Raw genomic sequence first — 110,535 nt, 5'->3', positions numbered from 1 at the left:
GGGGGGGGGTGGGGGGCCCCCTACTCTGGTGGAGGCCCCCGCCCCCGCGGGCCCGGGGCCCCGGGGGGGGGCGCGGGGGGGCCTCCCCCGGGGGGGCCCCGGGGCCCGGCGGTGGCCCCGGGCCCCGACGGCGTCCCGCTGCCGAGGGAGCGGGGAGAAGGCGACGGGGTGACTACGGAAGGATCTTCTCCATCGCGGAGGGACCCTCCTCGGCCAGCTTCCGCCTGGCCCACTCGAGGTTCTGCGGGGTGAGGTCCTTGCCGCTGGCGAGAACCAGGTCCTCCGGCGACACCTCGCCGCCGGTGCGGGTGTGGAGCAGGCTGTCCGGGGTGACGCGGTCCTCGCTCTGCCGGGACGCGTCGGGCTGGGACGTCGACATCTTCGGGCTCCTCGGGTCCGGATCACTGGTACGGCCCGGCGCCTGGCGCCGGGTCCCGTATCCAGCCTTCACCGCGGAGGCCCGCCGTGCACCCGGAGCGCCGTGACGCCCGCCGTGGAGCGCCTGCGGCGGCCCCTGGGTCGCGGGGCCTCCCCGTGCATGCCGGGGTACCGTGCCGGGCCCCCGGGAAACCTGCTCCCGCTCACTCGAAGGGCGTGAGCGTCAGCCGCAGGGCGGCCGGGGCCGTGTCCTGGATGTACGAGGCGAAGTCCGCCACGTCGTCGAAGGCGAACCCGTACGCCCGGCCGTCCTCGGTGACCGTGTGCATGACCTTGGAGTAGTGGTTGGTCAGTTCGGTCAGGTAGAACTCCGCGGGGTCGGTGGTCGGCTGCTCGGGGTGGCTGAGCAGCGTCGAGCGGTTGAAACCCGCGCCCAGGACCGCGGCGACCGGGCCCGTGGTGCCGTCGTTCGGCGCGGCCAGGGCGCCGTCGCAGAACAGCACGTCGCGGGTGGACGGCTTGTCGAACGCGACCTGGGCGGGCCCGTCGAAGGTGAACCGGCCCCCGCGCACCCGGCCGGTGAAGGTGCCGGCGTTGGTGGTGACCCTCAGGTCCCGGCCGGTGTAGGCGCTCCACACCTCGTCGATGTACGGGGCGAAGTAGTCCTCGGCGAACAGCCCGGCGTCCAGGCCGTGACCGGGCGCGATGATCCGGGTGTCGTCCACCACCAGCCGCGAGAACGCCTCCGTCTCCCGGACGGCGGCGAACGCGGCCGCGCGGCCCCCGGGGCGGACCGTGCCGGTGGTCTGGTCCTCGGCGCCGGTGAGCCGGATGCTCAGCGGCACGCTGAACATGTCGACCATGGTCGTGTTGCAGAACAGCCCGGCGGAGTTGTACGTGAACTCGGCGCAGTCGTGCAGCACGCCGTAGTTGGGGTCCGAGGAGACCCACCCGGCCGGGTACTGCAGCGCGGGCGCGCCGTTGCCGTCCGCGACGGCCTTGAACTTCAGCTTCTCGCCGAGCGCGACGTAGATGCGGCCGGACATGTGCGGCAGTGACAGCGTCGTCTCGGCGCCGGACAGGCTGATGGCGTAGTCGGTGAAGCCGTCCGGGCCGTTGTCGGCGAGGTCGATCGGGGCGAGGGTCCCGTCAGGGGTGAGCCGGACCTGGCGGCCGTCGGCGTTGCCCACGACGTACAGGTGCACCGAGGCGTTGTCGAAGGAGCCGCTGTCGTTGACGATCGTCAGCGGCAGCGAGGCGGCCGCCTTCGTGCCGGACGGGCGCCCACCGGACTGGTCGGCGAGGGCGTGGGGGGCGATCACCGCGGCGGCGGGCAGGGCCACGGCGGCCCCGCCGAGGGTGAGGAGGAGCTTGCGCCGGCCGAGGGCGCGCTGGTGCCGAGGAGTCATGTGGGGGATCTCCAGAGTGCTCGTGCGGGTTGCGGTGGCACACCGGCCGACCGGCCCGGGAAGCGCGTGAGAGCGCTCTCAGGCCGTGCGTCGGGACCGGCACGCGGCACCGATGGTAGGGACCGGGGCCGGGTCCGCCAACGGGTCCGACTTGTCCCTGACACCCGCTGACCTGCGCCTTCTTGAAAGGGCGACACAGCGCGCACGATCGCTTAACCGGTCCTTAAGGATCGTTTAAGCGGGTCCCGGCGGGCCGGACACGCAGCGCACCGGCCGCACTCCGCCCGGTGCCGGCGGCGGGGCCGCTCCGCGCTCGCCGAACCGTCCGGTGCTCAGTGCGTGCCGCTGTGCAGCAGCGTCTCCGCGGTGGCGAGGACCCGCGTGACGGTGAAGGCGAACGCCGCGTCGCACGGGTGGGGCGTACCGGAGCCGGCCGCGGCGATCAGCGCGTCGGCGGCCCGGCGGAGCGCCGGTACGGCGTCCTGCCCGGTCTCGGGCAGCACGGTCACCCCGGACTCGCCCCGCAGCTCCACCATGGCGCCCGCGGCGGCCGGGGGAGCGGTCAGACTCAGGGTCGTGCTGCTCGACGCGCCGCCCGCGTGGTCGAGGACGAGATGCACCGTGTCCCCGGGCCCGTACGCCGCCGCCGTCACCCGGCGCGGCTCGCCCAGCACCGGCAGCAGGACGGACAGGGCGTGCGGGCCGACGTCCCACAGCGCGCCCTTCTCCCGCCGCCAGGGCGAGGCGGCGAAGGGGTCGTCCCCGGAGGTGAACACCGCGCCGAGCCACTGCGCCCGCCCGGTGAACCAGCCGCCGACGCGCCCCTGTTCCTCGATCCACGCCTGCGGCTCCGGCTGGAAGCGGGTGGTGAAGAAGACCACGGAGGCCACCCCCGCCGCCTCGACGGCCTCCACCACCGCACGCCCCTGCGCCACCGTCGGCGCGAGCGGCTTGTCCAGCAGCAGATGGCGTCCCGCCCGCGCGGCCCGCACCGCCAGCTCCGCCTGCACGGCCGGGGGCAGCGCCACGGCGACCGCGTCCACGTCGGCGAGCAGCGCGTCGACGTCCTCGTACGCCCGGACGCCGTACACCGTGGCCAGCTCGCCGGCGGCCTCGGGCCTGCGGCCCCACACGCCGGCGAAGTCGAGGTCCGGGTGGCCGCTCAGCGCGGGGGCGTGCGCCGCCCGCGCCCAGGGTCCGGTGCCGAGCAGTCCGATCCGCATGCCGCCGCCTCTCCCCGGGGGCGCCGTCCGCCGCCGGGCCGATCTCCGCGCCGCGCCCCGCCGGCGCGCGCCAGACCTGCACGATGATCCCCGCCGGAACGCCGTGTCAACCGCCGACCCGCCGGGCCCGACGGCATGTCCGAGCTCCTGACCGCGAAGCCGTCGGTGGTGGTGGGCATGCCATGCGTGATCTTGTCGGCGCGCCCCTGCCGACGCCGCCGGCCTCACCGAAGGGGTGGGGCTCGGCTCCCCGCCGGAAACCCCCTCGTGGCACTCCGTCGCCTGCCGGGCGTTCCCGTCGACGTCGAGGTACGGAGGGAGGAGCGGGGCCGTCGGAGCCTCCCGGAACGGGGCAGCGCGGCGCCGGGGCGGAGGAGCGCGTGGTGACGGTGGTGCCGGGCACGGCCGAGCAGCGTAGGGGCCGGTCGATTCAGTGACCGGTCCGATGAATCCGTTCGGATTTCCGCGTTGGATTTCCGGGCGCGTGGCGACGAGGCTGGTACGCGCTTTCCACGACCGCCAGCACGACAGCCGGAAAGGGCTTCTCGCACATGCACACGCGTCGTATCGGTGAGGTCGAGGTCTCCGCGATCGGACTGGGCGGGATGCCCATGTCGATCGAGGGGCGACCCGACGAGTCCCGTTCCCTGGCCACCCTGCACGCCGCCCTGGACGCGGGCGTCACCCTGATCGACACCGCGGACGCCTACCACCGGGACGCCGGGGAGGTGGGGCACAACGAGAGCCTGATCGCCAAGGCGCTCGCCTCCCACGAGCGAGGCGGCGACGTCCTGGTCGCCACCAAGGGCGGACACCTGCGCCCCGGTGACGGCAGCTGGACCCTCGACGGCAGCCCGGAGCACCTCAAGCGGGCCTGCGAGGCGTCCCTGCGCCGGCTGGGCGTGGAGGCGATCGGCCTCTACCAGTTCCACCGGCCCGACCCCCGCGTCCCGTACGCCGAGTCCGTGGGCGCCCTCCGCGACCTGCTCGACGAGGGGAAGATCCGCATGGCCGGCATCTCCAACGCCGGCCCCGAGCAGATCCGGGAGGCCCAGGAGATCCTCGGCGGGCGTCTCGTCTCCGTGCAGAACCAGTTCTCGCCCGCCTTCCGCTCCAGCGAGCCGGAGCTGGAACTGTGCGACGCGCTCGGTGTCGCCTTCCTGCCCTGGAGCCCCTTCGGCGGCATCACCAAGGCCGGTGAACTCGGCTCCACCTACGAGCCGTTCGCGCGCGTCGCGCAGGCGCACGGGGTGAGCGCCCACCAGGTGTGCCTGGCCTGGATGCTCGCCAGGTCGCCGGTCGTCGTGCCGATCCCGGGCGCCAGCCGTCCGGAGTCGGTCCGGGACTCCGTGCGCGCCGCCGACCTCGTGCTGAGCGCCGAGGAGATCGCGCAGCTCGACGCGGCCTGAGCAGCCGTTCCCGCGCCCGGCGCCCCCGACGGGCGCGGGGCGCGGGCCGTCCCGGGGCGGCTTCGCGCCGGCCCGCCGGTTCCCAGGGGGAGGACCACCGCCCATGACATCGCCGCAGACGAGACCGCTCGACCACCGCTACCGGGGCGAGCATCCGGTGCGCACCCTCGGCTACCTGCTCCGCGCGGACCGCGGCCGGCTCGCCGCGGCCGTCGTCGTCTTCACCGTCAAACACAGCCCCGTCTGGCTGCTGCCGCTGATCACCGCGTCCATCATCGACACCGTCGTCCAGCACCAGCCGGTCTCCCGGCTGTGGACCAGCACCGGCGTCATCATGGTCATCCTGCTGGTCAACTACCCGCTGCACGTGCTGTACGTCCGCCTGCTGTACGGCAGCGTCCGCCGCATGGGCACCGCCCTGCGCTCCGCGCTGTGCACCCGCATGCAGCAGCTCTCCCTCGGCTACCACTCCCGGGTCAGCGCGGGCGTGCTCCAGGCCAAGGTGGTCCGGGACGTGGAGACCGTCGAGCAGATGGTGCAGCAGACCGCGGAGACCGGGCTCGGCGCGCTCACCGTGCTGGCCGGCGGTCTGGTCATCATCGGCGTGCGCACCCCCGAGTTCCTGCCCGTCTTCCTCGTCGTCGTGCCCGCCGCGGCCCTGCTCGTCGCCCGGCTGAGGGCGCGGCTGCGCACCCACAACGAGCACTTCCGGCACGAGGTGGAGACCCTGTCCTCCCGCGTGACCGAGATGACCCGGCTCATCCCCGTCACCCGCGCCCACGGCCTGGAGGGCAAGGCACTGCGCCGCATGCACGGCACCCTCGACCGGCTGCTCACCTCCGGGATGCGCCTCGACCTGGTCAACGGGCGGTTCGGCTCGCTGGCGTGGGTGGTCCTCAACGTGGTCGGCGTGATGGTGCTGGCCGGCGCCGCCCTCGTGTCGTACCACGGCGTCTGGGGCGTCACCGCCGGCGACGTCGTGATGCTCAGCGCCTTCCTGACCACGCTCACCAACTCCACCACCACGCTGGCGGGTCTGGCGCCGGTCGTCACCAAGGGGCTGGAGTCCGTGCGGTCGGTCGGCGAGGTGCTGCAGGCGCCGGAGCTGGAGGACAACGAGGGCAAGGCCGAACTCACCGCGCTGCGCGGCGCGATCACCTTCGAGCACGTCGGGCACGCCTACGACGGCGACGGGCGTCCGGCCGTGCGGGACTTCACCCTCGACGTCGCCCCCGGCGAGACCATCGCCCTGGTCGGCGCGTCCGGCGCGGGCAAGTCCACGGTGCTCAACCTCGTCATCGGGTTCATCCGCCCCACCTCGGGCCGGCTGCTGGTCGACGGCGCCGACATGAACACCCTGGACCTGCGCACCTACCGGCGCTTCCTGTCCGTGGTGCCCCAGGAGTCGGTCCTGTTCGACGGCACCGTACGGGAGAACGTCGCGTACGGGATGGACGACGCGGACGAGGGGACGGTCCGGGCCGCGCTGCGCGACGCCAACGCGCTGGAGTTCGTCGACCGGCTGCCGCAGGGCCTGGACACCCTCGTCGGGGAGCGCGGGGCGCGGCTGTCCGGCGGGCAGCGCCAGCGCCTGGCCATCGCCCGCGCCCTGATACGGGACCCCAAGGTGCTGGTGCTGGACGAGGCGACCTCGGCGCTGGACACCCGCTCGGAGGCGCTGGTGCAGGAGGCGCTCGCCCGGCTGCTGCGCGGACGGACCACGTTCGTGGTGGCGCACCGGCTGTCCACGGTGCGCGGCGCCGACCGGATCGTGGTGATGTCCGACGGGGCGATCCAGGAGGTCGGCACGCACGAGGAGCTGCTGCGGCGCGGCGGCGCGTACACGGCGCTGCACGGCGGTCAGGTGGCCTGAACCGCCGTCAGGTGGCTCGAACGGTCACCCGTCCCCGTGACCCGGTCGCAGAGCGAATGTTTTTGGTCAATTTCGATCAGCAGAGCGGAGGAAGTGCGTGCTTTCGTCGTCTTCGGGCATACGCAGCGAAAAACATGAGAGGGGCGCTACGTGCTCGTACCGGATCCGAAGGCCGTCAGGCGGCTGCTGACGCGGTATGCGACGCTGCGGATCGCGCAGGCGGAACGGCAGAACCCGGCGGTGACCAGGGAGCTGGAGGACGTCACCCGCAGGCTCTGCGCGACGATGGGCACGGTCGGCGTCCACGACGCCATCGCGCGCGCCGACGACCTGCTCGCCCGGGCCCGGACCGACCTTTGCCGGTCACCCCGGGCGGACGGGGAGAGCGGTCTGCCGCTGGCCGTCTGAGCCCGGGGGACGGCCGTCCGCCGGGACGCCGGCGGCGCGCCCGCCCACGAACGACCTGCGATAGGCGTACGGGGTCGTGCCCACCACCTTGCGGAACCGCTCGCGGAACGCGGTGGGGGACCCGAATCCCGCCTGCTGGGCGATCCGGTCGACCGTGTGGTCGCTGTTCTCCAGCAGGTACTGGGCGCGCCGCACCCGGGCCCGCAGCAGCCACTGCAGCGGAGTGGTGCCGGTCTGCTCGCGGAAGCGGCGGCTGAAGGTGCGCTCGCTCATCCCGGCCCGCGCCGCCATCGCCGCGAGCGTCACCTCGCGCGCGAGGTTGTCCTCGATCCACTCCAGCAGCGGCTCCAGGTCCGAGCCGCGCGGCACGGGCGGGTGCTCGTGCACGATGAACTGGGCCTGCCCGCCCTCCCGTTCCAGCGGCATCACCGACATCCGCGCCGCGTTCGCCGCCACCGCGGAACCGAAGTCCCGGCGGATCATGTGCAGGCACATGTCCAGCGCGGCGGCGGCTCCGGCCGAGGTGAGGATCCGCCCGTTGTCCACGTAGAGCACGCCCGGCTCCACCTCCACCCGCGGATACGCCCGCGCGAACTCCTCGGCGGCCACCCAGTGCGTGGTGGCGCGCAGCCCGTCCAGCAGCCCCGCCTCCGCGAGCACGAAGGCGCCCACGCACACCGACGCGATCCTGGTGCCCGCCGCGGCCGTCTCCCGCAGCGCCGCGAGCACCTCGGGGGAGGGCGGCGGGGAACCCGGGGCGCGCCCCGGGACGATCACCGTGTCGGCGTCGGCCAGCGCCTCGAGCCCGCGGCCGACGCGCAGCGCGAAGCCACCGTCCGCGGCCACCTCCGGCCGCTCGGCGCACAGCCGGACGCGGTACGGATGCCGCCCGTCGGGCAGCCGTGTGAAGTCGAACACCTGCATGGGGGCCGCCATGTCGAACGGCACCACACCGTCCAGAACGAGGATCGCCACGGAGTGCATGAACGCCACCCTAGACAGGTTCCCGCCACGCGTCCGTGCCTGGGACGACACGATGCGCACCTGGCCGGAGGCGTTGGCGGGAACCCGTGGGGAACTGTCGGTCCAGCCGCTGTCCGGCCGCCGCGACGGCCCCTAGCGTGAGCCCGGCATCCCGCCCACGTCGAGGAAGAGTCCCGGTGACCAAGCTGCTCCTGTCCCTCCATGTCCTGGCCGCCATCGTCGCCGTCGGTCCGGTGACCGTCGCCGCCAGCATGTTCCCGCCGGCCGTGCGCCGCGCCGCCCCGGCGGACGGGTCCGATCCCGGCGCGGGGACGGCCGGCGCCGTGCGGCTGCTCCACCGCATCTGCCGCGTCTACGCGGGCTTCGGCGTGCTCGTGCCGGTGCTGGGCCTCGCCACCGCCCTCGCGATGGGCGTCCTGGGCGACGCCTGGCTCGTCGCCTCGGTCCTCCTGACCGCGGTCGCCGCCGGTACGCTCATCGCCCTCGTGCTCCCCCGTCAGGAGGAACTCGTCGCGCAGGTGACCGAGCGCAGGCCCGTGGAACGGCGCAGCACCGCACAACTCGCCATGTTCACCGGCGTGTTCAACCTGCTCTGGGCGACCGTCACCGTCCTGATGATCGTCCGGCCCGGTTCCACGACGGGCGCCTGACGCCCGGAACGCCCACTTCACCCCCGGTGGCCGCCTACACTCGGCAGTCGCGGTCCCGCACCGGGACCGCCGAGCAGAAAGGCACGTTGTCGGGTGTTCCGAGATTCCCCCATCTACGACCGACTCATCGCGGAGTGCGGCGACGTGCCCGCACAGGTCCGCCGCGAGGCAGAACGCGTGCACAGGGAACTGGAGTCGGTCATGCGGCCCCTGCAGTCGCCCGGCTACGGCCCCGGCCTCGACCGGCCGCCGGCCCAGGGCAACGGCTGGCACCGCGCCGCCCTGCTGCCCGGGCCCCGGCCGCACTGACCCGCGCCCGCTCCGCCCCCGCCCGGCGCGGTGGCGGGAAGCTCACCGCGCCGTGGTGATCGTCCCGTCCAGCTCCGCGGGCTCCTCGGGCACGGGACGGGACAGCCACTCCGCGATGGTCCGCGCGATCGGCTGTTCCGTCTCCACCTCGACGAACCCGAACTGCCCCGACTGGTTGCACTCGAGGAACCACCAGGTCCCGTCCGCGTCCTCGGCGAAGTCGAAGGCCCCGTACGCCAGGTGCGCCCGGCGCATGTAGTCGAGCACGGCGGCCGCGGTGCGCGGCGGGACCTCCGCGGGCTCCCACGGCGGCCCGGGCGCGGCGAACCGCACGTCCACCACCTCCGGGTCGGCGTCCGGCGTCGCCGCCTTGCGCGCCGCCAGCAGCACGTCGCCCACCACGGTGAGCCGGATGTCGCCCCGCTTGGCGATCCGCCGCTGGAGCAGCGTCGGCCCGTAGGCCACCGCCGAGAAGTCCGCGTCCGGCGGCACCCTGCTGGTCGGCACGGCCCGCGGCGGGTCCTGCGGGTGCGCCCCCGACACCGGTTTGACCACCAGGTCCGGGAAGCGCTCCGCGAACTCCCGCGCCGCGCGCGGGAACGTCGTGATCACCGTCGCCGGCACGGGCAGCCCGCAGTGCTGGGCCAGGCGCAGCTGCCACGGCTTGTGGCGGGCCTGCCGCGCGGCGTCCGGGTGATTCATCCATCGCGCGTCGCAGCCGCGCAGCATGCCGTAGAGCGCCTGCGACGCCTCCTCGGTCAGCCACGCGGACGGCTGCGGCGCGCGCCCGGCCGGCGTGCCGGGCCGGCGCACCCACACCGACCGCAGCCCGCCGATGCTCACCAGCCGTCCGCCGGCGGACAGATGGCCGCGGAACCGGCCGTGGACGTACTCGCCGGACAGTGAGACGCCCCCGGTGAGATCGGCGGGGTCGAGGCGGACCACCGGCACCCCTGCGCCGTTCAGATGGACCACCACCATGTCGGCGGTCACATCCTCCTCGCAGGTGAGGATCAGCACGGTCATGGTCTACGGTCCGCGTTCAGTCGTCGAAGTGGGTCTTGGAGCCCGCGGTGGACGTCGTCGTCCCCACCTCGCGCAACAGCGCGTGGTCGCAGGCCGCGATCCGCCCGTCACCGAGGACGTTCAACTGCAGTCCGGAGTCATACGCATACGGAGTGGCAACGGCCAACTCCACCGCCGGACGGGCGTAGTTGAGCGCGAACGGTTGCATCGTCTCTCCCTCGTCGGTGCTGCGCCGATCAGGCAACGGCCTTCTGTGCGCCGCCGCTTGGTCCGCCGACTAGCGTTGGCTTCCAGAGACTTATACGAATCGAACGGGTGGTTGGTTTCCTCACGGAGCGTAATCATCGGCGGGTTGCCGGCCCGGCCGCCTTCCGGGTACTCCGGGCACCCCCGCGCCGAGGGAGCCACGCATGGTGCGCAGAGCGAGCAGAAGGACGCCGATGTCGTCCAGGTACACCGGATCGGGCAACAGATCGGCCGGCAGCACCAGATAGAGCACCGCGCCCCAGAACACCCAGCGGGGCCCGGTGGGCAGCCCCGCCCGCCGCAACTCCCGCCGCGTGCGGACCAGACGGACCAGCACGGCCACGGCGCCGGCCAGCATCACGGCCGCGAGGACCGCGACGCCCCACACCACGGTGGACGTGTCCAAGTTCACTGCCCTCCTCCCGGTGAGCCGCGTGCCGCGGCCTCGCGCCGCGACACAGTCCTCGAGAAAACGGATTCCCGCTCCGGGCCCCGGTAAGGCGGCGTGGACCGGCCATGCCGCGCACGCGACCGATGCCCCGTGAACACCACCCGAAACACGGAATCGTCGCAGGTCATCCCTGCGGCTCAGCCAAGTGGCAGCACGCGGTGGGGGAGCCTAGTAATGGTCATCAGTCTTCACCCTGGAGTCGATCATGACCACTTTCTCGTCGTCCTCCTCCAACGGATCCGGCATACCCGTCGACCCGCCCGCGGTTCCGCCCGCCGGCACGACGGGCACCGCGACCGGCACGCACCGGACCGAGCCGGCCCGGGCACGCTCCCGGACGGCGGAGCACCCGGCTCCGGTCGACCGAACGGGGTACGCGGCGGACCCGACGGCGGACACCGCACGCCCGCGTGACCCGTCCGGGGCGGACCACCCGGCCCCTCGGGCCGACGCGCACCACTCCCGCGATCCCGTACACGGCAACCACCCACGCGATCCGGTCGGACGGCGCCACGGACCCGCCGACGCGGAAAGGCCGGAGGACCTGGTGGCGACGCCCGATCCGGTGGACCCCATGGACACCCGCGCCCCGAGGGAGCCGGGAGAGCCGCGCGATCCCCGTGACGCACGCGACACGCATGACGCGCGCGGCCCCCGTGACGCGCGGACGCCCGCCGGCCCGCCGGGTGCGGCGGCGGGCGCGACCGGGCGGCCGTACGCCGATCCGGTCACCGACCTGGTGCACGCCGCCGTGTCCGACCGTCCCCTCGAAGAGGTCGTCGACCTCATCACCGCGCTCGAACGGTCGCCCGAGCACACCCGTGCCGTCGTCGACGCCCTGCGCGCCGCCGGCGTCGACCGGTCCGTGGAGGACGTCACCCGGCTGGTCGCCCTGCTGACCCGCCCTCCCCGCGACGCCGCCAGCGCGGACGAGACGATCCGCGCGGCCGCCGCCCACCGCCCGGTGGAGGACGTCACCCTCCTCGTCGCGCTCCTGCACAACGAGCCCCTCGCGCCGCACTGCCGCGAGGAGGCCCTGCGCGCCGCCGCCACCGGCCGTTCCGTCGACGAACTGGTCGAACTGATCGACCGTCTGGCCGCCCACCGGCCCCCCGAGCACCTCGTCCGGGCGGCCACGGCCACGGCCGCGGCCGAGGCGCGGCCCGCGCGGGGGACGGAAGGTCCGGGAGAGGAACGGCAACAGGGCCTCCGCCCCGAGGCCGAGCGCGCCACGGCCCCCCGCGGGGGCGTCCTGCGGGCCGGACGCCCTCGCCCCGCCGCCCGCCGGACGCCGCGTCCGGCCCGCCGCCCCGGCACCGCCGCCCGCGCGTCCCGGCCCGTCGCCCGGCCGGTGATCTGGACGAGCTGGCCGGCGGCCGTGGCCCTCGCCGTCTGCGCGGTGACCCACTTCCCGCTGCAACGTGACGGTGTGTCACTCGACGTGCACGTCCTGGCCGTCGGCCTGTCGGTGCTGTGCACGGTGCTGGCGCTGGTCCTCGTCGTGCGCCCCGCGGTGGCCGCGCTCGCCTCAGGGGTCGTGGCGGCATCCGTGCTCGCCGCCGCCCATGCCTACGGAGGCTCGTTCTCCGAGGCGGCCCTGCCGAGGGCGGTCGACCTCGCCCTCGCGCCGGCCTGGCTCGCCACGTCGGCCGCCGTCGCGGCGGCGCTGCTGACGTTGGTGGCCCTGGTGGTCCGTGTGGCCGCCCCGGCCCCGGGCACCCGCTGGTCCCCGTGGCCGCCTGCCGAACCCCACCACGCCACGGACTGACTCCCGGAGCCGTCTCGGGCGGTGGACGGGGCAGCGCCGGCCCGGCCCCCGTCCACCGCCCGGCACCGCGGCCCGCAGCGGCGGCCACCGCTTCGAGGCCTTCGCCGGCCCTCCCGGCGTACCGGCCGTCGTGGCCCGTCCGGCACGGCCCGGGTGCACGTCGGCCCGGTACGGCACGCCTTCACGGTCGAGGCCGGCGCGCTCCCTGGCGAGGCGCACCGGTGCCTTCACCCGGCCGGGGCGTCACCGTGCCCGACGGACACTGTCCCGAGGCCGACGCGGGCGGGCACGTCCCGGGCGGTCCCCGTACGGTCGGTCACGACGACCGCGTACCGCGGCCCGCCGGCTCACCGGTCGTCCGAAGGTGTCGGCCCCGGTGCCGCGTCCGTGCCCTCCTGGGCCGAGCGGACACGCCGGGACCCGCCCGCCTTCAGGCGCTCCAGCGTGCGGGTCAGCTGCTGGAACGGGGCGGGGGTCCGGGGCCCGGGCGGCTGGGCCGGGGGCGGGGCGGCGACGCCCGCCTCCCGGTACGCGGCCAGCGCCTCGTGGGCGCGTTCGGCGGCCTCGCGGTACAGGTCGCGGGACTTCGTCATGGCGTCCAGCGCCTCGGCGTACATCGCCACCAGCGCCCGCTCCCGCTCGAGCTCCTCGGCGAGGGTGAGCAGGTGCCAGTCCTCCCGCAGCGCGGTCAGCGCCTGAGCGGCCTGCTCCGGCAGCTCCCTCGGCAGCGCGTCGTAGCGGACCACCGCGTCGACCAGGTCCGCCGGTTCCGTGCCGTCGAGGAAGACCGCGCGCACGGCGAAGGCGTCCGGCTCGTACCCGTCGGGGGCCGGGCGGCCGGGCAGCACCGCCGCGCCGCCCCGGGGGACCTCCACGTCGAACTCCCGCAGCGCCCAGTTCGTCACCCGCGCCTGCTGCGGGGTGGCCCGGTGCTCGACGACCCGGTGCCGCAGCCCGGGCGGCAGCCAGTGCGCGAGCGGCACGTGGCCGCGCTCGTCCGGGGTCATCGCCTCGTGGACCACCACGTGGATGTACCAGGGGTCGCGTGCGCAGTCCCGCAGCCGGCGCCGTACGTCCTTGTCGTCCTCCGGGAGCGGGTTGATCTCCCCGGGGCGCAGTCCGGACGCGGGGTCGTGGTTCCAGGCGGCGTCCGGTTCGGAGGGCCAGAACAGGGTGACCGGGGACGGCCAGGAGCGGTCCCAGGGCTGCTCCGCCTCCGCGACCAGGAGCCAGTCCCGCTCGCGCCCCTTCCCCTTGGCGGGGGCGAGGGTGAGCCGGGCGCGGACCGTGACCCCGTCACCGACCCGCGTCCGGGACTCGAACACCAGGTCGGGCTTGGTGTCGTCCGCCGGGAGTTCCAGGAAGTCGTCGATGCGCCCGGCGTCCTTCAGGGCGAGGAGGCCGCGCCGGAGCGTCTCCTCGGCCCGCTCTCCGACGTGGCGGCCGCGGGTCGCCCGGACGGTGGGAGGGACGGTGGGGCGGGCTGTGGCAGAGATCGGCATGGGTCCAGTCGTCAGCGGGGGCACGTGCTGCCCTCAGTATCGTCGCCCGCGCCGGACGACGGGACGCCGGGTTGCGCCGTACGGCTGTCCGGCCCGCGGCGGCCCGCCCGGACGGCCGGCGTCCCGGCCGTGTTCGGCGTGACGCGCGGGGGGTGTGCGCGGCGCGCATCCGGTGACGCCCCTTCACCCGTGGTCCCACCTGGTCCCCGGTCGTCACCATGTCCGCGCGGGCGGGGCCGGCCCGCCGTCCGCGTCGGGGCCGGCTCCGCCCGCACACGCGCGGGCGCCTGCTCGGGAAACGCCCGCGTGGGCCGCGCGTACCGCCCCCGGCCGGAGGCGAGGAGCGCGGACCCTATCAGCGCCCGGATGTCCGTGTCGCATATTCCCCGGGAAATCGCCAAAGCCCTCACCATGACCGAGCACACACCGTAACGTCGGCGTCACGTTCGCGGTACGGCCGTTCGAGGAGGGGGATCCGGCGTGCCCGGAATCGACGAGAGTCTGTTGGAAGCCATGCGACTGCCCGGGGCCCGTGGCGCCCTGGTGGTCGACTGGATCAGCGGGCTCGCCCTGGGCGCGGTGGGGGAGGCGCCGGGCGGCGACGTCGAGGCGACCGCCGCCGAGACCGCCGAACTGGCCCGCCTGGCGATGGAGAGCGGCGCCCTCGCCCCCGCGCACGCCGGCCGGGGCGAGGAACCGCCCGTGGAGGACCTGATCCTCACCACCGCGGATGCCTTCCACCTGCTGCGGTTCGTCGTCACCACCTTCGACAGCACGGTCTTCCTGTTCCTGTGGCTGGACCGCGCCGACGGCAACCTCGCCCTGGCCCGTATCCGGCTGGCCGAGATGGCGGACCGGATGGTGCTCGGATGACCGCTGCCGCCGCCCGCGCGGACGGGTCCGCCCCCGAACTGCTGGACACGCTCGCCGCCGACCGGGCCACCGGAGCGCTCACCACACGCTCCGGGATCTTCTACCTCGCCGCCGGACGCGTGGTCCACGCCGAGTCCGCCCACAGCCCCGGCCTCGGCGACCTGCTCACCCGCAGCGGCGCCCTGGCCCCGGCCGGCTGGTGGGAGGCGGTCGAGCGGGCCGGGGCCCGGCAGCGGGTCGGCCGTCAGCTCGTGGACAGCGGGCGCCTCACCGCCGGCGCGCTCGAACTGGCCCACCTGGGCGCGCTGTTCGACGCGGCGTACTTCGCGCTCGCCCACGACGGCACCGCCCTGCGCTTCCGCCCCGGGGTCGCGCACTGGCTCGGCGCGGTCCGCCCCGTCCCGGTCGCGACGGTGCTGCGCGAGTCGTACCGCCGCCGCGCCCTGCTGGACCGCATATGGCCCGACCCGGCCGTCGACACCGCGCCGCTGACCCGGACGCCCGACGCCGACCCGGGGGCGCTGCCGCCCCGCAGGGGCCGCGCCCTCGCCCTGGTCGACGGCGGACGCACCGCCGCGCAGATCGCGTCCGCCCTCGCCCACCGCACCTTCCACACCCTCGTCGAACTGCGCCGGCTGGCCGCCGACGGTCTGGTCGCCCCCGCGCCCCCCGCGCCCGCCCCGCCCGTCCGCCCCGTCCCCGGCGCGGGCCGCGCCGACTGGGACGAGCCCGACACAGCGCTGCTGAGACGGCTCCTGGACGCCTTGGAGGCACTGTGATCCGCACGCGCCGGCAGCGTGCCGAAAGGAGACTGCTCATGGCCGTCGAGACCGACGTGCTGGACGAACTGCGTCGGCTCCGCACCCGCGTCCCGCGACTGGCGGGCTCCCTCGCGGCCACCGTCGACGGACTCGTCCTCGCCCACGACGTGCCCGGCACCGAACCCGAGGGGCTCGCCGCGCTCACGGCCGCCGCGCTCGGCGTCGCCCGCCGGATGACGGACGCGGCCGGCCGCGGGGACTTCCGCGAACTCCTGGTCCGCGGCGGCCTCGGCTACATCGCCACCTACGCGGCCGGCAGCACCGCCGTGCTCACCCTCCTCGCCGACGACCGGGTCAACGTCGGCCGGCTCCACCTGGAGGGCCGCCGCAGCGGCGCCCGGATCGCGGAACTGGTGGACGCCCGCATCGGCCCCGGCGGCGGACGCCACGCCGACCGGCCCGCCGCCCACGAGGGCGCCGGCGCCCCGGGCCCCGCCGACCGGTCCCGGCTCATCGGCACCCTCCCCGTACGGACCCCGCAGCGCCCCGCCCACCGGCCCCGGCCCCAGACCGGCGGCTGACCGACACCTCACCCCCCGGCCGGACGCCCGGACACCGACGGCGCCGGCCCGCACCCCCCTTCACGATCCGGAAAGGACACCACTCATGGCCAACACCGAGACGTCGCTCAAGGAATGCCTCAGCTCCATCGACGGCGCGACGGCCGCCGCGCTCGTCGACTACACCAGCGGCATGGCCCTCGGCACCCTGGGCGGCGGCAAGGAACTCAACCTGGAGGTCGCCGCGGCCGGCAACACCGACGTGGTGCGGTCCAAGCTGCGCACCATGGAGCTGCTGGGCCTGAAGGAGGAGATCGAGGACATCCTGATCACCCTCAACAGCCAGTACCACCTGATCCGCCTGCTCAAGGGGCGCGGCGGCAACGGCCTCTTCCTCTACCTGGTGCTGGACTCCAACCGGGCCAACCTGGCCATGGCGCGGCACCAGCTGCGCCGCATCGAGAACGAACTGGAGGTCTGACACCCCCCGCCGGGCCGCGTCCGCGGCCCCGCCCACCGTCTTCCGGCGCGCGGGGCCGCGGACGCCGCGGACGGGCACGGGACGGTTCCCGCTCGGTGGTCCCCGCCGGATGCGCGTCCCGTCCGATGCCGTACCGTCACGGTCACTGGACCGTGACCGAGGTCCGCCCCGGCAGACGCCGGGCGGGCGGTGCCGGAGCGTGGGGACAGGAGGCACACGGGTGACAGACGCCGGGCGGGACACGCCCCCGGAACGGGACGAGGACGCGCGCGTACGGCTGCCGCAGCTCAGGCTCGACGAACTCCTGGAGGAGCTGCAGGCGCGCATCGACGCGGCCCGCGGCACCCGCGACCGGGTGCACAGCCTTCTCGAGGCGGTCCTCTCCGTCGGCCGGGAACTGGAACTGGAGCAGGCGCTGCACTCCATCGTGGAGGCCGCCGCCGCGCTGGTGGACGCCCAGTACGCCGCCCTCGGCGTGATCGGCCCGGACGGCAAGCGGCTGTCCGCCTTCCACACCGTCGGCGTCAGCGACGAGGAGATCGCCCGCATCGGGCACTTCCCGGAGGGCCACGGCATCCTCGGCGAGCTGATCCGCCGCCCGGAACCGCTGCGGGCGGCCAAGCTGTCCGAGCACCCCGCCTCCTACGGCTTCCCGCCGCACCACCCGCCGATGAACACCTTCCTCGGCGTCCCGATCCGCGTCCGCGACCAGGTCTTCGGCAACCTGTACCTGACCGAGAAGCGCGGCGGGCTGCAGTTCGACGAGGAGGACGAGTCGGTCCTGTCAACCCTCGCGGTCGCCGCGGGCGTCGCCATCGACAACGCCCGCCTCTACGAGGACTCCCGGCTGCGGGAGCGCTGGCTCCAGGCCAACGCCGAGATCACCCACGGGCTGATGTCCGGCAGCGAGCGCGGCGAGGCCCTGCTGCTGGTCGCCGAGCGCGCCCGCGAGATCACCGGGGCCGCCCTCGCCGTCGTCGCGGTGCCCATGCCCGGCACCGACTCGCTGACCGTGGAACTCGCCCTCGGGCAGGACGCCGAGCCCCACCGCGGCCTCGTCGTACCGGCCGAGGGCGGCCTGCTCGGGCGGGCGTTCGCCGCCGCCGCCCCCGTCACCTCCGCCGACATCGCCCACGACGAACGCGTCCTCCGGGGCCCGCAGACCTTCACCGGGCTGGGCCCGGCCGTGGCGGTGCCGATCGGCGGCGAGCACGGTGTGCGCGGCATCCTCCTGCTGGTCCGCGCGGCCGGTCGCCCCGTCTTCACCGACAAGGAGATCGAACCGCTGCGGGGCTTCGCCGCCCAGGCCGCCGTGGCGATGGAGCTGGCCGAGCGCCGCCAGGACGCCGAACAGATCGCCGTGCTCGAGGAACGCGACCGCATCGCCCGCGACCTGCACGACCTGGCCATCCAGCGGCTGTTCGCCACCGGCATGACGCTGCAGAGCGCCGGCCGGTTCATCGAGCACGAGGGGGCCTCGGAGCGGGTGCTGCGGGCCGTCGACGACCTCGACGAGACCATCAAGATCATCCGGTCGACCATCTTCGGGCTGCGCTCGCGCGAGCCCGCGGGCGGCGCCGGGGCCGGCCTGCGCGCCCGCGTCGTACGGCTGGTCGGGGAGGCCGCCCCGCTGCTGGGCTTCGCGCCCAGCGTACGGATGGAGGGCCTGATCGACACCCACGTCTCCAAGGAGGCCGCCGACCATCTGGTGGCCGTGCTCTCCGAGGCGCTCACCAACGTCGCCCGGCACGCCCGCGCCGGCCACGTCCAGGTGGCCCTGGAGACCGACGGGCGCGAGGTGCGGCTGACGGTCGCCGACGACGGCGTGGGCCTGCCCCCCGGCGGCCGGCGCAGCGGGCTGCGCAACATGGCCGAGCGCGCCGAGCAGCTCGGCGGCTCCTTCGACGTCTCGGACACCCCCGGCGGCGGCACCACCCTGGTGTGGCGGGTGCCGGTGGGCGAGCAGTAGCCCTCCCTCCCCGGCGGTGTGTGGTGCGCTCCGGCCGGGGGTACTCGGTGCGCCGTTCCGGTCGCGGCGGGACCGCCCGGCCCCCGGCAGGGAGGACTCGCCGCCGGTGACGGCGCCGGGCCGCCGCGGCACCCCGGCGCCCTCGTACGGGACCGTACGACCGTGTGCGCGGCGGTCGTCGGCGGGAGGAGCGGCGAAGTGACGGGCTGGACCTGGCAGTACGAAGGCTACGACCCCGCCGACGAGCGTCTGCGCGAATCACTGTGCACCCTCGGCAACGGCTACTTCGCCACCCGTGGCGCGCTGGCGGAGTGCACCGCCGACGGGGTGCACTACCCGGGCACCTACGCGGCCGGCGTCTACAACCGGCTCGTCTCCGCGGTCGGCGGCCGGCAGGTGGAGAACGAGGACGTCGTCAACCTGCCCGACTGGCTGCCGCTGCGGTTCCGGCTGCCCGGCGACGACTGGCTGACCCCCGACACCGGGACCGTCCTGGAGCACGCCGTCACGCTGCACCTGTCCTCCGGGCTGATGGAGCGCCGGACCCGGTACGGGCTCGGATCCGAGGGCGCGCTCCTGGTGCGGCAACTGCGGTTCGTCCACATGGCCGACCCGCACCTCGCGGGCCTGCGCACCGAGTTCACCGCCGAGGGGTTCTCCGGGCCGCTGGAGGTCGAGGCGGCACTCGACGGGGGCGTCACCAACGCCGGGGTGGCACGCTACGCCGACCTGGACGGCCGCCACCTCACCCATGTGCTCACCGGCAGCTCGCGCGGCGACACCGTCTGGCTGCGCTGCCGCACCCGGACCTCCGACATCCGCGTCGCCCTCGCCTCCCGGCTGACCTCGCCCGCGTCCGTCATCGTCCGGCACGACCGGCCGCGCGCGGTGCAGGCGACCCGGCTGGAGCTGGCGGCCGGCCGGACCCTCACCGTCGACAAGGTCGTCGCCCTGCACACCTCCCGCGACCCCGCCATCAGCGACCCGCTGCACGCCGCCGTCGACCGGGTGCACCGGGCCGCCGGCTTCGACGAGCTGCTGGCGCCCCATCTGACGGCCTGGCAGCAGCTCTGGCGCCGGGCGGAACCGGACGTGCCCGACGAGGCGGGGCGCATCCTGCGGCTGCACCTCTTCCACGTCCTGCAGACCCTCTCCCCGCACACCGCCGACCTGGACGTGGGGGTCCCGGCCCGGGGCCTGCACGGAGAGGCGTACCGGGGGCACATCTTCTGGGACGAGCTGTTCGTCCTGCCGTACCTGAACCTGCACTTCCCGGAGGTCTCCCGGGCGCTGCTGCACTACCGCCACCGGCGCCTCGAGCGCGCCCGCACGGCCGCCCACGACGCCGGGCTGCGGGGCGCGATGTACCCGTGGCAGAGCGGCAGCGACGGCCGTGAGGAGACCCAGCAGCTGCACCTCAACCCGCGCTCGGGCCGCTGGCTGCCCGACCACTCGCACCTGCAGCACCACGTCGGCTCGGCGATCGCGTACAACGTGTGGCAGTACTGCGAGGCCGCGGGCGACGAGGAGTTCCTGCACACCAAGGGCGCGGAGATGCTGCTGCAGATCTCCCGCTTCTGGGCCGGCTCCGCCGCCTTCGACGACCGGCTGGGCCGGTTCCGCATCAAGGGCGTGGTGGGGCCCGACGAGTACCACGAAGGCTACCCGGACGCCCCCGAGCCCGGACTCGACGACAACGCGTACACCAACGTCACGGCCGCCTGGGTGCTCGCCCGCACCGTGGAGGTGCTGCGCCACCTGCCCGCCCCGCGCCGCCGCGAGCTGGCCGAGCGCACCGGCCTCGACGAGGCCGAACTCGACCACTGGGACCACGTCTCGCGCACCCTGCACGTCCCCTTCCACGACGGCGTCATCAGCCAGTTCGAGGGGTACGGCGAACTCGCCGAGCTGGACTGGCGGGGCTACCGGCGCCGGTACGGCGACATCCGGCGGCTGGACCGGATCCTGGAGGCCGAGGGCGACACCGTCAACCGCTATCAGGCGTCCAAGCAGGCGGACGTCCTCATGCTCGGCTACCTGTTCTCGCCCGCCGAACTGCAGGGCGTCTTCCGGCGGCTGGGACTGAGCCTGGACGAACGGACCTGGCGGCGCACGGTGGACCACTACCTGCACCGCACCAGCCACGGCTCCACCCTCAGCGGCCTGGTGCACGGCTGGATCCTGGCCCGGGCGCGCCGCGCGGACGCCTGGAAGTTCTGCCAGGAGGCCCTTCAGTCCGACATCGCCGACATCCAGGGCGGCACCACGGGCGAGGGCATCCACCTCGGCGCCATGGCCGGCACCCTCGACCTGGTGCAACGCGGCCTGACCGGCCTGGAGACGCGCGGCGGAGCCCTGTGGCTCGACCCCGTGCCCCTGCCGGAGCTGTCCTCCTACGGCTTCACCGTCCGCTACCACGGACACTGGGGTGTGCGGCTGCGGCTGGAGAGCAGGCTGCTGGAGATCACCGTGCCCGCCGCGGGCCACTCCCCGATCGAGGTGCACCTGCCCGGACACCGCGCGGTCCGCGTGGACCCGGGCGAGACGGCCCGGCTGGCCCTGCCGGAATGACGACGCCGGACGCCCGGCCGGCGCGGAACCGGCCGGGCGTCCGGCGGACGGGCCCCGGCCCGGGGCCCGAGGGTGTCAGGCGCCGCTCTCGCGGAGCATGTCCTCACGCTCGACGATCTTCACGCGCTCACGGCCCTGCGGCTCGCCCAGCGCCTTCTCCGCCGCGTCCAGGCGGTACCAGCCGTCCCAGGTGGTGTAGCGGACGCCGCGCTCGGCGAGGAACGCGTCCACCGCCTCGGGGTCCGGGGAGCCGGGCGTGCCGAGCCGCCCGTGGGCGTAGTCGTCCAGCAGGTTGGCCACGGTCTCGTTGGCGTCGCCCTTGGTGTGCCCGATCAGGCCCACCGGACCGCGCCGGATCCAGCCGGTGACGTACGTCGACGCCAGGTGCTCGCCGGTCTCCTGGATGACCCGGCCGCCCTCGTCGGGCACGGTGCCGGACTCGATGTCCCAGGGCAGCTTGGGCAGCTTGTCGGACAGGTAGCCGACCGCGCGGTACACCGCGGTGACGTCCCAGTCCTTGAACTCGCCGGTGCCCTTGACGTTGCCGGTGCCGTCGAGGGCGGTGCGCTCGGTGCGCAGGCCCACGACCTTGCCGTCCTCGCCGAGGATCTCGGTGGGCGACTCGAAGAAGTGCAGGTACAGCTTGTGCGGACGGTCGCCGACGTCGCGGATCGCCCAGTTCTCCAGGGTCTTGGCGACCATGTCGGCCTGCTTGTTGCCGCGCCGGGTGGCGATCGAGCCGTCGTCGTAGTCGATGTCCTCGGGGTCGACGATCACCTCGATGCTGGGGGAGTGGTCCAGCTCCCGCAGCTCCATCGGGCTGAATTTCGCCTGCGCCGGGCCGCGGCGGCCGAAGACGTGGATCTCCATCGCCCTGTTGGCCTTCAGGCCCTCGTAGACGTTCGGCGGGATCTCGGTGGGCAGCAGCTCGTCGGCCGTCTTGGCGAGGATGCGCGCCACGTCCAGGGCGACGTTGCCGACGCCGAGCACCGCGACCTTCTCCGCCTCCAGCGGCCAGGTGCGGGGCACGTCCGGGTGGCCGTCGTACCAGGACACGAAGTCCGCGGCGCCGTAGGACCCGTCCAGGTCGATGCCCGGGATCGGCAGCGCGCGGTCGGCCATGGCGCCGGTGGCGAAGATCACACCGTCGTAGAAGGCGCGGAGGTCGTCGAGGTGGACGTCGGTGCCGTAGTCCACGTTGCCGAACAGGCGGATCTGCGGCTTGTCGAGCACCTGGTGCAGGGCGGTGATGATGCCCTTGATCCGCGGGTGGTCGGGGGCGACGCCGTAACGGATCAGTCCGAACGGCGCCGGCATCCGCTCGAAGATGTCGATGGACACACCGGGATCGGCGGCCACGTCGGACTTGAGCAGGGCGTCGGCGGCGTAGATCCCGGCGGGGCCGGATCCGACGATGGCTACCCGCAGGGGGCGGGGCATGGTCAGGTTCCCTTCGAGCGATGACAAGCGTCTCGCGGGAAAGCCTAAACTGAGGCTTGCCTTACCTGGTACGCGGGTCCGGTCTATGGGCTCATAAGCCGATCTTATGCCCTGTCCCCAGGTGATCTTATGGGGCGGCGCCAGGGTCCTCACGGAGCCTCAGGGCAGGTTCTGCTCCGCCCAGATCACCTTCCCGGCGGGCAGATAGCGCGTGCCCCAGCGCTCGGCGAGCTGCGCGACCAGGAACAGTCCGCGCCCGCCCTCGTCCGTCATGGTCGCGTACCGCAGGTGCGGGGCGGTGCTGCTGCTGTCGTAGACCTCGCAGATCAGGTGACGCTCGTACAGCATCCGTACCTGGATGGGCGCGGCGCCGTGCCGCATCGCGTTGGTGACCAGCTCGCTGAGGATCAGCTCCGTGCCGAACGTCAGCTCCTCCAGCCCCCACTCGGCCAGCTTCCGGGTCACCGCCGCCCGCACCTCGCCCACGGCCGCCGGGTCCGACGGCACCGGCCACTGAGCGATCCGCCCGGCGGGCAGCGCCCGGGTCCGCGCCACGATCAGCGCGATGTCGTCGGCCGCCTTCGCGGGACGTCGGGCCTCCACCACCGCCCGGCACGTCTCCTCCGGGGAGTCCCCGGCGCCGGCCAGCGCCTCCCGCAGCCGCTCCAGACCGACGTCGATGTCGTGCTCGCGGTCCTCGACCAGTCCGTCGGTGTACAGCACCAGCCTGCTGCCCTCCGGCAGGTCCAGCTCGGCCGACTCGAACGGCAGGCCGCCCAGGCCCAGCGGGGGACCGGCGGGCACGTCCGGGAACTCCACGTGCCCGTCCGGCCGGACCAGCGCCGGCGGCGGATGGCCCGCGCGTGCCACGGTGCAGCGCCGCGTCACCGGGTCGTACACGGCGTACAGGCAGGTCGCGCCGATGACCGGGGCGACGTGCTCGTCCTGCGCCTCGTCCTGGTCGATCCGGCCGACCAGTTCGTCCAGCAGCGCGAGCAGCTCGCCGGGCGGCAGGTCGAGCGCGGAGAAGTTGTGCACCGCCGTGCGCAGCCGGCCCATGGTGGCCGCCGCGTGCAGCCCGTGCCCGACGACATCGCCGACCACCAGCGCCACCCGGGCGCCGGACAGCGGCAGCACGTCGAACCAGTCGCCGCCCACCCCGGCCTGCGCGGGCAGATAGCGGTAGGCGATCTCGAGCGCGTTCTGCTCGGGCAGCGTGCGCGGCAGCAGACTGCGCTGCAGCGTCACCGCCATGCTGTGCTCGCGCGTGTAGCGGCGGGCGTTGTCGATGGACACCGCGGCCCGCGCGACCAGCTCCTCCGCCAGCGCCAGCTCGTCGTCGTCGAACGGCTCCGGCTTGCGCGAACGCCAGAAGCTGACCACGCCCAGGACCAGGGAGCCGGCCCGCAGCGGCACCGTGATCAGCGAGTGGATGCCGTACTCCACCACCTGCGCGGAGCGCTCCTCGTCCTGGGCATGCCAGCCCGGCGCCTCGTCGAGCCGCGGCTCCAGCACCGCCCGGCCGGTCGTCAGGCTGCGGCCCTGCGGGGACGACCCGACGAAGCGGATCTGCTGTTCCCTCGGGTACAGCGGGGCGTCGTCGGCGACACCGGTCCGGGCGGTGCGGCGCAGCGCGGCGGCCGCGTCGGGGTGACCGCCCCCCAGCACCGACTCGAACAGGTCCACGGTGACGAAGTCGGCGAACCGGGGCACGGCCAGGTCCGACAGCTCCTGCGCGGTCCGCGCCACGTCCAGGCTCGTGCCGATGCCCACGCCCGCGTCGTAGAGCATGTTCAGCCGCTCGCGGGACTCCTCCGCCCGGCCGGACAGCGCCCGCAGCTCGGTGGAGTCGCGGACGGTGGTGACGCTGCCGCGGTGGCGGCCCGCCGGGTCGGTGGGACGCTGGTTGACCGCGAGCAGCCGGTCACCCACCGGAAGCACCTCGTCCGTGGCGACCCGGCCCGAGGACAGCAGCTCCGTCGTGGCCGGATCCAGCCCCAGGTCCCGGACGTGCCGGCCCTCGGCGTCCTCGGGGAGGCTGAACAGACGGCGCGCCTCGTCGTTGGCGAGCAGCAGCGTGCCGTCGTCGTCGAGGATCATCACGCCCTCGCGCACCGCGTGCAGCACGGCGTCGTGGTGTTCGTACATCCGGGTCATCTCGTGCGGGCCCAGGCCGTGGGTCTGGCGCAGCAGACGTCTGCTGATCAGGGCCGCGCCACCGGTCGCCAGGGCCAGCGCGGCGAGCGCCGCGCCCAGTACCAGCGGAAGCTGCGCCTCCGTCACTCCGCCGACGTTCTCCGTGGTGATGCCGGCCGACACCAGGCCGACCACCTCGCCGTCCGGGTCCTCCACCGGCACCACGGCCTGCACGAGGTGTCCGATGGTGCCCTCGATCTCCTCCACGACCGGCTCGCCGGCCAGAGCGGGCTCGGTCGTGCCGACGAACCGCTTCCCGATGCGGTCCGGGCGGGGGTGCGTGTAGCGGATGCCGTCGGTGTTCATGACGACGACGAAGTCGACGTGCGACCGCTCGCGGGCGGCCTCGGCGCGCGGCTGGAGCACGGCCGTGGGGTCGGGGGACTCCAGCGCCTCGATCGTGCCGGGGGCGTTGGCGAAGGTCTCGGCGACGGCGAGGGAGCGGCCGCGGGCCTCCTGCGTGCTGTCCCGCTGCACCTGGAGCACCAGTGCCACCACGGCGGCGACGACCAGAAGCAGCACCATCACCAGGTGCAGTACGAACACCTGTCCGGCGACGCTGCGCCCGCTCACCACCGACCGCAGCCCCGCCACCGGATGCCACCCCGAGCGGCCGCTCTCCTGCCGCCGGCGCCGCACCGAAGCCGCCGCACCGGACCGCTGGGGCGACCGGGTCCGGGATCGACCCATGAGTCGGACCATGTGCCATGTCTACACTGCCGCGCGAATCGAGGCGAGGGTAGGCCGCTGCCGCGGGGCTCGGAGGGGGCGCCGCTCCCCGCCTGTGGGGCTGGCCGACGCGTCTCGGGGCGCCCGCCCGGCCTCTCCCGCCGGGGGCGTGTGCCCCGGGCGGCCGAGGACGGCGCGTGCGTCGACGGGTGCAGGGGCCGGTATGTCCGTCGGACGACGTGAACGCGCTGTTCGCTCCAGTACACCCCGGCGCTCCCGTGCGCGCCGGGGCGCGCACGGAGGCGCGGGGTGCGCGGGGTGTGAGGTTCATGGGCGCGTTCCGGCAGCCGCGGGGAGCCGCCCCGGCGCACCGGGGAGCACCACGAGGTGTGCATCGGCGTGGAGGCGCGCAGGGCGCGCAGCCGCACCGCGGAGTGTGCGGGGCGCGCAGTGCGTCATGACCTGCACGGGTGCTCCGCGGAAGGACGCGGGTCGCGCGCGGTCTTCCCCCTCGGCCGCGCGCGACCCTCCCCCCGACGCGCGACCCGTCCCCCGAACAGTCGCGCGTCTTCTCGGCCGGGCCCGCCCCGTGCGGGGCGTCCCGGAGTGTGCGGGCCCGTGGGACGGGCCCATGGCGCCGGGCTCGGAGCCCGCGCCGACACGCCCTGCCGGCGCGGGGACGGTACGGGAACGGCCGGGTCCGGTGGTTCAGTCGGCCAGCGCCCGCGCCAGTTCCGTACTGGCGCGCGCGATCTCCGTGTCCGGCTCGGCCAGCAGCCGGTTCAGCTCACCGCGCCGGGCGCGCACCGCCTGGCGCGCGGCCCGCTCCCACACCACCGGGTTCTCACGGCGGTTCAGCAGCTTGGGGTACGCGGCGGCCGTGCTCTCCCACTGCCGGGCGTCGGCGATGGCCCTCAGCAGCTGGATGATGCCCGCCCGGACGGTGACGTGCGGCAACTGCGCCAGCTCCCAGAGGAACGGGACCGTCGCGGCGGTCGCCTGCTCCGTGACGAAGCCGTACTGGCAGATCCGTTTCCGCAGATCCTCGAGGGCGGCCCGGGCCGTGTCGGCGTCGCCCCAGGCGATGCCGTTGAGCAGCAGGGGAATGGCGGCCGCCGATCCGGTGGAGTCCTGCATGTCGGCCCACGGCACCCGGGACAGGGCCGTGAGGGGCGTGGACCGTGCCACTTTGGTGGGGGACGTGTGGCGCACTGGGCGCTCGCTGCTCGGCTGTTCCGTAGAAGCGCTGCGCATGGCGTGGGTGCCTTTCCGCGGCAGTCGTGTCAGATGGGCGGGCGGGTGGACAACCGGGCCCACACCGTCTTGCCCGCCGGGACGGCGGGGAACCAGCCCCACGCCTCGGACAGGGCGTCGACGATGCGGAGCCCCCGGCCGTGCTCCTCCAGAACGGCGTCACCGCCGGGGGAGTGCCGCACGGGCGGGTGGTCGTCGGGGTCGGAGACGGTGAGCAGCAGGTGCGCGGGCTCCAGACGGAACCCCAGCCGGACGGCCGGCTCACCCGGGCAGCGCGACGCCGCGTGGGTGACGGCGTTGGCGGCCAGCTCGGTCATCACCAGGGTGGCGTCGTCGCTGCACTGCCGCAGCGACCAGTCCCCGAGGGTGTCGCGGGTGAAGGACCGCGCTCGCGCGAGGCCCTCCCCGCTGCAGGCGATGCTCACCGCCGCGTGGGGGGCGGCGGCGGGCACCGTCGACAGCGGGGGCCCGTCCTCGTGCGGCACCGCCGGCAGCGGGCCGAACGGCCCGGCACCGGCGCCACCGGCCGGTAAGACGGCCGAGGCCGCCGACCGGAACGTCAAATGCGCAGGTGATGACACGGCATCTCCTCGATGCGACGTCAGGACGGGGCGCTCCCGCAGGGGTTGACGCCGCGGCTATTATCCACGCTGTCAGCGCTCCCGTGCAATTGCACGGGAAATTGCGCGAGGTTTTTCGCCAAGCGTGGTGACGGCCGTGCGCGGCGGGACGGGATCAGCAGCAAGGAGACAGCGGTGCCTGGAGTGCGGAACGGAGTGCGGGCCAGCCAGTTGGACGCCCGCTGGATAAAGAGCCGGCACAGCAACGCGGAAGGCAACTGCGTCGAGGTCGCGCCGCTGTCCGGCGGCGACGTCGCGATGCGCAACTCCCGCGACCCCGACGGCCCGGCCCTCGTGTACACCGCCGCCGAGCTGGCCGCCTTCCTGGCGGGGGCGAAGGACGGCGAGTTCGACCATCTCGTCCGATGACGGGCCCCCGCGCCCGATGACCGCCGTGCGGCCGGCGTGGGCCCTTGGGGGCGGCGCCGGTGAGGCGGAATGCAACTGCCTGATTCCGATCGGCATGTCGCATTCTGATTCCGTGAGCCGGCATCAGATGCGATAGTGTGAATCGCCCTTGTGCCGGTCTGCTGGGAGTCAGGATGTCCGCCGCGTCGCATCGCATCTCCCGTCTGGAACCCTATCTGGACAGGCCCGAGCCCGCGCCGACCTTGCTCAAGATGCTGGTGGGCGTGCAGCTGGCCGGTTTCCGTGAGGACGCCGGACTGTCCCAGGACCAGGCGGCCCGTTCCGTCGGCTTCAGTGGTGCCAAGCTGTCCCGCATCGAGTCCGGCAAGGGCCGCCGCCCGCCGGCCGAGGCCGACGTACGGAAGCTGCTCGACCTCTACGGCACCGACGCCTACGCGGCCTCCGTCCTCCTCAAGCTGCTCCGGCGGGCCGGCGAACCGGGCTGGTGGCAGCGGTACGACAAGCGGCTGATGCCCGAGTGGTTCGACCGCCTGGTCGGACTCCAGGAGGCCGCCGCCACCATCCGTACGTTCGAGATCCAGTACGTCCCGGGACTGCTGCAGACCGCCGACTACACCCGCGCGGTCGTCGAGCGCGGACTGCCCAACGCCCCGGCGAGCGAGGTGCAGCGGCGGATCGAGCTGCGCATGCACCGGGCCCGGCTGCTGCTCCGCGAGGACGCCCCGCAGCTGTGGGCCGTCATCGACGAGTCGGTCCTGCTGCGTGTCCTCGGCGACCGCGCCGTGATGCGCGAGCAGCTCGGCCACCTCGCCGCGATGGCCGAGCGGCCGAACGTCACCCTGCAGATCGTCCCGCTGGACGTCACCAACGCCTCGGCGCCCGCCATCCCGGTGACCTACCTGCGCTTCGGCGGCCTCGACCTGCCCGACGTGGTCTACCTGGAGCAGATCGGAAGCGCCAACTTCCTCGAGGACCGCGACGAAACCGAGGAGTACCGGATCGTGCTCGACCGTCTCGCCGACGAGGCGCTCACGCCCCGCGCGTCCGTGGAGATGCTGCGCCGCACGCTCGAGGAGCGCTACGCCCTCTCCTGACGAGCGTCGTGCCCGAGGCGTCGCGCCCGGACGCACCGACGTCCCTTCCGGTCCCACGAGACCCGGTGGAGGGCGGCGCGGGACCGGGAGAGCTACTCGGGTATCCGGCCCACGCCGCCGAACTCGACCCACTCCCGCGTGAGCTGAACGGGCGCCACCTCCGTGTCCGGACGCCAGGTGGACACCTCCACCAGGCCCGGGTCGAGAATCTCCAGCCCTTCGAAGAGCGCCTCGACGTCCTTCTCCTGGCGGACCCGGCCCCAGCGTCCCTGGGTCGCCTGGTCCATGAAGCGGGTGACGAAGTCGCGGACCTTCTCGTCCTCGCTGACCAGCTGGCACATCACCATGAAGCTGCCCGGCGCGAGCCGCTCCCGCACCCGGTCGGCGACGGCCCGCGGACCGTCGGTGTCACTGTCCGGAATGCAGTGGAAGACCGAGTTGAACAGCACGCAGACCGGCTCGTCGAAGTCGATCAGCCGCTGGGTCTCGGCATGGCCGAGGATCCTGTCGGTGTCGCGCATGTCCGCCTGTATGACCACCGTGCGCTCGTCCTGCTCCAGCAGGGCCCGGCCGTGCACCAGCACCATCGGGTCGTTGTCGACGTACACGACGTGGGTGGTGGGGTCGACGCGCTGCGCCACCTGGTGGACGTTGTCCTGCGTGGGCAGGCCGGAGCCGTGGTCCAGGTACTGCCGTATTCCGTACTCCTGGGTGAGCGTGCGGACCACGCGCTGCAGGAAACGCCGGTTGTTCAGGGCCAGCCGGCGGGTGCTCGGCACCACCTTGTCGAGTTCCTCGACCGCGGCCCGGTCCGCGGCGTAGTTGTCCCTGCCGCCCAGGTAGTAGTCGTACATGCGCGCGGCCGTCGGCACGGTGGCGTCGATCTCGGTGGACAACTGCTTACCGGCGTGCATCGTTCCCCCTGTGGAGTGCCGCCCCAACTGGACTGGCTGGACAGGAAATACATCCTAGGGAGGGCCGAACGGCCCTTGCCAGTCCGTCGGTGAACATAACCCCGAAGGAATGGTGAAGGTGTGTCAGGTCGTCACTCCGAGTCGCGTGATGAGTGTGAGGAGTGAGGGCCCGGCCGGTGAGGGGGAGGCGGGCGCCCGCCCCGCGACATCCCCGCGCCGTGAAGGCCGCACCACCGTGGACAGCCCGCCGGACCGGCTCACCGACCCCTGGGCGTGCGCACCCTTCACGTGCCCGGACCGAACGCCGCCGCGCCGGACGTCCGGGCGGAGATCCTCCCGGCGGAGGCCGCCGTGCCGGACCCGGCCGGCGGTGACCTGGTCCAGGTCACCGCCCCGCGCGGGGCGCTCCGGGCCCGGCTGCGGACCGTGGCGGTCCGTGACGGCGTGGTGCCCGTGCCGTTCCCCTACGGCTGCCGGGACGCCCGCGGGGCCACCGGCCGCCCCGGACGCGCCGCCGACGGGACCACGGCGTCGAGCTGTCCGGCCCCCGCGGCCGCACCGCGCCCGGCGCGCTCGCCGCCCTCGCGAGAAGGCCGCCCAGGTCCCGGACGGCGCCCGGAGACCGGGCTGCTCCTCCCGGAGGACCTGTGCGCCCCGCACCCGGCCGCCGTCCGCGGCTCCCCCCGCCGGGAGATACTCGCCCGGACCGCGCGGGCCGCCCGCGACCGGGCCCTGCTCGATCCGGCCCTCGACCGCCCTCCGGGACGCTGCGGCAGATGCGCTGGACCAACACGATGATCAAGGTGCTGTCGCCGCAGCTCCACGCCGGCGTCCGACCTGCCCCGGGACCGGTTCCGCGGTGCGCCTGCGGGGCCGTCCGTGCCCCGCTATCGTCGGTTTCGTCCCCATGGGACGCCGGCCGCCTGACGAGCGGCGGCCGGCCCGGCCGGACCCCCGGGAGGCGGGCACCATGGACGGCTACTACGACCTCGGCTCCTACCGACGGCCCGTGTCGACGACCTCCCCCGAGGCCCAACTCTGGTTCGACCGCGGGCTGATGTGGACCTACGCCTTCAACCACGAGGAAGCGGTCGCCTGTTACCAGAAGGCCGCCGACGCCGACCCCGGCTGCGCGATGGCCCACTGGGGCATCGCCTACGCGCTCGGCCCCAACTACAACAAACCCTGGGAGGCCTTCGACACCGAGGACCTCGCCCGCACCGTCGAGCGCACCCACGCGGCCGTCGAACGCGCCCACGAGGCGGCCACGGTCCGCGCCACCCCCGTCGAGCGGGCCCTCGTCGAGGCCCTGCGCGCCCGCTACCCGCAGGCCCGCCCCGAAGGCGACTGCTCGGTGTGGAACGGACCGTACGCGGACCGCATGCTCGCCGTGCACGAGAGCGCCCCCGGCGACCCGGACGTGGCCGCGCTCTGCGCCGACGCCCTGATGAACCTCACGCCCTGGCAGCTGTGGGACCTGAGGACCGGCCGCCCCGCCGACGGCGCCCGCACCGCGGAGGCCGAGGCCGTGCTCGACGGCGCCCTCGCCACCGAGGCGGGCGCCACCCACCCCGGCGTGGTGCACCTCTACATCCACCTGATGGAGATGTCCCCGACCCCGGAGGCGGCCCTCACCGTCGCCGACCGGCTGCGCGGAGCCGCGCCCGACGCCGGTCACCTGCTCCACATGCCTTCGCACCTCGAGGTGCTGTGCGGCGACTACCGCCGGGTCGTCTCGGACAACACCGCCGCCGTCGCCGCCGACGAGAAGTACCTCCAGCGGGCCGGCGCGATGAACTTCTACACGCTCTACCGCTGCCACAACCACCACTTCCGGATCTACGGCGCCATGCTCGCCGGACAGTCCGGGGTGGCCCTCGACGCGGCCGCACGCCTCGAGGCCGCCGTGCCCGAGAAGCTGCTCCGGGTGGAGAGCCCGCCCATGGCCGACTGGCTGGAAGCCTTCCTGGCGATGCGGTTCCACGTGCTGGTCCGCTTCGGCCGCTGGGACGACATCCTCGCACTGCCCTTCCCGGACGACCCGGAGCTGTACTGCGTCACCACCGCGATGCTGCACTACGCCCGGGGCATCGCCCTGGCCGTGAAGGGCGACACCGGGCGGGCCGACGCCGAGCGGGAGGAGTTCCGCGCGGCCGTGGACCGCGTGCCCGCGAGCAGGGTGCTGTTCAACAACACCTGCCACGACATCCTCGCCATCGCCTCGGCGATGCTGGACGGCGAACTCGCCTACCGCAGGGGCGATCACGACACCGCCTTCGCCGCGCTGGAGCTGGCCGTCGAACGGGACGACACCCTGCTGTACGACGAGCCGTGGGCCTGGATGCAGCCCGCCCGGCACGCCTACGGCGCGCTGCTGCTCGAGCAGGGCCGGGTCGCCGAGGCGGAGGCCGTCTACCGGGCCGACCTGGGGCTGGACGACACCCTGCCCCGGCCGCTGCAGCACCCGAACAACGTGTGGGCGCTGCACGGCTTCCACGAGTGCCTGCTGCGCGACGGCAGGACCGGCGAGGCCGTGATCGTCGCCCGTCAGCTGCGGCAGGCGGCGGCGCTGGCGGACGTGCCGGTCCAGGCGTCCTGCTTCTGCCGGCTCGACACGCACGGCCCGGAGGCGGGGGAGCACGCCCCGGGAGCGGGGCGGCACGCCTGTCACTGAAGCGGCGCCGGCGGACCCGGGTGGTGCCCGGGCCCGCCGGCGCCGACGGGGGCGGCCGTGGTTCTCAGCGGGACGCCACGACGGCCTGGAACGACTGCATGCAGGAGAAGCAGTGCCGGTCCGTCGTGTCGCGCCGGGGTGATTCCCTCTCCTTCTCCACCCCGCACAGCGTCGAGGTCTTGTCCGGGGTGAGAACGTGCCAGACCGGCTCCCCCGAAGTGTCCGCACCGCACCACATCTCGTGCATTCCCAGCTCCCTCCGGGTAGGCATGGAGGCCGCTTCCATACCAGCACGGGGGGCGTCCGTACGGCTCCTCCGGCGGGCCAGTCGGGTGACGCGGGGTCCCGGCACGCATACGCGCCGGCGCGGACGGGTCCTGGAGGGACGACGAAGGCTCCGATCGGGGTACACCCGCCGCCCGGCCCGGGCGGCCGACGCGTCACCGTGCGCGGAGGGACCGTCGGCCTCGCCTGCTCCGACCGGGACGCCGTGGAGTTCCCGCGCCGCGCCGGGCCGCCGGAGGCCGAACGGCTCCCGGACGGTCACGCCCGGGTGAAGCGGGCCGGCGGCCGGGCCCACGCGCACGACGCCGCACAGAGCGGCGGCGCCCCGGGAACCGGGGCGCCGCCGCCACCGTCGGCGCCGACTCCGACGGTGACCGTGCCCGTCCGGGTACCCCGGCCGGACCCACTCATGCAGTCCGCCTGTTCTCTTGCCCCGGGGGACGTGACACCCCCCAGGGGCGTGTCGGCGCACAGTGGCGGCGAGACCCCCAGGAACGGGGCCCCACCGGCCCGCAGGTCCACGCCCGGGCCGGCCCGCCCCGCGAAGCGCCTCTCCCACGAGACCGGTGATTTCGCCGGTCCGCGACCGCCCTCTCCTCTCCGACAGTGGCACCGCCAGTCAGAAGGCGACGCCCCCGGCCGGGGCACGGCTCCCCGTCCCACGCCGTGATCCCGTGCATCGGCCGGCCGGGCGGCCCGCCGTGACAGAGAGGACCACTCGTCGTGCAGCAGCACCCCCCCACCAGCACGCGCAGGACCGGCCGCCTGGCCGGACTGACCGCGGCGCTCGCCGCCGTCGTCGCTCTCAGCACCCTCACCGGCCCCGGCGCCCACGCCGCCGACAACCCCTACGAGCGCGGACCGGCGCCCACCGAAAGCAGCATCGAGGCCCTGCGCGGCCCGTACGCCGTCTCGGAGACCTCCGTCTCCAGGCTCGCCGCGACCGGCTTCGGCGGCGGCACGATCTACTACCCGAGCACCACCGCCGACGGAACCTTCGGCGCCGTCGCCATCTCGCCGGGCTTCACCGCGCTCGAGTCCTCCATCTCCTGGCTGGGCCCGCGCCTGGCCTCCCAGGGCTTCGTGGTGTTCACCATCGACACCAACAGCACCCTCGACCAGCCGGCCTCCCGCGGCGACCAGCTGCTGGCCGCGCTGGACTACCTCACCCAGCGCAGCTCCGTCCGCAACCGCGTCGACAGCAGCCGGCTGGGCGTCATGGGCCACTCCATGGGCGGCGGCGGTTCCCTCGAAGCCGCCAAGGACCGGCCCTCCCTCCAGGCCGCGATCCCGCTGACGCCCTGGAACCTCGACAAGACCTGGCCCGAGGTCCGGACCCCCACCCTGATCTTCGGCGCCGACGGCGACAGCGTCGCGCCCGTCACCACCCACGCCGAGCCCCTCTACAACGGCCTGCCCTCCTCCCTGGACCGGGCCTACCTGGAGCTCAACAACGCCACCCACTTCACCCCGAACTCGTCGAACACGACGATCGCGAAGTACAGCATTTCGTGGCTGAAGCGCTTCATCGACAACGACACCCGGTACGAGCGGTTCCTGTGCCCGCTGCCGGCGCGGAGCCTGACGATCGAGGAGGCGCGGGGCAACTGCCCGCACACCTCCTGACGACGCCCCTCGGTGGCGGTCCGCGGACGACGCGGGCCGCCACCGCCGTTGTGCGGGGGCACCGCACAAAGCCGCCCGGACTGGGCCGCGGCACAGTCCCCGCCGTGCGTCCCGGTGGAAGAACCCGCTGATGACACGGCCGTTGATGGTGCGTCCGGCGACGGACGTATACCTTCCGCATGACCTTACGCGTGAGTAAGGTCACGGGAATGACCGGATACCCGACCGCGCGGCAGCGGCTGACCGCCGAGCTGCTGGACGCGCTGCGCACCGACGGCGGCGTCCGCGTCGTGACCGGTGAACCCGGTTGCGGCCGCACCACGTTCCTCGACCACGCCGCCCGCCTCTTCCGCGCCGGCCCGGTGCGGCACGTCCGCGCCGGCCGCGTACGCGAGCTGGACGACGCCCTGCGGACGGCCGCCGTGGCCGGGCCGCTCCTCGTCTGCGTGGACGACGCCCACCTGTGGGACGCCCCGTCCCGCGCCGCGCTCGCCCGTGCCGCCGCGCGGGTGCGCCGGACGGGCTCACGGGCGGGCCTCCTGCTGACCGTCGCCGGCCACCGCCCCGTGGACCCCGAATTCGCGGACCTGCCCGTCCTGCACCTCGGCCCGCTCACCCCCGGGGACGCGGCGCTCCTGATCCGGGAGGCCGCGGACGGCGCCGTCGACCCCGGCGTACGGGACGAACTGATCACGGCGGCCGAGGGCAGCCCCGCGCTGCTGCTGACGCTGGTCCGGCGGTTGTCGCCCGCCCAGCTGAGCGGACGGCGGGCGCTGCCCCGCCCGCTGGTCGACGGCGAGGCGCTGACCGGTGTCGTCGGCGACCGCCTGCCCGGCCCCGGCGGCCTGCTCCTGACGGTGGCGGCGGCCGCGCAGGCGACGGGGGAGGAGGACGCGGACGCGGATCTCGTCCTCCGCGCGTGCGACGAGACGGCGGACGGGCCGCTGCCGGAGCTGCTGGCCCGCGGCGAGGGCCGGCTGCGCTTCCGCAGCGCGCTGATGGCCAGAGCGGTGTACGCCACCGCGCCGCCCGGACACCGCCGCGCCGCGCACCGTGTCCTGGCCGAGGCGGCGACCGGGACGCACGACGCCGTCCTGCCCCTCCTCCACCGCTCATGGGCCGTCGCCGGCCCCGCCCCCGGCCTGGCCACCGCCCTGACGTCGGCGGCGACCGACCCGGCCGTCACGGCGCCGCCCGCCCTCCGCCGCCGCGCCCTGGTCCGCGCTGCCGAGCTCACCCCGGACGAGGCGGAACGCGCCCGGCGCCACCTCGCCGCCGCCGAGCAGGCGCTCCTGGCCGGCCACGCCGCCGACGCCCTGTGCCTGCTGGACCGGGCCCGCGGCCGCTCGGTACCCGCATCCGTGCGCGGCGGCGCGGAACTCCTGCGGGGCGCGGTGCTCCTGGCCGACGGCCCGGTGGAGGACGCCCGCGAGTCCTTCCTCCTCGCGGCGGGCCTCCTGGCGCCCACCTCCCCCCACGCCGCGGCCCGCGCGACCCTGGGCGCGGCAGACGCCTCCTGGTCCGCCGGCGACCCCGCCTCCTGCCTCTCGGCCCTGGCCCCCGCCCACACACCCCCCGCGCTCCCGTTGGCGACGGCCTGTGTCCGCGTCCCGAGAACACCTGCCTCGGCCGACGACCCCGCACTCCGTCGCGGGCCGTCGTACCTCGCCCAGAGCCCTGAAGGCGTCGGGGAAGCCCCAGCGGCACGGGCGGGCGCGGCGGCACCCCACGCGGCGCGCACCGCGCGGACCGCCGCCGCGGCCACCCCGCCGGCCGGTGACCTCGTCCGCGACCACCGCGAGGGCATGCGCGCCGTCCTCCTCGCCCGCTTCGACCTCGCCGCCGCCCCGTTGCGGCGCGTGGTCGAACACGGCCTCCACGGCAGCGACCCCGATCCCCTCCTCCGCTCCGCCGCCGCGGCCCTCATGCTGGGCGACGTCCCGTCCGCCCGCCGCGCGGGCGCCCGCGCCCTCGCCGCGGCCCGCACCTCCGGCTCCGCCGCCCTGGAACCCCGCGCCCTCGAGTACCTCGCGTACGCCGAACTCCGCGCCGGCCGCCACCAGCTCGCCCGCACCCACGCCGAGGAGGGCCTCCGCACAGCCGAACGCACCGGACAGCGCAACACCGCCGCCCACCACCACGCCGTCCTCGCCCTCGCCGCGTCCATCGAGGGCGAGGCGGACCTGGTGGCCGAGCACGCCGAGGCGGCCCTGCGCACCGCCCGCCGGCACGGGCTCGCGCAGGCGTCGACCCTCGCCCACTGGGCCGCCGCCCGCGCCGATCTGGGCGGCGGCCGCCCCCGCGAGGCGGCGCAGCGGCTCGGCCCGCTGGTCCGCCCCGGCGCCCGCCGCGGCCACTTCGCGGTGTGGATGCTCGCCGTCCCCTGTTTCGTGGAGGCCGCCGCGTCCGCCGGACGTCCCCAGTACGCGGCGGCGGTCGTGGAGGACTTCGCGCTGTGGGCGGCCTGCGGCGCCGACCCCCAGGCGCCCGCCCAACTCCTGCGCTGCCGGGCCCTGCTGGCCGCACCGGACGCGGCGGACGAGCTGTACCTGCGGGCCCTGGACCAGCACGACGCCGCCGCCGACGACTTCGAACGCGCCCGCACCGGACTCCTTTACGGCAAGTGGCTGCGCCGCCGGCGCCGGCTCCGCGAGGCCCGCACCCGCCTGGAGGAGGCGCGCATGGGCTTCGAGCACTGCGGCGCACGCCTCTGGGCGCAGCAGGCCGCCGCCGAACTGCGCGCCGGCGGAGCGGCCCCGCCCGCCACCCCCGCGGCGTCCTCCGGCGCCGGCGAACTCGCCCGCCTCACCCCGCAGCAGCTGCGGATCGCCCGGTACGTCGCCGAGGGCGCCACCAACCGGGAGGTGGCCCTCAGCCTCTCCGTGAGCACCCGTACCGTCGACTACCACCTGCGCAACGTGTTCGCCACGCTCGGCCTCCGTTCCCGGGTCGAGCTGGTGCGTCTGGTCGAGCAGGAGGAAAAGACCGGTGCACGACTCTAGGGACCGACCGGACGGTATGCCATCCTTCGGGGCAGGACGAGTCCGACGGCGGCCGGCCCGTGGGCTCCCCGTACCTGCCGGGCGCCGGTACGGGGCCGCCGCACGACCACCGCCGGGAAGCCAGACCCTGGGGGGAATGCGCGATGCCTCACGCCGTACGGCCACGTACCCTGCTGCGCCCCGGACCCGTGCCCGCGTCCCGGCCACGGTCCCCGCGCGTGCGGTCGCTGATCGACGCCGACGCGCTGCGCGTGCTGCACCGGGCCGCCCGCGTGCTGCTGGACGACCTGCCGCAGCTGACGGACCGGCTGGTCGCGGTCCTCCAGGAGCAGGAGCCGGCCTATCGCACCGCCGTCGAGGGCGACGCCGTCGCCACCTGGCAGGAGGTGCACCGCTCGCTGCGGCACAGCATCTCCTCGCTGCTGGACCCGCAGGGCGCCCGCGACGGGGCGCGCCGTTGCTCCTGGAAGATCGGCGCCACCCGCGCCGAACAGGGCCTGCCGCTGGACGCGGTGCTGCACGCCTTCCGGCTGGGCGGCTCACTGGTGTGGCAGGGCCTGGTCGACGAGACGTCCCGGGCGGCGCCGGAGGACGTACGGCTGCTGGTGCACGTCGCGTCCGACGTGTGGGACTTCGTCGACGAGCACAGCACCATCGTCGCCGACGCCTACCGGCAGACGGAACGGCAGATGGCGTGGCGGAGGGAGAACAGGGTGCGACTGCTGGCCGCGGCCCTGCTGGACGGCACGAGCCGGATCGCCGACCTGCCCGAGACGGCCGAGGCGCTGGACCTGCCCGAGCAGGGCCGGTACGCCGTCGTCGCGGTCGAGGGGACGCGGTCCCCGGGTTGTACGGCCGCCCAGGCGGTCCTCGCCCCGGGTGTGCGCGTGCACTGGCACACCGGCGTGGACGCCGACCACGGCATCGTCCTCGTCGAGGGGGACGTGGAGGTCGTCGTCCCGGACGAGCAGCCGCCCGGCGTGCGGGTGGGCGTCAGCAGCACGGTCGACGGCCTGGCCGCCGTGGGGGAGGCACGACGGCTGGCGGACACGGCGCTGCGGCTGTGCCCGGAAGCGGGCGGCGCGGTCCGGCTGACCGAGCACCTGCCGGCGGCGCTGGTGGCGTCGAACCCCGACCTCGCCGCCGCGCTGACCGACCGGCTGCTCGGCCCGCTGGCCGGTCTGGAACCCGCCGACGCCGAGGTCCTCCTCGACACCCTCGCCACCTGGCTGGCCTGCGACGGCTCCGCCCAGCGGGCCGCCCGCCGCCTGTACTGCCACCGCAACACCGTCCTCAACCGTCTCCGCCGCTACGAACAACTCACCGGCCGCTCCCTCTCCCGCCCCTCCGACCTGATCGAAGCCAGCCTGGCCCTCACGGCCCGCCGCCTCCTGCGTCCCTGAGCCGGTACGGCACCACGCGCCCTCTCCGGGCGGAACCGCCCTCCGGGGGCGGGCTCCGCCCGGCCGTAGCGGCGCGCGCCCCGGGGGTGCGGGGAACTGCGCGACCGGCCCCCGACGGCCCGCAGCCGCCGGCGGAACAGAGGCGACCCGCCGTCGGCTGGGGGCCCGTGGGCCGCCCCGTCCGCCCCGCACGGGCACCGGCACAACCCCAGCCCGCCCGGCCGTAGCGGCGCGCGCCCCGGGGGTGCGGGGAACTGCGCCACCGGCCCCCGACGGCCCGCAGCCGCCGGCGGAACAGAGGCGACCCGTCCCTGAGGTGTGGGGGAGGCTCCCCGTCCCCCGGACGGGGGCGTGTCAGCCGTCGGCGGGCAGGGAGCGGGCCTCCACAGGCCGCCCGTCCGCCCCGCATGGGCACCCGCACAACCCCCGCCCGCCCCCGTTGGTACGCCGCAGCGTGCGGGACCGGAACGCTGTACCGGCCGGTCACCGCCGTGCTGTCGTGAGCACCCCTTCCCCCGAAGCCGTCGGCGAAGTGCGCGGCGGCCCCGAGGAGTCGTGATGCCCGAAGCACCACCGGACGGCCTGCCCGCGCTGCACGTCGAGGACGTCGACGTGACGTACGGGCGCGCGCTGTCCGCTCTGCGCTCCGTGTCCCTGACCGTGCCGCCCGGCGCGGTCGTCGCCCTGCTCGGCGCGAACGGCGCCGGCAAGACCACGCTGCTGCGCGCCGTCTCCGGCACCCTCCGCCTGCACCGCGGCGCGATCACGGCCGGGCGCGTCCGCTACGGCGACACGGACCTCGACGGCAAGGACCCGGTCACCGCGGTCCGCGCCGGCGTCGTCCAGGTCCCGGAGGGACGCCGGGTGTTCGCCGGGCTGTCCGTCGACGAGAACCTCCGCTCCGGCGGGCTCGGCCTCGGACGGCGCGGACGCGCCCAGGTCCAGGAGGCACGCGACCGCGTCTTCACGCTCTTCCCCCGGCTCGCCGAACGCACCCACCAGGCAGCGGGACTGCTGTCCGGCGGTGAGCAGCAGATGCTCGCCATCGGCCGCGCCCTGATGGCCGCGCCCCGCCTGCTGCTCCTGGACGAGCCGTCCCTCGGACTCGCCCCGCAGATGGTGCACCGCATCGGCGAGGTGATCCGGGAGATCAACGCGCAGGGCACCGCCGTGCTCCTCGTCGAGCAGAACGCCGGCATGGCGCTCTCCCTCGCGAGCCACGCGCACGTCCTCGAGGTCGGCGAGACCCGCCTGTCCGGCCCCGCCGAGGAACTCGCCCGCACCGACGCCGTACGCCGCCTGTACCTGGGCGAGTCGGCGCAGGACCAGGGGGCCGCGTGAACGACCGCACCATCGCCGCACCGCCCGAGCTCGCCGTACGGGACGTCACCGTGCGCTTCGCCGGGCTCACCGCGCTCGACGGGGTGTCCTTCACCGTCGCCCCCGGTTCGGTGCACGCGCTCATCGGCCCCAACGGCGCCGGCAAGTCCACCTGCTTCAACGTGCTGTCCGGGCTGTGCCGCCCCGCCGCCGGCAGCGTCACGCTCGGCGGCACCGAGCTGACCCGGCTCGCCCCGCACCGCATCGCCGTGCTCGGCGTGGCCCGCACCTTCCAGAACATCGTCACCACCCAGGGCACCGTCGCCGACAACCTGATGCTCGGCCGGCACGCCCTCACCCGCGCCGGGTTCACCGCGAGCGCCCTGCGGCTGCCGAGCGCCCGGCGCGAGCAGCGCGACCATCTCGCCCGCGCCCGCGAGATCGCCGAACTGACCGGTCTCGGCGCCCACTTCGACGCGCCCGTCGGCCTGCTGCCGTACGGCGACCGCAAGCGCGTCGAACTCGCCCGCGCCCTCTGCCTGGAGCCCCGTGTGCTGCTGCTCGACGAACCGGTGGCCGGCATGAACGCCGCCGAACGCGCCCGCACCGCCGAGGTGGTGGCCGACCTGCGCGCCGAACTCGGCCTGTCCGTCGTCCTGGTCGAGCACGACATGGGTCTGGTGATGCGTCTCGCCGACGACGTCACCGTGCTGGACTTCGGCCGGCCCATCGCGCACGGCACCCCCGACGAGGTCCGCCGGAACCCCGAGGTGCTGCGCGCCTACCTCGGCACCGACGCGACCGGGGAGGAGGCGGCATGACGGACCTCCTGGACAGCCTGCTGGGCGGACTGGCCCTCGGCGCGGTGTACGCGCTGGTCGCCCTCGGCTTCGTCGTCATCTTCAAGGCCTCGGGCGTGCTCAACTTCGCCCACGGCTCCCTGCTGCTGCTCGGCGGCTACCTCGTCGCCGTCCTCCACGACGACCTGGGCTTCGCCGGAGCGCTCGCCCTGGCGGTCGTCGTCACGGCCGCCCTGGCCGGGGCGCTGGACCGGTTCCTGCTCCAGCGCGGCGGGCACGACGCCCACTCCGCGCACGTGCAGACCATCGTCACCATCGGCATCGACATCGTGCTGCTCACCGACCTGGCCCGCCGCATCGGCGGTGACCTGCTGTCCCTCGGCGACCCGTGGGGCGACGCGGTGACCGACCTGGGGCCGCTGACCGTCGCGGACAGCCGGCTCGCCGCGATCGCGGTGTCGGCCGTGGTCATCGGCGCGGTCTTCGCCCTGTTCCGGTTCACCCCCTGGGGCCTGTCCCTGCGGGCGGCGGCCGAGGACACCGAGGCCGCCGCGCTGATGGGCGTACGGCTCGGCCGGGTACGGGCGGGCGCCTGGTGCCTGGCGGGCGCGCTCGCCGCGCTGGCCGCGGTGTTCCTCGCCGCGTTCCCCGCCCCGGGCCTGGAGCGCACCACCGGCCAGATCGCGCTCAACGCCTTCCCGGCCGCCATCCTGGGCGGGCTCGCCTCCCCGGTCGGCGCCCTCGCGGGAAGCCTCGTCATCGGGCTCACCGAGGCGCTCGTCATCGGCTACCAGTCCGAACTGCACGTCCTCGGCGACGGGTTCGGTGAGGTCGCCCCGTACGCCGTGATGCTGCTGGTGCTCCTCGTGCGGCCCAACGGGCTGTTCGGCGCGAAGGGAGCGGCCCGTGTCTGACCGGATCACCGCGCTCCTCACCCGTCGCCGCGCCACCCTGCTCACGGTCGCTGTGCTGCTGTGCCTGCCGCCGTTCTACCTGGACGCCTTCTGGCTGCGCATCGGCCTGTTCTCCATGGCGGCCGCCATCGGCGCCATCGGCCTCGCCCTGCTCAGCGGCACCGCCGGACAGCTCTCCCTCGGCCACGCCTTCTTCCTCGCCGTCGGCGCGTACGGCTACACCTGGCTCGCGGGCGACCCGGGCCCCGGGCTGCCGACCGCCCTCGCCGTGCCCCTCGCGGTGCTGATGGCCGGCCTCGCCGGCGGGCTGTTCAGTCCCGTCGCCGGCCGGGTCAAGGGCATCTACCTGGGCATCGCCACCCTCGCCCTGGTCTTCCTCGGCCACCACGTCCTGCTCACCGCCGAGTCGGTCACCGGCGGCTTCAACGGCCGTTCCGTGCCCCCGCTCTCCCTCGGCGGCTTCACCTTCGACGCGGGCGACGAACTGACCGTGCTCGGCGTGCCGTTCGGCGCGGAGGAGCGGCTGTGGTTCCTGGGGCTGGCGCTGTTCGCGCTGACCTGGTTCACCGCCCGGGGCCTGCTGCGCTCCCGCCCCGGCCGGGCGCTGGCCGCCCTGCGCGACAGCGAGACCGCCGCCGCCGTGATGGGCGTCGACGTGGCCCGGCACCGCTCGGCCGCCTTCGTGGTGTCGTCGATGTACGCGGGCCTCGCCGGGGTGCTGCTGGCGCTCGCCTTCCGCCGGGTGGTGCCGGACTACTTCTCGCTGGTGCTGTCCGTCGACTACCTCGCCATGATCGTCATCGGCGGCCTCGGTTCGGTCGCCGGAGCCACCGCCGGCGCCGTCTTCGTCACCGCGCTCCCGCTGCTGATGACGCGCTACGCCGACCAGCTCCCGCTGGTGGCCGCGCCGGGCTCCGCCGAGGGCGCCGTCGGCCCCACCGAGGCCGCCCGCTACCTCTACGGCGCCGCGATCGTGCTCGTCCTGCTGTACGCCCCCGACGGGCTGCACGGTCTGGCCCGCCGGGCCCGCGACCGCCTGCGGCGCCGCCGCACCCCGACCGACGTCCCGCATTCCGCCGTTCCCTCGCCCCCGCCGCCGGCCGCGGCCGCACGACCCAAGGAGCACACCCCGTGAACACCAGACACACCCGCCGCCCCCGCCGCCGCGCCGCCGGGGCCGTCCTCGCCGGCACGCTCGCCCTGCTGCTCGCGGCCACCGGATGCAGCTCCAAGACGGAGGGCGGCGACAAGGGCGACGCCGCCGACGGCGTCCGCACCGGGCCCGGCGTCGACGACGACACCATCAGACTCGGCGCCCTCACCGACCTGACCGGCCCGTACGCCACGCTCGGCAAGAGCATCGTGCAGGCCCAGCAGATGTGGGCCGAGGAGACCAACGCCAAGGGCGGCATCTGCGACCGCGAGGTCGAGATCGTCGTCAAGGACCACGGCTACGACGTGCAGAAGGCCGTCACCGCCTACGCCGACATCGCCCCCGACGTCGTGGCGCTGCCCCAGGTCATCGGCTCCCCGGTGGTGGCCGCCCTGCTCGACGACATCCAGCGGGACAAGGTGCTCACCTTCCCGCAGGCCTGGGCGGCCTCCCTGCTCGGCAAGGACGCCGTCCAGGTGCTCGGCACCACCTACGACGTCGACATGATCGCCGCGGTGGAGTTCCTCACCCGCACCAAGGGCCTGAAGAAGGGCGACACCATCGGCCACGTCTACTTCGAGGGCGACTACGGCGCCAACGCCCTGGAGGGCTCCACCTGGGCGGCGGAGCGGGCCGGGATCAAGGTGGCCGGACAGAAGATCCAGGCCACGGACACCGATCTGTCGGCGCAGGTGTCGGCGCTGCGCAAGGAGGGCGTCAAGGCCGTCCTGATCAGCGCGGGACCGGCGCAGACGGCCTCCCTGGTCGGTGTCGCCGCCTCACGCGGCCTGAAGGTCCCCGTGGTCAGCAGCGCCCCCGGGTTCGCGCCCCAGCTGATGGAGACGCCGGCCGCGCCCGCGCTCGCGGCGATGCTGCACGTGGTCAGCGCGGCGCCCGCCGTCAGCTCCGACCTGCCCGGCGTCCGGCGCATGGTGGCGTCGTACCAGAAGAAGTACCCGGACTCGCCGGTCGACTCCGGCGTGCTGTCCGGCTACAACGCCGCCCAGCTCATCGGCGAGGACCTCGCCAAGGCGTGCGAGGCGGGCGGCCTGACCCGGGAGGACGTCGTCAAGGCGCACCGCTCGCAGACCAACGCCGACACCGGGCTCGGCACGCCGCAGAACTTCTCCGACGTGAACCGTCCCGCCAGCGTCGAGACGTACGTGCTCAAGCCCGACGCGAAGGCGGTCGGCGGCGTGGTGAACGCCGAGGACGCGCACGCCGCACCGGGCGTGGAGGAGTACCTGTCCTCCCGCTGACGCACCGGTGACGCCCCGGCGCGCCTCCACGGGAGGGGCGCCGGGACTCAGCCGGCCGCCGCCTCCGGGTCGCGGTCGGAGGACGGCCAGACGTACGGCAGGTCGTCCGGCTCACCGGGGAACAGCTCCCGGTACACGTCCGGGTCCTTGCGCACCAGCGCGGAGCGGTGACTGCGGTGCACGGCCTCGTCGCCGAGCCACGGCGGCAGCTCACCGGCCTGTGCCAGCTCCTCCTGGCCGCGCACCGGCGCCCCGGGCCGGACCGTGGCGAGATCGGCGACCAGGGTGGCCGCGCAGCTGTCCTGGTGGCCCCGCTCGCGCCACACCCGGCAGATCTCCAGGCCGTAGCGCACCAGCGCCTCCTCGTAGCCGGTCCACATGCGCACCGCGGGATGGCGGCGCCAGCCGTAGCCGGGGACGATCAGCCCGCGCAGCACCTGGAGCGCCTCCACCCGCTGTTTGCCGAGCCGCTTGCGGTCGAGGACCAGCGCGGATCCGCAGAAGTCGGGGTAGGGCAGGAAGGTCTGCATGTGCGGCCGTCCGGGAGATGGGGGGCCAAGCGGGTCTCCGCACCTCAGTTCCCCGAACCGGGCGGGGCACACGTCCTCCCGCCCGGCCGCGGGTCAGCCGAGCGCGCCGAGGCGGGCGTCCCGCCACAGGTCGACGCCGCCGTCCGTGGCGTACGAGTCGATCTCGGCCAGCTCCTCGTCGGTGAAGTCGAGGTTCTCCAGCGCGGCCACGTTCTGCTCCAGCTGCTCGGTGCGCGAGGCGCCGATGACCAGCGAGGTCACGCGGGGGTCCCGCAGCGCCCAGGCCAGGGCCATCTGCGCCAGGGTCTGCCCGCGCCGGGCCGCGATGCCGTTCAGCGCCCGCAGCCTGCGCAGCATGTCGTCCGTCAGCCAGCCGGCGTCGAACGAGGTGCCCGCCGCGGCCCGCGAGTCCCGCGGCACGCCGTCCAGGTAGCGGCCGGTGAGCAGCCCCTGGGCGAGGGCGGTGAACCCGATGACGCCGAAGCCCTGCTCCTGCGCCACGTCCAGCAGCCCGTCCGTCTCGATCCAGCGGTTGAGCATGTTGTACGACGGCTGGTGGATCAGCAGCGGGGTGCCCAGGTCGCGCAGGATCTCCGCGGCCTGACGGCTGCGCTCGGCGTCGTACGAGGAGATGCCGACGTAGAGCGCCTTGCCCTGCCGCACCGCGGTGTCCAGGGCGCCCATGGTCTCCTCGAGCGGCGTGGTGGCGTCCAGCCGGTGCGAGTAGAAGATGTCCACGTACTCCAGCCCCATGCGCTTCAGGGACTGGTCCAGCGAGGCGAGCAGGTACTTCCGGGAGCCGCCGCCCTGGCCGTAGGGGCCGGGCCACATGTCCCAGCCGGCCTTGGTGGAGATCACCATCTCGTCCCGGTAGGGGGCCAGGTCCCGCTTCATCAGCCGGCCGAAGTTGATCTCGGCGGAGCCGTAGGGCGGGCCGTAGTTGTTGGCCAGGTCGTGGTGGGTGACGCCCAGGTCGAAGGCGCGCAGCGCGATGGCCCGCTGGCTCTCGAAGGACCGGTCGTCGCCGAAGTTGTGCCAGTAGCCGAGCGACAGCAGGGGCAGGTCGAGCCCCGAGCGCCCGGTGCGCCGGTAGCGCATGGTGCCGTCGTAGCGGTCAGGGGCGGCGAGGTGGTTCATCGGCGCGGTCTCCGGTGGTGCGAGCGGGGTGTCCCGGCGGGACGGTGTCGATCCTGGGCCCACAGTGCCCCCGAGCGATCCGGAAGTCCAACCGGTACGTCGCATGGGACTGAGCAGCGGGGCTTCTGAATCGCCGGGGGCCGGTGATTGACCGGCCGGGCGGCGGGAAGTCGCTCCCCAGCGGCACTTCGACCGCCGCCTTCCCCCACAGGAGGTCGATCATGCGGGTCCGTACGCTCACCGGCGCCGTGGCCGCCGTGCTCGTCCTGGCCGGACCCGTGGAGGGCGGGCAGGACGGGGCGGCCGGGACCGCGGACACGGCGGCGCCCGCGGGCCGGACCCGGGTGCTCACCTACGACACGAGCGGCGCCGGGGAGTTCGCGTCCGCCGTCGACCGGGGAGCGGCGGTGTGGAACGACAGCGTCGACGCCGTGGAACTGCGTCCGGTGGAATCCGGCGACCGCGCCGACATCCGGGTCGTCGTCGACGACGGCTGGCCGCGCGCCGTGCCCGGGGGCCTGGGCAACGGCATCGTCCACTTCGGACGGGAGGCGGTGGCGCAGGGCCACTCCACGGTCCGCATCGCCGCGCACGAACTGGGCCACATCCTGGGCCTGCCGGACCGCAAGCCCGGCCCGTGCTCCCGCCTGATGTCGGGCGCCAGCGCCGGGCCGTCCTGCGACTCCGCCCGGCCGAACGCGGCCGAGCGGGCGGAGGTCGAGGAGAAGTTCGCCCGCGCCCCCGCCGCGCTGTTCATGTGACCGATGTGACTACTGAGGCGATCCCCGCTATGGTTGTCCCAGGTCACGGCGAGGACGAAACCCCACCGCCCGGCCGTGCGTTGGTGGTCCAAGGAAAGACGCCCCGCTTCCTGCGGGGAGATGCAGGTGCAAGGCCTGCCCAGCGCTCCGCTCACGAGCCCCGTCCCGCAGTCGCGGGGCGGGGCTCGTGTCGTCGCACGGCGCTCACGGCTGCGCGGGCATGGTCCGGCAGTTGGAGCTCGTGGCCTTGCCCTCGAGCCGGTCGGTCAGCCAGTCCACCGCGTCGCCCTGGTCGGTCAGCAGCGGCGCCAGGTGGTTGGTGAGCAGCTTGTCGCCCAGGTTCGGCAGCCGTACCGCCTTGTAGGTGACGTCGCCGCCCTTCTCGCACCAGTCCACGGCCAGTTGCCGCGCCTGCGCGTGCGGCACGATGTCGTCCTGCACGCCCGTCACCACGCGGACCGGACCGGTGGGCCGCAGCCGTCCGAGGCGCTGGTCGTCCAGGACGGCCCGGGCGGCGGGCTCACCGGCGATGACCTCGCCGATGGACTTGCCGCTCCTCGTCCACTTGGTGCTCCTGGTGAAGCCGTAGCCCAGGATCACGTCGCCCACACAGGTGGTGGAGATGTCCTCCAGCGCCTTGCGTCCGGTGTCGTTCATGTTCGCCTCGACGACCTCCCGCAGTGCCGGCGAGGCCTGGGCGAAACCGTTGACGGACCAGCCCAGCGCACCGGCCAGCGCGCTGCCGTCGATGCCCTTGGTGACTTCGGTCAGGTCCGCGGGCGGGGCGCCGCTGTAGGTGCCGACGAGCGGGACGTCGGGCGCGTAGGTGCGCTGGAGTTCGGCCGCGGAGGCGCTGGCCCCGCCGCCCTGGCTGTACCCGTACATTCCCACCCGGGAGGCGGCGGTGACGGACGCGCCGGGCACGGAACGCGCCGCACGGGCCGCGTCCAGCATGGCGTGGCCCTCGTCGACGCGGTTGACGTAGGTGTGCAGCCGGTCGGTGGCGCCGAGGCCGACGTAGTCGGTGACGACGACCGCCGCGCCGGTGGAGAGCAGCCGGTGGACCGCGAGGGTCTCGTACCCGAAGGAGACGGTCTCCCCGGTGAGGGTCAGCGGGTTCTCCAGGGCGAGGGAGGGGGCGCACTGGTCGCCCTGGCCCATGGTGCCGGAGCCGACGACGACCAGGGGGCGGGGTCCCGCGCCCTTCCAGTCGGCGGACGGCTCGATGTAGGCGCCGGTGACGGCGACCGGCTCGCCGCCCGAGTCGGTCGAGGTGTACAGCAGGCGGGTGGCGGTGCCCGGCAGCCGGCGGCCGTCCAGACCGGGCAGGCTCAGCCCGAGGCGCAGGGGCTCGTGGCGGATCAGCTTGCCGCTCCCCGACGGGAGTTCGGCGGGCGGGGTGTAGAAGGCGGGGATGGTGACGCCCCGTGACACGACCGGGTCGGTCGCCGCGGCGGGCGACGCGGACGCGCACACGCAGGCCGTCGTCGCGACGACGGTGGTCAGCACGCTGCTGATACGGCTCACGGCTCTCTCCTCGCTGCGGCTGCAGAAGATGGAACCGAAAACTAACAACGCTCGCTTACCGCCGGTAACCCGCGAGTGAGTTACGGACCGGTAACTCTTGCGGCCGGCGGACGGTGGACGGCGGACGGCGGACCGCGAGGCGTCCGGACGGCGCGAGGGGCGGGTCCCGCCGAGGAGTTCGGCGGGACCCGCGCGTGCCGGAGGCGGTGTCAGGCCGTGTGCAGTGTCAGCCCGTAGCGGTTGAGGATCTCGTTGACCGGCTGGAACCAGGTCTCACCTCCGCCGGAGCAGTTGCCCCAGCCGCCGGAGGTGACGCCCTGCGCCTGGTCGCCGCTGAGGTACGAACCGCCCGAGTCGCCGCCCTCGGCGCACACGCTCGTCTTCGTCATCTGGTGCACCGCGCCCTCGGCGTAGTTGACCGTCTCGTTCTTGGCGAGCACCCGGCCGCAGTGCCAGCGGGTGGTCGAACCCGAGCGGCAGACCGAGGCGCCGACCGGCGCCTCGGCCGAGCCGCGCACCAGCTGGTCCGGCACGGTGCCCCAGCCGAGGACCACCGGCACCGTCCACCAGCCGCTGCCCACGTTGACCCAGGCGTAGTCGTCACCCGGGAAGGAGGACCCCTGGAAGTTCCCGATGTACGAGCCGTCCCAGCCCCGCACCTGCTGCCCGGCCCGGCCGCAGTGCCCTGCGGTGACGAAGCCGCCGTGCACCGAGAAGCCGATGGAGCAGCGGACGTTGCCCGTGTAGTACGGGTCGCCGCCGACCGTGCCGGCGGCGAACGTGGACGGCGCGTCCGCCACCGTCCGCACGGTCACCGGGCCGGCCTCGCGTGCCTCGGCCACGAAGGCGCGGACATCGTTGTCGCCCCGCTGGTCCTCGACCACGTTCACCACGACCGCGTTGGCGGCCGGGTCGACGGACCAACTGGCCACGCCCGCGGGGGCGTCGAGGCGGTCGAGGCGGGACTTGACCGCGTCCAGCCGGCGTTCGGTGTGCTCGACGGTGCGGACGGCGGCGCCGGACTCGCGCAGGGCGCGCACGGTCGTGGCGTCGGCGTCCGGGGTGACGGCGACGGTCAGTCTGCCGCTGCCCGCGTCGAACCAGGCGCCGCCGTAGGCGGATCCGGCGGTCTCGCGCGCCTGGGGCGCCAGGGCGGTCGCCGCGCGCTCGGCGGCCAGGCGGTCCTCCGCCTCGGCGCGGGTCAGGCCGAGGTCGCGCTGCATCGCGCCGAGCAGCCCGGGGGAGGCGGGTGCGGATGTGTCGGCCGTCGCGGAGGCGGGAGCCTCCTGTGCCGAGGCGGGGAGCGTGCCCGCCGCCGCCCAGCTGCCGATCAGCAGGGCGGCGGCCACGGCCGCATGCGTGAGTCCGGTGCGTCGTCTCATGGAAGGTGGCCCTTCGTCGTTCCCGCAGAGGTGGGGGTGGAACAGACATGGTGAGAGCGCTCTCACCCGAGCAAGGGTGAGCCTAGCGAGTGGATCATGGCAGGTCTATGCCAAGTTTTTGGCCACTGTTCGGCCGCCGGTCCCGCCGCCGGTCCCGGGTGACCCCCTACGCGGCGGGGACGCGCACGGTGAGCAGGGCGACGTCGTCGTCGTTGCCGGCCGGGCGGGTCCGCTCCAGCACCAGGTCGGTGAACCGGGCCGGCGGGTGCTCCGCCAGGGCGGCCGCGTGCCCGCGCAGCAGCTCCAGCCCTTCGTCCAGGGAACGGCTCGGCTCCTCGATCAGGCCGTCCGTGTAGAACAACAGCGTGGAGCCGGGCGGCAGTTCGGTCTCCCCGTCGGGGCGGGGACGGTCCGTGCCGGTGCCGATCAGCATGCCGTGCCCGTCGGTGAGGTAACGCGCCTCGCCGTCCCGCGTGACCAGCAGCGGGGGAGGATGGCCCGCGTTGGTCCACACCAGCTTCCACCGCCCGTCCTCCGTGCGGGACATGCGGGCGAACAACAGGGTCGCCATGGTGACGTCGGTGATGTGCACGGTCGCCCGGTCCAGCCGGGAGACGATGGCGCTGGGCGGCTCCTCCTGGGCCCACGCGTAGGCCCTCAGCACGTTGCGCATCTGCGCCATGCCCGCCGCCGCGTCCAGGTCGTGCCCGACGACGTCCCCGACGGCCAGCGCCGTCGCCCCGTCCGGCAGCACGAACGCGTCGTACCAGTCGCCGCCCACCTCGGAGGCGTCCGGCGCGGCCACGTACCGGGCGCTCATCTCCAGCCCGGGCACGTGCGGGAGCTGCGGCAGCAGGTGACGCTGCATCGTCTCGGCCACCTTGCGCTGCCGCTCGTAGAGCCGGGCGTTGTCCAGCGCCAGCCCGGCCCGCCGGGAGATGTCCTCCAGCAGCGGCAGGTCGTCCGCGGTGAACGCCTCCGGCCACTCGGCGCGGCCCAGGGTCAGGGCGCCCAGCACCTCGCGCACGCCCCGTATCGGCGCGATGGCCGCCGAGTGGATGCCGGTCTCCGCGAACAGGCGGCGCTGCTCCGACCCGAGGAGGGAGTCCGGCCTCAGGTGGAGGGAGGGGTCGGCCAGCGCGGGGGAGACCCCGCGCAACGCCCGCGCCAGGGGCAGCAACGAGTCCTCCGGGACGGGGGAGAGGGGGCCCTCGAGGTCCTCGCGCCGCACCAGACCGCCGCCCTGCGCGTGGACCACGGCCGACCGGCGCACCCCGCCGCGCTCGGTGACCAGGTCGACGACCGCCCAGTCGGCGAGCTGCGGCACGACCAGCCGCACCAGCCTGCGCAGCGCCTGCTCGACGTCCAGGGTGGCGGTGAGCTGGGTGGTGGTCTCCGCCAGCAGGGCCAGCCGCTCCAGCTCGGGCAGCGGGCTGCTGAACCGGTTGCCCGGGGTGCGCGTCCCCTCCGGGTCGTGCGGCGCGTGGAAGAGCACCAGGGTGCGTTCCGCCCCGTCGTCCGTGCGGCACGGGGTGACCAGCCAGGACACCGGGAGGAGCGAACCGTCGCCGCGCTCGAACCACTCCTCGTCGGACTGCACCGTCCGGCCCGCCATGTAGGCCTGGCGCATCCCGCACTGGGCGCGCGGCAGGGAGGCGCCGTACCGGCTGCGGTGCAGCAGCTCGTGCGCGTCACGGCCGAGGAGCTCCCCGGCCGGCCGCGCCAGCAGCTTCTCGGCGTGCGCGTTCACGGCCACGACCGCGCCGTTCGCGTCCACCACGTACGCGCCCGTGTCGAGGGACGCCAGCAGCGAGCCCAGCGACGCCGGTGCCGCCGGGGTGATCCCGCGGCCCGTCGTGTCCCGCGTCATCCCGCGATCCCCGTCCGGCGGGCGGCCCGCTCCGTCACGTGTCGCACCTCCCGTGCTCCGCTCCGTCCGGGCGCCTCCGCCCGGTCACCCCCGCGGGCGAATGCGGTCCCCGTGCACCGGGAGCGCCACGCCCGTCTCTCCCAGCCTGGCGGTCTGCCGCGCCCGGTCATGCGCCGTCCCCCTCCGACCGTTCGGCCCGGCGCGCGGCGGCGGCCGCCGCACACTCGGCCGCCGCCAGTTCCCTCTCGGCCGTCCGGTCGCGCTCCCGCGGCTCGCCGAGCTCCGCCCGCGTCCGCTCCGGCCCCGTACGGGCCCGGACGAGCTGTTCCTCCAGGGCCGCCGCACGCTCACCGGCCCCCCGTCCCCGCTCACCCGCCCGGCCCGGCGCGTGCCGGACCTCCCCGCGGGCCGCGCGCCGCTCGCGCCGCCGCGCCTCGGCGGCCCGCGCCTCCTCCCGCTCGGCCGCCTCGTTCTTCCTCGCGGCCGCCGACTCCCTCTCCGTACGCGGCGTCCGGGCGCGCGCCGGGCGTGCCTCCCGCCGGGCGACGAAGTCCGACGGCGGCAGCGCGTACAGCTCGTCGAGGTCCGCCTCGACGTCGTCCTGAGGGCCGGGCCGCCCGTCCTCGCGCCGCATGATCCCCAGACAACACCGAACCGGGTGGCCCCGCACATCGGGACGGACCGCCGGCCGTGCGGTCGCGGACAGCAGGTTCACAGGCGCTCGCCGGCCACTTCGTGGGCCCCGGGATCCGGTCCCGCGCCCTTCGCCTTGGCGCGGTGCAGCCGCAGCCGGTCCAGGCGCGAGATGACGGGCGTGGCGCTCACCCCGTGCAGCACCACCGAGGCGACCACCGTGAAGGTCACCACCGCCCACAGCACCTCGGCGGGCACCCCGAACTCGTGGGAGGCCAGCGCGTACGCCAGGTAGAACAGGGAGCCGATGCCCCGGATGCCGAAGAACGCGGTGACCGCCCGCTCCCGGGGGCCCGCCGCGACGCCGAGCTGGGCCACCCATCCGGCCGCCGGACGGACCACGAGCAGCAGCAGCACGCCCACCGCCGCGCCCTGCCAGGAGAGCGGCGCCAGCCCGCCCTGGGCGACGAAAGCGCCCAGCAGGAACAGCAGCACCGCCGTCAGCAGCCGTTCGATCTGCTCCACGAAGTCGTGCAGCACCCCGTGGTAGCCGTGGGCGCGCTCCGCCGAGCGGATCCGGCAGGCGGTGACGAACACGGCCAGGAAGCCGTAGCCGTGCACCAGCTCCGTCACCCCGTACGCGAGGAACGTCACGCCGAGGGCCACGAACCCCTCGCTGTGCTCCGACAGCCGTATCGCCCGCCGTTCGGCGCGGAAGAACAGCCGGCCCAGCAGCGCCCCGACGACCAGCCCCGCGGCCACGCCCGCCGTGCACTTGTACAGCAGCTCCACCAGCAGCCAGTGGCCGACGCCGCCGCCGGTCGGCTGTCCGCCCGCGGCGGCCAGCGCCATGGCGGCCGCGACGAAGGGGAAGGCCAGCCCGTCGTTCAGCCCCGCCTCACCGGTCAGCGTGAAGCGGACCTCGTCCTCGTCGTGCTCCGCGTCCGTCGGCTCCCCGACCCGCACCTCGGAGGCGAGCACCGGGTCGGTCGGCGCGAGCACGGCCGCCAGCAGCAGCGCCGCCGCCACCGGCCAGCCGAGCATGCCCCAGGCGAGGGCGGCGACGCCCACGATGGTCAGCGGCATGGTGATGCCGAGCTGCCGCCACACGCCCTGCCAGCGGACGCGGCCGAAGGGCCGGTTCAGGGCGAGACCGGCGCCCATGAGCGAGAGCACCACGCAGATCTCCGCGAGGTGCTCCACCCACACCCCGTCCGCCACCGGGTCGATCTCCGGCAGCGGGAGCGGCAGCAGCTGGACGGCGGCGCCGAGGGCCAGGAACACCAGGGGCAGCGACAGCGGCCGGCGGGCCAGCAGCCGCGGCAGCACGGCCGCGGCGAGGGCGACCGCGCCGAGGAGGGCGAAGAGGAGGTCTGCTGTGGTCACCGCTCACTTGTGCCCCTTCCTCCCCGTCCGCACGCCGCCCGCCGTCGCGAAAGTGTCCGGCCGCCGGGGGTGACGTCCGCCACGGGGCAGCTCCGCGGATCCGGGACGCGCCCTGCGCGCCGGGCGAACCGCTGCCGTGGGTCCCGGCCGGACGGCGTCCGGCCGGGACCCACGGCAGCCGGGCGGGCGCCCGCCGTTCCCGCCCGCGTCCGACGGGCGGGGACGGCGGGCGGCATCGCCCGAGGGGGCCGCGTCATCTCACAGGGTGCGCTCCAGGCGGTCCGCCATCAGCTGCACGAAACGCGCCGGGTCCTTGGGCCGGCCGCCCTCGGCCACCACGGCCAGGGCGTGCAGCAGCTCGGCGGTGTCGGTGAGCTCCGAGCGGTCCTCCCGCTCCCCGAACGCCTCGTTCAGCCCCTTCACCAGTGCGTGGTCCGGGTTGAGCTCGAGGATGCGCTTGCTGCGCGGCACCTCCTGCCCCATGGCCCGGTACATGTTCTCCAACGCCGGCGTGAGGTCGTCCGCGTCGGCGACGAGACAGGCCGGGGACCGGGTGAGCCGCGTCGACAGCCGGACCTCCTTGACGTCGTCGTCCAGCCGCTCCCGCATCCAGCCGAGCAGACCCGCGTACGCCTCGGCCTGCTGCTTCTGCTCGTCCTCGCTCCTGTCGTCCTCGCGTGCGTCCAGGTCGATCTCGCCCTTGGCGACCGACCTCAGCCGCTTGCCCTCGAACTCGCCGACGGCGTCCGCCCACACCTCGTCGACCGGGTCGGTGAGCAGCAGCACCTCGATGCCGCGCTCCCGGAACGCCTCCATGTGCGGGGAATTGTCGATGGCCTCGCGGGACTCGCCGGTGATGTAGTAGATGTCGTCCTGGTCCTCCGGCATCCGCTCCACGTACTGCTTGAGCGTGACCGTCCCGCCCTCCTCGTGCGTGGAGGCGAAGGACGCCACGGCGAGCAGCGCGTCCCGGTTGTCGGGGTCGGTGACCAGGCCCTCCTTCAGCACGGCGCCGAACTCCCGCCAGAACGTGGCGTACTTCTCCGGGTCCCCGGTCATCATGCTCTTCACCGAGGACAGCACCTTCTTGGTGAGCCGGCGCTGCATCATCCGGATGTGCCGGTCCTGCTGGAGGATCTCGCGGGACACGTTGAGCGAGAGGTCCTGCGCGTCGACCACGCCCTTGACGAACCGCAGGTACGCCGGCAGCAGCGCCTCGCAGTCGTCCATGATGAACACGCGCTTCACGTACAGCTGGAGGCCGTGCCGGACGTTCTGCCGGAACAGGTCGTGCGGGGCGTGCGACGGGACGAACAGCAGGGCCTGGTACTCGAAGGTGCCCTCCGCGTGCAGCTGGATGGTCTCCAGCGGCTCGCGCCAGTCGTGGCCGATGTGCTTGTACAGCTCGTGGTACTCGTCCTCGGACACCTCGTCGCGCGAGCGCGCCCACAGCGCCTTCATCGAGTTCAGCGTCTCGGGCCCGGCCGCCTCGCCGTCGTCGCCCTTCTCGCTCTTCTCCCCGACCAGCCGGACGGGCCAGGTGATGAAGTCCGAGTAGCGCTTGACGATCTCCTTGATCTTCCACACCGACGTGTAGTCGTGCAGCTGGTTGTCCGGGTCGGCCGGCTTGAGGTGCAGCACGACGGAGGTGCCCTGCGGCGCGTCGTCCACCCGCTCCAGCGTGTACGTGCCCTCGCCGCGCGAGCACCAGCGGGTGCCCTGCTTCTCGCCGGCCCGGCGGGTCACCAGGGTGACCTCGTCGGCGACCATGAACCCGGAGTAGAAGCCGACGCCGAACTGCCCGATCAGCCCCTCCGCGCCGGCCGTGTCCTGCGCCTCCTTCAGCTCCTTCAGGAACTGCGCCGTGCCGGAGTTGGCGATGGTGCCGATGAGCTCGCCGACCTCGTCGTACGACATGCCGATGCCGTTGTCCCGCACGGTGAGCGTCCGGGCGTCCCGGTCGATCTCCAGCTCGATGTGCAGGTCGGAGACGTCGGCGTCGAGCGTGTCGTCGCGCAGCTTGGCCAGCCGCAGCTTGTCGAGCGCGTCCGAGGCGTTGGAGACGAGCTCACGGAGGAAGACGTCCTTGTTCGAGTAGACCGAGTGGATCATCAGCTGGAGCAGCTGACGAGCCTCTACCTGGAACTCAAACGTTTCGGTCGACATGGTTCGCGATTACCTCACTGGTCCATGAAACGCTGGATACGGGCGCGATCACTGTAGTCAACGCGGTGTCAGCTCACCGGGGTTCCGCCCGGTCCGCCGGTGCCTCCGGACGCCCCGGGCGCGGTCACCGCCGCGTCCAGCAGGGGGCCGAGTTCGCGGACCGCCGTCGTCAGAGCGCGCACGCTGCGCTCGGCGCGGGCGATGAGGATGGCCCCTTCGAGGGAGCTGATCATCAGCGTGGCGAGCGGCCGGCTGCGCTCCTCGGGCACGCCCATGTCCGTCAGAGCCGTGGCCACCGCTCCGGTCCACCGGGTGAAGGCGGCCTCCGCGGCCTGCCGGGTGGAGTCGGCCGTCCGGACGCAGTCCACCGTGGCCGCCGCGACCGGGCAGCCGCCGTCGAACCCCTCGGTCTCGTACTCGTCGGTCCACTGGCGGACCATCTCGGCGAACAGACCGGACGGGGTCGGCTCGGGCAGCGCGGCCAGAAAGCGCGCCACCCGGTTCCCGGCGTACCGGCCGGCCCAGCCGACGGCCTCGTTGACGAGCTGTTCCTTGCCGTCGGGGAAGTAGTGCTGGAGCGAGCCGCGCGGCGCCCGCGCGTGGGCGGCCACCTCGCGCATCCCCGTCGCGCCGACCCCCTCGCGCCGGATCAGCTGGGCGGCGCTGAAGACCATCCGCTCCCGCGGCCCCCGCTCGCCCCCTGCCATCCCGGCCTCCCGCACGTCCTCTTCCCACCGGCCCGTCCAGCCTATGACCACCGTCATAGGAGCCGCTACTATGACAGCCGTCATAGCCGGTGGCTTCACAGGGCTCGGGGCGGCTGCGCGGCCCGGAAACGGTGGTGCGACATGCAGGTGGGTTTCATCGGGCTCGGAGTCATGGGCCGCCCCATGGCGCTCAACCTCGCGCGCGCCGGGACCCCGCTCGTCGTGTGGAACCGCACCCCCGGCCGCTGCGCACCCCTGCGCGAGGCCGGCGCCGAGGTCGCCGAAAGCCCCGCCGAGGTCTTCGCGCGGGCGGAGACCGTGCTGCTGATGCTGGCCGACGAGGCGGCGGTCGACGCGGTGCTCGGCCGCGGCACCCCCGGCTTCGCCGCCCGCGTGGCCGGGCGCACCGTCGTCCACATGGGGACCACGTCCGCCGAGTACTCCGCCGCCCTGGAGAAGGACGTGCGCGTCGCCGGAGGCGCCTACGCCGAGGTTCCCGTCTCCGGCTCCCGCGTCCCCGCCGAGCAGGGGCGCCTGGTGGCGATGCTGGCCGGTGACGACTCCGCCCTCGCGTCCGTACGCCCCCTGCTCGCCCCGATGTGCCGCGAGAGCTTCGTCTGCGGACCGGTGCCGAACGCCCTGCTGATGAAGCTCGCGGTGAACCTGTTCCTGATCACCCAGGTCACCGGGCTCACCGAGGCGTTCCACTTCGCCGACCGGCACGGGCTCGACCGCGCCCGCTTCCTCGACGTGCTGGACGCGGGTCCCATGGCCAGCTCCGTCTCCCGGATGAAGGCGCCCAAGCTGCTCGCCCGGGACTTCGCGGTGCAGGCCGCCGCCGCCGACGTGCTGAAGAACAACCGCCTGATCGCGGAGGCCGCCCGCACGGCGGGGGTGGCCTCCCCGCTGCTCGACGTCTGCCACGCCCTGTTCGAGGAGACCGTGGCCGGCGGGCACGGCGGCGAGGACATGGTGGCCGTGCTGCGCGCCCTGGAGGCCCGCACCGACGGGACCCGGGCGCCCGGCGGCGGCGCAGCCTGAGCCCCCCGACAGTGCCTGACCTCGTCGTGCGAGCATGGGCGGATGAGCATCCTCCGCAGGAACAACGTCCGTGTCACCGGAGCCGCCACCGGACGTCCCGTCGTCCTCGTGCACGGCTTCGGCTGCGACCAGAACATGTGGCGTCTGGTCGAGCCCCTCCTCGCCGAGGACCACCCGCTGGTGCTCTTCGACTACGTCGGGGCCGGCCGTTCCGACCTGTCCGCCTGGCGGGAGGACCGTTACTCCTCCCTCGACGGCTACGCCCGCGACGTGGTGGAGGTCTGCGAGGAGCTCGACCTGCGCGACGCGGTGGTCGTCGGCCACTCGGTGAGCTCCATGACCGGCGTGCTGGCCGCGGCCGCCGCACCGGAGCGCGTCGGCGCCCTGGTCATGGTGTGCCCCTCGCCCTGCTACATCGACGAGGACGGCTACCGCGGCGGCTTCAGCGCCGAGGACATCGACGAGCTGCTGGAGTCCCTGGAGGCCAACTACCTCGGCTGGTCCGCCGCCATGGCCCCGATGATCATGGGCAACCCGGACCGCCCGGAGCTCGGCGAGGAACTGACCAACAGCTTCTGCGCGACCGACCCGGACATCGCCCGGGTCTTCGCCCGCACGACGTTCCTCTCCGACAGCCGGAAGGACCTCGAGACCGTCGCCGTCCCCACCCTGATCCTGGAGTGCGAGCAGGATGTGATCGCGCCCCGCGAGGTCGGCGCGTACGTCCACGCCGCCGTGCCCGGCAGCGAACTGGTCACCCTGGACGCCACCGGCCACTGCCCGCAGCTCAGCGCTCCCGAGGCCACCGCCTCGGCGATCCGCGCCTTCTTGTCCGCAGGAGCCCGTTGAACGGGGGCGGCACGGACGAGCCCGGCGCGGGAGCGCCGGGCACCCGCGCGGCGTTCAGCTCCCTGCTGGAGGACTCGGCGGAGGACCTGTACGAGTCGGCGCCGTGCGGCTACCTGTCCACCCTGATGGACGGCACCATCGCCAAGATCAACGCCACCCTGCTCGGGTGGCTCGGTCTGTCCCGCGAGGAGGTCGTCGGCCGCAAGCGGTTCAGCGACCTCCTCACGGTCGGCGGCAAGCTCTACCACGAGACGCACTTCGCCCCGCTGCTGCGCATGCAGGGCCACCTCGGCGGCATCGCGCTGGAGATGCGCACCGCCTCCGGCACCCGGCTGCCGGTGCTGGTCACCTCCACCCTCAAGCGCGGCGCCGACGGCGAACCGCTGCTCATCCGGACCACCGTCTTCGACGCCACCGACCGGCGCGCCTACGAGCAGGAACTGCTGCGCGCCCGCCGGGCCGCCGACGAGGCCCGCAAGCAGGCCGAGGCCGACCGCGCCCAGCTGCGCGAGGCCCTGGCCGTGCTCCAGCGCAGCCTGCTGCCCGCCACCCTCCCCGACCTCCCGGGCGTGGAGACGGCCGGCTACTACCACACGGCCTCCCCGATGGAGCTCGGCGGCGACTTCTACGACCTGTTCCCGCTGGACGACACCCGGGCCGCCTTCTTCCTCGGCGACGTCTGCGGCAAGGGCCCCCAGGCCGCGGCCCTGACCTCGCTCACCCGCTACACCCTGCGCGCCGCCATGATCCAGGACGCCGACCCGGTCGCCGACCTGCGCGTCCTCAACCGGGCCCTCATGGAGCGCTACACCGGTGACGACCCGCGCTACTGCACCGCCGTGGCCGGCGTGTTCGAACGGGCGGAGGACACCCTGCGGGTCCGGCTGGCCTCCGGCGGCCATCCCCCCGCGCTGGTCCTGCGGGCCGACGGCGGGGCCGAGTACCTCAGCACCCGGGGCGGCATGCTGGTCGGCGTCCTCCCGACGGCGCAGTTCGTCGAGACGAGGACCGTCCTGCGGCCGGGCGACACGCTGCTGCTCTACACCGACGGCCTCACCGAGGCCCGGGTCGGCCCCGGCCGGCAGCTCTACGGCGACGAGGCGCTGCTGGAGTTCGCCGCCGCGCGGGCCCCCGCGGGCAGCAGCGCGTTCGTCGACGCCCTCACCGGTCTGCTGCGCGACTTCGGCGACGGCCTCGACGACGACACCGCGCTCCTCGCGATCGGCGTCCCGGCCACCCCCTGACGGCCCCCGCCACCCCTGACGGACAGTTTCACGGAACGAACAGAGCGACCCCGCCATGAGACCCCTGACGATCGTCTCGTCACGCACCCCCGCCGGCCCCCTCCTGGAGGTCGCCGGCGACCTCGACCACAGCAACGCGCAGCAACTGCGCCGGGCCGCCGCGGGCGCGGTCGTGTCCGCCGGGCTGATGCTCGTGGTGGACCTGGGCGAGCTGGGCTTCTGCGACTCCAGCGGCATCACCGCGCTGATCGCCGTGCGCAACCACGTGGTCGCGGCCGGCGCCGGCCTGATCCTGGTGGCCGTGCCCGAGACGCTGCGCCGGCTGCTGCGCCTCACCGGCCTCGACCAGGTCTTCGACATCCGCGACGGCCGCCGCCTCCAGGCGGACTGACCGCCCGCTCCCACCCCTCCACGTCACGGCCCGCACACCGCTGACGAGGGCTGTTCGATTGCTTGTGCGTCATCCGGGGCACCCGGGATGTGCCGAGAGCGCCGCAGGTGGCCCCAGTGCCGTCGCGGGGCCGGCACAGGACTACGGGCAAGGGGAAACCGGCGGTGACGGTGCGTATCGGAGCAGAGGAAGAGTTCCACGTCCTGGACGCGGAGAGCGGACGACTCGTGCCACGGGCGGGTCTGCTGTTGGAAAGACTCGGCACGGGTCCTTTCACCGGCGAGCTGCAGCAGTCGGCGGTCGAGAGCAACAGTGAGGTGCACGACACCCTCGACGGACTCTACGCCGACCTGTCCGGCACCCGGCGCCGCCTGGCCGCCGCGGCCGACGCGGAGGGACTGGCCGTCGTCGCCGCCGGCACCGTGCCACTGGCCCGGGTGACCCCGCGCGACGTCTCCGACAACCCCCGCTTCCGGCACATGGCCGACGAGTACCGCAGGGTCGCCGAGGAGCAGCTCATCTGCAGCGCCCAGGTGCACGCCGACGTGCCCGACCGCGACACCGCGGTCCGCGCCATGTGCCTGGTCTCGCCCTGGCTGCCGCCGCTGCTCGCGCTGTCCGCCAGCTCGCCGTACTGGCTGGGCTCCGACACCGGCTACGCCTCCTGGCGCACCATGCTGTGGCAGCGCTGGCCCACCGCCGGCCCGGCCGGCTGCTACCGGGACGCCGCCGAGTACGACGCCGCCGTCGCGGAACTGATCGGCTCCGGCGTCATCAGCGACACCGGCATGCTCTACCAGGACGTCCGCCCCTCCGCCCACCAGCGCACGCTGGAGCTGCGGATCGGCGACGCCTGCCCGCGCGCCGAGACGGTCGTGCTGATCGCCGGACTGTTCCGGGCGCTGGTCCGCGACGCCTGCCACCGGCTGGAGCGCGGCGCGGACCCGCGCTGCGACGGACACCACGAGTGGCTGCGCGCCGCCGGCTGGCGCGCCGCGCGCTCCGGCCTGGAGGGCCCGCTGGTCGACCCGTGGACCCGCCGCGCCGCCCCCGCCCACCTGGTGCTGCGCCGCATGCTGCACCGGCTGCGCCCGGCGCTGGAGGCGTCCGGCGACTTCGACACCGTGCGCGACCTGCTCGACGAGGCCCTCGACGCCGGCAGCGCGGCCCACCGGCTGCGCCGGACGGTCCGCGAGGCGGACCTGCTGACCGGCATCGACCTGCTCGTCACCGAGACGCGCGGCGGACGCCTTCCGGCCCGCGCCGGCGCCCGCCGCCCGCGCCCGGCGGTCACCACCCGGCACGCCAACGGCCGGCCTCACACCCCGCTCCACCCGCTCACCACCCCGGGCACGCCGGGCTGATCCGGCCGCACGGCCCGTACCGCCGTCCGGCGACGGGCCGCCGCCCGCCCCCGAACCAGGAGAGTGATCACTACCCCATGTCCAGGACACCCCACGTCGTCGACCAGCAGGACAGCGCCCCGAGGGACCGGGAGCCGAGGGAAGGGAGGGACCACTGATGTGCGGCCTCAGCGGTGAGATACGCCTCGACGGCGGACGGCCCGACATGGCGGCGGTGGAGCGCATGACCGACCGGCTCGCGCCGCGCGGCCCGGACGGACGCGGCCTGTGGTCCCAGGGGCCGGTCGCCCTCGGACACCGCCGGCTGAAGATCATCGACCTGTCGGAGTGCGGCGCCCAGCCCATGACCGACCCGCGGGCCCGCCTCACCGGCGTCTTCAACGGCTGCGTCTACAACTACCGCGAGCTGCGCGACGAACTGCACGCCCTCGGCCACCGCTTCTTCTCCGAGTCCGACACCGAGGTGGTGCTCAAGGCGTACCAGCAGTGGGGCACCGACTGCGTCGACCGGTTCCACGGCATGTTCGCCTTCGCGATCGTCGAACAGGACACCGGACGCGTCGTCCTCGCCCGTGACCGGCTCGGCATCAAGCCGCTCTACCTCTCGGCCACCGCCGAGCGCCTGCGGTTCGCCTCCTCGCTGCCCGCGCTGCTCGCCGCCGGCGGCGTCGACACCTCCCTCGACCCCGTCGCGCTGCACCAGTACCTGAGCTGGCACGCCACCGTCGTCGCGCCCCGCACCGTCCTCAACGGCGTGCGCAAGCTGCCCCCGGCCACCGTGCGCGTCATCGAGCCCGACGGCACCCAGCACGACCGCCGCTACTGGCACCCCGTCCACACCCGCCGCCCCGCGTACGCGGACCTCACCGCCGACGACTGGACCGACGCGGTCCTGGCCGCCCTGCGCACCGCCGTGCGCCGCCGCATGGTCGCCGACGTGCCGGTGGGCGTGCTGCTCTCCGGCGGCCTGGACTCCAGCCTGATCGTGGCGCTGCTGGCCGGCGAGGGACAGCGGGACCTGGCGACCTTCAGCGTCGGCTTCGAGTCCGAGGGCGACGAGGACGGCGACGAGTTCCACTACTCGGACCTGGTGGCCCGGCACTTCGACACCCGCCACCACCAGCTGATGGTGCCCTCCGACCGGGTCGCCGGCGCCCTCGACGGAGCCGTCCGCGCCATGAGCGAACCCATGATGAGCCACGACGTGGTCGCCTTCCACCTGCTGTCCGAGCAGGTCGCCAAGGAGGTCAAGGTCGTGCAGAGCGGGCAGGGCGCCGACGAGGTGTTCGCCGGCTACGACTGGTACCCGGCGATGGCGGGCGCGCCCCGCGAGCGGGCCGCCGAGGCGTACATCGACGCCTACGCCGACCGCTCCCACGCCGACATGGCGGACGTGCTGCGGCCCGAGATGCTGCCCGACCGGGACACCTCGGCGGAGTTCATCAGGGAGCACATGGCGCAGGACGGCGCCGACACCGCCCTCGACGCCCAGCTGCGCCTCGACACGCTGGTGATGATGGTCGACGACCCGGTCAAGCGGGTCGACAACATGACCATGGACTGGGGCCTGGAGGCCCGCGTGCCGTTCCTCGACCACGAGCTGGTCGAACTGGCCGCCGCCTGCCCGCCCGAGCTGAAACTCGCCGACGGCGGCAAGGGCGTCCTGAAGGCCGCGGGCCGGCGCGTGCTGCCGCGCGAGGTCGTCGACCGGCCCAAGGGCTACTTCCCCGTGCCGGCGATCCGGCACATGGCCGGGCCCGTCCTCCAGCGGGTCCGCGACACCATGACCGCCCCCGAGGCCCGGGCCCGCGGCGTCTTCCGCGAGGACTACGTGGAGCGGCTGCTGGCCGCGCCCGACGCCCACCGCACCCGGCGCGGGGCCAACGCCCTGTGGCAGATCGCCCTGCTCGAGACCTGGCTCCAGACCCACGGGATCCGATGACGGCGACCCGAGACCCCGGCAGCGCGCTGTACGCCCCGGAGCCCGCCCCGCTGGCCGACACCTCGGCGTCGTACGACCTGCCGCCCCCGGCGGTGCACGGCTGCTGGTACCCCTCGGCCGACCCGAGCGGCCGGCACGTCGCCTTCATCTGCGACCGGGCCGGGGTGCCGCAGCTGTGGACCGGGCCGGTCGACGGCGCGGAGGTGCGCCGCCTCGACGCCGGCCCGCACCCCGTCACGGAGGTGTCCTGGTCACCGGACGGCCGGTGGATCGCGTACACCACGGCGCCCGGCGGCGGTGAGCTGACCCGGGTGCTGTGCGTACGCCCCGACGGCAGCGGCCGGCACCTGCTGGCCGGCGGCGAGCCGGGCACCTCCGCGCGGCTCGGATGCTGGCAGCACGACGGCTCCGCCCTCGCCGTGACCGTCACCGAGTCCGCCCCGCCCGGCCACACCGGCCGGCACCACGCGGAGGTGCCCGGGCCGCCGGGCACCGAGCACGCCCCGCACTGGGCGGGCCGCGACGGCCGGGCCGTCCTGCTGGACCCGGCCGGAGGACGGATCCGTCCTCCGGCCGGGGGCGTGCGGCCCGGCTCCGGGCAGGAGCCCGAGGAGCGGACCCTCTCCGCCTACCTCGTCGACCCGGAGGGCACCGCCGCGCCCGTCCTGCTGTTCAGCGAGCGCGGCGCGGCCAACCAGCGGGTGTGCGACCTCAGCCGCGACGGCCGCCTCGCCCTGGTCTACCGGGGGCCGCGCGGCCGCCGCGAGGCCCTCGTCGTACGGACCGTGGACTCGGCCGTCACCTGCGCCTTCCCGGTCGCCGACGGCGATCCCTGGATCGGCGGCTTCTCCCCGTCCGCGGGCACGCTCTGGCTGCGCAGCGACGCCGGACGCGAGTACGCGGCCCTGCTCGCCGCGCACCTCGACGCGCGCGGCGAACTGCACACCACGCGGGTGGTCGCCGAACGCGAGGACTGCGGCCTCGAACTCCTCGCCCTCGGCCACGACGGCCGCCGCGCCGTGCTGGCGTGGAACCGGCACGGGGTCAGCGAGCTGGAGCTGCTCGCGCTGGAGTCCGCCCCGCCGCACGGCACCGCGCCGGACTCGGTCACCCCTCCCTCGGCCGGCGACGCGCGCCGCGTCGGCCTGCCCCACGAGGTGGTCACCCGGATCGCGCCCACCGCCGACCCCGACGCGCCCGTGGTCGCGCTGTCCGGGGCACGACGCCACCCCGGCGTGTGGTGGCTGCCGCACGGCGCGCCCCTGCGCACCCCCTGGTCCTCCCGTGACGAGGACGCCTTCCCGCCCGGCCTCACACCGGTCAGGCCCACGCCCATGCGGCCCGTCGCCCGGGACGGCCTCCAGCTCGGCGGCTGGTACTACCGCGCCCCCGGCCGCTCGCCCGGTGAACCCGCCCCGTGCGTCCTGCACCTGCACGGCGGACCCGAGGAACAGGAACGCCCGGTCCTCGAACCCCTCTACCTGGAGCTGCTCCACCGCGGCCTGGACGTGTTCGCCCCCGACGTCCGCGGCTCGTCCGGCCACGGGCGCGGCTTCGTCGACGCCGACCTGGGCACCGGACGCTTCGCCGCCATCGACGACGTCGCGGACTGCGCGGCGCACGTCATGCTGCGGGGCCTCGCGGACCCCCGGCGGATGGCCGTCATGGGCCGCTCCTACGGCGGCTACCTCACGATGGCGTCCCTGGTGTGGCACCCCGACCTGTTCCGCACCGGGGTGGCGGTGTGCGGCATGTCGGACCTGACCACCTTCTTCGCCGGGACCGAGCCGTGGATCGCGCAGTCCGCCGCGCACAAGTACGGCCACCCGGAACGCGACCGGGACCTGCTGCGCGCCCTGTCGCCGATGAGCCGGGTCGACGCCCTGCGCGCTCCGGTCCTCGCCGTGCACGGCGAGCACGACACCAACGTGCCGCCCGACGAGTCCGAGCAGTTCGTACGGGCCGCGCGGGAACGCGGACTGGAGGCGGAACTGCTCCTTCTGCGTGACGAAGGTCACGATTTCCGCCGCGCCGACAACCGGCGGCTCTTCCGTCGCACAGCAGGTGACTGGCTCGAGCGGCACCTGGCCGACTGACCTGTCGGCGGCACCTGTCACACTTCATGGGCGTGCGGGGGAGCGATGCGGGTAGTCGCGCGGTGTGATCGAGTAAAGGCGGACCGGATGGAACCAGTTTCTGTCGACGAGGGGGAGACGGTGTCAGGCGCACCTCGGCTGCGGGCCAGCTATGCCCTGGACGCCGAGGGCGCCTGGATAGCGCAGGCGCGCCGTCTCGCGGCCGAGTTCCTCGACCGGGCACGGGCGGAGGACGGCCTGCCGGTGCCGGCGCGCGCGGTGGAGATCACCCAGCTCGTCGTCAGCGAGCTGGTCACCAACGCCCGCAAGTACGCGCCGGGCCCCGTCGGACTGGACCTGCTGGTCTTCGGCGACGCCGTCGAGGTGATCGTCCGCGACGGCAACCCGGAGGCGCCGAAGCCCCGGGCCGCCGACCCCGGCCGCGTGGGGCAGCACGGCCTCGAGATCGTCATGGCCGTCGCCCAGACCCTCGACGTGCGCCAGGAGGCGGGGGGCAAGAGCATCTCCGCACGCATCGCCTTCTCCGCCTGACGCCTTCCGCCTCTCAGCTCTCCACCCGGTGCCCGGCGTCGTCCGGCACCCGTTCCAGGTGGATCAGGGCGCTCGCCCAGTCGCCGCCCGGCAGGTCCAGGTCCAGCCCGTACTCCGTGAGCACCGTGGAGCGGTGCACCGCGCCCGTCCCCGTGTCCCGGAGGCGGACGCCCGGCGGCAGCCCGCGCAGCCGGAGCGGCACCCGCGGTGCGCCGTACCGGGGGCTGGCGCGGAAGGCGAGCACCACCGTCTCACCGCCGTCCGCGGCCACGTACTGCACGGCCGACGCGCCGTCGCCGTACGGGGCGCCGAGCCGGTACTGGTCGCCGTGCTGCACCAGGTGCCGGATCTCCTTGTAGCGGGCCACCAGCGCGGCGGCCTCGGACAGCTCCGCCTCGCTCCAGCGGGTGAGGTCGCCGCCGAGGCCGAGCAGCCCGGCCATCGCCGCGTGGAAGCGGAAGCGCAGCGGCACGGACAGCCGGGTGAGCTGGTTGGGCACGTCGGTCACCCAGGCGGACATCACCCGCGCCGGGTAGACCTGGCTGAAGCCCTGCTGGATGCCCAGCCGGTCCACGGCGTCGGTGTTGTCGGACGTCCACGCCTGGTCGGTGCGGGCGAGGATGCCCAGGTCGACCCGGCCCCCGCCCCCGCTGCACGTCTCGATCCGCAGCCGCGGGTGCGCCTCCCGGAGCCGGTCGAGCACGCCGTACAGGTGGTGGACGTAGCGGGTCCACAGCCGGTCGTTGCCGCCGTCCGGCCCGGACCAGCCGGACTCGCCGAACGCGCGGTTCATGTCCCACTTGAGGAAGTCCACGCGGTGCTCGGCGACCAGCCGGGTGAGCCGGCCGAAGGCCCAGTCGGCGACGTCCTGCCGGGCGAAGTTCAGCACCAGCTGGTTGCGCAGCTCGGTGCGCGGGCGGCCCGGCAGGTGCAGCACCCAGTCGGGGTGCGCCCGGTACAGGTCGCTGTCCGGGTTGACCATCTCCGGCTCCACCCAGACGCCGAACCGCATGCCGAGCCGGTGCACCGCGTCGGACAACGGCCCGAGCCCGTGGGGGAACCGGTCCGGCGCCGGCGTCCAGTCGCCCAGGCCCGCCCGGTCGCTGCGGCGGGCGCCGAACCAGCCGTCGTCCACGACGAACAGCTCCACGCCCAGCCGGGCGGCCCGCTCGGCGAGCGCCAGCTGGCTCGCCTCGTCCACGTCGAAGCCGGTGGCCTCCCAGGAGTTGTAGAGCACCGGCGCCGTCTCGCCGGCGTGCCGCAGCACGTGGGAGCGGACGTACGCGTGCCAGGCCCGGCTCGCCCCGCCGAAACCGCCGTCGGTGAACAGCCCGGCCAGCACCGGCGTGGCGAACTCCTCGCCCGGTCCGAGCGGCACGCACGTCCCCTCGTGGCCGGCTCCGCCGGTCAGGCCCGCCCGCCCGTCCGGTGTGCGCTGCACGGTGATCCGCCAACTGCCGCTCCACGCCAGCGCCGTGCTCCACACCCGGCCCCGGTCCTCGTCGGCGGTGCCGTCGTCGAGCATGGTCCAGGGGTTGGCGTGGTGGCTGGTGATGCCGCGCCGGCTGGTCAGCACGGTCTCCCCGTGCGGCAGCGGCTCCCGGCGCAGCCGGGTCTCCGCCGACCACTGGCCGGTGACATGGCTCAGCCGGTAGTCCGGCAGCGGCGGCAGCGTCCACGCCGCGGAGTCGGCGCGCAGCAGGTCCACGCGTTCCTCGCCGTCGTTGCGCAGCACGGTCCAGCGCTCGATCACGTCCGTGTCCGCGCGGACCCGGTAGTGCAGCGCGACCGAGAGGGGGACCAGCCGGTCGCGGAACTCCAGGACCAGTTCCTCGCGGCCGGGGACGGAGTCGTCCACCCGGTGTCCCAGGGGCTCCCACTCGAAGGCCCGGGAGCCGTCCGCGTACCGCACCTGGAGCGAGGGCGGTCCGTAGCGGGTGCCGCCGTCCACCGGCAGTTCCTCGCCCACGGCCGGCCGGCCCTCGAAGCTGTTCGACGGCTCCGCGAACGGCTCCGCGAGCGCGTCCGCCTCCTCCGGGGTGAGGCGGGGCCCCCATGCCACGTGACAGGGTGCGCCGGTCCCGTCGATCCGCAGCGCGTACGAGGTGCGCGGGGTGGTCAGCAGCCAGACCCCGGTGTCCGGAGAGCGGGTGATGAGCGGCATGGGGCCTCACGATCAGCGTCAGGGGGTTGCACCGCACACCCAAACGTGACCTTCGATCATGTGTCAAGAGGGCTCTGACTCTTGGATTTCCAAGGCAGACGAGCGCGCTTCTCCACCTTCGAAAAAAAGGAGCCTTCTTTCGTTGACGGCGGAAAATAAGGGACCTAGGTTCCCGGTCATGCAGTCGACCCCGCCCGCCGAGACGTTCCCGGCCCACACCCCGGCGGCCTCCCAGATCTTCACCACCGTCCTGGCGCACGGCCCGCTCACCCGGATGGAGGCGGCCCGGCGGGCCGGCCTGTCCCCGGCGGCGGTCACCAAGGCCGTACGGCCGCTGATCGAGGCCGGCTATCTGGTGGAGGACGCCGGCGCCGGGGTCCGCCCGGCTCTCGGCCGCCCGGCCAGCCCGGTCCGGGTCGACGGGGGACGGGCGCTGTTCGTCGGCCTGAAGGTGACCGGCGACGAGATCATCGGCGTGCTCACCGACCTGTGCTGCCGCATCCGTGCCGCCCGGCGCGTCCCCCTGGCCGGCCGCGCGCCGCACGAGGTCCTCGCGGTCGCCGCGGACCTCGTACGGGAACTGCTCACCGAGGCCGAGGGGTTCGGCGTGCGGGTCCTCGGGCTCGGTGCCGCGGTCGCCGGGGACGTCGACCGCGACGCGGGCACGGTGCGCTACTCGCCCTTCCTGGACTGGCACGACGTACCGCTCGCCGAGCTCGCCGGGGCGGCGAGCGGGCTGCCGGTCACCGTCGACAACGACGTCCGCGCCCTGACCGTGGCCGAGCAGTGGTTCGGCGACGGCGTGGGCCTGTCCGACTTCGCCGTCGTCACCGTGGGCGCCGGCATCGGCTGCGGTCTCGTGGTGCACGGCCGGGTCGTCTCCGGCGCGCACGGCGTCGCGGGGGAGATCGGCCATGTCCCCGTCGACCCGGACGGCCCGCCCTGCCACTGCGGCGACCGCGGCTGCCTGGAGGCCGTCGCCTCCGACGCGGCGATCACCGCCCGGGTCCGCGAGGTCGCCGGCGTCCCGGTCGCCGACGCCGCCGAGGCCCTCGCCCTGGCCCGCCAGGGCGACGCGGGGGCCCGCTCCGTCTACGCCCGGGCGGGGGAGGCCATCGGGCGGGGGATCGCCACCGTCGCCAACCTGCTCGGCCCGCAGCGCGTGATCATCTCCGGCGAAGGGCTGGCCGCGTACGACCTCTTCGCCGGGCAGATCCGCGACGCCTTCGCCGCGGCCGCCTTCGGCTCCGCCGCCCGCTGCGAGATCCGCACCCGTCCGCTGCCGTTCGAGGAGTGGGCCCGGGGGGCCGCCGCCACGGCCATCCAGTCTTTCGTCGGCCGCTGACGCCGCCTGCCGGGAACCGGGGGATGAACGGCCGATGAAGGCATCCGGCAGGCGGTGCCGGGCCGGACGCCTGCCGCTAATCTCACTACGGGTCACGAAGGCATCACCGTCACGAAGACACCACGGGTCACGAGGACACCGGATCGCGCACACCGCCTCGCGAGGACCGTCCCGCCGGCGAGGAGGGTGCCGTCGAGTTCTGGGAGGCGACGCTGAACACCACGACGCTCCACCCTGGAGGACCGCACACGAGGGGGACCCGGCTGCGCGGGCTGTCCGTCCTGGTCCTGCTCGCCGCTCTCCTGGGCCCCGTCCCGTCGGCGGCCCAGGCCACACCGCCCCGCCACGACGTCGTCACCTGGGCGTCGAGCGCCTTCCGCCTGGGCACGGGCGTGCCCGACCGCGCCTACCGGCTGGTGGTGCACACCAGCGTCGGCGGCGACCGGATGCGCGTACGGCTCTCCAACGCCTTCGGCGACCGGCCGCTGACCTTCGACAGCGTGTACGCCGGAGTCCAGCGGCAGGGCGCCGCCCTGGTCCCCGGCAGCAACCGCCGGCTCACCTTCGACGGCCGCACCACCGTGACGATCCCGCCCGGCGGCACCGCGTACAGCGACCCGCTCCCCGGCCGGGTCCGCGCCCGCACCAACCTGGTCGTCAGCCTGCACAGTCCCGACGCGGCAGGCCCCGCCACCGGACACCGGCTGGCCATGCAGACCTCGTACCTCACCCAGGGCGACCACACCGCCGACGAGACCGCCGCCCCCTGGACGAGGACCACCACGTCCTGGTTCTACCTGGACGCCGTCACCGTCCGCACCCCCGCCCGCACCGGTGCGGTGGTGGCGCTCGGCGACTCCATCACGGACGGGTGGGAGTCCACCACGGACCTCAACCGCCGCTGGCCCGACCAGCTCTCCCGCCGCCTCCAGCACTCCCGCGCCACGACCGTCCGCGGTGTGGCCAACGCGGGCATCTCCGCCAACAAGGTGCTCGCCGACGGCGCCTCGCCGAGCGCCCTCAACCGCCTCGACCGCGACGTGCTCTCCCACCCGGGCGTCCGCACGGTCCTGGTGTTCGAGGGCGTCAACGACCTCAAGGCCCGCACCGGCGTCACGGCCCAGGACCTGATCGACGGCTACCGGGAGATCGCCGACCGCGTCCACGCGGCCGGCCACTGCGTGGTCGGCGCCACGATCGCGCCGTTCAAGGGCTGGCCCGAATGGGACCCGGCGGCCGAGGCGGTACGCCAGGAGGTCAACGCCTTCATCCGCACCGGCGGGCTGTTCGACGCCGTGGCCGACTTCGACCGGGCGGTGCGCAGCCCCGACGACCCCGAGAGCATCCGGCCCGCCTACGACAACGGCGACCACCTGCACTTCACCGACGCGGGCATGCGGGCGATGGCCGACGAGGTCCGCCTGAAGGACCTGGAGTGCGCCTCGGGCCCGGGGCGGTGACGTCGCCCGGCCCCCTGCGCCCGCCCGGTGCGACCCGGTGTCCGGCGCACCGGGCACGGCCGGAACAATGCAGGTCCCGGCACGGTTCCCACTGAGGAACGCCGCAGCACACCTGGGAGAAGGGCGACACACACGATGACAAGGACCGAGGAGAAGGCGCTGCTCGCGGGCGGATGCTTCTGGGGCATGCAGGAGCTGATCCGCACGCTGCCGGGCGTGCTGAGCACCCGGGTGGGGTACAGCGGCGGCGACGTCCCCGACGCGACCTACCGCGACCACGGCACGCACGCCGAGTCGATCGAGATCACCTACGACCCGACGGTCACCGACTACCGGACGATCCTGGAGTACTTCTTCCAGATCCACGACCCGACGACGAAGAACCGCCAGGGCAACGACATCGGCATGAGCTACCGCTCCGCGATCTTCTACTACGACGACGAGCAGAAGCGCGTCGCCGAGGACACGATCGCCGACGTCGACGCGTCCGGACTGTGGCCGGGCAAGGTGGTCACCGAGGTGACCCCCGCCGGACCCTTCTGGGAGGCCGAGCCGGAGCACCAGGACTACCTGCAGCGCTACCCGGACGGCTACACCTGCCACTTCCCGCGCCCCGACTGGCGCCTGCCCAAGCGCGCGGCGTCCTGAGCCGTCACCGGCACACGACAGGGGGCGCGCTCGCACGACGAGCGCGCCCCCTGTGTCGTGCGCGAAGGTGACCTCCGGTCAGGAGACGCGCGATCGGCTCCTGGAGGTACGGCGTGCGTCCCGCACCCGGGACGGTCACGGCGCCGGCGCGCACCGCCGTCGTGAACTCCCGGCGCGGCGCCGGCGTGGCGGGAGGGGCCTTCGGGGGGAGGCTCCCCCGGCGGCCCGCCGCCTGGGACGGGCGTCAGCCGAACTGGCCGGGCCGGTAGTCGCCCGCGGGCTGCTGGTTGACGACGTTGATCCGGTTGTAGGCGTTGATGATCGCGATCAGCGAGATCAGCGCGGCCAGCTGGTCCTCGTCGTAGTGCTGGGCGGCGTTCGCCCACGCCTCGTCGCTCACCCCGCCGGCCGCGTCCGCGATCCGGGTGCCCTGCTCGGCCAGTTCGAGCGCGGCGCGCTCCGCCTCGGTGAAGACGGTGGCCTCGCGCCAGGCGGCGACCAGGTTGAGGCGCAGCTGCGTCTCGCCCGCGGCGGCGGCGTCCTTGGTGTGCATGTCGGTGCAGAAGCCGCAGCCGTTGATCTGGCTGGCGCGGATCTTCACCAGCTCCTGGGTGGCGTGCGGCAGACCGGAGTCCGTCACCGCCCTGCCCGCCGAGTTGATGTGCCGCAGCACCTTGCCGGCGACGGGGTTGGCGAAGAAGTCGATACGCGCGTTCATGTGCTCTCCATGGTCGGTCCGTCGTTGCGGTGTCGCTTCACTGACGGAACGGCCGCGCGATGTGTGACGACCCCGCGTGTGTGACCTACGTCTCACCCTTCGTCGTTCCTGTACGGCATGCCGTCCGGCGGGCACCGGACCTGCCGATAACCTTTCCGGGTGGACGGGGAGCGGGGTGCCGGGTGAGTGAGCGTCGGGAACGCGACTGGACGGCGATGACGCCCGGAGACTTCGACCGCGAGGCCCCGTTGTGCCTCGGCGTGGGCACCGGCCCCGTCGTCGTCCCCGCCGAGCCGGACGAGTACGGCACCGAGCCGCTCTTCGGCGACGAGGTCCCGGCGCGCCGCCCGGCCCCGCGCCGCACCCCGCGCCGGATCTCCCCGGACGGACAGCAGGAACCGCTGTTCTGATCCCGCACCGACTCCCGCGCCGCCTCCGGGCGAGGCGGCGTGAAATCGATGTACTTTGAAACCAAGGTGAGGGGTACGCGGCGGGAGCGGTCCGAACTTCCCGCAGTTGCCCGTCAGCCGGCCGCACGCGCCCGTCAACGACATGCTGCGCGACGGCATGCACCAGAGGCCGTGCACCGGGGCGTGGCGCCCTGCCAGTCCAACTCCCTGGACGGCGGCTGCCCGTTCACCGCGGGCGCGGACATGAGCGCCTACGTCGAGACGCCGGTGACCGTCCCCGAGGGACGGAAGGTGCGCGAGGCCCCGGAGTCGTTCGCCGGCCACTTCAGCCGGCCCCGCCGCTTCTGGCTGAGCATGAGCCCGGTGGAGCGCGAGCACATCATCGGCGCGTACGCCTTGGAGCTGGGCAGGTGCTACGAGGAGGCGATCAGGAAGCGCACCCTCCAGGTGCCGGCCGACATCGACCCCGAGCTGTGCTCCCGCGTCGCCGACGGCCTCGGCCTGCCCTCGCCGGAGCCGACGGTGCCGCTCGCCGACGTCGAGCCGAGCCCTCCGGGGGCGCGGGGAACTGCGCGTTCGGCCCGTGTGGTGCCGCGCCTGCCGGGGCGGCGTCGGTCCCGGGCCCGGGGGCGGGCTGCGGGTGGCGCCCGCCGTGAGTGTCACGCCCTCCGGGGGCGCGGGGAACTGCGCGTTCGGCCCGCACGGTGCCGCGCCCGCCGACACCGCGTCGCCCGACCCGGACGCACGCGAGCCCCGGCGGCCACAGCCGTACAGTGGAAGTGACGGCCGTGTCCGCCGGGCCCGGTCCGCGGGCCCGCGTACCGCGCCCGCCCCCCACCGGAAGCCGGATCGACCATGCGCCACCAGCCCAGCCCGTCCCACGGCTCCCAGGAGCCCCTCTTCGGCATCGACGCGATGCCGCAGGCGAAGTCGGCGGAACCGGCCCCCTCGCCGGCCCCCTCACCGACGCCCTCCGCCTTCCGGGACTCGCCGCAGGCCCGCCGGCTGCTGGCGGTCAAGGAGATCCACGCCGAACCGGCCGCGGCCGCGTCCCCCCGGGGCAGGCAGATCCTGGCCCGCTTCCCCGAGGCGCGGCTCGTCGAGGTGGCCTCCCACTGGCGCATCCCCGAGCTGCACGGCAACGAGGGCAGCGCCGACCGCTGGATGCGGATCAAACGCGAGACCCTCGTGCTGGGCGTGCGGAAGAAGCTCACCACCCGCCCGAACGGCCGCTCCGCCGACTGGATCGCCCCCGGCCCCTCCAACGGCTGCGCCCTGTCCTGCGTGTACTGCTACGTGCCCCGCCGCAAGGGCTTCGCCAACCCGATCACGCTGTTCACCAACATCGACGCGATCGTCGCCCACCTCGGCCGCCACGTCACCGCGCAGGGGCCGAAGACGGAACCGAACCAGTGCGACCCCGAGGCGTGGGTGTACGACATCGGGGAGAACGGCGACTCCTCGGTCGACGCCCTGGTCTGCGACAACACCGCCGACCTGATCCGCGCCTTCCGCGACTGGCCCACCGCGAAGGCGTCCTTCGCCACCAAGTTCGTCAACCCGGACCTGCTGGAGCTGGACCCGCGCGGCCGCACCCGCATCCGCTTCTCGGTGATGCCGGCCGACGACTCCCGCCTGCTGGACCTGCGCACCAGCCCGGTGGACCGGCGGATCGCCGCCGCCGCGGACTTCCTCGACGCGGGCTACGAGGTGCACTTCAACCTCTCGCCCGTCGTCGTCCGCCCCGGCTGGCAGGACGCGTGGGACGGACTGCTGCGCCACATGGACGACGTACTGCCGGAGCGGGTCAAACGCCAGGCGCTGGCCGAGGTCATCATGCTCACCCACAACGCGGACCTGCACGAGGTCAACCTCCGCTGGCACCCGCGCGGCGAGGACGTGCTGTGGCAGCCCGCCGCGCAGGAGACCAAGCGCTCCCAGAACGGCGCCCTGAACCTCCGCTACCACGCGGGCGTCAAACGCCAGGCCCTCGCCGAACTGCGCGACCTCATCCAGCGCCGCACCCCGTGGCTGGGCGTCCGGTACGCCTTCTGAGCCGCCGCCGGGCCATCCCAGGGCGACGCGGGCACCCCGCGACAACGGGGATTAAGGGTAGGCTAACCTTGCCTCGTGATTCCTGGTGAAGAGGCGTCCTCGGGCCTGAGCGGGCATGAACTGGCGGCCACCGGCGTGACCGTGGCGTACGACGGCACGGACGTCGTGCACGACGCGGACCTGACGCTGCGGCCCGGTGAGGTGACCGCGCTCGTCGGACCCAACGGCAGCGGCAAGTCGACCCTGCTGCGCACCGTCGCCCGGCTGCAGCGGCCCCGGCACGCGGCCCTCACGATCGACGCCGCCACCGACGCGCTCGCGCTCAGCCCCCGGGAGTTCGCCCGCCGCGTCGCCCTGCTGCTGCAGAGCCGGCCCACGCCGAGCGGCCTGAGCGTGCGGGACGTCGTGGACTTCGGCCGCTACCCGCACCGCGGCCGCTGGGGCGGCACCGACCCGGGCGGCCGGGCCGCCGTCGACCGCGCCCTCGCCCTCACCGGCGTCACCGAACTCGCCGACCGCGGCGCCGAACACCTCTCCGGCGGACAGCTCCAGCGCGTCTGGCTGGCCGGCTGCCTCGCCCAGGAGACCGGCGTCCTGCTCCTCGACGAGCCCACCACCTACCTCGACCTGCGCTACCAGGTCGAACTCCTCGACCTCGTGCGCGATCTGGCGGACGGCCAGGGCATCGCCGTCGGGGTCGTGCTGCACGACCTCGACCAGGCGGCCGCCGTCGCCGACCGCGTCGTGCTCCTGTCGGCCGGACGCGTCGTCGCCGAAGGAACACCCGAGGACGTCCTCACCCCCGAGCGGCTGACCGAGGTCTACGGCATCCGTATCGAGGTCGACACCGACCCCCTCACCGGCCGTCTGCGCACCCGCGCCATCGGCCGCCACCACACCCGAACCGAAAGGCTCCGCACCCTCTCATGAGACGCCGTCTGCGCACCGCGCCCCTGGCCGCCGTCGCCGCCCTGCTGCTCGCCGCCTGCGGCACCACCGAACCCGCGGCCGACGACGAGCCCAAGGCGTCGGCCGAGCCCATCACCCTCACCGACGCGTCGGGCGCGAAGGTGGAACTCGACGGCCCCGCGAAGAAGGTCGTCGGCACCGAGTGGAACGTCGTCGAGCACCTGGTATCGCTCGGCGTGGAGCCGGTCGGCGTGGCCGACGTCAAGGGCTACGAGACCTGGAACAGCGCCGCACCGCTCACCAACGACGCCAAGGACATCGGCACCCGTGGCGAGCCCAGCGTGGACACCATCGCCTCGCTGAACCCCGACCTCATCGTCGCCACCACCGACCTCCAGCCGAACGCGGTCAAGCAGTTGCGGAGGATCGCCCCGGTCCTCGAGGTGAAGTCCGCCGACGCCTCCGACCCGGTCGGGCAGATGCTGGAGAACCTCGACCTCATCGCCGAGGCCACCGGCACCACCGAGCAGGCCGCCGGCCTGAGGAAGAACTTCGACGCCAAGCTCGCCGAGGGCGCCAAGGCCCTCGAGGACGCCGGCCTCAAGGGCGCCGGGATCGCCTTCGCCGACGGCTACGTCGTCTCCAACCAGGTCTCCGTGCGCCCCTACACCTCCGGCTCGCTCGTCGGCGGCGTCAACGAGCGGCTCGGCCTGAAGAACGCCTGGAAGCTGAAGGGCGACGAGGCGTACGGTCTCGCCTCCACCGACGTGGAGGGCCTGACCGGCCTCGGCAAGGTCCAGTTCGCCTACATCGGCAACGAGCAGGACGCCGCCAGCGACCCGTTCGCCAACGAGCTGAAGAACAACTCCGTGTGGAAGTCGCTGCCGTTCGTGAAGTCCGGTGACGTGCACCGGCTGGACGACGGCATCTGGATGTTCGGCGGCACCGGCTCGATGGAGCGCTACGTCGACTCCCTCGTCACGGCGCTGACGAAGTAGCGCGATGGCCGTCACCGCCACCCCTCCCTCCGTCCGCCCGGAGACGGCTCCGTCCCGGGCGGGCGCGGCCGCGGTGACGACCGCGCTCGTGCTCCTGGTCGCCGCCCTCGCCGTCGTCGACATCACCCAGGGCACGGCCGCGGTCGGCCCGGCCGAGGTGCTCAAGGCCCTCACCGGCCGGGCCGACCCGGACGACGCGTCCGTCGTCATCGCCTCGCGGCTGCCCCGGATGGCCGCCGGACTGCTCGTGGGCGCCGCCCTCGGCATCGCGGGTCTCGCCCTGCAGGCCGTCAGCCGCAACGTCCTGGCCTCCCCGGACACCCTCGCCGTCAACGCGGGCTCCTACTTCGCCCTCGGCGTCGCCGCCGTCACCGGCCTCTCGCTGCCGCTGCTCGCCTCCTCGGCCGTCGCCTTCGCGGGCGGTCTCGCCGCGGCGGCCGTCGTCCTCGGCCTGTCGGGGCTCGGCGCGGGCACCGTACGGCTCGTCCTGGCCGGCACCGCGCTCACGCTCGGCCTCACGGCCGTCACCGAGGGGCTGCTCCTGCTGTTCCCGGAGGAGACCGAGGGCCTCTACCAGTGGAACCAGGGCAGCATCGCCCAGAACGGTTTCGACGGCGTGCTGCAGACGCTGCCCGTCGTCGTGGCCGGAGTCGCCGGACTGCTCCTCGTCGCGCGGCGGGTCGACGCCCTCGCGCTCGGCGACGACACCGCGCGCGGCCTGGGCGTGCCGGTACGGGCCACCCGTGTCACGGCGGTCGTGCTGGCGACGCTGCTGTCCGCCGCGGCCGTCACCCTCGCCGGCCCGATCGGCTTCGTCGGCCTGTGCGCCCCGGCGCTCGCCCGCCCCCTCGCCCGCTGGGTCCGCGGCCTGCGGCGGCTGCGCGTGGGCGCGCCGGTCACCGGTCTCGTCGGCGCCGCGCTGGTGCTCGGCGCCGACGTGCTGCTGCGCGCGCTGATCGACGCGGACACCGCGGTCGCGGTGCCCACGGGCGTGGTCACCAGCTTCGTGGGGGCGGCCTTCCTGGTGGTGATGGCGGCCAGGCTGCGCGACACGGGCGGTGCCGCCGCGGCCGACAAGCTGAGCATCCGCAGCCGCACGGTCTTCGTGGTCACGCTCGTGGTGCTGGTGCTCGCCCTGGCCGGCGTCGTCGTCGCGGGGCTGCTGCTCGGCGACCACAAGCTGCTGCTGGGCGACGTGGTCAACTGGGTGCAGGGCAGGGCGGGCCGGACGGTCTCCTTCGTCCTGGACACCCGCGTCCCGCGGGTGCTCGCCGCGCTCCTCGCCGGCGCCGCCCTCGCGCTGGCCGGCACGCTCGTCCAGGCCGTCACCCGCAACCCCCTCGCCGAACCCGCCGTCCTCGGCGTCTCCGGCGGCGGCGCGCTCGGCGCGGTCGTCCTCGTGACCACCGTTCCGGTCGCCGGGGGATGGAGCGTCTCCGCGGCGGCCTTCGCGGGGTCGGCCCTCACCGCGGTCCTCGTGTTCGGACTCGCGGCGCACGGGGGGTTCCAGCAGAACCGGCTGGTCCTCGTCGGCATCGGCGTGGCCTCGGGGACGACCGCCGTGATCAGCCTGCTGATCGTGCTCACGGACCCCTTCAACGCCACCAAGGCCCTCACCTGGCTGTCGGGCTCCACCTACGGCCGTGGCCTGCCCGACGTGCTGCCCCTCGCGGCGGTGCTCGCCGTCGGCGCGGCGGTGGCGGGCGTCCGGCACCGGGAACTCGACCTGGTCTCCCTGGACGAGGACACCCCGAGGCTCCTCGGCCTCGGCCTCACGCGGGGCCGGCTCGGCTTCCTCGTGCTCAGCGTGCTGCTCACCGCGACCGCCGTGGCCGCCGCGGGCACCATCGGCTTCGTCGGCCTGGTGGCCCCGCACGCCGCGCGCGCCCTGGTCGGCCGCCGGCACACCCGGGTGCTGCCGGTCGCCGTGCTGCTGGGCGCCGTCCTCGTGTGCACGGCGGACCTGCTGGGCCGCACCGTCATCGCCCCGGCACAGCTGGGCGCCGGCCTGATGACGGCCGTGATCGGCACGCCGTACTTCCTCTACGTGCTGGTGCGTGCCCGCCGTTAGGCGGTGCGGGACGTCACCGCGGGCCTCACGGCGGGATCCGGCCTCCCGCCGTGAGGCCCGCGGCCGTTCCCCGGCGGGTGACGGTCAGCCGAGGGCCTTCACGGCCTGGCAGTAGGTCCACGCGGTGCTGTCGCCGGCGGTCCTGGTGGCGCCGCTGCAGCCGTCGGAGAACCCGGAGCACGCGCCGGACACCCCGCCCGCGTGGGCGCGCGTGGGCACCCTCGGCGCGCGGCGAGGACGTCCCGAACGGGCGGGCGGCCCGGCGAGCCGCTCACCGGGCCGTCCGAGGAGCGGGGGCGGATCAGCCCGCCACGTCCGTGCTCCTCCACCGCCGGCCGGCGGGGCGGCCCGGTGGTCACCGCCGGGCCCTCGTGCGCGGCCTGACCGCCGGCCTCGGGCCGCCGTCCGGCGGCCGCGTCGACCAGGGGCCGGGCGCCGTCACCGGCCGTGGACGCGATCCGCCGCGCGGCCGGGTCCGGCCTCCCGGTACGGGGTTCGGCCACCGGCACGTCGTCCCGCACGGCCGGACGCCGGTCCCCGCGGGCGGACTCGTAGCGCCGGCGCGACCCCGCGGACGCCCTCGGCCACGAACGACGCCGCCGGCCGGGAGAGGACGGCCCCCGGAACGGCGCGGGCCGTTCCGGGGGAGCGCCCGCCGGTCAGGAGGCGGGCTGTCGCAGGACGGCGACGGCGCGCGGGCCGAGGGTGAGGGAGCCGTCGGCGCCGGTGTCGCCGAGCAGCACCTCGCCGTCGAGACCGGGCACCGGGACGGCGTCGTCGGTGCGGTTCACCAGGAACAGGAAGCGGCCCCCGGGGCCCCGGCGCACCACCGGCTCGACCGAACCCCGCGCCCCGGCGGGCAGTTCGCTCTCCACACCGGCCGGTTCCAGCAGGCGCGGCAGCAGCGACACCAGGCCGTCCACGCCGAGCCGCGTGGAGACGTACGCGGCGGTGCCGCGGCCCGTGGGGCGCCGGGTGACGGCGGGCCGGCCGGCCTGCTCGCCGGTGCGGTAGCGGACGAGGACCTCCGTGTCGTCGGCGGTCACCGTGATCCGGTCGGTCCACAGGGTGCCGGTGGTGGCGTCGTCCAGCTCCACGCTGTCCCCGGCGAGCAGCGGCCCGAACTCCTCCACCCGGATGCCCAGCAGGTCCCGCAGGGCGCCCGGGTAGCCGCCGAGCCACACGTGGTCGTGCTCGTCGACGATCCCGGAGAAGTACGTCGTGATCAGGTGGCCGCCCTGCTCGGTGTACCGGGTGAGGGTCTCGGCCAGGCCGGCGGGCACCACGTGCAGCACGGGCGCGATCAGCACCTGGTGGCGCCGCGGATCGGACCGGGTGGTGACGAGGTCGGCGCGGATGCCGAGGCGGAGCAGCGCCGAGTACCAGTCGAGAGCCTCCTGCCGGTACCGCAGCAGGGCGGTGGGGTGCGAGTCCTGCTCGCTGGCCCACCAGGAGTCCCAGTCGTACACGATGCCGACCGCGGCGGGCTCCCGCTCGCTGCCGGCGACCGGGGCCAGCGTCTTCAGCGTGGCGCCCAGTTCGGCCACCGCGCGGAACAGTTCGCTGTCCGCGCCGGCGTGCGGCACCATCGCCGAGTGGTACTTCTCGGCGCCGGCCGCCGACTGCCGCCACTGGAAGAAGCAGACCGCGTCCGCGCCGTGCGCCACGTGCAGCAGGGAGTCGCGGGCCAGCTCGCCGGGGCGCTTGGCCACGTTCACCGGCTGCCAGTTGACGGCGCTGGTGGAGTGCTCCATCAGGAACCACGGCCGGCCGCCGGAGATGCCGCTGGTGAGATTGGCGGAGAAGGACAGCTCGTCGCGGTCCTGCGGGCCGGGGTGCACGTAGTGGTCGTTGGAGACGAAGTCGATCTCCTCCGCCCAGTCCGCGTAGTCCATGCCCTTGGTGTTGCCCATCACCATGAAGTTGGTGGTGACCGGCACGTCCGGGGTGATCTCGCGCAGCAGGTCCCGCTCGGCCCGCAGATGGTCCTTCAGCGCGTCCGACGAGAACCGCTTGAAGTCCAGCTGCTGCGTCGGGTTGGGGTGCGAGGCGGCCAGCCGCGGCGGCAGGATCTGCTCCCAGGCGGAGTAGCGCTGCGACCAGAACGCGGTGCCCCAGGCGTCGTTGAGGGCGTCCAGCGTGCGGTACCGCTCGCGCAGCCACTCCCGGAAGGCGCGGGCCGCGTCGTCGGAGTAGTCGTACACGTTGTGGCAGCCCAGCTCGTTGCTGACGTGCCAGGCGACGAGCGCCGGATGGTCCCGGTAGCGCTCGGCGAGCCCGCGGACCAGGCGCAGCGCGTGCTCGCGGAAGACGGGCGAGGTGGGCCGCCAGTGCTGGCGGGCGCCCGGCCACAGGGTCTCGCCGGTCGCGGTGACCGGGAGGACCTCCGGGTGGGCGGTGGTCAGCCACGGCGGCGGGGAGGCGGTCGCGGTGGCCAGGTCGACGCCGACGCCGCCCTCGTGCAGCAGGTCGAGCACCTCGTCCAGCCAGCCGAAGTCCCAGGTGTCCGCCGTGGGCTGGAGCCGGGCCCAGGAGAAGATCCCGACGGACACGACGTTGACGCCCGCCTCCCGCATCAGCCGGACGTCCTCCTCCCACACGGACCGGGGCCACTGCTCCGGGTTGTAGTCGGCGCCGAAGAGGAGACGGGGGGCGGTGTCACCGTCCGCCCCGCCGGTGCGGGACAGGAGGGTGGAGATCATGGTGGTCCTTCCGGTGGGCGCATCGGGCGGCGCGCGGGGCGCGCGCGCCGCCCGCGGGGTGGTGCGTGTCGCTACTTCTCGACGGTGAAGCCCTGTTCCTCGCCGTACTTCACCGAGGCGTCCTGCCAGGTCTTCAGGCCGTCCTCCAGCCGGGTGCCGGAGATGTAGGCCTTGCCGACGGTGTCGTTGAAGATCGAGTTGGCGTACGCCTGGAAGGGCAGGTACGACCAGTCGTCGGCGACGTTCGCGGCGGAGGCGGCGAAGATCTCGTTGGCCTTCTGGCCGCCGAAGTACGGGAACTCCTTGCCGAGGAACCCGGCGGACTTCAGCTCCGCCCGGGTGGCGGGGAAGGCGCCCTCGGAGACGCGGGAGGCGACGCCCTCACCGGAGTTGGCGTACTCCACGAAGGCGTAGGCCAGTTCCTTGTTCTCGGCGAGTGCCGGCACGGTCAGCGCGCTGCCGCCGTTCTCCGCGCTGGCCTCGTCGCCCTCGGTCCACGCGGGCAGCGGGGCCACGCGCCACTGGCCGGAGGCGTTCGGCACGCCGGACTCGAAGTTGGCGGGCATCCAGGCGCCGGTGGCCAGGGTGGCGATGGTGCCGTCGCCGAGACCCTTGTACCAGTCGTCGGTCCAGCTGGTGACGGGCGCGAGCAGCTTCTCGTCGATCAGCTTCTGCCAGACGGCCGTGAACTTCTCGGTGTCCGGGTCGTCGAAGTCGATCTTCACCGTGGTGCCGTCGACCTTGTAGGGCCGCGAACCGGCCTGCCAGAGGAGGCTGGTGGTGAAGCCGGCGTCACCGGTGTCGTTGGCGATGTAGGCCTTCGGGTCGGCCTTGTGCAGTTTGCGGGCCGCGTCCAGGTACTCGTCCCAGGTGGTCGGGACGGCGATCTTGTACGTGTCGAAGACCTTCTTGTTGTAGAACAGCGCCATCGGGCCGGAGTCCATCGGCAGGCCGTAGACCTTGTCGCCCTCGGTGACGGCGTTCCACGGGCCCGGGGTGTACGTCGAGGCCAGCTTGTCCGCGCCGAAGCCGGACAGGTCGGTCAGGCCCTTGGTGAGGGAGTACTGGCCGATCGAGAAGTACTCGAGCTGGGCGACGTCCGGGACGCCCTTGCCGGCGGATATGGCGTTCGACAGCGCGGTGTAGTGCTTGTCGCCGGAACGCTCGCTCACCAGGTTGATCTTGACCTTGGGGTGCTTCTTCTGGAACTCGGCGGCGACCGTCTTCAGCGTGGGCTCCCACGACCAGACGGTGACCGTGCCGCCCTTGTCCAGGGCCGCCTGGATGTCCCCGGCGGAGACCGGCTCGGCGCCGGCGCCGTCGTCCGAGCCGCCGCAGGCGGTGGCGCCCAGGGCGAGGGAGGTCACGAGGGCGATGCCGCCCAGCAGGCGGCTGGTCCTTCTGCGCATGAGTGTGGATCCACTTCTTCGTGGGTGGGACGGGGAGGGGTGGAGGACGGGGGAACGTGGGGTGAGCAGGGGATCAGGGACTGGCGGGCCGCCGGGTCACTCCTTGACGCTTCCGGCGGCGAGACCCGACTGCCAGTACTTCTGCAGCAGCAGGAACGCGGCGACGAGCGGCACGATCGTGAGGAGGGAGCCGGTGATCACCAGGTTGAAGATCACCTCGCCGCCGACGGTCTCCGCCTGGGAGTTCCAGGCGCTCAGGCCCAGGGTCAGGGGGTACCAGTCCGGGTCCTTGAGCATGATCAGCGGCAGGAAGTAGTTGTTCCAGGTGGCGACCGTGGTGAACAGCAGCACGGTCACGATGCCGGGGGCCAGCAGCGGGAGCGCGACCTGGAAGAAGGTGCGCGCCTCGCCCGCGCCGTCCATCCGGGCGGCCTCGAGAAGCTCGGCGGGGATCGCCTCGGTGGCGAAGACCCACATCAGGTAGAGGCCGAACGGCGACACCAGCGACGGCAGGATGACCGCCCACGGGGTGTCGGTCAGCCCCATCTTGCTGAACATCAGGAAGGTGGGGACGGCCAGCGCGGTGCCGGGCACGGCCACCGCGCCGATCACCGTGGCGAAGACGCCGCGCTTGCCGGGGAAGTCGAACTTCGCCAGCGCGTACCCGCCGAGCACCGCCAGCAGGGTCGCGCCGCCGGCGCCCAGCACCACGTACAGCAGGGTGTTCAGCAGCCAGCGGGTGAAGATGCCGTCGCCGTAGGTGAACGTGTCGCGGATGTTCTCCCACAGGGCGAAGTCGTCCGCGAACCACAGGCCGCCCGAGTCCGCCAGACCCGCCTGCGTCTTGGTGGCGTTGACGACGAGCCAGATCAGCGGGACGACGGTGTAGAGGACGACCAGCGAGGTCAGCGCGGTCAGCAGCTTGCTGCGCCGGGGCCGGCCCGGCCGGTGCGCCTTGGCGCGGCGCAGACGCGGGGCGCTCCTCGCGCCGCCGGGGGCCGCGGCGGCGGGTGCGGGGGTGGTGACAGGAGTGGTCATCGGGTCACGCTCCCTTGCGCATGCCGCGAAGCTGCACGACGTAGGCGACCACCATGGTGATCAGGCCCATGATGATGGCCACGGTCGCGGAGTAGTTGTGCTGCTGGCCGCTGAAGGACAGCGAGTACGTGTAGAAGTTCGGCGTGTAGTCCGTCGTGATGGCGTTGCGGGCCAGCGGACGCAGGATGCTCGGCTCGTTGAAGAGCTGGAAGCTGCCGATGACGGAGAAGATCGTCGCGATCACCAGCGCGCCGCGGATGGCGGGCAGCTTGATCGCGGTGATCACCCGCCACTGGCTCGCACCGTCGATCTCCGCCGCCTCGTACAGGGAGTGCGGGACGACCCGCAGCGCCGAGTAGAAGATCAGCATGTTGTAGCCGACGAACTCCCACGTCACGATGTTGCCGATGGAGGCCAGCATCAGGTCGGCGGAGAGCGGGTCGGGCAGCGACCAGCCGAAGGCGGAGTTGACGTCCCCGACCAGGCCGTACTTGGTGCCGTACATGAAGCCCCACATCAGGGTGGCGACCACGGCGGGCACCGCGTACGGCAGGAAGATCGTGATGCGGAAGAAGCTCGTGCCGTAGAGCCGTCCGCTGTCCAGCGCGAGCGCCACCAGCAGGGCGATGCCCAGCATGAGGGGCACCTGAATCACGAGGAACAGCGTCACCCGGCCCAGCGACGCCCAGAACAGCTCGTCCTCGAGCGCCTGCCGGTAGTTCTCCAGACCGACGAACGTGGTGCCGCCGATGAGCTGGTCGCGGAACAGGCTGAGATAGACCGAGTAGACGATCGGTGCGAGGAAGACCAGGGCGAACACGGCCGCGAACGGGCCGATGAACCCCCAGCCCTTCCATGAGCGCCGGTCCGGTCTCACCGGAGGCGGGGCCGGCCGCGGCTCTGCGGCCGCCGGCGGTTGCAGCGTCGTCATGTCGTTCCTCGCTGTTCGGCGTTCCGGTCACCAGCGGCTCGGCACCCGGCACGGAGCCGGGCGGCAGGTCGCCCGGTCGGATGTTTGCGTAAACATCACTCGGCGCGGAAGCGTCTCGGAGCTGTTATGTTTACGTAAACATCCGGTGGCGGCATGTCTACACTGCCCCGATGACGACGGTCAAGGGTCCCCAGAAGGACCGTGACACGAGAGACAGGAAGGCGGGGGCAGCGCGTGGAGACGGTCGATGAAGCGGCGGTGGACCCGAGCGGCCCGGCCGCCGCGACGGGAGCCGGCCAGGGGACGGACGTCCCCGCCGCCCCCGCTCCCCGGCGCCGCACCCGGGCCCGCGCCACCGCCTCCATGGCGGACGTGGCACGGCTCGCGGGAGTGTCGGCCCAGACCGTCTCCCGCGTCTCCAACGGCTACCCGGGGGTGACCGAGGGGACCCGCCGCCAGGTGCTCGCCGCGATGAAGGAGCTCGGCTACCGGCCCAACAGCGCCGCCCGCGCCCTCAAGCGGGGCGAGTTCCGCACCATCGGCGTCATCACCTTCACCCTCTCCACCACCGGCAACGTCCGCACCCTGGAGGCCATCGCCACCTCCGCCGCGCGCGAGGGGTACGCGGTGACGCTGCTGCCGGTGGCCGTGCCCACCCAGGACGAGGTGCGCGGCGCGTTCTCCCGCCTCGAGGAGCTCGCCGTCGACGCCGTGATCGTCATCATGGAGGTGCACCTCCTGGACGCGGCGACGGTCCAACTCCCGCCGCACGTCCAGGTGGTGGTGGTCGACTCCGACGCCGGCGACCGCTACACGGTCGTCGACACCGACCAGCACGGCGGCACCCGCGCCGCCGTCCGGCACCTGCTCGGCCTCGGCCACCGCACCGTGTGGCATCTGGCCGGTCCCGAGGACTCGTTCGCCGCCCAGCGCCGCACGGACGCCTGGCGCGCCGCGCTCGCCGAGGCGGGGCGGGAACCGCCGCCGCTCGTCCGCGGCGACTGGTCGGCCGAGTCCGGCTACCGGGCCGGCCTCGGACTCGCCGCCCGCGAGGACTGCACGGCCGTCTTCGCCGCCAACGACCAGATGGCGCTGGGGCTGTTGAGAGCCCTGCACGAACACGGCAGACGGGTACCGGACGACGTCAGCGTGGTCGGCTTCGACGACATCCCCGAGGCGTCCTCCTTCCTGCCCCCGCTGACCACCCTGCACCAGGACTTCGCCGAGGTGGGACGGCTCTGCGTGCAGGCGGTGCTGCGCAAGATGCGGCAGGAGGGCCCGGAGCGGGGTACCACACTGGTCCCGGCACGGCTCGTGCTGCGTGAGAGTACGGCGCCGCCGCCGGAGGGGCGCTGAGGGACACGTCGCCGACGCGCGGCGCCGACCCGTTTGCACTCCGTCGGAGCGTTCCTCGAACAGCGCCTCACCGGAGCCGACGAAGAGAAGCCCGGGGAGGCCGAGGACGGGGGCGATCCAGCGGTTGGCCTCGTCCCTCCATGTGGTCGCCCGGCACAGGCCGTACCCCAGCCGGAGCGGGTGAGGCCCGTGCCCGGGAGCGAGCCGGACCCGCCCGGGGCGTCGTCGGGACGACGGACTCACGTCGTCGTGGTGGGCGGTGTTCCGGGGACCCTGAGGCTGGTGCAGCCGGCGGGGCGCCTCCCGGGCCGGGCCGCGTAGGGGCTGAGGGGCCCGTCCGCGTCGAGAACAGCAGCGGTCGGCCCACGGAACGGATCTTCCTCGTCGCGGGCGGCGGTCCCGGGTCCTGGGAGAGGGCCGGGCGACGGCCGTCACACTGCTCCGGCACACACCGTGCTACTGTCGATCTCTGTTGTGGTCGTGCGGTCATCGACCCGCGGGACCGGAGGGACCGGCACCGCGCCGGCGCCTACTGCGCAGCAGGATCTCACACGGATCACACGGAGAGGTGCACGCTCCGGTCGCTGCCTCCCCTGGGTCGCGTCCTCACCGGGCGGAACCGCCCCGCGACCCCATTCACCCAGGCTCGTTCTTGCAATTCCCCGCGTTCCCCAGCGGCGGACATTCCTTGAGACGCGCCACATCAAGGAAGGTTCTCCGTGACACAGGCACGCGCGAACGACCGAACCGCCCGCACCCGCTCCGCCGGCAAGGGCTCCACGAAGGGCGGCCGCCGTTTCGGCGCCGCGGGCGGCCGCGGCGGTGCGCCGCGACAGTCCAAGGGCGGCTCGGGCCGCAGGACCGTGACGACGGGGGAGTTCGCCCTCCCCGAGACGATCACCCCCGCCCTCCCCGCGGTGGACGCCTTCGAGGACCTCGGTCTCCCCGGCGAGATGCTGGCCACCCTCGGCCGCGAAGGCGTCACCGCGCCGTTCCCCATCCAGGCGGCCACGCTGCCGAACTCCCTGGCCGGCCGTGACGTCCTCGGCCGCGGCCGCACCGGCTCCGGCAAGACCCTCGCCTTCGGCCTGCCGCTGCTCGCCCGCACGGCCGGCCGCCGCGCCGAGCCCCGCAAGCCGCTCGCCCTCGTCCTCGTCCCCACCCGGGAACTCGCCGGACAGGTCACCGATGCGCTGACCCCGTACGCCCGCTCCGTGCGGCTGCGGGTCGCCACCGTGGTCGGCGGGCTGTCGATCGGCAAGCAGGCGTCCGCGCTGCGGGCCGGCGCCGAGGTCGTCGTCGCGACGCCGGGACGGCTGAAGGACCTCGTGGACCGGGGCGACTGCATACTCGACGAGGTCGCCGTCACCGTGCTCGACGAGGCGGACCAGATGACCGACATGGGCTTCATGCCCCAGGTCACCAGGCTGCTCGACCTGGTGCGCCCCGACGGACAGCGGCTGCTGTTCTCCGCCACGCTCGACCGCAACGTCGACCAGCTCGTCCGCCGCTACCTCAGCGACCCGGTAGTCCACTCCGTCGACCCGTCCGCGGGCGCGGTGACCACCATGGAGCACCACGTGCTCCACATCGACGACGCGGACAAGCGCCGCACGACGACCGAGATCGCGGCCCGGGACGGCCGGGTCATCATGTTCCTCGACACCAAGCACGCGGTGGACCGGCTGACCAAGCACCTGCTGAGCAACGGCGTGCGGGCCGCGGGTCTGCACGGCGGCAAGTCGCAGCCGCAGCGGACGCGGACGCTCACCCAGTTCAAGGACGGTCACGTGACCGTGCTGGTGGCGACGAACGTCGCCGCGCGCGGCATCCACGTCGACGACCTCGGCCTGGTCGTCAACGTCGACCCGCCCGGCGACCCCAAGGACTACCTCCACCGCGGCGGCCGCACGGCCCGCGCCGGCGAGTCCGGCAGCGTGATCACCCTGGTCACGCGGGACCAGCGGCGCGACGTCAGCCGGCTGATGTCCCAGGCGGGCATCACCCCGCGCATCACGGAGGTACGGCCGGGCGACGAGGAACTGACCCGCATCACCGGCGCGCGGACGCCCTCCGGCGTCCCGGTCGTCATCACGGTCCCGGTCGTGGAACGCCCCCGCCGCACCGCCACGTCCCCGTCCCGCAACCGCCGCCGCCGCGGCGCACCGGGCCGGCAGGGCCAGGCCCAGCCGAAGGGCGGTACGACCCAGAACGGCGCCCCGGCCGCCCAGGACCGCACCGGCGCCGGCCGGGACCGCCGAGCCGGCGAAGCACCGCGCCGCAAGCCGCGCACGAAGCCGGCGATGGACCGCGCCGCCTAGTCACAGGTCTCCGGACCGGACCGCGCGACGTGGTCCGGTCCGGCGGTGGCCGGCAGTGTGCCGGCCACCGCCGTTCGCCTGTCTCCACCACGCCGTACCACGCCGAGGGCATCGGCACCCAGTGGTCCCTCGCCCGCCGGAGGCGTCGCCGGTGATCGGCGATCCGGTCGTCCGGGAGGACGACCGGCAGCCGCACGGTGACCACGGGGACCCCGCGGCAGCGACGGAGAGCATCCGCAGGCGCCGCTCGCAGCGGCGGGCGCCCGTACCGACATGCCGGGAAAGCGACATGGCGACCCGCCGCACCGGTCACCCTTCGGTGTGCGCCGAAGTGACCGCCCGCTAGCGTGCCCCCATGAGCGTCGTCACCGCACCCGTCCTCCGCCACCACCCCACGCCGCCGGCCGGGGGTGCGGCGTGACGCCGCTCGAGATGGCCGGGGTGTTCGGCGCCGGTGTCGGGGCCGGGGCCTTGAACGCCGTGGTCGGGTCCGGCACGCTCGTGACGTTCCCCGTGCTGCTCGCCGCCGGGCTGTCGCCCCTCACCGCCACCGTGTCCAACGCCCTCGGGCTCGTGCCCGGCGCCGTCAGCGGGGCCGTCGGCTACCGTCGCGAGCTCGCCGGACAGGGCAGCCGTGTCCGCAAGCTCGGCGCCGGTGCCGCGCTCGGAGGGATCACCGGCGCCGTCCTGCTGCTCGCCCTGCCCGCCGAGGCGTTCGAGACCATCGTGCCCTGTCTCGTGGGGCTGGCCCTCGTTCTCGTCGCCCTCCAGCCGCTGATCAGCCGGAAAGTGCGGGAACGCAGGCCGTCGGACCGCCCCGTGCGGCGGGACGGCGGGCGGCCGCTGTTCGCCGGGCTGACGCTCGCCAGCGTCTACGGCGGCTACTTCGCCGCCGCGCAGGGCATCATCTACCTCTCCCTGATGGGCCTGCTCCTCGACGAGCCGCTCCAGCGGCTCAACGCGGTCAAGAACGTCCTCGCCGCCGTCGTCAACACGGTGGCCGCCGTCTTCTTCCTCTTCGTCGCCGACTTCGACTGGACGGCCGTCGCCCTCATCGCGGCCGGCTCCGCGCTGGGCGGACAGCTCGGGGCGGCGACAGGCCGCCGTTTCCGCCCCGCCGTGCTCCGCGCCCTCGTCATCGCCGTCGGGACCGTCGCCCTCGTCCAGCTCCTCCTGCGCTGAGCCGGGAGCGGGGGAGCGGCGCGCACAGCCGGGGCGCGCCCCGGCTCCACAAAGGCTTCGGCACGCCCCTTGTCATCCGTGTACGTCTGCGGTTCCCTCAGGAAGGGAACCTTCCTGACCGTCCATCGCGGACGGAGTCCCCACATGACACCGGCCCCGCACGACATCAGCCTGTCCGAAAACGAACCGAGCCCGAAGCCGACATCGCGAGCCGCCGCAAGGACCGTGTCACCGTCCTCCACGAGATCGCCGACGAGCCCAACGGCGTGAGCTGGTCCCGTGTCAAGGAGTACGCGGAGCGGATCATCCCGGTCGTCCGTGCCGCCGACCGGCTCCCCGTGTTCGTCACCGAGTTCGGCACGCGGAACCACGCCGGGGAGGACGCCGACGACTTCGCGATGTCCAGCGCTATCTCGGCCTCATGGCGGAGAAGAGGATCGGCCGGGTCAACCGGAACTTCTCCGACGACCACCGCACCGGAGCCGTGTTCACCCCGGGCACCTGCGCCGGCGACGGCCCCTGGGCGGGGACGGCCCCGCTCGAACCCGCCGGCGTGTGGATCCGCGACCGGATCAGGACGCCGGACGCTTGCCGCACGGAATGAGCCTCCGGGGTGTCCCCGGCCGGCGCCCGTCCCACGTCCCGCAGGCGCCGGCCCGCCCCGCACGGCAGGACCGGGTCCACGCACCCGCCGTCCACGCGCACCGCCACGCTTCGGCGTGCGTTCGGCGGGCACCCGTTTCCGCATCACCACGCGAGCCCGTCGGGCATACGCTGCACATGGGGGCCCGGTGGGACGGGACCGGAAAGGCGGAAGACGACGTGACGGCCGACCACCCGGACGAGCGACAGGGTCGTGACCACCCGGATACGCACGAGGGCCGTACGGCGGTGGACGCGGGGACGGACGCGTCCCGCACCACCGGCGAGAACCTGCTCCACGGACTGGAGGTGGACACCCGGCGGCCGGAGCGTCCCGTGCTCCTGGACGCCGACGGCACCCCCATCGAGACCTGGCGCGAGAACCACCCCTACGATCGGAAGATCCGCAGGTCGGAGTATGAACGCACGAAGCGTGTCCTGCAGATCGAGCTGCTGAAGATGCAGCGGTGGGTGAAGGACACCGGCCAGCGGATCGTCGTCGTCTGCGAGGGACGCGACGCGGCCGGCAAGGGCGGCACCATCCAGCGGTTCATGGAACGCCTCAACCCCCGCGGCGCCCGCGTCGTCGCCCTGGAGAAGCCGACCGAACGGGAGGCGGGGCAGTGGTACTTCCAGCGCTACGTGGCCCATCTCCCGGCTCGCGGCGAGATCGTCTTCTTCGACCGCTCCTGGTACAACCGGGCCGGCGTCGAACGGGTCATGGGCTTCTGCTCGGACGAGGAGTACCGGCTGTTCCTCGAGCAGACCCCGCTGTTCGAGCAGCTGCTCACCGACGACGGGATCATGCTGGTGAAGTTCTGGTTCTCGGTCTCCCGAGCCGAGCAGCGCACCCGCTTCGCCATCCGCCAGGTCGACCCGCTGCGGCGCTGGAAGCTGTCGCCGATGGACCTCGAATCGCTGGACCGCTGGGACGACTACACCAAGGCGAAGGTGGAGATGTTCCGCGCCACGGACACCCCGCACGCGCCGTGGACGGTCGTGAAGAACAACGACAAACGGCGGGGGCGGCTGGAGGCGATGCGCAGCCTCCTCGACCGCTGCGGCTACCCGGCCAAGGACCACGAGGCCCTCGGCAAACCGGACCCGCTGATCGTGGGCGCGGCCGACACCCTGCTGGAGCCCGGCGAGGAACCGGAGGTCCTGTCCCCGACCCCCCTGGCGGGCCCCGGCCACGGCCCGGGCGCCCACCCGGACGACGAGCAGCGGCCGGGCTCCTGACCCCGGCCGCGCCGTGCTCGCCCCCGGGCGGCCGGTCCCGGGGGCCTCGGCCCACCGGGCCGGCCGGGTCCCGGGGGTCCGAGGCCCGTCCCGGGCGTCCGGGCGGTTCCGCTCAACCGTGCGGGACCGCCCCCAGCCGCACCGAGGTCCTCACCGTGCCAACGCCCTCACTCCGACGCCACCGACACCGTCACCTCACCGGCCCCCGAAGCCTCCGCCCCGCCCGGCACCCGCACCGTGAACGGCCGGTCGGTGCCGGACGCCGTCACCCGCAGCACCTCCCCGTCCCGGCGCACCCGGAACGTCGCCGCCGGCAGGCCCGCCGTGTCCGGCACGGTCACCTCCGCCGCCCAGTCGGGCGCGGCCGGCGGGTGGACCAGCAGCACCGGCGCGTCCAGCCAGTCGCCGTCCGGGCGGGAGTCGTCCCCGGCCAGCGTCAGCACCGCGCCCTCACGGACGTACAGCGGCAGACTGTCGTAGCCGTGGCGCTCGGTGCGCCAGCACGGGCCCGTCACCCGTTCCCCGCTGAGCAGATGCGTCCAGGTGCCCTCCGGCAGGTACACCTCCACCTCGCCGTCCGCGCTGAACACGGGCGCGACCAGCAGGTCGGGGCCCAGCATGTACTGGCGGTCCAGCGGGCGGCACGCCGGGTCGGCCGGGAACTCCAGCAGCATCGGCCGCATCACCGGCACGCCCGTGCGGTGCGCCTCGGCCGCCGCGCCGTACAGGTACGGCATCAACCGGTGCTTGAGCAGTGTGAACCGGCGGGCGACGTCCACCGCCCCGTCGCCGAACTCCCACGGCACGCGGTACGACGTGGAGCCGTGCAGCCTGCTGTGCGAGGACAGCAGGCCGAAGGCCAGCCAGCGCGTGAAGACCTCCGGGTCGGGCGTGCCCTCGAACCCGCCGATGTCGTGGCTCCAGAAGCCGAACCCGCTCAGCGACAGCGACAGCCCGCCGCGCAGCGACTCCGCCATCGCCTCGAAGGACGACCAGCAGTCCCCGCCCCAGTGGACCGGGTACTGCTGGCCGCCGGCGGTCGCGGACCGGGCGAAGAGGACCGCCTCGCCCTCTCCGCGCTCCTTCTCCAGCAGTTCGAACACGGTGCGGTTGTACAGGTGCGTGTAGTAGTTGTGCATCCGCTCGGGGTCCGAGCCGTCGTGCCAGACGACGTCGGTCGGGATGCGCTCGCCGAAGTCGGTCTTGAAGCAGTCCACCCCCTGGTCGAGCAGCGCCTTCAGTTTGCTCTGGAACCAGGCGCGGGCGTCCGGGCTGGTGAAGTCGACCAGGCCCATGCCGGCCTGCCACAGGTCCCACTGCCACACGTCGCCGTTCGGCCGGCGCACCAGGTGCCCGAGCGCGGCGGCCTCCCCGAACAGCGGGGACTTCTGGGCGATGTACGGGTTGATCCACACGCTGACGCGCAGACCCTTGTCCTTGAGGCGGGCCAGCATGCCCTCCGGGTCGGGGAAGACCTCCGGGTCCCACTGGAAGTCGCACCACTGGTACTCACGCATCCAGAAGCAGTCGAAGTGGAACACCGACAGGGGGATGCCGCGTTCGGCCATGCCGTCGACGAACGAGGTCACCGTCGCCTCGTCGTACGAGGTGGTGAACGAGGTGCTCAGCCACAGGCCGAACGACCAGGCGGGCGGCAGCGCGGGGCGGCCGGTGAGGGCGGTGTAGCGGCCCAGGACGTCCTTCGGGGTCGGGCCGGCGATGACGTAGTACTCCAGCGTCTGGTCCTCGACGCTGAACTGCACCTGGCCGACGGACTCGGAGCCGACCTCGAAGGAGACCGCGCCGGGGTGGTTGACGAAGACGCCGTAGCCGCGTGAGGACAGGTAGAACGGGACGTTCTTGTAGGCCTGCTCGCTGCTGGTGCCGCCGTCGGCCTGCCACACGTCGACGGTCTGGCCGTTCTTGACGAACGGGGTGAAGCGCTCACCCAGGCCGTAGACGTGCTCGCCGACGCCGAGGGACAGCCGGCTCAGCATGTGGTGCGCCCCGTCGGCGGTGGTGGCGTACGCCGTGCTCTTGGCGCCGGCCCGGGTCAGCTCCCGTCCGTCCGCGTCGAGGAAGGTGAGCCCGAAGGCGCCGTCCGCGTCCAGCCGCAGGGTCAGCGGGCCGCTGGTCAGCTCCGTGACCGGCCCGTCCCGGCGCACCTCGCCCACGCCCTCCGCCTCGCCCGCCAGGGCGAAGTGGGGGCCGGGGTCGCGCCTGCCGGCGTGATGGGTGACCCGCACGCCGACGACGCCCTCGGCGGGGGAGAAGCAGTCGACCGTGACCAGCGGGGCGTTGAGGGTGTCGCCCCGGCGCGTCACCTTCCGCGTCGCAGCGTAGCTAGTGAAGCGCTTCGATTCCGCGTGAACATCTCGCACCTCGATGGCGTACGAGATCTGGACGCCGTCGCGGATGCGCCAGAAGCCGTCGGTGAATTTCATGGTCTTCCTCGGGATCGGGAGGGCGGAGGAGATGCGAGAGCCAGCTCTGACCAGGAACTATGACAGGAACCTCAGAGCCTGTCACGCCCTGGGACGAGAAGATCGTGCCCCTGGGGGGCTAGCGCGACCGGCTCGCGCTGACGTATTAGTAATCAGGCCAAACAAATTAAACCCCGGTGCTGCGTCAGATGAAACCCCCACTGCGGCGGTCGGTAATCGAAGCGCTTCACCTGTCATCCCACAGAGCCGCCGGCCCGGCGCAGCCGAGCCGGTCCCACCCAGGGGCACCCACCGTGACAGCACATCCAACGGTTGCCGCACGTCATCCGCGCGGACGCGCGCGCCGAACCGTCTCCTCGCTCGCCACCGCAGCGGTCCTCGTCGCCTCGGCGGCGCTGACCGGCTGCGCCGAGCAGCGTGACGACGACGTCTACACCGTCCTGAACTCCTCGACCGACGAGACCTACCACCGCTGGGACGCCGAGGCGATGGCCCGCTGCGGCAAGCAGCTCGGGGTCACCGTCGAGCAGCAGAGTGTCCCCGCGTCCCAGGTCATGACCAAGGCGTTGCGCATGGCCTCGTCGAAGTCGCTGCCGGACGTCGTGCAGTTCGACGCCTCCGAGATGCCCGTGTTCGCCGAGGCAGGCGGGCTGGTCGACCTGCGCACCCTCGGCCTGTCGACCGACCACGTCCCCGACGGGATCGTCGACTTCGGCTCCTACCGGGGCACCTACTACGGAGCCGCCCGCTCCGTGAACACCCTCGCCCTCTTCTACAACAAGGACGTCCTCGCCGAGGCGGGCGTCCGCACCCCCGCCACCTGGGACGAACTGCGGGAAGCGGCGCGCGAGCTCACCCGCGGCAAGCGCTACGGCCTGGCGCTCAGCGCGGGCGGCGCCGAGGACGGCGTCTTCCAGTTCACGCCGTTCATGTGGTCCAACGGCGGAGACGAACGCGAGCTCGACAGCCCGGAGGTCGTCGAGGCGCTCGACTTCTGGAAGGCGCTGCTGAAGGACGGCTCGCTCTCCCGGTCCACGGTCAACTGGACCCAGGCCGACGTCAACGACCAGTTCATGGCCGGGAACGCCGCCATGATGATCAACGGCCCCTGGCAGGTCGAGACCCTCAACAGCGACCCGTCCCTGAACTGGGGCATCGCCGAGATCCCGGTGCCCGAGGCGGGCGCCGACTCGGTGGCCCCGCTCGGCGGCGCCGTGCTCACCGTGCCCCGCACCGGGGACGACGAGCGCCAGCGCACGGCCGGCCGGATCGTCGCCTGCCTGACGAGCGAGAGGGAACAGCTCACCTACGCCCTGAACAGCTGGATGGTCCCGGCCGACGAACGGGCCGCCGCCCGCTGGCGGGCGCGGGTGCCCGAACTGGACGCGCTGGCCGACCAGGTCGCCGCCGCCCGCTCCCGCACCGCCCAGCTCGGCGCCGGCTGGCCGGCCGTCTCCCTCGCCCTGCAGAGCGCCTTCCAGTCCGCCCTGACCGGCCAGTCCAGCGAGGCCGCCCTGAAGCGCGCCCAGCAGCGGGCCACGAGCGGGAACTGAGGTACGCCCCCATGACCACGTCCACCGTCACCGCCCCGCCGTCCGCCGCCGCGGGCAAGCCGGCCGCGCCGGACCCGGCGCGCGCCCGCCGGCGCCGCAGACTCGCCCAGTGGGGCTTCGTCGCGCCCGCCGTCGTCTTCATGCTGCTGTTCTTCGGCTACCCGCTCGTCCGCAACGTCGTGATGAGCTTCCAGCACTACACGCCGAAGACCTTCTTCACCGGCGAGGCCCCCTTCAACGGCGCCGACAACTGGTCGTCCGTCTTCCGCGACGCCCTCTTCGGCAAGGCCCTCTGGCACACCCTCGTCTTCACCGCGGGCTCCCTGCTCGGCCAGTTCTGCATCGGCCTCGCCCTCGCCGTCTTCTTCAACCGCCGCTTCCCCCTCGGCGGCGTCCTGCGCTCGCTGATCCTGCTGCCCTGGCTGGTGCCCATGGTGGTGTCCGGCATCGTCTGGCGCCGCATCCTCGACCAGGACACCGGCGTACTGAACGCCTTCCTCGACACCCTCGGCCTCGGCGGGGGCACCCCGTGGCTGACCAGCCCCGGCATGGCGCTGCTCTCGGTGATCCTGGTGAACATCTGGATCGGCATCCCGTTCAACATGGTCATCCTCTACGGCGGCCTCCAGGAGATCCCCAAGGAGCTGTACGAGGCGGCCTCCCTGGACGGCGCCTCCGCCTGGCGCGCCTTCCGCTCCGTCACCCTGCCGATGCTGAAGCCGGTGATCACGGTCGTGCTGGTGCTGGGCTTCATGTCGACGGTGAAGATCCTCGACCTGATCCTCGCCCTCACCGACGGCGGCCCCGCCGACGCCACCCAGACCCTGGGCACGCTCACCTACCAGAACTCCTTCGTGGAGCTGGACTTCGGCGCCGGCGCGGTCGTCGGCAACGTCCTGATCCTGATCTCCGCCGTGTTCGCGGTGTTCTACCTGCGGGCCAACCGCACCGAGGGGAAGTGACCGACATGGCCGCCCACGCGCCCACCGCGCCCCGCCGCCGCTGGGGCTCCACCGTCGCGGGCCTGCTCGTCCTCGCGGTGATGCTGTTCCCGCTGTACTGGATGCTCAACACCGCGCTCCAGCCCGACTCCGGCCTCCTCCAGGTCGACCCGGTCCCGTCGGGTCTCGACCTCTCCGGGTTCACCAAGGCCCTCACCGACCAGGGCGGCAACCTGCTGACCTCCCTGCTGGTGTCCGTCGGCGCCGTCGCGATCTGCCTCGCGATCGCCGCGCCCGCCGCCTACGGCCTGGCCCGCTTCGGTCTGCGCGGCTCGCGCACCATGGTGTTCGGCACCCTGATCACCCAGATGGTGCCGGGCATCGTCATCGCCAACGCCCTCTACACCTCCTACGTCGACCTGGGCCTGGTGAACTCCTATGCCGGCCTGATGCTCGCGGACGCCTCGCTCGGCATCCCCTTCTCCATCGTGCTGATGCGCTCCTTCATGGTGTCCATCCCCGGAGAGGTGATCGAGGCCGCCGAGATCGACGGGGCCGGGCCGGTACGGGTGTTCCTGCGGGTGGTGCTGCCGATGAGCCGCAACGCCCTGATCACCTCCGGCCTGTTCGCCTTCCTGTTCGCGTGGAGCGACTTCATGTTCGCCCTCACCCTGAACACCACGGACGACGTCAAACCGATCACACTGGGCATCTACCAGTACATCGGCGCACACGTCGGGGACTGGGGCGCGGTCATGGCCGCGGCCGTGCTCTCCGCCGTACCCGCCGCGATCCTGCTCGTCCTCGCCCAGAAATACATCGCCGCCGGCATCACCGGAGGCTCAGTCAAGTGACCACCGCACACACCGAGACGGACTCGACCCGCATGAGCGACTTCCCCCGGTTCCCGCCCGGCTTCGTCTTCGGCGCCGCCACCGCCTCCTACCAGATCGAGGGGGCGGCCCGGGAGGACGGGCGCGGCCCGTCGATCTGGGACACCTACAGCCACACCCCCGGCCGGGTCGCGAACGGCGACACCGGCGACGTCGCCTGCGACCACTACCACCGCTACCCGGAGGACGTGGCCCTGCTGCGCGACCTCGGCGTGGACTCGTACCGCTTCTCCGTGGCGTGGCCGCGGATCGTGCCCGACGGCACCGGCCCGGTGAACCCCAAGGGCCTCGACTTCTACTCCCGGCTGGTCGACGAACTCCTCGACGCGGGCATCGAGCCGGCCGTCACCCTCTACCACTGGGACCTCCCGCAGGCCCTGGAGGACCGTGGCGGCTGGCGGGTGCGGGAGACCGCGGAGCGGTTCGCCGCGTACACGGCCGTCGTCGCGGACCGCCTGGGCGACCGGGTGCCGCGCTGGATCACCCTGAACGAACCGTGGTGCAGCGCCTTCCTCGGCTACTCCGTCGGCCGCCACGCCCCCGGCGCCCGCGAGGGCCGGGGCGCGCTCGCCGCCGCCCACCACCTGCTGGTCGGCCACGGACTCGCCGTGCGGGCCCTGCGCGCGGCGGGTGTCCGCGAGGCCGGCATCACCCTCAACCTCGACCACCATCTGCCCGCGACGGACTCCGACGCCGACCGGGCGGCGGTGGTGCGCGCCGACACCCTGCACAACCTGGTGTGGACGGAGCCGATCCTCGCCGGGCGCTACCCGGACACCGAGGAGGAGACCTGGGGCGAGCTGATCACCGGGCAGGACTTCCGCCGCGACGGCGACCTGGAGCTGATCGCGCAGCCGCTGGACTTCCTCGGCGTCAACTACTACCGCCCGATCGTGGTGGCCGACGCCCCCCACCGGGAGAGCGACCCCGCCCTGCGGGTGGCGACCGACAACCGCTACACCGAGGAGCCCATGCCGGGCGTGCGGCGCACCGCCATGGGCTGGCCGGTGGCCCCCGGCACCCTCACCGACCTCCTGACGGACCTGAAGGAGCAGTACGGGGACGCCCTGCCGCCGGTCCACATCACGGAGAACGGCTCCGCCGAGGACGACGAGGCGGCCCCCGACGGCGCCGTGCACGACACCGACCGCGTGCACTACCTGCGCGACCACCTCACCGCGCTGCGCGCCGCGATCGACGCGGGCGTCGACGTCCGCGGCTACTACGTGTGGTCGCTGCTGGACAACTTCGAGTGGGCCTTCGGCTACGACAAGCGGTTCGGCATCGTCCGCGTCGACTACGCCACCCAGCGGCGCATCCCGAAGGACAGCTACCACTGGTACCGCCGCATGATCGCCGCCCAGCGGTCCTGACGGGGACGCGCCCCGGGCGGCCGTGGCGTCGTCCACGTCCGCCGCGGGGTGCGCGGCGGACGCCCGCCCCCGTGGTCCGGCAGGGCCTCGTGCAGCGCGGCCGGCGTACGGGCCGGCTCGTCGGACGGGTGCCGGAGGACCCCGGAGCCGGCGTCCCGCGCCTCCGTGACGCCGTCGGTACAGGCACCGCCTGGAGGCGGGGCGGGTCGCCGGCAGGGCGCGCGGTCCGAGCGGCCCGCGGCCCGCGGTCCAGCGTCCCGGACTCGCCGGCGGAAGCCCCGGGAGACGATCGGACGACGTCGAGGGGACGGCACACACCGCGGTGCGCCGGCCGGACCCGCGACGGGCGGGCCCGGCCGGGCGGGCCCGGCCGGGCGGGCCCGGCCGGGCGGACGGGCCGTCAGGGCGCGGGCACCTCGTCCACGAACGAGGTGCCCGCGGCACGGTAGGCGTCGATCTTCGCCGCGACCTGGGCGGGCGTCAGCACCTGGTTCTTGACGTGCAGGACGTAGTCGACCTGCTGGTGGTAGGAGCGGGGCGTGGTCGACCGCTGGCCCTCCAGGTCGATCAGCCACTGGTTGAAGTTGATCGACATCGGCCGCTCCGGCAGGTACGCGGCGTCGTGGGTGCCGAAGTGGCGGCCGTCGACGTAGTACGTGATGCCGGAGTCGTCGATGGTGACGACCAGGTCGTGCCAGCCGGCGAAGCTCTGGCGGCTCTCGCTGTGCTGGTTGACGGCCTGCCAGGGATCGGGGTTGTAGGTCTCCCAGGACGTCGTGTACAGGATCGAGGACGGCTCGCCCCAGCCGCCGTTGGGCAGGTACTCGAAGTCGTACTCGGCGTAGTCGTCGGCCATCGGCGCCTTGAGGTCGTTGATGGTGAAGAACGTCTGCACGACGCGGTCGCCGTCCGGGCCGGAGACGGGGGCGTCGGAGAAGCGCACCCGGGCCGCGTAGGTGCCGTACGCGAACTTCATGCTCCGGGTGAGGATCTCGGTGTGCGTGGTGGAGGCGCCCGTGCCCGCGGTGGACGTCTCCAGGTCCATCACCGAGTTCCCGCCCGAGGAGCTGAAGGTCACCCTCGACGGGTCCCAGGTCGCGCCGGGCACCCCGGGTCCGCCCGCGTTGGAGCGGACGCTCCAGCCGTGCGCCGCGAGGTCCGGGTCGGTGTGCGACGCGTAGTCGAAGTCGTCGAACAGCGTCTGGCCGCCCTCACCGGGCGGGTCGGTGGGATCCGTGGGGTCGGTCGGGCCGTCGCCCTCGGGGCCCGCGCCCCACACGGTGGCGCCCGCGAGTCGCGCGGTCACCTTGTCCCAGTCGGCGTACGACGTCCGCGCCGCGCCGAAGGAGTAGTCGTCGCTCTGCCGCAGCGTCCGCCAGTCCGCCCGGTGGAACCGCAGTTGCAGGTCGCCGGTGTCGGCGCCGGGCGCCAGCGACCCGGCGGACGGGGTGAACCCGATCTCCAGGTAGCGGTCGGCCGTCGCGGTGGGCCGCGGGAGCGTGCTGAACGTGCCGGTGACGGCCGGGCAGCCGACGACTGCCCAGGAGCAGGCGAAACGGTACGTGGCGTCGGGGGCGTCGGCCTTGAAGTAGTAGCGGATCTTCACCTGGCTCAACCGCACAGGAGCGGAGCCGGTGTTGCGGACCTTGAACCAGGGCTCGCTCTGGTCGGCGGTGGCCCCGGGGGCGCTCGTGCGGTACTGCACGGCGAGCGCGCCGTCCGCGGCGGTGGCCGCGGGCGCGGGGAGCCCGGTGAGGGCGGCGGCGCCCAGCAGGGCGGTGAGGGCGAGTGCCGCGCGGGCGCGGCGGCCGGTGGGACGAGTACGCATCCGTGGTCCTTTCGCGGTGGGGGGGTGGCGCACGGTGGTGCGTCCGCGCGGCGGGCGTGGGGCGCCGCCCGGCGCGGGCTCGCGGTGACGGACCGGTCCCCGGAACTGACCAGTTGTCCGCCGAGGCCTTACCAGTTGATGTCGAGAGAAGGTGGCATAGACCAATAGACACGTCAACCCTGCGCGTCGGAAACGGAGTCGGCGTTGCCGAAGGCGGCCTTGGTGGCGGCCGGACCAGTTAAGGTCGGGGGCATACCAGTCGCCCCGCGCCCCGCCCGCGGCCGACGACGAGGGGAGACCCGTATGGCCGTCGATCCCGCCGCCTCGGGTGCGGTGCTCAAGCGTGAACGGGTGCGCGACGCACTCCTCGAACTCATCGAGACCCGCCGCCCCGGCGACGCCGTCCCCTCCGAGCGCGTCCTCTGCGCCCGGCTCGGCGTCTCACGCCCGACCGTGCGGGCCGCGGTCGACGAACTCGTGGTCGCGGGACTGCTGGTGCGCGAGCACGGCCGGGGCATGTTCGTGGCCGCCGAGAAGATCACCCAGGAACTGGTGCCGGAGCGCGGCGCGTTGACCGTGCCGCGGGCCAAGGGCGTGTGGACCAGCCGCGTCCTCGAGTTCCGCACGCTCCCGGCCGGCGCCCGGGTGGGCCGCAGACTGCGCGTGTCACCGGCCGCCCGGATCCGGTACGCGGCCCGGCTGCGGCTGGTGGACGGCGCCCCGATGGCCATCGAGCACCTGCACCTCCCCGCCGGCCTGGTGCCCGGCCTCACCGAGGCGGAGCTCGAACAGGGCGATCTGTACGAGCACTTCCGGGAACGGCACGGGGTGCGGGTCAGCGAGGCCGTGCAGTCCGTCGAGCCGACCGTGACGACCCGCGCGGAGGCGGAGCTGCTGGACGTGCCCGAGCTGTCACCGGCCCTCCTGTTCGAGCGCCTCACCACCGATACCGCCGGCCGTGCGGTGGAGTACGTTCACTCCGTCTACCGGGGCGACCGCTACCGGATCGTGTCCCGGCTCGCGCTGGGCCCGTCCGCCCCGCGCGCGGGAGGGGCGGAGGCGGCCAAGGGGGACCACCACCCGGGTTTCCCGCCCGGCGACCTCCCGTCCCACGGCCCGGTCAGCTTCTCGGCGCACGGAGTCGTGCAGCGCGGCTGAGCCGCTGCCTCCGGCGGGCCGCGAGAGCGTGCGGAACCTCCGGCTCCCGCACGGTCGTCCCCACCATTGACAGGTCCATACCAACGCGCAACTCTCGGTGAGAGCGCTCTCACAACGGTTCTCGGCCACTGTCGAACGGAGAACGAGCATGCTGCGCACCCTCAGACGCCGGATCACGGCGGTGGCGCTGGGCATCGCCACCGCACTCGGCGGGTCCTGGCTCGCCGCCGGGGTCCCGTCCCCCGCGCACGCCGCGGTCCCGGCCACCGTCCCGCTGACCATCACCAACACCTCGGGCCGCGCGGAGCCGGTCCACATCTACAACCTCGGCACCGAGCTGTCGTCCGGCCGGCAGGGCTGGGCGGACGCGAGCGGCGCCTTCCACCCCTGGCCCGCCGGCGGCAACCCGCCGACACCCGCACCCGACGCCTCCATACCGGGCCCGGCGCCCGGCCGGTCCATGACCATCCAGGTCCCCAGGCTCTCCGGCCGGATCTACTTCTCCTACGGCCGCAAGATGGAGTTCCGGCTGACCACCGGCGGCCTCGTGCAGCCCGCCGTGCAGAACCCCACGGACCCCCACCGCGACATCCTCTTCAACTGGTCCGAGTACACGTTCAACAACGACGGACTGTGGATCAACAGCACCCAGGTCGACATGTTCTCCGCGCCCTACACGGTGGGCGTGCAGCGCGGCGACGGCACCACGCTGAACACCGGCAAGCTGCGGCCCGGCGGCTACCGCGGCGTGTTCAACGCCCTCAGAGGACAGCCCGGAGGCTGGGCCAACCTCATCCAGACCCGCTCCGACGGCACCGTGCTGCGCGCCCTGTCCCCGCTCTACGGGGTGGAGACCGGCGCCCTCCCGGCCTCCATCACGGACGACTACGTCAACCGGGTCTGGGACAAGTACACCCGCACGGACCTGGTCGTCACGCCCTTCGCCGACCGCCCCGACATCCGGTACACCGGCCGGGTCTCGGGAGGCGTCCTGCGGTTCACCGACGGCGCCGGCAACGTCGTCACCACCTTCCAGAAGCCGGACGCCTCGTCCGTCTTCGGCTGCCACCGGCTCCTCGACGCGCCCAACGACCAGGTGCGCGGCCCCATCTCGCGCACCCTGTGCGCGGGCTTCCACCGCACCACCCTGCTCGCCAACCCCCACCAGCCCGACCGGAGCGCGGCCAGCTTCTACCAGGAGCCGGTCACCAACCACTACGCGCGGATCATCCACGCGCACATGGTCGACGGGAAGGCGTACGGCTTCGCCTTCGACGACGTCGGCCACCACGAGTCGCTCGTCCACGACGGCGCTCCGCGCCAGGCGTTCCTGACGCTCGCCCCGTTCGACTGACCGTTCCCGCGCACCGCCCCCGGCCGGTCCGCCGGCCGGGGGCGGACGCACCCGACACCCCGCCGGCACACGCCCGTTGTGTCCCGCGATCACCACGGCCCCCCGGGCACCATAGGGTGCCACCATGTCTGCCACGTTGAACGCGGGGAAAACCCGCGCCGCGCTGAGAACCTCGGCGCGCATCTCGGGGGAACTGCTGCTGGTCCTGGTGGCGACCGGGGTGGCCCTCTGGCTGCTGGGCCGGATGTGGTCCGTGGTCTGGCCCCTGATAGTCGGCCTGCTGCTCACCACGCTCACCTGGCCCCCGGCCCACTGGCTGCGCCGGCGCGGTCTGCGCCCGGCGGTCGCCGCGTCCCTGGTGACCGTGCTGTTCCTGTTGGTCGGCACGGGCACCGTGGCGCTCATCGCGGTGCCCGTCGCGTCGGAGGCCGGTGAACTCGGCGACGGTGTCGTCCAGGGCGTGCAGAAGCTGCGCGAGTGGGCCGAGGGCCCGCCGCTGAACATCGACGACGCCCAGATCGCGGGCGCCTTCGACGCCGCGACCGCCCGTCTCCAGGACAGCGCCGGGTCCATCGCGACCACCGCCGTCACGGGGGTGAGCACCGTCTTCAGCGGCGTCGTCACCGCCGTCCTGGCGCTCTTCCTGATGTTCTTCTTCCTGAAGGACGGCCCGCGCTTCCTGCCGTGGCTGCGCCGCCAGCTCCCCGGCCGGCTCGCCACCGACGTGCCGGCCGTCGCCGCACGCTGCTGGAACACCCTCGGCGCGTTCGTGCGGTCGCAGGCGCTCGTCGGTCTCATCGACGCCGTGCTGATCGGCCTCGGCCTGTGGATCCTCGACGTGCCGCTGGTCCTGCCGCTCTCGGTGCTCACCTTCGTGTCCGCGTTCGTGCCCATCGTCGGCGCCCTGTTCGCCGGCCTGGTCGCCGTGCTGATCGCGCTGGTGTCCAACGGGCTGATGGACGCGGTGCTCGTGCTGGTGGTCATCGTCGTCGTGCAGCAGCTCGAGGGCAACGTGTTCCAGCCGATGATCCAGAGCCGCGGTCTCGGCCTGCACGCGGCGGTCGTCCTGCTGGCGGTGACGCTGGGCGGCAGCCTGGCCGGCATCGTCGGCAGCCTGCTCGCCGTGCCGGTCGCCGCTCTCATCGCGGTCGTCTGGAACTACCTGCGCGAACAGCTCACCGACCCGCCGGCACCACAGTCGCCGGCACCGCAGTCGCCGGCACCGGAGCCACCGGCGCCGCGGCCCGCGGCGCCGCAGTCCCCGGCGCCCGACGCCCCCGCCGCCTGACCGCCCTCCCGACCTCCAGGAAGACCCCGTGACGTACGACCTGACCGCACTGCGCGCCGCGATCCCCGCGCTGGCCGCCGGCACCGCCCACTTCGACGGCCCCGGCGGCACCCAGACGCCGCGCCCCGTCATCGACGCGATCGCCGACGCCCTCGCGCGGCCGCTGTCCAACCGGGGCGGCCTGCTGCCCGGCGAGCGCAACGCCGACACCCTCGTCGTCGAGGCGCGCCGCGCCATGGCCGACCTGCTCGGCGCCGACCCGGCGGGCGTCGTCTTCGGCCGCAGCGCCACCCAGCTCTCCTACGACGTCGCCCGCACCCTCGCCGCCGGCTGGTCGGAGGGCGACGAGGTGGTCGTCACCCGGCTCGACCACGACGCCAACATCCGCCCCTGGACGCAGGCCGCCGAACGGGCCGGAGTCACCGTCCGCCGCGCCGGCTTCGACCCGGCCACCGGAGAGCTCACCGCCGACCACATCCGCGCTCAGCTCTCTCCCCGCACCCGCCTGGTCGCGGTCACCGCCGCCTCCAACCTCATCGGCACCATGCCCCCGGTCGCCGAGATCGCGGGGCTCGTCCACGAGGCGGGCGCCCTGCTGTACGTCGACGGCGTCCACTACACGGCGCACGCCCCGGTCGACGTCCGGGCGCTCGGCGCGGACTTCTTCGTCTGCTCGCCGTACAAGTTCCTCGGCCCGCACCACGGTGTGCTGGCCGCCGCTCCGGAGCTGCTGGAGACCCTGCGCCCGGACAAGCTGCTGCCCTCCTCCGACGCGGTGCCCGAGCGGTTCGAGCTGGGCACCCTGCCCTACGAGCTCCTCGCCGGCACCCGCGCGGCCGTCGACGTCCTCGCCGGGCTCGCCGGGCGGACCGACGGCGACCGCCGCGCCCGGCTCGGCGCGGCGTACGAGGCGATCGGGGAGCACGAGGCGCGGCTGCGGGCCCGGCTCGAGAAGGGACTGGCGGCCCTCGACGGGGTCACCGTCCACTCCCGGGCGGCCCGCCGCACCCCGACCCTGCTGGTCACCCTCGACGGCCGCCGCACCGAGGACGCCCACCGCTTCCTCGCCGGGCGGAACGTCCACGCGCCCTCCGGCCACTTCTACGCCCTGGAGGCCTCCCGCCACCTGGGCCTCGGCGACACCGGCGGCCTGCGCGTCGGCCTCGCCTGCTACACCTCCGACGAGGACGTCGACCGCCTGCTCGACGGCCTGGCGGACTTCCTGGAGGAGACCCCGCCCGCGCACGGCCGGTGACGCGGCGGCCCGCCGGCCCACCGCGACGCGGCGGCGCCGGCGGGCCGGACGTGCCATCGTGGACGCATGACCGTCGAAGTCCGTCCGGCCTCGGAGTTCGAGGACGTCCGTGCCCTGCTGGGTCCCAAGTCGCCGCAGGCGAACGTCTGCTGGTGCCTGAGCTACCGCATTCCCGCGCAGCTCAACCGTGAGCTGCGCGGCCCCGCCCGCGGGGAGTACGTCGCCGGACTGCTGCGCTCCGGCACCCCCCTCGGCGTGCTCGCCCACGAGGACGGCGAGCCCGTCGGCTGGGCCGCCGTCGCACCCCGCGCGGACACCTCCTTCGCCCGCAACCGCAAGATCCCGCACATCGACGACCTCCCGGTCTGGTCGCTGTGGTGCGTCCGGGTCCGCCCCGGCCACCGCGGCAGGGGCCTCTCGCACGCCCTGATCGCCGGCGCCGTCGAGTACGCCCGCGCGCAGGGCGCCCCCGCCGTCGAGGCGTACCCCCTCGACAACGGCGACGCCCGCGCCGACCTCACCATGGCCTACCCCGGGCTCCGCAAGAACTTCGAGCGGGCCGGCTTCACCCATGCCGCCGACACCACCTCGGTGCTGGCCGGCCATCCCCGCGTGCTGATGCGGCTCGACCTGCGCTGACGGCACGGGCGGCCCGGCTCAGGCGTACAGCGCGGCGATCTCCTTCGCGTACGCCTCCTGCGCCGCCTGCCGCTTGACCTTCAGCGACGGGGTGAGCAGGCCGTTCTCCTCGGTGAACTCGCCCTCGACGAGGGTGAACGCGCGGATGGACTCGGCGCGGGAGACGGCCTCGTTGGCGTAGTCCACCGCCTTCTGCACGTCGGCGCGCATGCGCGGGTCGCGGATCACCTCGGACATCGGGGTGTCGGCGGGCATCCCGCGCACCGACAGCCAGTGGGCGACCGTCTCCGGGTCCAGGGTGATCAGCGCGGCCACGAAGGGCCGGTTGTCGCCGACGACGAGGCACTGCCCGACCGGCGGGCGACTGCGCAGCCGGTCCTCCAGGACGGCGGGGGAGACGTTCTTGCCGCCGGAGGTGACGATGATGTCCTTCTTGCGGCCGGTGATGGTCAGATAGCCGTCCTGGTCGAGGGAGCCGAGGTCCCCGGTGGCGAACCAGCCGTCGCGCAGCGCCTCTTCGGTGGCCTCCGGGTTGTTCCAGTACGACGTGAAGACGATGCCGCCCCTGACGAGCACCTCGCCGTCGTCGGCGACGCGCACCGCGGTGCCGGGGACCGGCCGGCCGACCGTGCCGGGGCGCGGGCCCAGCGGCGGGACGACGGTGGCGGCGGCGGTGGTCTCGGTCAGGCCGTAGCCCTCGTAGATCATCACGCCGGCCGCGTAGAAGAACAGGTTGAGGTCCTTCTCCAGCGGGGAGCCGCCGCTGATGGCGTAGCGCAGACGCCCGCCGAGCTCCTTGCGGACCCGGCGGTAGACCAGCAGGTCGTACAGGGCCCACGCGGCGTACAGGCGGAGGCCGGGGCCCTTGCCGCGGCCCAGGAAGCGGTCGAGGTGCGCCCGCCCGAAGCGGACGGCGACGCGGTGGGCGCGCTCGAAGGAGGCGCCGCGGCCGATCTTCTCGGCCGTGGCCCGTCCGGTGTCGTGGATCTTCTCGAAGAGGTAGGGCACGCCCACCACGAACGTGGGGCGGAACGCCTTGAGCGCGGGCCGCAGTTCGTCCGGCTTGATGCTCGGGCAGTGCCCCGTCTCGATGCGGGCCATCAGGCAGGAGATCTGCAGGGTGCGGCCCAGGATGTGAGCGAGCGGCAGGAACAGCAGCGTCGAGGCGACCTGGCCGGTGACCGCCTTGAAGACGGGGTGCAGCAGCTCGACCGTGTTCGCGGACTCGGCGTACAGGTTGCCGTGGGTGAGCACGCAGCCCTTGGGGCGTCCGGTGGTGCCGGAGGTGTAGCAGACGGTCGCCACCGTGTCGGCGGTGAGGGCGGTGCGCCGCTTGGTGACCTCCTCGTCCAGGACGTCCCGGCCGCGTGCGACGAGGTCGTCCACGGCGCCCGCGTCCAGCTCCCACACCTGCGGCGGCGAGGGGAGGGCGGCGGTGCCGGTGCGGACCGCGGCGGTGTTGCCCGGGGTCTCGGTGACGACGTGCCGGGCGCCGGAGTCCCGGACGATCCACTCCACCTGGTCCGCCGAGGAGGTGGGGTACACCGGCACGGTCTGCCCGCCGGCCGCCCAGATCGCGAAGTCCAGGAGCGTCCACTCGTAGCGGGTGCGGGACATCACGGCGACCCGGTCGCCCGGCTCCAGACCGGCGGCGATCAGGCCCTTGGCCACGGCGGTGACCTCCGCGGCGAAGGCCGCCGCCGTGACCGGCCGCCACACCCCCCGCTCCTCGCGGCGCAGCACGACCGCGTCGGGCGCCTCGTCCGCGTTGGTGAACGGGACGTCGGCGGGGGTGCCCGCGGCGGGAGGCGCGGCCAGGACCTCCGTGCGGACCTCGCGGACGACCCCGCGCCGGTCCTTCACGGTCTCCACCCGGCTGCGGCCCGCCAGATCGGCCCGTCGTTTCGCCCGTTTCAGATCCTTGCGTACGCCCATGACGGCTCCCGGTCGCGGCTGACTGTCGTGCTGGCTCTCCGTACTTACTTACTCGGGAGTCAACTTACCCGTGCGTAAGGATGAGTCAACGGTCCGGGGGCGATCGGTCCAGCCGGTCCGCCCCGGGGATCGCCTCGGCCGGCTCCCGCACGTCGGCGTCTTCGGTCCCGGCGGCCGACGCTCCGGCGCGCTCGGACGGTTCCCCGGGGCCGGGCGCGCCGGGCAGCGCACCGCACCGGCGGCCGGGGGAGCGGAGCGCGGCGCGTCGGCGGGGCGGGCGGCGGTCGCGGTGACCGCCGGCCGGGGACGCGCCCGCCGCACCGGGTCGGCGAGCCCGTCGGTCCCCGGGCCGCCGGTCGCCTCGTACGGGGTCCGCCCGTGCGGGCCGCGCCGGTCGCACCGCCGCCCCGGTCACACCGCCTCGGCGTCCAGCGCCGTGTCGGGCCGGCGGTGCGCCGTGAGCTGCTCCGGCCGCACCCGCTCCCCGTCGTCGGTGACGAAGGCCAGCCGGGCCGTGGCGCCCGAGTCCGGCAGGGCGAACTCGGGCGACGTCCCCTCCGGGTGCGGGCGGTGGGTCCGCCCCCAGGTCGCCAGCGCCGCGATCACCGTGGTCAGGCCGTGCCCGGCCTCCGTCAGCACGTACTCCTCGCGGGCCCGCTCGCCGGGCTCCCGGTAACCGCGCCGCTCCATCAGCCCCTCGTCGACCAGGAACGCCAGGCGTTTGGTCAGGATGTTCGGCGCGATGCCCAGCGCCTCCCGGAACTCCTGGAAGCGCGTCGAGCCCGCCAGCATCGCCTCGCGCACGATCAGCAGCGTCCAGGAGTCCCCGAGCACCTGGAGACTCCGCGCGATGGAGCAGGTCGCGTCCTTGCCGAGCGTCTTGGCCATGCGGCCAGTGTACCGGTGAGTTGCAAACAGATACTCAGGAAGTCCGCGTTTCCGTCGTGGAGGAACCGGCGCCGGCGGAGTGAGCCCGGGAACGGCGATGCGCCGTCCTCCCCTCCGAGGGGAGGACGGCGCATCGGACCGGGACCGGTCACCCGTTCCTCACCCGTGAGGAACGGGGGTCGCTACGGATTGACGCAACCGATCGTGCCCACCGGGAAGTTGTTGCCGGTCGACGTCGCCGTGAAGCCGAACGTCACGCTCCCGTCGGGATTGATCACCCTGTTGTGGGCGGCGTTCCGCACCGTCACCGTGCCGTCGGACCCGGTGCTGAGGGTGCCGTTCCAGGCACTGCCGATCGTGGTGCCCTGCCCGGGCTTCCACCGCACGGCCCAGCCGTTGAGCGGGGACGTGCCGTGGTTCATCACCTCGACGGAGCCCTGGAAACCGCCGTTCCAGGAGTTCGTCACGCTGTAGACGGCCATGCACTCACCGGTGTGCGGCGGGTCGCTCGGGTCGGGGGTCGGGTCCGTGCCCGGGCCGCCGCCCGAGCCGCGGATGCCGGTCACCTCGCCGTTGCCGCCGTCGAAGACCACGTCGGAGCAGGAGAAGAAGTTCTCCTGGCTGTCCGACCGCACCCACTGCATGAAGATCAGCGCGTCACCGGAGCGGCCGGAGGGCAGCTTCAGGTTCCAGTGGTAGTGGCCCCCGTTGGTGCCCGGGGAACCCTGCTGGGACGGGTTGGTGACGGTCTGGATCAGCTCCAGGTCGTTCCACTTCAGCTGAGAGGTGGGCGACCAGCCGGGCTTGGTGATGTACACCCGGAAGTCGCCCGGGTGCGCGGCCCAGTTGCTGTACTGCACCTTGATCGTCGCGCCGGACGTCAGGTGCGTGCGCGGCCAGTCGGCACGGGCCGCGTTGTAGGCGGAGAAGTCGTAGGGGGAGCGGTCGCCCGCGCTGCACAGCGTGCCGTCCGGGACATAGCCCGGACCGCGCCCGCCGGCCTGGGAGTCGAGGACGGCGAACCAGTTGTAGAGGGCCGTGGCGCCGCTCTGGTTCAGCGCGGCCCTGCAGGCGGGGTTGGTCGGGTCGAGTGCGCCGGTACCGGTGATGGCGTCCAGCTGGCACAGATAGGTGCGCGAGCCGGGCATCATCGCCACGCCGTGCGCCTGCGCGTCCTTCTGCCAGAGGAAACTGAGACCGAGCCCTCCGAGGAGGGTCGCCAGTACCGCTGCCAGAGAGACCAGTCTGCTTCTCAGAGCCATGGAGTCTCCTGTCCCGATGCTGAGTTGCTCATGGGCGGTGCGAGAGAGGGGGTGGAGCCCCCGCCCGGCCGGGGAGGGCGCCAGCCGGACGGGCGGGGGGATCAGGGGACCGTCCCGCGACGGACGGGACCGGACGGCGGCGGGTGCGTCGGCACCCGCCGCCGGTACGGCCGTCCGCGGCGCGGTCGGGCCGGGGCGGCGTGCGGCTCGCGGGCCGCCCTCGGGGGAAGGCCCGCGGAGCCCGCCCCGTCGGCGCGGGGAGGGAGGAGCGGGCTCCGGAGCGCGGGGTCACGGCGGGTGCGGCCCGCCGCGGCCCTCACGCGGTGCGGCAGGCGGTGCCGTTCAGCCGGAAGGCGTCCGGCTGCGCGAAGCCGCCGCTGTAGGTGCCCTGGAAGCCGAAGCTCTGGCTGCCTCCGGCGGCGATCCGGGCCCTGTCGGCCGGTGCGGTGGCCGTGACCGCGCCCGAGGAGGGGGTGACGGACGCGTTCCAGGCGTGCACGACGCTCTGGCCGGAGGGCAGGGTGAAGGCGAGCCGCCAGCCGTCCACGGGGGCCGGCCCGTTGTTGGTGACGGTGACGTTCGCGGTGAAGCCACCCGGCCAGACGTTCGTCGCGTACGACACCGTGCAGGCGGCCGGGGCGCCCGGATCGCCGGGATCGTTCCCGCCGCCGCCCGTGTGGACGGACGACGAGAACGAGTTCACCGCGAGGCCCGCGCCGTTCTGCC

The 110,535-nt window shown here is 74.0% G+C and carries 90 protein-coding genes and 2 pseudogenes (1 of these 92 only partly in view); 56 read left to right on the top strand and 36 right to left on the bottom strand.

The window, feature by feature from the left end; all coding sequences use genetic code 11:
* Positions 1–172 precede the first annotated feature (172 nt).
* The 3 genes from ACIQ8B_RS23220 to ACIQ8B_RS23210 form a co-directional block, all read right to left on the bottom strand.
* Positions 173–379, bottom strand: a complete 207-nt coding sequence (locus tag ACIQ8B_RS23220) for a hypothetical protein (protein ID WP_106411058.1) — start codon at positions 377–379, stop codon at positions 173–175.
* 202 nt (positions 380–581) lie between these two features.
* Positions 582–1,787, bottom strand: a complete 1,206-nt coding sequence (locus ACIQ8B_RS23215) for a glycoside hydrolase family 64 protein (RefSeq protein ID WP_403549234.1) — start codon at positions 1,785–1,787, stop codon at positions 582–584.
* Positions 1,788–2,119: 332 nt separating this feature from the next.
* Positions 2,120–3,010: a Gfo/Idh/MocA family protein gene (locus tag ACIQ8B_RS23210; protein ID WP_403549232.1), complete on the bottom strand. Its 891-nt coding sequence runs from the start codon at positions 3,008–3,010 to the stop codon at positions 2,120–2,122.
* Positions 3,011–3,561: 551 nt separating this feature from the next.
* On the opposite strand from ACIQ8B_RS23210, the gene ACIQ8B_RS23205 reads away from it, so the two are divergent.
* The 3 genes from ACIQ8B_RS23205 (at position 3,562) to ACIQ8B_RS23195 (ending at position 6,700) form a co-directional block, all read left to right on the top strand.
* A complete protein-coding gene (locus ACIQ8B_RS23205) occupies positions 3,562–4,419 on the top strand; it encodes an aldo/keto reductase (RefSeq protein WP_106411055.1) in 858 nt (285 codons plus the stop codon).
* Positions 4,420–4,522: 103 nt separating this feature from the next.
* The gene (locus ACIQ8B_RS23200) at positions 4,523–6,292 is read left to right on the top strand and encodes an ABC transporter ATP-binding protein (protein ID WP_403549229.1); all 1,770 of its coding nucleotides are present in this window, start codon (positions 4,523–4,525) and stop codon (positions 6,290–6,292) included.
* A 150-nt stretch (positions 6,293–6,442) separates the two neighbouring features.
* The gene (locus tag ACIQ8B_RS23195; RefSeq protein ID WP_290003303.1) at positions 6,443–6,700 is read left to right on the top strand and encodes a DUF5133 domain-containing protein; all 258 of its coding nucleotides are present in this window, start codon (positions 6,443–6,445) and stop codon (positions 6,698–6,700) included.
* Here ACIQ8B_RS23195 and ACIQ8B_RS23190 read toward each other — a convergent pair.
* The gene (locus ACIQ8B_RS23190) at positions 6,656–7,684 is read right to left on the bottom strand and encodes a GlxA family transcriptional regulator (protein WP_403549227.1); all 1,029 of its coding nucleotides are present in this window, start codon (positions 7,682–7,684) and stop codon (positions 6,656–6,658) included. The genes ACIQ8B_RS23195 and ACIQ8B_RS23190 overlap by 45 nt on opposite strands.
* 176 nt (positions 7,685–7,860) lie before the next feature.
* Here ACIQ8B_RS23190 and ACIQ8B_RS23185 point away from each other — a divergent pair, with 176 nt between their 5' ends.
* Complete coding sequence (locus tag ACIQ8B_RS23185) at positions 7,861–8,334, top strand: hypothetical protein (protein ID WP_106411052.1); 474 nt, start codon at positions 7,861–7,863, stop codon at positions 8,332–8,334.
* Between the two features lie 93 nt (positions 8,335–8,427).
* Positions 8,428–8,643 (top strand): hypothetical protein, encoded by a 216-nt coding sequence (locus ACIQ8B_RS23180; RefSeq protein ID WP_290003308.1) that lies wholly within the window; start codon positions 8,428–8,430, stop codon positions 8,641–8,643.
* Between the two features lie 42 nt (positions 8,644–8,685).
* On the opposite strand, the gene tgmB is transcribed toward ACIQ8B_RS23180, so the two are convergent.
* From tgmB to ACIQ8B_RS23165, 3 genes are all read right to left on the bottom strand, one after another.
* The gene (gene tgmB, locus ACIQ8B_RS23175; RefSeq protein ID WP_403549225.1) at positions 8,686–9,669 is read right to left on the bottom strand and encodes an ATP-grasp ribosomal peptide maturase; all 984 of its coding nucleotides are present in this window, start codon (positions 9,667–9,669) and stop codon (positions 8,686–8,688) included.
* Between the two features lie 16 nt (positions 9,670–9,685).
* A complete protein-coding gene (gene tgmA, locus ACIQ8B_RS23170; RefSeq protein WP_004935783.1) occupies positions 9,686–9,877 on the bottom strand; it encodes a putative ATP-grasp-modified RiPP in 192 nt (63 codons plus the stop codon).
* A gap of 120 nt (positions 9,878–9,997) precedes the next feature.
* Positions 9,998–10,321 (bottom strand): YkvA family protein, encoded by a 324-nt coding sequence (locus ACIQ8B_RS23165; protein WP_290003323.1) that lies wholly within the window; start codon positions 10,319–10,321, stop codon positions 9,998–10,000.
* A 250-nt stretch (positions 10,322–10,571) separates the two neighbouring features.
* On the opposite strand from ACIQ8B_RS23165, the gene ACIQ8B_RS23160 reads away from it, so the two are divergent.
* Complete coding sequence (locus ACIQ8B_RS23160) at positions 10,572–12,134, top strand: hypothetical protein (RefSeq protein WP_403549222.1); 1,563 nt, start codon at positions 10,572–10,574, stop codon at positions 12,132–12,134.
* A gap of 347 nt (positions 12,135–12,481) precedes the next feature.
* Here ACIQ8B_RS23160 and ACIQ8B_RS23155 read toward each other — a convergent pair whose 3' ends face one another.
* Positions 12,482–13,636 (bottom strand): hypothetical protein, encoded by a 1,155-nt coding sequence (locus ACIQ8B_RS23155; RefSeq protein WP_403549220.1) that lies wholly within the window; start codon positions 13,634–13,636, stop codon positions 12,482–12,484.
* A 480-nt stretch (positions 13,637–14,116) separates the two neighbouring features.
* On the opposite strand from ACIQ8B_RS23155, the gene ACIQ8B_RS23150 reads away from it, so the two are divergent.
* From ACIQ8B_RS23150 to ACIQ8B_RS23125, 6 genes are all read left to right on the top strand, one after another.
* Positions 14,117–14,509 (top strand): hypothetical protein, encoded by a 393-nt coding sequence (locus ACIQ8B_RS23150; RefSeq protein ID WP_290003329.1) that lies wholly within the window; start codon positions 14,117–14,119, stop codon positions 14,507–14,509.
* On the top strand, positions 14,506–15,288 hold the full coding sequence (locus ACIQ8B_RS23145) for a hypothetical protein (protein ID WP_403549218.1): 783 nt from the start codon (positions 14,506–14,508) through the stop codon (positions 15,286–15,288). Before ACIQ8B_RS23150 ends, ACIQ8B_RS23145 begins: the two co-directional genes overlap by 4 nt.
* Before the next feature lie 38 nt (positions 15,289–15,326).
* Positions 15,327–15,851 carry a roadblock/LC7 domain-containing protein gene (locus ACIQ8B_RS23140; RefSeq protein WP_403549216.1) on the top strand — a complete coding sequence of 175 codons (525 nt, stop codon included), beginning with the start codon at positions 15,327–15,329 and terminating at the stop codon, positions 15,849–15,851.
* Between the two features lie 85 nt (positions 15,852–15,936).
* Positions 15,937–16,311 carry a hypothetical protein gene (locus ACIQ8B_RS23135; protein WP_106411044.1) on the top strand — a complete coding sequence of 125 codons (375 nt, stop codon included), beginning with the start codon at positions 15,937–15,939 and terminating at the stop codon, positions 16,309–16,311.
* Positions 16,312–16,531: 220 nt separating this feature from the next.
* Complete coding sequence (locus tag ACIQ8B_RS23130) at positions 16,532–18,280, top strand: GAF domain-containing protein (protein ID WP_403549213.1); 1,749 nt, start codon at positions 16,532–16,534, stop codon at positions 18,278–18,280.
* Between the two features lie 198 nt (positions 18,281–18,478).
* Positions 18,479–20,851, top strand: coding sequence for a glycoside hydrolase family 65 protein (locus tag ACIQ8B_RS23125; protein ID WP_403549211.1), 2,373 nt, complete (start codon positions 18,479–18,481; stop codon positions 20,849–20,851).
* Between the two features lie 75 nt (positions 20,852–20,926).
* Here ACIQ8B_RS23125 and ACIQ8B_RS23120 read toward each other — a convergent pair whose 3' ends face one another.
* From ACIQ8B_RS23120 to ACIQ8B_RS23105, 4 genes are all read right to left on the bottom strand, one after another.
* Positions 20,927–22,291 (bottom strand): FAD-dependent oxidoreductase, encoded by a 1,365-nt coding sequence (locus ACIQ8B_RS23120; protein WP_106411041.1) that lies wholly within the window; start codon positions 22,289–22,291, stop codon positions 20,927–20,929.
* A 159-nt stretch (positions 22,292–22,450) separates the two neighbouring features.
* Entirely contained in the window at positions 22,451–25,177 is a 2,727-nt protein-coding gene (locus ACIQ8B_RS23115; RefSeq protein ID WP_403549209.1) for a SpoIIE family protein phosphatase, read from the bottom strand.
* A 687-nt stretch (positions 25,178–25,864) separates the two neighbouring features.
* Positions 25,865–26,410 (bottom strand): hypothetical protein, encoded by a 546-nt coding sequence (locus ACIQ8B_RS23110; RefSeq protein ID WP_403549207.1) that lies wholly within the window; start codon positions 26,408–26,410, stop codon positions 25,865–25,867.
* A 29-nt stretch (positions 26,411–26,439) separates the two neighbouring features.
* Complete coding sequence (locus ACIQ8B_RS23105; RefSeq protein ID WP_403549250.1) at positions 26,440–26,973, bottom strand: ATP-binding protein; 534 nt, start codon at positions 26,971–26,973, stop codon at positions 26,440–26,442.
* 192 nt (positions 26,974–27,165) lie between these two features.
* Here ACIQ8B_RS23105 and ACIQ8B_RS23100 point away from each other — a divergent pair, with 192 nt between their 5' ends.
* Entirely contained in the window at positions 27,166–27,399 is a 234-nt protein-coding gene (locus tag ACIQ8B_RS23100; protein ID WP_006133007.1) for a DUF397 domain-containing protein, read from the top strand.
* Between the two features lie 173 nt (positions 27,400–27,572).
* Positions 27,573–28,493: a helix-turn-helix domain-containing protein gene (locus ACIQ8B_RS23095; protein ID WP_403549204.1), complete on the top strand. Its 921-nt coding sequence runs from the start codon at positions 27,573–27,575 to the stop codon at positions 28,491–28,493.
* A 92-nt stretch (positions 28,494–28,585) separates the two neighbouring features.
* On the opposite strand, the gene ACIQ8B_RS23090 is transcribed toward ACIQ8B_RS23095, so the two are convergent.
* Positions 28,586–29,407 carry an SAM-dependent methyltransferase gene (locus ACIQ8B_RS23090; protein WP_403549202.1) on the bottom strand — a complete coding sequence of 274 codons (822 nt, stop codon included), beginning with the start codon at positions 29,405–29,407 and terminating at the stop codon, positions 28,586–28,588.
* A gap of 288 nt (positions 29,408–29,695) precedes the next feature.
* Here ACIQ8B_RS23090 and ACIQ8B_RS23085 point away from each other — a divergent pair, with 288 nt between their 5' ends.
* Both ACIQ8B_RS23085 and ACIQ8B_RS23080 read left to right on the top strand, forming a co-directional pair.
* Positions 29,696–30,205 (top strand): hypothetical protein, encoded by a 510-nt coding sequence (locus ACIQ8B_RS23085; protein WP_403549200.1) that lies wholly within the window; start codon positions 29,696–29,698, stop codon positions 30,203–30,205.
* 172 nt (positions 30,206–30,377) lie between these two features.
* Complete coding sequence (locus ACIQ8B_RS23080; protein ID WP_403549248.1) at positions 30,378–32,081, top strand: tetratricopeptide repeat protein; 1,704 nt, start codon at positions 30,378–30,380, stop codon at positions 32,079–32,081.
* A 64-nt stretch (positions 32,082–32,145) separates the two neighbouring features.
* Here the strand turns inward: ACIQ8B_RS23080 and ACIQ8B_RS23075 are convergent, their stop codons facing one another.
* Positions 32,146–32,328, bottom strand: a complete 183-nt coding sequence (locus ACIQ8B_RS23075) for a hypothetical protein (RefSeq protein ID WP_290003349.1) — start codon at positions 32,326–32,328, stop codon at positions 32,146–32,148.
* Positions 32,329–33,089: 761 nt separating this feature from the next.
* Between ACIQ8B_RS23075 and ACIQ8B_RS23070 the strand changes: the two genes are divergently transcribed.
* From ACIQ8B_RS23070 to ACIQ8B_RS23035, 8 genes are all read left to right on the top strand, one after another.
* The gene (locus ACIQ8B_RS23070; protein WP_290003350.1) at positions 33,090–33,992 is read left to right on the top strand and encodes an alpha/beta hydrolase; all 903 of its coding nucleotides are present in this window, start codon (positions 33,090–33,092) and stop codon (positions 33,990–33,992) included.
* A gap of 209 nt (positions 33,993–34,201) precedes the next feature.
* Complete coding sequence (locus ACIQ8B_RS23065; protein ID WP_403549197.1) at positions 34,202–36,994, top strand: LuxR C-terminal-related transcriptional regulator; 2,793 nt, start codon at positions 34,202–34,204, stop codon at positions 36,992–36,994.
* A 143-nt stretch (positions 36,995–37,137) separates the two neighbouring features.
* Positions 37,138–38,397 carry a helix-turn-helix domain-containing protein gene (locus tag ACIQ8B_RS23060; protein ID WP_403549195.1) on the top strand — a complete coding sequence of 420 codons (1,260 nt, stop codon included), beginning with the start codon at positions 37,138–37,140 and terminating at the stop codon, positions 38,395–38,397.
* 558 nt (positions 38,398–38,955) lie between these two features.
* Positions 38,956–39,738 carry an ABC transporter ATP-binding protein gene (locus tag ACIQ8B_RS23055; RefSeq protein WP_403549193.1) on the top strand — a complete coding sequence of 261 codons (783 nt, stop codon included), beginning with the start codon at positions 38,956–38,958 and terminating at the stop codon, positions 39,736–39,738.
* Positions 39,735–40,538 carry an ABC transporter ATP-binding protein gene (locus ACIQ8B_RS23050; RefSeq protein WP_403549191.1) on the top strand — a complete coding sequence of 268 codons (804 nt, stop codon included), beginning with the start codon at positions 39,735–39,737 and terminating at the stop codon, positions 40,536–40,538. The genes ACIQ8B_RS23055 and ACIQ8B_RS23050 overlap by 4 nt, the downstream gene beginning before the upstream one ends.
* On the top strand, positions 40,535–41,431 hold the full coding sequence (locus ACIQ8B_RS23045; protein ID WP_290003357.1) for a branched-chain amino acid ABC transporter permease: 897 nt from the start codon (positions 40,535–40,537) through the stop codon (positions 41,429–41,431). The genes ACIQ8B_RS23050 and ACIQ8B_RS23045 overlap by 4 nt, the downstream gene beginning before the upstream one ends.
* Positions 41,424–42,566: a branched-chain amino acid ABC transporter permease gene (locus ACIQ8B_RS23040; RefSeq protein ID WP_106411029.1), complete on the top strand. Its 1,143-nt coding sequence runs from the start codon at positions 41,424–41,426 to the stop codon at positions 42,564–42,566. Before ACIQ8B_RS23045 ends, ACIQ8B_RS23040 begins: the two co-directional genes overlap by 8 nt.
* Positions 42,563–43,843 carry an ABC transporter substrate-binding protein gene (locus tag ACIQ8B_RS23035; protein WP_106411028.1) on the top strand — a complete coding sequence of 427 codons (1,281 nt, stop codon included), beginning with the start codon at positions 42,563–42,565 and terminating at the stop codon, positions 43,841–43,843. Before ACIQ8B_RS23040 ends, ACIQ8B_RS23035 begins: the two co-directional genes overlap by 4 nt.
* 47 nt (positions 43,844–43,890) lie before the next feature.
* Here the strand turns inward: ACIQ8B_RS23035 and ACIQ8B_RS23030 are convergent, their stop codons facing one another.
* On the bottom strand, positions 43,891–44,373 hold the full coding sequence (locus tag ACIQ8B_RS23030) for an MSMEG_6728 family protein (protein ID WP_106411027.1): 483 nt from the start codon (positions 44,371–44,373) through the stop codon (positions 43,891–43,893).
* Positions 44,374–44,466: 93 nt separating this feature from the next.
* A complete protein-coding gene (gene mgrA, locus ACIQ8B_RS23025; RefSeq protein WP_290003361.1) occupies positions 44,467–45,510 on the bottom strand; it encodes an L-glyceraldehyde 3-phosphate reductase in 1,044 nt (347 codons plus the stop codon).
* Positions 45,511–45,731: 221 nt separating this feature from the next.
* On the opposite strand from mgrA, the gene ACIQ8B_RS23020 reads away from it, so the two are divergent.
* Positions 45,732–46,271 carry a snapalysin family zinc-dependent metalloprotease gene (locus tag ACIQ8B_RS23020; protein WP_290003362.1) on the top strand — a complete coding sequence of 180 codons (540 nt, stop codon included), beginning with the start codon at positions 45,732–45,734 and terminating at the stop codon, positions 46,269–46,271.
* Positions 46,272–46,475: 204 nt separating this feature from the next.
* Here the strand turns inward: ACIQ8B_RS23020 and ACIQ8B_RS23015 are convergent, their stop codons facing one another.
* From ACIQ8B_RS23015 to ACIQ8B_RS22985, 7 genes are all read right to left on the bottom strand, one after another.
* The gene (locus tag ACIQ8B_RS23015; protein ID WP_403549187.1) at positions 46,476–47,798 is read right to left on the bottom strand and encodes a lipase family protein; all 1,323 of its coding nucleotides are present in this window, start codon (positions 47,796–47,798) and stop codon (positions 46,476–46,478) included.
* A gap of 209 nt (positions 47,799–48,007) precedes the next feature.
* Positions 48,008–49,180 carry a S1 family peptidase gene (locus ACIQ8B_RS23010; protein WP_403549185.1) on the bottom strand — a complete coding sequence of 391 codons (1,173 nt, stop codon included), beginning with the start codon at positions 49,178–49,180 and terminating at the stop codon, positions 48,008–48,010.
* 166 nt (positions 49,181–49,346) lie between these two features.
* Positions 49,347–51,050 carry a SpoIIE family protein phosphatase gene (locus tag ACIQ8B_RS23005; RefSeq protein WP_403549183.1) on the bottom strand — a complete coding sequence of 568 codons (1,704 nt, stop codon included), beginning with the start codon at positions 51,048–51,050 and terminating at the stop codon, positions 49,347–49,349.
* Between the two features lie 166 nt (positions 51,051–51,216).
* A complete protein-coding gene (locus ACIQ8B_RS23000) occupies positions 51,217–51,684 on the bottom strand; it encodes a hypothetical protein (RefSeq protein WP_403549181.1) in 468 nt (155 codons plus the stop codon).
* A 77-nt stretch (positions 51,685–51,761) separates the two neighbouring features.
* The gene (locus ACIQ8B_RS22995; protein WP_290003369.1) at positions 51,762–53,069 is read right to left on the bottom strand and encodes a sodium:proton antiporter; all 1,308 of its coding nucleotides are present in this window, start codon (positions 53,067–53,069) and stop codon (positions 51,762–51,764) included.
* Between the two features lie 258 nt (positions 53,070–53,327).
* Entirely contained in the window at positions 53,328–55,235 is a 1,908-nt protein-coding gene (gene htpG, locus ACIQ8B_RS22990) for a molecular chaperone HtpG (protein ID WP_403549179.1), read from the bottom strand.
* 68 nt (positions 55,236–55,303) lie between these two features.
* Positions 55,304–55,942 (bottom strand): TetR/AcrR family transcriptional regulator, encoded by a 639-nt coding sequence (locus ACIQ8B_RS22985; protein ID WP_290003404.1) that lies wholly within the window; start codon positions 55,940–55,942, stop codon positions 55,304–55,306.
* 141 nt (positions 55,943–56,083) lie between these two features.
* Between ACIQ8B_RS22985 and ACIQ8B_RS22980 the strand changes: the two genes are divergently transcribed.
* The 8 genes from ACIQ8B_RS22980 to ACIQ8B_RS22945 all read left to right on the top strand — a co-directional run bounded on the left by ACIQ8B_RS22980 (position 56,084) and on the right by ACIQ8B_RS22945 (position 65,400).
* Positions 56,084–56,983, top strand: a complete 900-nt coding sequence (locus tag ACIQ8B_RS22980) for an NAD(P)-dependent oxidoreductase (protein WP_403549177.1) — start codon at positions 56,084–56,086, stop codon at positions 56,981–56,983.
* 42 nt (positions 56,984–57,025) lie between these two features.
* Positions 57,026–57,832, top strand: a complete 807-nt coding sequence (locus ACIQ8B_RS22975) for an alpha/beta fold hydrolase (protein ID WP_403549175.1) — start codon at positions 57,026–57,028, stop codon at positions 57,830–57,832.
* Positions 57,829–59,076 (top strand): PP2C family protein-serine/threonine phosphatase, encoded by a 1,248-nt coding sequence (locus tag ACIQ8B_RS22970; RefSeq protein WP_403549173.1) that lies wholly within the window; start codon positions 57,829–57,831, stop codon positions 59,074–59,076. Before ACIQ8B_RS22975 ends, ACIQ8B_RS22970 begins: the two co-directional genes overlap by 4 nt.
* A gap of 55 nt (positions 59,077–59,131) precedes the next feature.
* Complete coding sequence (locus ACIQ8B_RS22965; RefSeq protein ID WP_290003377.1) at positions 59,132–59,467, top strand: STAS domain-containing protein; 336 nt, start codon at positions 59,132–59,134, stop codon at positions 59,465–59,467.
* Positions 59,468–59,631: 164 nt separating this feature from the next.
* Positions 59,632–60,831 carry a YbdK family carboxylate-amine ligase gene (locus tag ACIQ8B_RS22960; protein ID WP_403549171.1) on the top strand — a complete coding sequence of 400 codons (1,200 nt, stop codon included), beginning with the start codon at positions 59,632–59,634 and terminating at the stop codon, positions 60,829–60,831.
* Positions 60,832–60,988: 157 nt separating this feature from the next.
* Positions 60,989–62,773 carry an N-acetylglutaminylglutamine amidotransferase gene (locus ACIQ8B_RS22955; RefSeq protein ID WP_290003382.1) on the top strand — a complete coding sequence of 595 codons (1,785 nt, stop codon included), beginning with the start codon at positions 60,989–60,991 and terminating at the stop codon, positions 62,771–62,773.
* On the top strand, positions 62,770–64,869 hold the full coding sequence (locus ACIQ8B_RS22950) for a S9 family peptidase (RefSeq protein ID WP_403549168.1): 2,100 nt from the start codon (positions 62,770–62,772) through the stop codon (positions 64,867–64,869). Before ACIQ8B_RS22955 ends, ACIQ8B_RS22950 begins: the two co-directional genes overlap by 4 nt.
* 87 nt (positions 64,870–64,956) lie before the next feature.
* On the top strand, positions 64,957–65,400 hold the full coding sequence (locus ACIQ8B_RS22945; protein WP_290003385.1) for an ATP-binding protein: 444 nt from the start codon (positions 64,957–64,959) through the stop codon (positions 65,398–65,400).
* Between the two features lie 13 nt (positions 65,401–65,413).
* Here ACIQ8B_RS22945 and ACIQ8B_RS22940 read toward each other — a convergent pair whose 3' ends face one another.
* A complete protein-coding gene (locus ACIQ8B_RS22940) occupies positions 65,414–67,564 on the bottom strand; it encodes an alpha-galactosidase (protein ID WP_403549166.1) in 2,151 nt (716 codons plus the stop codon).
* Between the two features lie 178 nt (positions 67,565–67,742).
* Between ACIQ8B_RS22940 and ACIQ8B_RS22935 the strand changes: the two genes are divergently transcribed.
* From ACIQ8B_RS22935 to msrA, 3 genes are all read left to right on the top strand, one after another.
* Complete coding sequence (locus tag ACIQ8B_RS22935; protein WP_290003388.1) at positions 67,743–68,909, top strand: ROK family transcriptional regulator; 1,167 nt, start codon at positions 67,743–67,745, stop codon at positions 68,907–68,909.
* 392 nt (positions 68,910–69,301) lie between these two features.
* Positions 69,302–70,369, top strand: coding sequence for an SGNH/GDSL hydrolase family protein (locus tag ACIQ8B_RS22930; RefSeq protein ID WP_403549164.1), 1,068 nt, complete (start codon positions 69,302–69,304; stop codon positions 70,367–70,369).
* A 135-nt stretch (positions 70,370–70,504) separates the two neighbouring features.
* Positions 70,505–71,017 (top strand): peptide-methionine (S)-S-oxide reductase MsrA, encoded by a 513-nt coding sequence (gene msrA / locus ACIQ8B_RS22925; RefSeq protein WP_365415112.1) that lies wholly within the window; start codon positions 70,505–70,507, stop codon positions 71,015–71,017.
* 244 nt (positions 71,018–71,261) lie between these two features.
* Here msrA and ACIQ8B_RS22920 read toward each other — a convergent pair whose 3' ends face one another.
* The gene (locus tag ACIQ8B_RS22920; RefSeq protein ID WP_290011688.1) at positions 71,262–71,735 is read right to left on the bottom strand and encodes a carboxymuconolactone decarboxylase family protein; all 474 of its coding nucleotides are present in this window, start codon (positions 71,733–71,735) and stop codon (positions 71,262–71,264) included.
* A gap of 182 nt (positions 71,736–71,917) precedes the next feature.
* On the opposite strand from ACIQ8B_RS22920, the gene ACIQ8B_RS22915 reads away from it, so the two are divergent.
* The 6 genes and pseudogenes from ACIQ8B_RS22915 (at position 71,918) to ACIQ8B_RS22890 (ending at position 78,178) form a co-directional block, all read left to right on the top strand.
* Positions 71,918–72,145: a hypothetical protein gene (locus ACIQ8B_RS22915; RefSeq protein ID WP_290011687.1), complete on the top strand. Its 228-nt coding sequence runs from the start codon at positions 71,918–71,920 to the stop codon at positions 72,143–72,145.
* A gap of 88 nt (positions 72,146–72,233) precedes the next feature.
* Positions 72,234–72,697 (top strand): annotated as a pseudogene (locus ACIQ8B_RS22910) (catalase-related domain-containing protein); the annotation flags it as partial.
* A gap of 303 nt (positions 72,698–73,000) precedes the next feature.
* The gene (locus ACIQ8B_RS22905) at positions 73,001–74,200 is read left to right on the top strand and encodes a spore photoproduct lyase family protein (RefSeq protein WP_403549160.1); all 1,200 of its coding nucleotides are present in this window, start codon (positions 73,001–73,003) and stop codon (positions 74,198–74,200) included.
* A 75-nt stretch (positions 74,201–74,275) separates the two neighbouring features.
* Positions 74,276–75,130 (top strand): ABC transporter ATP-binding protein, encoded by an 855-nt coding sequence (locus ACIQ8B_RS22900; RefSeq protein ID WP_403549158.1) that lies wholly within the window; start codon positions 74,276–74,278, stop codon positions 75,128–75,130.
* On the top strand, positions 75,127–76,107 hold the full coding sequence (locus tag ACIQ8B_RS22895) for an ABC transporter substrate-binding protein (RefSeq protein ID WP_403549156.1): 981 nt from the start codon (positions 75,127–75,129) through the stop codon (positions 76,105–76,107). Before ACIQ8B_RS22900 ends, ACIQ8B_RS22895 begins: the two co-directional genes overlap by 4 nt.
* A 4-nt stretch (positions 76,108–76,111) precedes the next feature.
* A complete protein-coding gene (locus ACIQ8B_RS22890; RefSeq protein ID WP_403549154.1) occupies positions 76,112–78,178 on the top strand; it encodes an iron ABC transporter permease in 2,067 nt (688 codons plus the stop codon).
* 659 nt (positions 78,179–78,837) lie between these two features.
* Here ACIQ8B_RS22890 and ACIQ8B_RS22885 read toward each other — a convergent pair.
* From ACIQ8B_RS22885 to ACIQ8B_RS22870, 4 genes are all read right to left on the bottom strand, one after another.
* Complete coding sequence (locus ACIQ8B_RS22885; protein ID WP_403549152.1) at positions 78,838–80,880, bottom strand: beta-galactosidase; 2,043 nt, start codon at positions 80,878–80,880, stop codon at positions 78,838–78,840.
* A gap of 71 nt (positions 80,881–80,951) precedes the next feature.
* Complete coding sequence (locus tag ACIQ8B_RS22880) at positions 80,952–82,289, bottom strand: ABC transporter substrate-binding protein (protein ID WP_403549150.1); 1,338 nt, start codon at positions 82,287–82,289, stop codon at positions 80,952–80,954.
* A gap of 96 nt (positions 82,290–82,385) precedes the next feature.
* The gene (locus ACIQ8B_RS22875) at positions 82,386–83,327 is read right to left on the bottom strand and encodes a carbohydrate ABC transporter permease (protein WP_106410997.1); all 942 of its coding nucleotides are present in this window, start codon (positions 83,325–83,327) and stop codon (positions 82,386–82,388) included.
* A 4-nt stretch (positions 83,328–83,331) separates the two neighbouring features.
* Positions 83,332–84,258: a carbohydrate ABC transporter permease gene (locus ACIQ8B_RS22870; RefSeq protein WP_403549147.1), complete on the bottom strand. Its 927-nt coding sequence runs from the start codon at positions 84,256–84,258 to the stop codon at positions 83,332–83,334.
* Positions 84,259–84,621: 363 nt separating this feature from the next.
* Here ACIQ8B_RS22870 and ACIQ8B_RS22865 point away from each other — a divergent pair, with 363 nt between their 5' ends.
* Positions 84,622–85,614 carry a LacI family DNA-binding transcriptional regulator gene (locus ACIQ8B_RS22865; RefSeq protein ID WP_403549246.1) on the top strand — a complete coding sequence of 331 codons (993 nt, stop codon included), beginning with the start codon at positions 84,622–84,624 and terminating at the stop codon, positions 85,612–85,614.
* A 36-nt stretch (positions 85,615–85,650) separates the two neighbouring features.
* On the opposite strand, the pseudogene ACIQ8B_RS22860 reads toward ACIQ8B_RS22865, so the two are convergent.
* Positions 85,651–85,981, bottom strand: a pseudogene (locus ACIQ8B_RS22860) (hypothetical protein); the annotation flags it as partial.
* A 352-nt stretch (positions 85,982–86,333) separates the two neighbouring features.
* Here ACIQ8B_RS22860 and ACIQ8B_RS22855 point away from each other — a divergent pair.
* The 4 genes from ACIQ8B_RS22855 (at position 86,334) to ppk2 (ending at position 90,998) form a co-directional block, all read left to right on the top strand.
* Entirely contained in the window at positions 86,334–87,935 is a 1,602-nt protein-coding gene (locus ACIQ8B_RS22855; protein ID WP_403549145.1) for a DEAD/DEAH box helicase, read from the top strand.
* 432 nt (positions 87,936–88,367) lie between these two features.
* Entirely contained in the window at positions 88,368–89,117 is a 750-nt protein-coding gene (locus tag ACIQ8B_RS22850) for a sulfite exporter TauE/SafE family protein (protein WP_403549244.1), read from the top strand.
* A 421-nt stretch (positions 89,118–89,538) separates the two neighbouring features.
* The gene (locus ACIQ8B_RS22845; protein ID WP_403549143.1) at positions 89,539–89,721 is read left to right on the top strand and encodes a hypothetical protein; all 183 of its coding nucleotides are present in this window, start codon (positions 89,539–89,541) and stop codon (positions 89,719–89,721) included.
* A 218-nt stretch (positions 89,722–89,939) separates the two neighbouring features.
* The gene (gene ppk2, locus ACIQ8B_RS22840; protein WP_403549141.1) at positions 89,940–90,998 is read left to right on the top strand and encodes a polyphosphate kinase 2; all 1,059 of its coding nucleotides are present in this window, start codon (positions 89,940–89,942) and stop codon (positions 90,996–90,998) included.
* A 167-nt stretch (positions 90,999–91,165) separates the two neighbouring features.
* Here the strand turns inward: ppk2 and yicI are convergent, their stop codons facing one another.
* Positions 91,166–93,442 carry an alpha-xylosidase gene (yicI, locus tag ACIQ8B_RS22835; RefSeq protein ID WP_403549139.1) on the bottom strand — a complete coding sequence of 759 codons (2,277 nt, stop codon included), beginning with the start codon at positions 93,440–93,442 and terminating at the stop codon, positions 91,166–91,168.
* A 293-nt stretch (positions 93,443–93,735) separates the two neighbouring features.
* On the opposite strand from yicI, the gene ACIQ8B_RS22830 reads away from it, so the two are divergent.
* The 4 genes from ACIQ8B_RS22830 to ACIQ8B_RS22815 are packed head-to-tail and all read left to right on the top strand — an operon-like array spanning position 93,736 to position 98,202.
* A complete protein-coding gene (locus ACIQ8B_RS22830) occupies positions 93,736–94,995 on the top strand; it encodes an ABC transporter substrate-binding protein (protein WP_403549137.1) in 1,260 nt (419 codons plus the stop codon).
* An 11-nt stretch (positions 94,996–95,006) separates the two neighbouring features.
* Complete coding sequence (locus ACIQ8B_RS22825; protein ID WP_403549135.1) at positions 95,007–95,957, top strand: carbohydrate ABC transporter permease; 951 nt, start codon at positions 95,007–95,009, stop codon at positions 95,955–95,957.
* Positions 95,958–95,962: 5 nt separating this feature from the next.
* The gene (locus ACIQ8B_RS22820; RefSeq protein ID WP_106416106.1) at positions 95,963–96,790 is read left to right on the top strand and encodes a carbohydrate ABC transporter permease; all 828 of its coding nucleotides are present in this window, start codon (positions 95,963–95,965) and stop codon (positions 96,788–96,790) included.
* A gap of 32 nt (positions 96,791–96,822) precedes the next feature.
* Complete coding sequence (locus ACIQ8B_RS22815) at positions 96,823–98,202, top strand: GH1 family beta-glucosidase (RefSeq protein ID WP_403549241.1); 1,380 nt, start codon at positions 96,823–96,825, stop codon at positions 98,200–98,202.
* Positions 98,203–98,602: 400 nt separating this feature from the next.
* Here ACIQ8B_RS22815 and ACIQ8B_RS22810 read toward each other — a convergent pair whose 3' ends face one another.
* Positions 98,603–100,030: a cellulose binding domain-containing protein gene (locus tag ACIQ8B_RS22810; protein ID WP_403549133.1), complete on the bottom strand. Its 1,428-nt coding sequence runs from the start codon at positions 100,028–100,030 to the stop codon at positions 98,603–98,605.
* Positions 100,031–100,333: 303 nt separating this feature from the next.
* On the opposite strand from ACIQ8B_RS22810, the gene ACIQ8B_RS22805 reads away from it, so the two are divergent.
* From ACIQ8B_RS22805 to ACIQ8B_RS22785, 5 genes are all read left to right on the top strand, one after another.
* Positions 100,334–101,188, top strand: coding sequence for a GntR family transcriptional regulator (locus ACIQ8B_RS22805; protein WP_403549131.1), 855 nt, complete (start codon positions 100,334–100,336; stop codon positions 101,186–101,188).
* A gap of 148 nt (positions 101,189–101,336) precedes the next feature.
* Positions 101,337–102,542, top strand: a complete 1,206-nt coding sequence (locus ACIQ8B_RS22800) for a glycoside hydrolase family 64 protein (RefSeq protein ID WP_403549129.1) — start codon at positions 101,337–101,339, stop codon at positions 102,540–102,542.
* Positions 102,543–102,666: 124 nt separating this feature from the next.
* Complete coding sequence (locus ACIQ8B_RS22795; RefSeq protein WP_403549127.1) at positions 102,667–103,830, top strand: AI-2E family transporter; 1,164 nt, start codon at positions 102,667–102,669, stop codon at positions 103,828–103,830.
* 28 nt (positions 103,831–103,858) lie between these two features.
* Positions 103,859–105,085 carry a cysteine desulfurase-like protein gene (locus tag ACIQ8B_RS22790; protein WP_403549125.1) on the top strand — a complete coding sequence of 409 codons (1,227 nt, stop codon included), beginning with the start codon at positions 103,859–103,861 and terminating at the stop codon, positions 105,083–105,085.
* Positions 105,086–105,151: 66 nt separating this feature from the next.
* Positions 105,152–105,724, top strand: a complete 573-nt coding sequence (locus ACIQ8B_RS22785; protein ID WP_403549123.1) for a GNAT family N-acetyltransferase — start codon at positions 105,152–105,154, stop codon at positions 105,722–105,724.
* 18 nt (positions 105,725–105,742) lie between these two features.
* On the opposite strand, the gene ACIQ8B_RS22780 is transcribed toward ACIQ8B_RS22785, so the two are convergent.
* The 4 genes from ACIQ8B_RS22780 to ACIQ8B_RS22765 form a co-directional block, all read right to left on the bottom strand.
* Positions 105,743–107,659, bottom strand: a complete 1,917-nt coding sequence (locus ACIQ8B_RS22780; protein ID WP_403549121.1) for an AMP-dependent synthetase/ligase — start codon at positions 107,657–107,659, stop codon at positions 105,743–105,745.
* Between the two features lie 411 nt (positions 107,660–108,070).
* Positions 108,071–108,547, bottom strand: a complete 477-nt coding sequence (locus ACIQ8B_RS22775) for a helix-turn-helix domain-containing protein (RefSeq protein ID WP_290010523.1) — start codon at positions 108,545–108,547, stop codon at positions 108,071–108,073.
* Between the two features lie 182 nt (positions 108,548–108,729).
* Positions 108,730–109,809 carry a lytic polysaccharide monooxygenase gene (locus ACIQ8B_RS22770; protein ID WP_290010521.1) on the bottom strand — a complete coding sequence of 360 codons (1,080 nt, stop codon included), beginning with the start codon at positions 109,807–109,809 and terminating at the stop codon, positions 108,730–108,732.
* Positions 109,810–110,125: 316 nt separating this feature from the next.
* Positions 110,126–110,535 carry the 3' portion of a GH12 family glycosyl hydrolase domain-containing protein gene (locus tag ACIQ8B_RS22765; protein ID WP_290010520.1) on the bottom strand. Its footprint extends 724 nt past the window's final position, so 410 of the gene's 1,134 nt are visible here — the last part of the coding sequence; the start codon falls outside the window, past its right edge; the stop codon is at positions 110,126–110,128.

The organism is Streptomyces sp. NPDC096105 (assembly GCF_044763335.1).
Taxonomy (GTDB): Bacteria; Actinomycetota; Actinomycetes; order Streptomycetales; family Streptomycetaceae; genus Streptomyces.
This window is presented reverse-complemented; position numbering and strand designations above follow the sequence as displayed.

What these genes read in the sequence shown, in the direction of transcription:
- ACIQ8B_RS22795 (WP_403549127.1), top strand. Translation starts at nt 102,667, where the DNA reads ATGTCTGCCACGTTGAACGCGGGGAAAACCCGCGCCGCGCTGAGAACC.
- ACIQ8B_RS23020 (WP_290003362.1), top strand. Translation starts at nt 45,732, where the DNA reads ATGCGGGTCCGTACGCTCACCGGCGCCGTGGCCGCCGTGCTCGTCCTG.
- ACIQ8B_RS23060 (WP_403549195.1), top strand. Translation starts at nt 37,138, where the DNA reads ATGCCTCACGCCGTACGGCCACGTACCCTGCTGCGCCCCGGACCCGTG.
- ACIQ8B_RS22775 (WP_290010523.1), bottom strand. Translation starts at nt 108,547, where the DNA reads ATGGCCAAGACGCTCGGCAAGGACGCGACCTGCTCCATCGCGCGGAGT.
- ACIQ8B_RS22905 (WP_403549160.1), top strand. Translation starts at nt 73,001, where the DNA reads ATGCGCCACCAGCCCAGCCCGTCCCACGGCTCCCAGGAGCCCCTCTTC.
- ACIQ8B_RS22945 (WP_290003385.1), top strand. Translation starts at nt 64,957, where the DNA reads ATGGAACCAGTTTCTGTCGACGAGGGGGAGACGGTGTCAGGCGCACCT.
- ACIQ8B_RS23220 (WP_106411058.1), bottom strand. Translation starts at nt 379, where the DNA reads ATGTCGACGTCCCAGCCCGACGCGTCCCGGCAGAGCGAGGACCGCGTC.
- ACIQ8B_RS22850 (WP_403549244.1), top strand. Translation starts at nt 88,368, where the DNA reads ATGGCCGGGGTGTTCGGCGCCGGTGTCGGGGCCGGGGCCTTGAACGCC.
- ACIQ8B_RS23010 (WP_403549185.1), bottom strand. Translation starts at nt 49,180, where the DNA reads ATGAGACGACGCACCGGACTCACGCATGCGGCCGTGGCCGCCGCCCTG.
- ACIQ8B_RS22785 (WP_403549123.1), top strand. Translation starts at nt 105,152, where the DNA reads ATGACCGTCGAAGTCCGTCCGGCCTCGGAGTTCGAGGACGTCCGTGCC.
- ACIQ8B_RS22805 (WP_403549131.1), top strand. Translation starts at nt 100,334, where the DNA reads ATGGCCGTCGATCCCGCCGCCTCGGGTGCGGTGCTCAAGCGTGAACGG.
- tgmB (WP_403549225.1), bottom strand. Translation starts at nt 9,669, where the DNA reads ATGACCGTGCTGATCCTCACCTGCGAGGAGGATGTGACCGCCGACATG.
- ACIQ8B_RS22780 (WP_403549121.1), bottom strand. Translation starts at nt 107,659, where the DNA reads ATGGGCGTACGCAAGGATCTGAAACGGGCGAAACGACGGGCCGATCTG.
- ACIQ8B_RS23120 (WP_106411041.1), bottom strand. Translation starts at nt 22,291, where the DNA reads ATGCCCCGCCCCCTGCGGGTAGCCATCGTCGGATCCGGCCCCGCCGGG.
- ACIQ8B_RS23205 (WP_106411055.1), top strand. Translation starts at nt 3,562, where the DNA reads ATGCACACGCGTCGTATCGGTGAGGTCGAGGTCTCCGCGATCGGACTG.
- ACIQ8B_RS22825 (WP_403549135.1), top strand. Translation starts at nt 95,007, where the DNA reads ATGACCACGTCCACCGTCACCGCCCCGCCGTCCGCCGCCGCGGGCAAG.
- ACIQ8B_RS23065 (WP_403549197.1), top strand. Translation starts at nt 34,202, where the DNA reads ATGACCGGATACCCGACCGCGCGGCAGCGGCTGACCGCCGAGCTGCTG.
- ACIQ8B_RS23095 (WP_403549204.1), top strand. Translation starts at nt 27,573, where the DNA reads ATGTCCGCCGCGTCGCATCGCATCTCCCGTCTGGAACCCTATCTGGAC.
- ACIQ8B_RS22985 (WP_290003404.1), bottom strand. Translation starts at nt 55,942, where the DNA reads ATGGCAGGGGGCGAGCGGGGGCCGCGGGAGCGGATGGTCTTCAGCGCC.
- ACIQ8B_RS23160 (WP_403549222.1), top strand. Translation starts at nt 10,572, where the DNA reads ATGACCACTTTCTCGTCGTCCTCCTCCAACGGATCCGGCATACCCGTC.
- htpG (WP_403549179.1), bottom strand. Translation starts at nt 55,235, where the DNA reads ATGTCGACCGAAACGTTTGAGTTCCAGGTAGAGGCTCGTCAGCTGCTC.
- ACIQ8B_RS22965 (WP_290003377.1), top strand. Translation starts at nt 59,132, where the DNA reads ATGAGACCCCTGACGATCGTCTCGTCACGCACCCCCGCCGGCCCCCTC.
- ACIQ8B_RS22875 (WP_106410997.1), bottom strand. Translation starts at nt 83,327, where the DNA reads ATGACCACTCCTGTCACCACCCCCGCACCCGCCGCCGCGGCCCCCGGC.
- ACIQ8B_RS23215 (WP_403549234.1), bottom strand. Translation starts at nt 1,787, where the DNA reads ATGACTCCTCGGCACCAGCGCGCCCTCGGCCGGCGCAAGCTCCTCCTC.
- ACIQ8B_RS23075 (WP_290003349.1), bottom strand. Translation starts at nt 32,328, where the DNA reads ATGCACGAGATGTGGTGCGGTGCGGACACTTCGGGGGAGCCGGTCTGG.
- msrA (WP_365415112.1), top strand. Translation starts at nt 70,505, where the DNA reads ATGACAAGGACCGAGGAGAAGGCGCTGCTCGCGGGCGGATGCTTCTGG.
- ACIQ8B_RS22865 (WP_403549246.1), top strand. Translation starts at nt 84,622, where the DNA reads ATGGCGGACGTGGCACGGCTCGCGGGAGTGTCGGCCCAGACCGTCTCC.
- ACIQ8B_RS22950 (WP_403549168.1), top strand. Translation starts at nt 62,770, where the DNA reads ATGACGGCGACCCGAGACCCCGGCAGCGCGCTGTACGCCCCGGAGCCC.
- ACIQ8B_RS22920 (WP_290011688.1), bottom strand. Translation starts at nt 71,735, where the DNA reads ATGAACGCGCGTATCGACTTCTTCGCCAACCCCGTCGCCGGCAAGGTG.
- ACIQ8B_RS23080 (WP_403549248.1), top strand. Translation starts at nt 30,378, where the DNA reads ATGGACGGCTACTACGACCTCGGCTCCTACCGACGGCCCGTGTCGACG.
- ACIQ8B_RS22800 (WP_403549129.1), top strand. Translation starts at nt 101,337, where the DNA reads ATGCTGCGCACCCTCAGACGCCGGATCACGGCGGTGGCGCTGGGCATC.
- ACIQ8B_RS22880 (WP_403549150.1), bottom strand. Translation starts at nt 82,289, where the DNA reads ATGCGCAGAAGGACCAGCCGCCTGCTGGGCGGCATCGCCCTCGTGACC.
- ACIQ8B_RS23210 (WP_403549232.1), bottom strand. Translation starts at nt 3,010, where the DNA reads ATGCGGATCGGACTGCTCGGCACCGGACCCTGGGCGCGGGCGGCGCAC.
- ACIQ8B_RS22975 (WP_403549175.1), top strand. Translation starts at nt 57,026, where the DNA reads ATGAGCATCCTCCGCAGGAACAACGTCCGTGTCACCGGAGCCGCCACC.
- ACIQ8B_RS22820 (WP_106416106.1), top strand. Translation starts at nt 95,963, where the DNA reads ATGGCCGCCCACGCGCCCACCGCGCCCCGCCGCCGCTGGGGCTCCACC.
- ACIQ8B_RS22815 (WP_403549241.1), top strand. Translation starts at nt 96,823, where the DNA reads ATGAGCGACTTCCCCCGGTTCCCGCCCGGCTTCGTCTTCGGCGCCGCC.
- ACIQ8B_RS22870 (WP_403549147.1), bottom strand. Translation starts at nt 84,258, where the DNA reads ATGACGACGCTGCAACCGCCGGCGGCCGCAGAGCCGCGGCCGGCCCCG.
- mgrA (WP_290003361.1), bottom strand. Translation starts at nt 45,510, where the DNA reads ATGAACCACCTCGCCGCCCCTGACCGCTACGACGGCACCATGCGCTAC.
- ACIQ8B_RS23055 (WP_403549193.1), top strand. Translation starts at nt 38,956, where the DNA reads ATGCCCGAAGCACCACCGGACGGCCTGCCCGCGCTGCACGTCGAGGAC.
- yicI (WP_403549139.1), bottom strand. Translation starts at nt 93,442, where the DNA reads ATGAAATTCACCGACGGCTTCTGGCGCATCCGCGACGGCGTCCAGATC.
- ACIQ8B_RS23140 (WP_403549216.1), top strand. Translation starts at nt 15,327, where the DNA reads ATGGCCGTCGAGACCGACGTGCTGGACGAACTGCGTCGGCTCCGCACC.
- tgmA (WP_004935783.1), bottom strand. Translation starts at nt 9,877, where the DNA reads ATGCAACCGTTCGCGCTCAACTACGCCCGTCCGGCGGTGGAGTTGGCC.
- ACIQ8B_RS23005 (WP_403549183.1), bottom strand. Translation starts at nt 51,050, where the DNA reads ATGACGCGGGACACGACGGGCCGCGGGATCACCCCGGCGGCACCGGCG.
- ACIQ8B_RS22810 (WP_403549133.1), bottom strand. Translation starts at nt 100,030, where the DNA reads ATGCGTACTCGTCCCACCGGCCGCCGCGCCCGCGCGGCACTCGCCCTC.
- ACIQ8B_RS22770 (WP_290010521.1), bottom strand. Translation starts at nt 109,809, where the DNA reads ATGGCTCTGAGAAGCAGACTGGTCTCTCTGGCAGCGGTACTGGCGACC.
- ACIQ8B_RS22890 (WP_403549154.1), top strand. Translation starts at nt 76,112, where the DNA reads ATGGCCGTCACCGCCACCCCTCCCTCCGTCCGCCCGGAGACGGCTCCG.
- ACIQ8B_RS22895 (WP_403549156.1), top strand. Translation starts at nt 75,127, where the DNA reads ATGAGACGCCGTCTGCGCACCGCGCCCCTGGCCGCCGTCGCCGCCCTG.
- ACIQ8B_RS23115 (WP_403549209.1), bottom strand. Translation starts at nt 25,177, where the DNA reads ATGGGTCGATCCCGGACCCGGTCGCCCCAGCGGTCCGGTGCGGCGGCT.
- ACIQ8B_RS22935 (WP_290003388.1), top strand. Translation starts at nt 67,743, where the DNA reads ATGCAGTCGACCCCGCCCGCCGAGACGTTCCCGGCCCACACCCCGGCG.
- ACIQ8B_RS22980 (WP_403549177.1), top strand. Translation starts at nt 56,084, where the DNA reads ATGCAGGTGGGTTTCATCGGGCTCGGAGTCATGGGCCGCCCCATGGCG.
- ACIQ8B_RS23200 (WP_403549229.1), top strand. Translation starts at nt 4,523, where the DNA reads ATGACATCGCCGCAGACGAGACCGCTCGACCACCGCTACCGGGGCGAG.
- ACIQ8B_RS23190 (WP_403549227.1), bottom strand. Translation starts at nt 7,684, where the DNA reads ATGCACTCCGTGGCGATCCTCGTTCTGGACGGTGTGGTGCCGTTCGAC.
- ACIQ8B_RS23090 (WP_403549202.1), bottom strand. Translation starts at nt 29,407, where the DNA reads ATGCACGCCGGTAAGCAGTTGTCCACCGAGATCGACGCCACCGTGCCG.
- ACIQ8B_RS22940 (WP_403549166.1), bottom strand. Translation starts at nt 67,564, where the DNA reads ATGCCGCTCATCACCCGCTCTCCGGACACCGGGGTCTGGCTGCTGACC.
- ACIQ8B_RS22955 (WP_290003382.1), top strand. Translation starts at nt 60,989, where the DNA reads ATGTGCGGCCTCAGCGGTGAGATACGCCTCGACGGCGGACGGCCCGAC.
- ACIQ8B_RS23155 (WP_403549220.1), bottom strand. Translation starts at nt 13,636, where the DNA reads ATGCCGATCTCTGCCACAGCCCGCCCCACCGTCCCTCCCACCGTCCGG.
- ACIQ8B_RS23145 (WP_403549218.1), top strand. Translation starts at nt 14,506, where the DNA reads ATGACCGCTGCCGCCGCCCGCGCGGACGGGTCCGCCCCCGAACTGCTG.
- ACIQ8B_RS22845 (WP_403549143.1), top strand. Translation starts at nt 89,539, where the DNA reads ATGGCGGAGAAGAGGATCGGCCGGGTCAACCGGAACTTCTCCGACGAC.
- ACIQ8B_RS23045 (WP_290003357.1), top strand. Translation starts at nt 40,535, where the DNA reads ATGACGGACCTCCTGGACAGCCTGCTGGGCGGACTGGCCCTCGGCGCG.
- ACIQ8B_RS23135 (WP_106411044.1), top strand. Translation starts at nt 15,937, where the DNA reads ATGGCCAACACCGAGACGTCGCTCAAGGAATGCCTCAGCTCCATCGAC.
- ACIQ8B_RS23110 (WP_403549207.1), bottom strand. Translation starts at nt 26,410, where the DNA reads ATGCGCAGCGCTTCTACGGAACAGCCGAGCAGCGAGCGCCCAGTGCGC.
- ACIQ8B_RS23000 (WP_403549181.1), bottom strand. Translation starts at nt 51,684, where the DNA reads ATGCGGCGCGAGGACGGGCGGCCCGGCCCTCAGGACGACGTCGAGGCG.
- ACIQ8B_RS23030 (WP_106411027.1), bottom strand. Translation starts at nt 44,373, where the DNA reads ATGCAGACCTTCCTGCCCTACCCCGACTTCTGCGGATCCGCGCTGGTC.
- ACIQ8B_RS22885 (WP_403549152.1), bottom strand. Translation starts at nt 80,880, where the DNA reads ATGATCTCCACCCTCCTGTCCCGCACCGGCGGGGCGGACGGTGACACC.